The organism is Aeromicrobium duanguangcaii, assembly GCF_024508295.1.
GTDB lineage: Bacteria > Actinomycetota > Actinomycetes > Propionibacteriales > Nocardioidaceae > Aeromicrobium > Aeromicrobium duanguangcaii.
Genome location: NZ_CP101990.1, coordinates 678,555 through 789,587, shown reverse-complemented (window position 1 = coordinate 789,587; position 111,033 = coordinate 678,555). Strand labels below are relative to the sequence as shown.

The following is a 111,033-nucleotide window of genomic DNA, read 5'->3' as shown; positions in this document are numbered from 1 at the left end:
CATCGAGCACAGCGCGAACACCGAGATGTAGACGCGGTTCACGGGCACGCCCGCACGCCGCGACGCCTCCTCGTTGCCACCGACCGCGAACACGTGCCGGCCCCAGGTGGTGCGGCGCAGCAGGAAGTCCATGGTGATGATGACGCCCACCCACAGCAGCGGCATGGCGCCGATCCCGCGGTCGATGTTGAGGTACCAGGCCACGCCCGCCACCGCTGCCGCGATCACGACCGCTCGCACGACGATCCACCGCAGGCTCGGGGCCGAGAGCTGGGCCGCCGCACGACGGCGCAGCGTCCGCAGGCGCGCCAGCAGATAGGCCAGGCCCACCCCGACGGCGAGCACGTAGGACAGCCACGGCGGCAGGAACGTGAAGTTCGCGAAGTCGATCAGCGCGGAGTCACCGGGCAGGTTCACCGTGCCGTTGCGACCCAGCACGTTCAGCTGCGCGCCCAGGAAGGCCAGCAGGCCAGCCAGCGTGATGACGAAGCTCGGCACCCCGAACCGCGTGAACAGGAGCCCGTAGAACGCGCCGATCACCAGTCCGGCGCACAGCGCCGCGAGGATCGACGCCAGCAGCGGCCAGTCGTGGTAGACCAGCAGGACCGCCAGCACCGCCCCGGAGAGCCCGGAGACCGAGCCGACCGACAGGTCGATCTCGCCCAGCAGCAGCACCAGGACGATGCCCACCGAGATCATGCCGATGGTGGCCGAGTCCAGGCTCAGCTCGACGAGGTTGCGCGACGAGAGGAACCGCGGGTTCATCGCGTAGAAGACGATCCAGATGACGACGAGTCCGACGACGACCGGGATCATCCCGAGGTCACCGGACCGCAGCCGGCGCACGACGCTGGTCAGCATGGCGTGCGGGGACGTGTCCTGGACGAGGCGCTCGTCGGCGCGGTCGGCGTAGCTCATGCCTCGTCCTCCGTCGGCAGGTCAGGGAGCGGAATGGGTGGGATGGCGGCGCCCTCGGCCCGCGCCCGGCGGGCGGCGACGACGTTGTCCGAGGCCCCGGTGATGGCCGCGACCAGTTGGTCGGTCGTGACGTCGTCGATGCGGAACTCCGCGGCGTTGCGCCCCAGCCGCAGGACGTAGATCCGGTCGGCGACCGCCTGGACGTCGGCCATGTTGTGGGTGATCAGCACGACGGCCAGGCCGGACTCGCGGAGCCGCTCGACCAGGTTGAGCACCTCGGCCGTCTGGGCGACGCCGAGGGCCGCCGTGGGCTCGTCGAGCATGATGATCTTCGGGTCGCCGACCAGGCTGCGGGCGATCGCGACGGTCTGGCGCTGGCCGCCGGACAGTCCCGCGATCGGGATCCGCACGGAGGGGATCTTGGCCGAGAGCTGGCGGAGCAGCTCCCAGCTGCGCGACTCCATCGACTCCTCGTCCAGGACGCCGGCCGAGGTCGACTCCTGGCCGAGGAAGAGGTTGGCGACGACGTCGAGGTTGTCGGCCAGCGCCAGGTCCTGGAAGACCGTGGCGATGCCGAGCGCCTGCGCGGACTTCGGGCCGTTGATCTGGACCGGCCGGCCCTCGATCTCGATCACGCCGGAGTCGGCGCCGTACACACCGGAGATGATCTTGACGAGGGTGGACTTGCCGGCGCCGTTGTCGCCGACGAGTGCCACGACCTCGCCGGGCCGGACCTCGAAGTCGACGTCGATGAGGGCCTGCACGGCGCCGAAGCGCTTGGCGACACCTCGCAGGGACAGGACGGGTGCGGTCATGGGGCTTCCTGGGGGGTTCGAGCGACGAAGGACGTGCGGAACGGGGGCCGACCGGAGCCGGCCCCCGCACCAGGGGGCTCAGGAGAGGCCGGCGGCCTTGCAGGCGTCGGCGTACTCGGGCGTGCAGATGTCCTCGACGGAGTAGAACTCGTCCTTGACGATCGTGTCCTTGATGTTGTCCTTCTCGACCACGATCGGGTCCAGGATGAACGAGGCGACACCGTCGACATCCTCGAATCCGGCGATGTCGACCCCGTTGGCCAGGTCGGTGGCCAGCTCGGCGGCCTTCTCGGCCTCCCGGCGGATCGGCTTGTACACCGTCATGTACTGGTCGCCGGCGATGATCCGCTGGATCGCGGCCAGCTCGGCGTCCTGACCGGTGATCGGCGGGATCTTCGTGACACCGGCGGACTTGAAGGCGGCGAACACGCCACCGGCCTGGCCGTCGTTGGCGGCGTAGACCCCGGCCAGCTCCTGCGGCTCGATCTTGTTGAACTGCGAGCTGGTGAACTTCTGGGCGTTGTCCGGGCTCCAGTCGGGGTTGTCGTACTCCGCGACGATCTTCAGGTTGCTCTTGTCCAGGACCGAGTGGGCGCCCTTCTTGAACTGCGCCGCGTTGGGGTCGGTCGGCGAGCCGTTGAGCATGAGGATGTCGCCCTCGTCACCGGTGGCCTTCACGAGCGCCTCGGCCTGGAACTGGCCGACCCGCTCGTTGTCGAACGAGACGTAGTAGTCGGCGCCCTCGATGAAGCGGTCGTACGCGATCACCGGCACCTTCGAGCTCTGCGCCGACTTCACGATCGTGGTGGCGGCCTTGCCGTCGACCGGGTCCAGGACCAGGACGTTCGCGCCGTTCGTGATGGCGGACTGGGCCTGCTGCTGCTGCTTGGAGGCGTCCTGGTCGGCGTTGAGGTAGTCGACCTTGCACTTGTCGCACACGTCCTTGACCTTGGCCTCGAAGAGCGGCTTGTCGAAGCTCTCGTACCGGGTCGTCTTGGTCTCGGGGAGCAGCAGGGCGATCGTCTTCTCCTTGTCGCCACCGCCACCATCGTCGCCGCTGTCGTCGTCGTTGGCGCCACATGCGGCCAGTGCGCCCAGGCCGATCGTGAGGGTCGCCGCCACCCGGGCGACGCGAGAGATGGTGTTCACAGATCCTCCAAGAAATGTCGTCCCCACCTCGGCGTGGAGTACCAACAGTGAACTACGTCACACTGTTGAGGTCAACAGGTGAACACAACGCTCGCCCTCGACTGGCCTTCCCCCGGCTTGCGTTCGATACTTGACGACAAGTTCACACTGCGCGACAGTGAGCGCATGCCGACCGGCCCCCGGACCACTGCTGCGCTGCGCGCCTCGAACCAGAGTCGCGTCGTGCGCGTCGTGCGCGAGGCCGGAGGGCTGAGCCAGGCCGAGATCGCCCGCCTCACGCAGCTGGCGCCGGCGACCGTCTCGGGCATCATCCGCGAGCTCGTGGACGCGGGCTTCCTGGACTCCCAGGCCGGATCGGGCCGCCGGGGCGCGATCGTGACCGTCTCCCCCGGCGCGGGCGTCGTGGCCGGCGTCGACTTCGGCCACTCGCACCTGCAGGTCGCCCTGGCCGACCTCGCCGGGCACATCCGGGCCGCGCGCGTCGTGCCGCTGGCGCCGGACGCCTCGAGTGATCACGCGCTGGACCTCGCCCGACAGATGATCGACGACCTGCTCGGCGATGGCGGACTCACCCACGACGACCTGCGGGCGGTGGGGATGGCCATCCCCGCGCCCATCGGCCGCGACGGCATCATCGACTCCGGCTCGATCCTGCCCGGCTGGGTCGGCGTCGACGCCCGGTCAGCTGCCGAGAAGGCCTTCGAGTGCCCCGTCGTCGTGGACAACGACGCGAACCTGAGCGCCTTGGCCGAGTGGACCCGTGGCGCCGGACGGGGCCACGAGGACCTCGTCTACATCAAGATCGCGTCCGGTGTGGGCTGCGGTCTGGTCCTCGGCGGCCGGGTCCACCACGGCGGCCTGGGCACCGCCGGCGAGCTGGGCCACCTCACGATGGACGAGTCCGGTCCCCTGTGCCGGTGCGGCAGCCGCGGCTGCCTCGAGGCCTACGTCGGCGGCGCCGCGCTGATCGCGCAGTTCGCCCCGATGGGCGGCGAGGTCGACGTGCCCGGCTTCGTCGAGAGAGCGCTGCACGGCGACCAGGGCGCGCGTCGGCTGATCGAGGACGCGGGCCGGCACCTGGGCGAGGCGGTCGCCACGGTGGCGAACCTGCTGGGGCCCGAGGTCGTCGTGATCGGCGGCGAGCTGGCCGCGGCCGGCGACGTCCTGCTCGACGAGGTCCGCGCGTCGATGCGCCGCCATGCGCTGACCCCGGTCGCCCGTCAGGTGCGGGTCACGGCGTCGGAGCTGGACGAGCGGCCGTCCTGCGTGGGCAGCGTGCTGCTGGCCCTCGACGCCGTCGAGCTGCCCCGATGATCAGGCCAGGCGCTCGGCCACGGCGGCGATGCGCTCGTCCGTCGCGGTGAACGCGAAGCGCACGTGGCGCGTGCCCGTGGCGCCGTAGAAGTCACCCGGAGCGACCAGGATGCCGCGCTCGGCCAGCCACTGCACCGTCTCGCGGCACGGCTCGTCACGCGTGGCCCAGAGGTACAGCGAGCCCTGCGAGTGGTCGATGCGGAATCCCGCACCCTCGAGGGCCGTGCGCAGGGTCGCGCGGCGTCGGGCGTACCGCTCGCGCTGCTCGTCGACGTGGGCGTCGTCGCCCAAAGCGGCCTGCATGGCGGCGGCGACCGGGGTGGGCAGCATGAAGCCGAGGTGCTTGCGCACGGCGAGCAGCTCCGCGATCACCGTGCGATCGCCCACGACGAAGGCGTCGCGGTACCCGGCCATGTTGGAGCGCTTCGACAGCGAGTGCAGCGCGATGATCCCGTCCAGCGAGCCGCCGTTGACCTCGGGGTCGAGCACGGAGACCGGCTCGCCCTCCCAGACGAACTCCAGGTAGCACTCGTCGCTGACCAGCAGAGCCCCGGACTCGCGGCAGTAGTCGACCCACGCCTTCAGGTGCTCGCGGCCGACCACGCGGCCGTGCGGGTTGGCCGGGAAGTTGATGAACACCAGCTTCGGGCGCTGGGGGCCGAAGGCCACGCGCGAGTCGGTGGCGATCGCGGTGGCTCCTGCGTACGCCGCGCTGACCGCATAGGTCGGGTACGCCGTCTCGGGCAGACCGACGACGTCCCCGGAGCCGAGGCCCAGCTGGACGCACAGGTTCGCGATCAGCTCCTTGCTGCCGATCGTGGCCAGCACCTCGTCGGTGCCGATGCCCGGGATCGAGAAGCGGCGGTCGAGCCAGTCCCCGACCGAGCGCCGCAGCGACTCGGGTCCGAGGACCGTCGGGTACCCCGGGGAGTCGGCCGCGGCGATCAACGCCTGGCGAGCGACCTCGGGGGTCGGATCGACGGGGGTGCCGATCGACAGGTCGACCAGGCCGCCGGGATGCTCAGCGGCGCGGGCCTTGGCCTCGGCGATCGTGTCCCACGGGAAGTCGGGGAACCGTCCCGACACCGAGGCGTGACCCACGGCGGATCACTCCTGGTTCTGCGGCGGCAGGGCTTTGACGTACGGGTGGTCGGCGTCGATCACGCCCATCTTCGCGGCGCCACCGGGCGAGCCCAGGTCGTCGAAGAAGTGCACGTTCGCGTCGTAGTAGTCCTTCCACTCGTCCGGGGTGTCGTCCTCGTAGAAGATGGCCTCGACCGGGCAGACGGGTTCACAAGCGCCGCAGTCCACACACTCATCGGGGTGGATGTAGAGCATGCGGTTGCCCTCGTAAATGCAGTCGACAGGACACTCGTCCACACAGGCACGGTCCTTGATGTCGACACACGGCTGGGCGATCACATACGTCACGGGCTTGCTCCTTCGGGGTCGGTCCCAGTATCACGTGTGGGACCCAACCTCCGCTGGCCGGGTTCGCCCCATGAGATCGTGTCGTCGTGGATCTGGTCGGACGACGCGTCTCCGTGCGCCATCGCGACGGCGACGGCGTGCGTGACGTCGTGGGGCGCGTGGTGACGGCGGGGTCAGACGGACTGCGGATCGAGCGCCGTGACGGCGAGCTCGCCTTCGTGCCCACGGGCACCGTCCTGGCCATGCGCGTCGTGCCCGATCGCCCCAGGCGCACCCGGCGCGCCGCCACGTTCTCGCCCGACGAGCTGACCCGGATCACGTTGCGGGGCTGGCCGGCCGTGGAGTCGGTCCCCCTCGGCGACTGGGAGCTGCGGGCGTCGGCCGGGTTCACCGGACGCGCCAACTCCGTCGCCGTCCACGGCGACCCGCGCACCGACGACCCGTTCGGCGCCGTCGTCGACTTCTACGCCTCCCGCGCGCTGCGGCCGCTGGCCCAGCTCGTCGAGGGCTCGCCGTGGGACCGCCGGTTCGAGGACGCCGGATGGGTCCCCGTCACCGGCCAGCCGCCCGGCGCGATCGTCCAGGTGGCCGACCTCACCGCCGTGCCCGCGGCCGACCCCGACGTGGTCGTCGAGGCGCACGCCGACGACGCGTGGCTCCGGCACTACGGACGCGTCACGGATCCGGCCACCGCGCGCGCCGTGCTGGAAGGGCCCGCCACGGTGGGCTTCCTGTCGCTGGACGACGTCGCGATCGGCCGGGTCGTCGTCACCGGCGAGTGGGCGGGACTGGCGGCCGTCGAGGTCGACCCGGCCCACCGGCGGCGCGGCCTGGCGCGGCGGATCGTCGAGACCTCACTGGCGTGGGCGGCGGCCCACGGCGCCGACAAGGCCTACCTGCAGACCCTGCGCGGCAACGAGCCGGCGCTGGCGCTCTACCGTCCCTACGGCTTCACGACGCACCACGCCTACCGCTACCTCACGACCTCCTGAGGTGACGGGCCTCAGTCGCCCTGGGGCTTCTTTCCGCAGATCACGCGGTCGGCGGCCTGGTAGTACGCGGTGTCCTTCTCGGTCTTGACCCGCTTGCCGCCCTGGTAGAAGTCGCGGTGGATGTCGATGTCGAAGCCCGTCACCGGCGCCTGCGAGACGCACGCGGGGGTGTCGTCGTACTGCGTGCGCGGCTCGCGGAAGTTGTAGCGCTCGCTCTGGCGCGACTTCACCTCGTAGACCTTGGTGCCGTACATCTCGACGTTCATCCGTCCCGACGAGCCCGGGCCGCTCTTGTCGACCCACGCCCGGATCACGACGCCGGTCTTGTAGGGATTGCGGAAGCGCAGGTCGAGGCTGCCGTAGTAGATGGTCGCCTCGCGACCCACGGGGTAGCGGTCGATGTAGAACGCGTGGGGGTGGTGCTCGACGTCGTCGAGACCGGCGAAGAACGCGGCGTTGTACGCGGTCGTGGCGACCTGCGAGACGCCGCCACCGAGCTCCTCGCGGAACACTCCCCCGTTGATGACGAAGCCCGAGACGAAGCCGTTCGCCGCGGTGCGCTCACCGACGATCTCGTTGAAGCTGAACGTCTCGCCGGGCTGGAGGATCGTGCCGTTGATCCGGCGGGCCGCCTCGGCCTGGTTGGTGTTGCGGTAGTCGGCGTGCGGGTACTGGGTGGTGTAGCTACCGATCCGCTCCTTGATGCCGAGCGCCTCGGCGTCCTTCGTCGTGAAGTCGGGCTGGACGGCGGTCGCCTCGACCGTGATCGAGCGCTGGTCGCCGGCCTTGGTCAGCACCGGCACGAGCTGCTCGGCCATCGTCTGGGGATCCAGGCCGATGCCGGCCTTGCTGGGCACGACGACCGGCTTGCCGCCCTCGAAGCGGAACGACGCGTCGACGGCCCGGCGGCCGATGCCGGTCACGGAGCTGGTCAGCGGACCGGCCAGGTCCTTCGCATCGATCGTGGGCACCATCCGTCCGTCGCGGACCACGACGGACAGGGCGGGCGCGTACGCGGTGACCGGCAGGTCGGCCCGGCTCGAGCCGACCTTCAGCGTCACGGGACCGGAGACGGCCGGCTGCGCGATCTCGCGCATGGCCTTCTGGAGACCGGCCCGGTCGACCGCCGGCGCCACGGACGCGACCGGCACGCGCAGCGGCTCGTCGGTCGTCAGCCACGACTCGCGGATCGTCTGGGCGAGCTCTTCCTGGGGAACCTGGTTGCCGGGCTTCGGCTGCCGTGCCTTCGGCTTGGCGTCGGGGAACGTGATCTGCGCCTGCACGACGGGCTGATCGACGGTCTCGGCGATGGAGGCGACGGCGGCCGCGAGCTTGGTCTCGTCGACCGTGAGCCGCGGATCGTGGTCGGACCCGCCCACGAACAGCGCGACCATGTCCCGCGGGTCCCACGAGCGACCCCCGGCCGCCCGGATGCTGGCCGGCACGTCGACCGCCAGTCCCGCCTGCTCGGGGTCGAGCTCGAACTTCTGCTCCTCGAACGTCGCGACGATCGGCTCCTCGACCCGCTCGGCCAGCCCGCGGGTCAGTTCGGCCTCGGCGTCATCGGGGCTCTTGCCGCCGACGTCGACACCGGCGATGGTCGTGTCGGCCGGCAGGCGCTGGCCGGTGAGGACGTATCCGCCCACATACGCGGCAGCCAGGACGGCCACGACTCCCCCGGTCACGGCCAGCGCACGACGCCGGCTCACCGGCCGCTCCGGTACACGGTCTTCTCGGACTCGGGCTGGCGCACGATCGAACCGTAGTGCGAGCGGTAGTACAGCAGGGGGTCGTCGGCGTCGTCTTGGTAGTCGGCCCACAGCACGCGGCCCACCAGGATCAGGTGGTCGCCGCCGTCGTGCTCGGCCTCGGTCTCGCACTCGAGCCACGCCAGGGCGTCGTCGAGCAGCGCCAGGCCGCCGGGACTGCGGTGGTGCGGAATCTGGTCGAACTGGGTGGCCAGCGGCCGCCCGCGGTGGGCGAACCACGCCGACGCCTCACGGCCGTGCTCGGAGAGCATCGAGACGCCCCAGCGCTGGGACTGGCGCACGGCGTCGTGAAAACGGCTGCCCCTGTTGGTGCACACCAGGACGAGTGGCGGAATGAGGGACACGGACGTGAAAGCGCTCGCGGTCATGGCGTGGTCGACACCGTCATGGGCGGTCGACACCACCGTCACCCCGCTGGCGAATCGCGACAACGCACCACGGAAGGCGGCTTGATCGACGGACTTCTCCACCCGTCAAGCCTACGGGTCCTCGCCCACTGCGTGGATCAGCCCAAGCCGGCGAACAGATCCTCCTCGAGCCCGGACGCGCCGACCGGCCCCGGGACGCCCTTGGCCAGGCGGTAGTACTCGGTGCCCCAGGTGATCGCCGCGAGGTCCATCCCCATCGCGAAGAACTGGCCGTCGGGAGTGATCTGCGTGGCGTGCGCGCGCATCGCGGCGAGCTTGGCCTGCACGTGCTCGGGTGACGAGGAGATCGCGGCGCTCAGGTCCTCGTCCTCGGCGAACATCGGGGGCAGGTTCTCCAGATCGAACTGGAACGGCATCTCCTGGCCCGCCTGCTCCAACTGCGCGGCGGCCGTGCGCAGTCGCGACGCCGACTCGGCGGTCCAGTAGATCTTGGGGATGTCCCACGCCTCACCGAGGTCACGCCGGAACGAGGGCACCGCGGCCAGGGCGGCCGCGTAGTGCGCGACGCGGTGCGCCTGGATGTGGTCGGGATGACCGTAGGCGCCGAACTCGTCGTACGTCACCAGGACCTGCGGCCGCACCTCGCGGATCACGGCCACCAGGTGATCGGCCGCCTCCAGCAGGTCGGCACGCCAGAAGGCGCGGGGGTCGATCTCGTCCATCGCGGCGGCGTTGCCGTTCTCGTCCCAGACCATTCCGGAGTCGCGATAGGTCCCGTCCCCGCCGAGCCGGCGGAAGTCCGTGACACCCAGCTGCGCCATCGCGTCGCTCAGCTCGCCGAGGCGATGGGGACCGAGGTTGTCCTCGCGCTCGGCGGCCAGATGCTCCAGCTCCGGGACGAGCACCTCTCCGTGCTCACCCAGCGTGCAGGTGACGAGCGTGACGTGCGCTCCCTCGGCGGCGTACTTCGCCATGGCGAGACCCGATCCGATGGACTCGTCGTCGGGGTGGGCATGGACCAGCAGCAGGCGGCGATCGGGCATGGCTCCAATCTAGAGCGCCCCTGCCAAGATGGGCCCATGACCGACTCCTACCCCCGGCTCGCGGCGCGCACCCTGCGCTTCACCCTCGGCATCCCGCGGAACGTGACCGTCTCGCCCGACGGCGCGACCGTTCGCTTCATCCGCACGCCCGACGGCGTCACCCGCTCGGGCCAGCTGTGGGAGCTGGACGTCGCCTCCGGGACGGAGTCGCTGCTGGTGGACCCGCAGGACGTGCTCGCCGGCGCCGACGAGGACCTCTCCCCCGAGGAGCGGTCACGCCGTGAGCGCGCTCGCGAGTCGGCCGGCGGGCTGGTCTCGTACGACGTCGACGGCACGGGACGGTGGGCGTGCTTCACGCTGTCGGGCCGGCTGTTCGCGGTCCACCTCGGGGCGAACGCCGTGCGCGAGCTGCCCGCGACGGGGGCGGTCATCGATCCTCGTCTCGACCCGACGGGACGTCACGTCGCCTACGCGAACTCCGCCGGCGAGCTGCGCATCGTCGACGTCGCCGGCACCGAGGACCGCGCTCTCGTGTCGCCCGAGACCCCGACCCAGGCCTGGGGCCGCGCCGAGTTCATCGCCGCCGAGGAGATGGACCGCATGCGCGGGTTCTGGTGGGCGCCGGACGGCCGTTCGCTGCTGGTCGAGCGGTACGACGACGCCGAGGTACCCGTCTGGCACATCGCCGATCCGGCCAATCCCGACCGTCCCGCCGTCGAGCAGCGGTATCCCGCCGCGGGCACGCCGAACAGCATCGTGACGCTCTGGCACGTCCCCCTGGACGGCACCGAGCCGACCGAGGTGATGTGGGACCACGAGGCGTTCGAGTACCTCGCCCGGGTGGACTGGTCCGAGGGCTCCGACCCGGTGCTGCAGGTGCTCAGCCGCGACCAGCGGCGCAGCCTCGTCCTCGAGGTCGATCCGGCGACCGGCGCGACCCGCACCCTGCGCGAGCTCGCCGACGACGCGTGGGTCGAGCTGTCCTCCGCTCCCCGGCGTGCTCCGGGTGGTCGCCTCGTCACGGTGGAGGACGTCGACGGCCGGCGCCGCGTGTGCGTCGACGGCGAAGCCCTCAGTGGCGACGCGTGGCAGGTCCGCTCGATCGTCGACGTGTCCGACTCCGGGGTCCTCGCCACTGCCTCGGACGAGCCCACCGAGGTGCACCTCGTGCGGTTCGGTCTCGACGGCTCGGCGGAGGTGCTCACCGAGGGACGCGCCGTCCACGGCGCCGTCGCGGGCGGCGACACACTCGTGGTGGTCCGCAGCGAGCTCACGTCGACGACCACGACGGTCACCGTGCACGCTCCCGGCGGGGAGCCCCGACCGATCCGGGTCCTGTCCGAGCCCGCTCCCCTCACGCCCGACGTCGAGCTGGTGCGGCTCGGCGACCGCGAGCTGCGGGCTGCGGTGCTGTTCCCCCGCGACCACGTGCCGGGCTCGCGGCGGCTGCCGCTGCTGATGGACCCGTACGGCGGCCCGCACGCCCAGCGGGTGCTGGCCTCGGGACGGATGTTCCTCGAGGCGCAGTGGATGGCCGACCAAGGCTTCTGCGTCGTGGTCGCCGACGGCCGCGGCACGCCCGGCCGCGGCTCGGCCTGGGAGCGCGAGATCCACCACCGCTTCGCCGAGGTGACCCTGCAGGACCAGGTGGACGCGGTGGCCGCCGTCGCCGAGCGCTGGCCCGCCGACGTCGACGCCGGCCGGGTGGGTATCACGGGCTGGTCGTACGGCGGCTACCTCTCGGCGCTCGCGGTGCTGGCCCGCCCGGACGTCTTCCACGCAGCGGTCGCCGGAGCGCCCGTCACCGAGTGGCGGCTCTACGACACCTGTTACACCGAGCGCTACCTGGGACACCCGGCCACCGAGTCGCAGGTCTACGACGCCAACTCACTGCTGCCGCTGGCACCGCGTCTCGAGCGGCCGCTCATGCTGATCCACGGCCTGGCGGACGACAACGTCGTGGCGGCGCACACCCTGCGGCTGTCCTCCGCCCTGTTGGCGGCGGGACGCCCGCACACCGTGCTGCCGTTGTCCGGGGTCACCCACATGACACCTCAGGAAGAGGTCGCCGAGAACCTCAAGCTCATACAGATGGAGTTCCTGCGGCAGCAACTTGCCTGACCAGTCGCAGCTCGCGACCACCCTGGCCCGCGACGGGGCGGTTGATCGGCACGACGTCGCCGTGGCGACCCGGGATCTGCACGAGCGACGCCACCGCCGTGCCGAACTCCTCGACCGCCTCGTCGGCGGCCTCGAGGCGACCGGCCTGCAGGTGGAAGGAGTGCCACATGTCGGGGTACTCGCGAGCGATCACGCGCGGGCCGTCGGCCTTCGCCGTGACCTTCTGCAAGAACGCCTCGGCGTCGGTGTGCAGCGGGTCCAGCCCGCTGTAGTGCACGACGATCGGCGGCAGCGAGTCGAAGTCGCCGTGCAGGGGCGAGGCGCCGGGGTCGCGCGGGTCGGCGCCACCGAGGTAGGTGCGGGCCCAGCGCGTGGCCAGGGCCGGGGTGAACCAGGGGTCGGAGGCCGACGGACGCGCGCGCTCGATGTCGGCGCTCATGTCGAGCCAGGGGCTGATCATGCCGATCGCGGCGGGCATCGGCAGGCCGTGGTCGCGGATCTCCAGCGCCATCGCCAGGGCCAGGCCGGCGCCGGCGTCGTCGCCGGCGAGGACCACGGTGGTCGGGTCGACGCCGTAGCTGGGCAGCGCCCGGTAGAGCGCGATGAGCGAGTCGAGCGCCGCCGGGTAGGGGCTCTCGGGGGCCAGGGGGTACTCGGGCAACAGCACGTCCATGCCCGAGTGCATCGCCAGGTGCGCCGCGAAGGCACGGTAGGCGCGCGAGCTGCCGACGACGTGACCGCCACCGTGCAGGTAGATCATGGTGGCTCGGCCGGTGGCCGGTCCGGTGCCCTCGACGGTGACGAACTGCACCGGGAGGCCGGCGATCACGTCGAAGTCGTAGATGGCGCCCTCGGGGGCACGTGAGGCTCCAGCCATCGAGTCGGCCATGGTGCGCTTGGCGCCCAGGCTCACCCGCGCGGAGTGCATCACCGGGCGCGCCATCAGCAGGCGGGTCCTTACGAGCGGCTTCGGAACGCTCATGTTCTTCTCCTTGTGCAAAGGCCCGGGGCAGCATCCGGACCTAAGTAAGTAGGTATTGACTTCTCTGAAGTGACGCCAGATTAGGGGCGTCATGACGCGGCTTGCAAACGAATTCAAAAAAATTTGTGATTCCCGTTACCCTGGCGCGCCCATTCCGTACCTTCAGTCACAGGCGTCACACCCGTTTCAGGCCTTTCCGCCCATGTTCCAAGGATGTGACCTACCGTTTCTCGCGTGAGTGTTGAACGAGGCCCCAAACGGCGCATGTCCGCCGAGCTTCGGCGTGCTCAGATCACCGACTCGGCCCGCCGCGTGTTCGCCGAGAAGGGCTACGCCGCCACCCGCACCCGCGAGATCGCGGCGGAGGCCGGCGTGAACGAGGCGATGCTCTATCGCCACTTCCCCTCCAAGGAGGAGCTCTTCGAGGCGTCCGTCCTGGAGTCGATCGACGCGGCGATGGTGCGGGCCAACGAGAACGCCCGCAGCATCAGCCGCGACCTCGCCGGCTCGACCCGCGAGATCCAGGACGGCATCCGGCGCTTCTTCGCCGAGCTGGCCGACCTGGCCGTCGAGCTCGGACCACTCATCGGCGCCACCGCGTTCGGCCCGGACTCCCCCGTCCGCAGCAAGCTCATCGAGCGCCTCGACGCCCTCTTCGACGTCGCCACGACGATCACCGTCAACGGCATCCCCGATCTCATGAAGGACGAGGTCGATGTCCGGCTCGCCCACGAGCAGATCTTCGGCTCCCTGTGGTTCGCCGCCGAGATGTCCCGGTGGACCGGCCGGCCCTTCGACCGCGAGGCCGTGCTCGACCAGGTGCTGGTGACGATCTACGACGGCGTCATCCGGCTGCCCAAGGACGAGCTCTCCCTCTGAGGTCGAGCCGTCACGGCTTCCCGGCGCCCTTGATCCGGCGGGGCGCCTCGGGCAGCGGCGGCGGTGCCGATCGACTCGCGCCGGGGGCCTCCACCAGCCAGCCGCCGGCCCGCTCGGCCCGCTCGCGCAGGTCCGGCACGGCCGCGTCGACCTCGACGAGCCAGGCCGCGTCCTCGAAGTCGTCCTCGCCCGCGAACTCGTCGCGGTGCAGCCGATGCGCGAGACCGTGTGACTCCAGGTCCGCGACGAACGCCTCGGCGTCCTCGCGGTCGTCGAAATGAACCTCAGGCATGCTGCGACGGTAACGCGCTCGTCTCCGTCCGCCGCGGCAGGATCCAGCGCGTCAGGGCCAGGCCCCACAGGGTGGCCAGCAGGAACATCACGAGCCCGTAGACCGCCGCCGGCACCGACAGCTCGACGTTGTCGAGAACCTCGACGGCCACATAGATCGCCAGCGTCGCGTTGTGCACGCCGATCTCGAACGAGCAGGCCACGGCCTGGCTCTCCTTCACCCCGGCCCACCACGGAACGAGATAGCCGATGACCAGGCTGGCCGCGCAGAAGATCGCGACCGCCAGGCCCACCGAGGCCGCGTAGTCGCCGACGTTCGAGCGCTGGTCGGCCACGATGCCGACGATGATGATCAGCAGCAGCACCGCCGACCCGATCCGCACGGGCTTGTCCATCCGGTGCGCGAAGTCGGGGCCCTTGGCCCGGACGAGCATGCCCAGGGCCACCGGCACCAGGACGACCGCGAACACCTCGACCACCTTGCGGTACTGCAGCGAGACCTCGTCGCCGAGGTCGTAGTAGGCCATCGCGAGGTTCGTCACGATCGGCAGGGACACGATCGCCACGATCGAGTTGATCGCCGTCAGGGTGATGTTCAGCGCGACGTCGCCACGGAACAGGTGGCTGAACAGGTTCGCCGTGCTGCCGCCGGGCGACGCGGCGAGCAGCAGCATGCCCACCGCGAGCAGCGGTGGGAGGTCGAGTGCCAGGACCAGCCCGAAGCAGACGATCGGCAGCAGGACCAGCTGGCACGCCAAGGCGATCACGACCGCCCGCGGCGACTGACGGACGCGCGCGAAGTCGCCGACGGTGAGTGAGAGACCGAGCCCGAACATGATGATGCCGAGCGCGGCGGGCAGTCCGACGGTCGAGAGGGTCGAGTCCATGGCGGACACCCTACGTGACCTACGTCACTGCGAGTTACCCTTCGAGCGCTTCGCGGATCCGGGGCAGGCGCGCCTCGAAGGCGGCGACCCGGTCGCGGGTGCGCTGCGGCTCGCCCTTGCGCTGCAGGTTGAGCATCCCGGGGTCGCCACGCTCGATCCCCGTCGCGATGCGCTCGCTGGCGGTCGTCATGCGGGCCACGACGGCGTCCAAGAGCGTCAGCGGACCCCACTCGGCGTACGTGTCGACGACCAGCTCGAGGCGCCGGACCACGTCCTCGACCGGGATCTCGCGGTAGAGCGGGATGGCCGTCCAGCACAGGAAGGCGAGATCGTCGATCGGTCGGCCGGGACCGGCGAGGTCCCAGTCGATCATCGCGACGAAGTGCCCGCTCTGGATGATCCAGTTGTAGGCGCCCGGGTCGTTGTGGCAGATGATCTGGCCGGGAGCCAGGTCGACCGGGTCGTCGCCGGTCTGGCGCCACACCCGCGGGCCGTCGGGCGCGTAGCCGTCGACGATGTCGTGGAAGTCCCGCAGCCACGCGACGGCCTCGACCAGGACCTGGTCGAGCACGACCTCGTCGTCGACGGGCACCCCGCGCCCCTCGATGTACGAGACGATCTCGCGGCCGTCCTCGTCGAGACCCGAGACGTGCGGAATGCCACCGAGACCCTCGTCGGAGAGCCAGTCGAGCAGCTCATGGACGGCCGGCGTCCAGGGGCCGGTGGGGCGCCGGACGGTGCGGCCGACGCGCCAGACGCCGCCGGACCCGCCGGGGAGGTGTTCAGGGATATCTTCGCCACGTGACACGCTGGCATCGTGACACACCACCATGGCATCGAGCCTCCCGAGGGACCGCCCCGCCCGCGTCTGGCCTGGTCGCTGACCGCCGCCGTCCTGGCCGTCACCCTGGCCGCACTGGCGGCCGTCGCGCTGCTGTGGCCGGACCAGAACGACGTCCCCAAGGGTGCCGACCCCTACGGCGCGGTCGACATCGTCGATGCCACCGTCACGAAGGTCACGCCGTTCGACTGCGGCAGCACCGGCACCGGCCCCGACAACATCCCGATGGTCGAGGGCATGTGCGCCCAGGTCACCGCCGAGACCAGCGACGGGGAGTCGGCGTCCTTCACGCTCGACCCGACCCGATACGTCGGCGGCGGCATGTCCGAGGGCGACGAGATCCGGATCAGCGCCTTCACGGCCGACGGCCAGGAGCCGGCCTACGAGTTCTACGACTACCAGCGCGGCCCCCAGCTGGCGATCATCGCGCTGGCCTTTGCTGTCCTGGTCACCGTGGTGGGCCGTTGGCGGGGCCTGTTCGCGCTGATCGGCATCGGGGTCACCCTGCTGGTGCTGCTGCGATTCGTCCTGCCCGCGCTGCTGGCCGACCAGCCCCCGATCGCGGTCGCGGTGGCCGGATCGACGGTCATCATGCTGGCCGTCCTCTACCTGGCGCACGGCGTCTCGATCCGCACGACCTCGGCACTGTTCGGGACCCTGTTCGGCATCGCGTTCACGGCCCTCGTCGGCGCCGCCTCGACCGATTGGGCGCACCTGACCGGAGTCGGGTCCGAGGACGACCACCTGCTGCTGGCGACGGCGCCGCAGATGAGCCTGTCCGGCGTCGTCGCGGCGTCGATGGTGATCGCCGGGCTCGGCGTGCTCAACGACGTCACGGTCACCCAGGCCAGCGCCGTGTGGGAGATGCGCTCGCTCAAGCCGACCGCCGACCGGCCCGAGCTGTTCGTCTCGGCCATGCGCATCGGCCGGGACCACATCGCCTCGAGCGTCTACACGCTGGTCTTCGCCTACGCCGGCACGGCCATGACGACGCTGCTGCTGATCTCGGCCTACCAGCGCCCGCTGCTGGAGGTCGCCGTCACCGAGGGGATCGCCCAGGAGGTGATCCGCACGCTCGTCGGTGCGATCGGCCTCGTGCTGGCCGTGCCCATCACCACCGCGATCGCGGTGTGGCTGGCGCCGGCCCGTACCGGGACGCGTGCCTCAGCGGTCGAGGCGTGACCTGACCGCTGCGGCGAGGCGCTCGGCCGCACCCGGGACGAGGTCGAGGTAGAGGCACGGCTCGACCGCCTCGATCTCCATGACCACCGGGCCGGACGGACCGGGCACCAGGTCGACCCGCGCGTAGAGCGGCTCGCCGAAGCGGGCCGCCAGCTCGGCGTGGGCCGCACGGGCGAGCTCGACGAACTCCGGCGCGGCCTCCGCTGCCGTCACGAGGTCGTCGTCATGCATGATCGCGGCCTCGGAGACCGGGTCGTCCGGGTCGAGCAGCTCGGCGGTCCCCTGCTCACGCAGCACCGGCTTCTTGTGCAGGGTGTGCGAGAGCTCGCCGCCGAGGAACACGACGGCGGTCTCGCCGGCGGCGTCGACGCCCGCGACATAGGGCTGGACCATCGCTACGCGACCCGAGGCGTTGATCTGCGCGATCAGCTCGCGCGCGCCGTCATGGTGCTCGGGATCGAAGCGCCCCGTGTCGCGGCCGCCGGCCGAGACGGTGGGCTTGACCACGACCTCACCGCGGAGGTCCGGCGCCTGCCCGCCGGGCACGACGTACCGCGTGGGCACCGTCGGGACGCCGAGCGCGCCCAGGTACGCCTTGTCGGAGTTGAAGGCGATCAGGTCGGGCGAGTTCGCCACCCGGTCGCCCAGCGACCGCGCCCAGGCGACGAACGCCTCGCGCTGGATCGTGTAGTCCCACGCCGACCGGATGACGACGAGGTCGTACACCGACCAGTCGACGGCCGGGTCGTTCCAGACCACGAACTCCGCGCCGACCAGCCGCGCGGCCTCGTGGTCGTCCTCGAAGCCGTCGGCCAGGCGGTCGCAGGTGGCGAACGCGATCCGCCGCTCGGTCACTCAGAGCCCCCGCTCCTGGCGGAAGACCGCGACCAGCGCGTTGGCGTGGCCGTGGCCGATGCCGAACTGGTTCTTGAGGAGGGCGACCTGCTCCATGTGCTTCGCCGACACGACCGACTCCAGCTGGCGCATGCAGTGCTCGATCGGCTCTCCGTGCTTCTTCTCGATGGCCGGGAAGTAGGAGGCGGGGCCCTTCACGTCACTCATGTCCAGAGCCTAGGACGAGGAGCCGACGCTCGTCAGCCGGGCCCGCCCCACACCAGACCGCGGGCGACCGCCTCCTCCTCCAGCAGGCGGATGGCCCGAGGGCCGACGCCGTGCAGTCGGGCGATCTCGGAGCGCGGCCGCTGCAGCACCAGGGCCAGCGAGGTCAGGCCGGCCTGCGTCAGCGCGCGGGTCGCGGGACGCCCGATCGCTGCGGGCAGGTCACCCGCGTCGGGTGCCGGGGTCGTCTCCGTCATCGCACGTCTCCGTCCACGTAGAGCCAGCGACCGTCCTCGCGGACGAAGCGCGATCGCTCCTGCAGGATGCCGAGCTCGCCGTCGGCGACGTAGGTGGCCCGGAACTCGACCACGCCGGTGTCATCGGCTGCGCCGCCGGCCTCGGTGTCGAGGATCTGCAGGCCCCGCCAGCGAGGGTTGTCGGACAGATCGAGGTCGTCCGGACGTGTGGTCGGGTGCCACGTCTGCAGCAGCCAGTCGCGGTCGCCTCGCTTGAAGGCCTCGAAGCGGGAGCGCATGAGCGCCTCGGCGGTTTCGGGCTCGTCCGTCACGATCCCAGCCTGCCACGGCACAATCGGGGCATGGACGTCCTGCGATCGATCGCGCTCTTCGCCGTGGCCGCCGTCGCCGAGATCGGGGGCGCCTGGCTCGTGTGGCAGGGCGTCCGCGAACACCGCGGCGTCGTGTGGATGGGACTGGGCGTGATCGCCCTGGGACTCTACGGTTTCGTCGCGACCCTGCAGCCCGATGCGAACTTCGGCCGCATCCTCGCGGCGTACGGCGGCGTGTTCGTCGCCGGATCGCTCGCTTGGGGCATGCTCGTCGACGGGTTCCGGCCCGACCGCTGGGACCTCGGCGGCGCCGCCCTGTGCCTCGTCGGCGTCGCCGTCATCATGTACGCGCCGCGGCCTGCCTGACCCTCAGTCCGAGAGCGCCCGAAGCAGGTTCCCCATGAGCTGCCACAGCACGTGGTGCTCGGGGTCCTTGACGACCTGGTCCATCCCCGCGAGCTCCAGCACCATGTAGCCGTGCAGGGCGCTCCACCACTGCGCGGCCACGGCGCCGGGGTCGTCACGCCGCAGTTGACCGGCATCCATCGCCCGCTCCACCAGGGCGACGAGCTGACGGAAGGCCGCGTAGGCCACCGCGTCGTCGGGGCCCGCGCCGCCGAGCGCCCGCACGCTGATCGACCCGAACATCACGGCGTAGAGATGGGGGTTCTCCAGGGCGTTGGCGCGGTAGGCGCCGGCCGCCGCGAGCAGGTCGGCCGCAGGGTCGTCGGTGGGCTCGACGGCGTCCACCCGCTCGATGAGTCGGCGAAAGCCCTCCGTGGCGACGGCGTCGACGAGGGCGCCCATGCTCCCGAAGTGCGTGTAGACGCCCATGGTCGACGTGCCGGCCCCCGCCGCGAGCCGGCGGGCCGAGAGCGCCGCCGGACCCTGCTCGTCGAGGATCCGCGCCGCCTCCTCGAGAAGCCGACGTCGCGCGTCCGGCTGGTCGGACTGCGCCGCGGAGCTCATGCTGGACAGCATGCCATAACGGCGTTATGGTCGGCGATAACAGTGTTATGCGGCTCGGGCGCCCATCACCAGGAGTTGTCATGACCGAGACCATCCGACCCCCCTCGACCTCCTCGAACCGCTACCTGCGCGACAACTTCGCGCCGGTCCGCGAGGAGCTCACGGCCACGGACCTGCCCGTCATCGGCCGGCTGCCCGACCACCTCGACGGGCGTTACCTGCGCATCGGGCCGAACCCCCTCGACGACCCCGGCGACCAGCACCACTGGTTCCTCGGCGAGGGCATGGTGCACGGCGTGCGCCTGCGTGACGGGCGCGCCGAGTGGTACCGCAACCGCTGGGTGCGGTCCGCCGCCGTGGCCGACGCCCTGGGCGAGCCGCATCGTGGGACGCCCGGGGAGCGGGACTTCGCGGCCAACACCAACGTGCTGGAGCACCACGGCCGGACCCTGGCGCTCATCGAGGCGGGCTCTCCGCCCTACGAGCTGACCCACGAGCTCGACACGGTCGGGCCGTGCGACTTCGACGGCACCCTGCCCAGCTCCTTCGGCCAGCCGGGCTACGCCGCGCACCCCCACCGCGACCCGCACACGGGCGAGCTGCACGCCCTCTCCTACTCGTGGACCCGCGGCAACCGCGTGACCTACTCGGTGCTCGGGAACGACGGCCGGATCAGGCGCAGCGTCGACGTCGAGGTCCACGGGAGCCCGATGATGCACGACTTCGCGCTGACCGAGAACCACGTGGTGATCCTCGACCTGCCCGTCACGTTCGACATCGCGACGGCCACCGCCGACGTGCCCCGAGTCGTGCGCCCGGCCGTGCGGGGCGTGCTCAACCGGGTGATCGGCCGCAATCCGCTGCCCGAGCCGGTGATCGCGCGGATCGCCCGCGGCGGGGGCGCCGCCTCACTTCCCTACCGCTGGAACCCCGACTACCCGGCACGGATCGGCATCATGGCGCGAGACGACGACAGCGCCTCGGTGCGGTGGTTCGAGATCCCGCCCTGCTACGTCTTCCACACGCTCAACGCCTACGACGACGGCGACAGCGTCGTGGTCGACGTCGTCCGCCACTCCCGGATGTTCGCGACGGTGCTGAACGGACCCGACGAGGGGCCGGCGGTGCTGACGCGATTCACCCTGGACCTGCGCACGGGACGGGCGCACGAGACCGGCATCGACCAGCGGTCCCAGGAGTTCCCGCGGCACGACGAGCGGTTCACGGGTCAGCGCCACCGCTACGGCTGGGCGATCGGGTTCGATGACGGCGTCCCGGGCGACACGGTGCTGCGCCACGACCTCGAGACGGGCAGCACGCAGTCGCGCCGCCTCGGCGCCGGCCTCGAGGCCAGCGAGTTCTGCTTCGTGCCGAACCCGGACGGAACGCAGGAGGGCGACGGCGTCGTCATGGGCTACGTCCACGACCGCGCGGAGGGCCGCAGCCAACTGCGGCTCCTCGACGCCGCCACGCTCGAGGACGTCGCCGCGGTGCAGCTTCCCGGGCGGGTGCCGGCGGGCTTCCACGGGAACTGGGCTCCCGAGGGAACCGACCTCGCTGACGTGTGACGTCAGCCACGCCACACCACGGACAGCACGGTGTGCGCGATCAGCTCCTCGTTCATCCGCCCACCGGAGGAGTCGGCGCCGTCACGGAGCCGACGCCGACTCCTCCTGCGCCTGGCCCTGCCGGGTCTTGCGCAGGCTGGCGACCGTCACCGTCACCAACACGACGGCGATGACACCCAGGCTGAGCATCGTCGGGATCTCGGGCACCGCGGTCGAGATGTCCTCGTGCGCCCAGTGCAGGATCAGCTTCAGCCCGATGAACGCCAGCACGATCGCCAGTCCCGCGGACAGGTAGACCAGCCGGTCGAGCAGCCCGCGCACCAGGAAGAACAACGCCCGCAGGCCCAGCAGCGCGAACGCGTTCGCCACGAACACGATGTACGGCTCCTGCGTCACGCCGAACACCGCCGGGATCGAGTCCAGCGCGAACAGCAGGTCCACGCTGCCGATCGCCAGCAGCACGATCAGCATCGGCGTGACCATCAGGCGTCCGTTCGAGCGCGTGAGGATCTTGCCGTCGACGAAGGTGTCGGTGACCGGCAACAGGCGCCGCGCCGCCTTCACCACCGCGTTGTTCTCGACATCGGGGTCCTGGCCACGGTGGCGGTGCATCTGCACCGCCGTGTAGATCAGCAGCAGCCCGAACAGCAGGAACATGAACGAGAACGCCGAGATCAGCGCCGCCCCGAGCGCGATGAAGATCGCGCGCATGACGAGCGCCAGGACGATCCCGAAGGTGAGGACCTTGTGCTGGTGGTGGTCCGGCACCGCGAAGGTCGCCATGATGACGACGAACACGAACAGGTTGTCCACCGAGAGGCTCTTCTCGACCAGGTAGCCGGCGAAGTACTCGGTGCCGCGCTCACCGCCGTACGCCCACGTGAACCACACGCCGAACGCGAGCGCCAGCGCGATGTAGAAGACCGACCAGGCGGCGGCCTCGCGGAAGCCCACGTGGTGCGGCTTCACCCACGCCAGTGTCAGGTCGACCGCCAGGAGCACCATGATCAGGCCGACGGTGACCACCCACGTCGTCAGGCCGATCTCACTCATGGCCACCCCGGCGCATGCGGTGCACGGCCCGCCGGAAGGCATGCGTGTGGTGGTGGGCGCGGTACCGCACCACGTCGCTGGTGGCCATCCAGGCCAGTGCCGCCACCCACACGATGACGCCGAACACCGCGAGGATTTCCAGCAGGAGCAGGCCCTCGTCGGGCGTCACCGCCTGTCGCGAGGGCATTTCAGGGATCGTCGAACTCATGACTCGCCTCCATCGGATCAATCACGATGAAGGTCTTCCCAGCCGTGAACGGCTCCGCGCGCCGGGCGTGAGCCGAGATGGCGACGACGCGGTGATGGGGTACTCCCCTTCCTTGCCCACACCGTACCCCGCGATCCCCGAGGCGCGCACCCCTGCGAGGCCGGCGCGATCGCCATAGGGTGACTGGGTGAATGACGACGCGTTCGAGGCCGTGATGACGTCGATCGACGCTCCCCTGGTCGTGGTGACCACCGCGGCCGAGGGCGAGCGTGCGGGCTGCCTCGTGGGGTTCCACGCCCAGTCCAGCATCGACTCCGCGCACTACTGCGTCTGGCTGTCCAAGGCCAACCACACGTACCGGATGGCACTGCGCGCGACGCACTTCGCCGTCCACTTCCTGACCGAGGACGACCTCGAGCTGGCCGAGATCTTCGGCACGCAGTGCAGCGCCGAGACCGACAAGTTCGCGAACCTGGCCGTCGACACCGACGAGACCGGCGTGCCGCTGCTGGACGCGTGCCCGAACCGGATCGTGCTGGAGCGGATCGCCGCCCTCGACGACGGCGGCGACCACGTCTGCATGACCACGCGCGTCGTCTCGGCCCACTCCGGCGGGCGGTTCACTCCCCTGCGCGTGTCCGACGCCGAGGACCTCGAGCCCGGGCATCCGGCGGAGGCCCGGGCTGTCCGTCCCTGAGCCGGTCAGTCCTCGCTGAGCTCGGCCAGGAAGGCGCGCCCGCGCTCGCTGGTCGGGTGCTCCAGGACCTGCTCGGGAGTACCCGCCTCCGCGATGCCCCGGTCCGCCATCAGCACGACGCGGTCCGCCGCCTTCCGCGCGAAGCGCATCTCGTGCGTGACGACGACCATCGTCATCCCGTCGTCGGCCAGGGTCCGCATCACCTGCAGGACCTCGCCCACGAGCTCGGGGTCGAGCGCGGACGTCGGCTCGTCGAAGAGCATGACCTCGGGGTCCATCGCGAGGGCCCGCGCGATGGCCACGCGCTGCTGCTGGCCGCCGGACAGGTTGTCGGGATAGGCCCGCGCCTTGTCCGCGAGTCCGACGCGCTCGAGCAACTCGAGCGCGCGGTCGCGGGCCTCCTGCTTCGAACGACCGAGCACGTCGGTCTGCGCCATCGTCAGATTGTCGATGACCTTCATGTGCGGGAACAGGTTGAACGACTGGAACACCATGCCGATCCGGCTGCGGACGCGGTTCAGGCTCTTCTCGTCGTAGCTGAGCTGCTGGCCGCCGACCGTGATCGTGCCCGAGTTGATCCGCTCGAGCCCGTTGATGCACCGCAGCAGCGTGCTCTTGCCGGCGCCTGAGGGACCGATCAGCACGACGACCTCCCCGGCGTGCACGGTCAGGTCGACACCGTCGAGCACGGTGGTCTGGCCGAACTTCTTGACGACGTCGCGCATCTCGACGAGGGGGCGGCCGGCTTCGGGGGCGCCCCAGGTGGACGTCTCGTGGATCGTCATGCCATCACCTCCGGTGGGCGTTGAGCCGGTGCTCGAGTCGGTTCACCAGGAAGGTGAGCACGAGCACGATGGCGAGGTAGTAGAGCGAGACGATGAGGTACATCGTCAGCGGCTCATAGGTGGATGCGGCGAGGTTGCGCGCGGACAGGAACAGCTCGGACATGCCGATGAAGGCCACCAGCGAGGAGTCCTTCACCGCGATGATGAACTGGTTGCCCAGCACCGGCAGGGTCGCCCGCAGCGCCAGGGGCGCACGGACCCGGCGCAGCGTCTTCAGCCGTGACATGCCCAGGGATCGGGACGCCTCGTCGAGCCCCTTCGGCACCGACTGGAAGCCCGCGCGGATGATCTCGGCGATGTAGGCCGAGTTGTGGATCGCCAGCGCGATCGTGCCGGCCCAGAACGCCGGGAGCAGCACGATCTCGGTGATGCCGAAGTAGAGCACGAAGATCTGCGCGATCAGGGGCGTGCCGCGGATGATGCCGATGAAGCCGGCCGCGATCCAGCGCAGGACCGCGATCCGGCTCATCATCATGGCGGCGATGATCGCGCCCAGCACCATCGCGAAGGCCAGGGCCGTCGCGGTCAGCCGCAGGGTCACCCAGGTCGCGTCGACGAAGATCGGTGCGGTGTCGACGAGATAGTCGAAGAAGTTCATGGATCAGGAGATGTCCTGGCCGAACCACTTCGTGCTGAGCTCGGCGTAGGTGCCGTTCTCCTTGATCGTCGCGAGTGCCTCGTTCAACTCGTCCACGAGGGCCGTGTTGCCCTTGTCGACGGCGAACGCGGGCTCCTCGGTGTAGAGCGGCTCGCCGCACACGCGCAGCCCTCGATCGGCCTGCTCGATCTGGTAGAGACCGACGAGGCGGTCGGTCACCGCGGCGTCGAGGCGGCCCTTGTCGACGTCCTCGAGCGCCGTGACGTCCGAGGTGAAGGTGCGGACGTCGCCGACCCAGTCCTTGTCCTTGAGGAAGTCGCCGTACGTCGTGCCGTTCGCGACACCCACGGTGACGTTCTTCAGCTGCTCGGCGTCCTTGCAGTCGCTGTCCTTGCGGACGAACAGCGCGGCGCCGGACGAGTAGTACGGATCGGTGAAGTCGACGGCCTTCTTGCGGTCCTCGGTGGGCGTCATCGAGGCGATCAGCACGTCGTAGCGCTTGCTCTTGACGCCCTGGATCAGGGTGTCGAACGCGCCGGTCTCGGTCTTCGGCTCCAGACCCATCTCGTCGGCGATCGCGAGGGCGATGTCGTGGTCGAAGCCGGCGAGCTTGTCGCCCTCGAAGTAGCTGAACGGGCGGAACTCGCCGCTCATCGCGATCACGAGCTGGCCGTCCTTCACGAGGTTGGGGCCGCCGGACCCGGAGTCGTCACCTCCGCACGCGGAGAGGGCCAGCGCTGCGGCGGCGAAAGTGGCGGCGAGGGCCGTCCGGCGACGCCGTGAGAAGGGGTTCTGGGGGAAGTTCATCGTTCGGTCTCCAGCCGTGGACCCGAAAACGGGGGTCGGGAGTCTCGCTCGGTCGATCATCAAGGTTAGGCCCGTTTCGCTACTTCCGCCTCTTGAGCACCAGCGGGAAGCGGTGATCGCGCGGCACCGGTGGGCCGTCCGTCCTGCCCGAATGGTCAGCCCTGCTGAACGGAACCGGTCAGGAATCATCGCTTTACCCGACGACTTCCAGTGCCCAGACTGAAGGGGTCCGTCGCCGCTGCGCGACAGCCACCTCGACGAAGGAACCATCCGTGAGCAGCCCGTCCACTCCCTCGCCCTCGACGCGCGCGCTGCGCGGCATCGCCATCACGGCCGGCGACCAGGTCGGCGTGAGCCGCGACCCCGTCTACGTCTGGGCCCTGGCGCCGGCACCGGGGCGCCGGGTCGCGATCGTGAGCGGTGGCGGCGCCGGGCACGAGCCCCTGCACGGAGGGTTCGTCGGTGCCGGCGGCCTCGATGCCGCGTGCCCCGGTGAGGTCTTCACCTCACCCCACAGCCGTCAGATCTTCGCGGCGAGCGACCGGGTGAAGCGCGACGGTGGCGTCCTGCAGATCGTCAAGAACTACACCGGCGACCGCATCAACTTCGCCATCGCGGCAGAGCGGCTGCGCGCTCGGGGCGTCGACGTCGCCGAGGTGGTGGTCGACGACGACCTCGGCTCCGAGGGACACGACGTCGGCCGGCGCGGCACGGGCGCCACCCTCGTCGTCGAGAAGATCCTCGGGGCAGCCGCCGACCGGGGCCTGCGCCTGGAGGAGCTCGCCGACCTGGGCACGCGGGTGGCCTCGCGCTCGCGCTCGGTCGCGGTGGCACGGCAGGGACACACCGCGCCCGACAGCCGGACGCGCGGCTTCGAGGTCGAGCCCGGATCGCTCGAGTACGGCGTCGGCATCCACGGCGAGGCCGCCCGGCAGACGATCGACGAGCTCGCCCACACCGACCTGGCGCAGCGGATGGTCGACGAGCTGCTGGAGGCCCTGGGGGACCTGCCGCACGGCGTGATCGCGGTCGTGAACGGCCTGGGCGGGGCGCCCAACCTCGAGCTGCTCGGACTGCTCGGCGACGTCGAGCTGGCACTGCAGGCTCGCGGGATCGAGCTGCACAGCGGCGTCGCCGGGACGTACATCTCCGCGCTGGACATGGACGGCTTCTCGATCACGCTGACCGAGGCCCATCCGGACTGGATCGGCGATTGGTACGCGCCGCACGTCACCGCCGGCCTGCCCTCCCCGCGGCCGTGGGACCCGGACGCGGACCGGGGCACCGGCCCGGAGGATGAGTCGGGGCCGGCCGCCGAGCCCTCGCCATGGCTGCGGGCACTGGCCGACCACTTCGACGACCATCGCGCCGATTACGACGACCTCGACCGGCGTGCGGGTGACGGTGACTTCGGCGCCAACATGCAGGTGGCGTTCGCCTCATCGGTGGCGCGCGCCGCCGGCCCGGACGCGAGCCTGGCCGACGACCTGCGCAGCATGGCCGACGCCTTCGGCAACGACGTCGGCGGATCGAGCGGCCCGCTGCTCGGCCTCGTGCTGACCGGCCTGGCCGAGGCCGTCGAGGACGCCGGGGACGACGACCTGCCCGCAGCGGTCGGCGAGGGCCTGCGGGCCGGGATGGCCAGCGTCACGCGCGCCGGCGGCGCGGAGCCCGGCGACCGCACGTTCCTCGACGCCCTGGCGCCCGCCGTGGCCGAGGACGGCACACCGCTCGACGGGGCGGCCGTCCAGCGGGCTGCCGACGGTGCCGCCGCCACGGCGGACCTGGTCGGCAAGCGCGGCCGCAGCAGCTACGTCGGCGACAAGGCCATCGGCGTACCCGATCCGGGTGCCGTGGCGCTCGTGCAGGTGCTGGCCGCGATCGTCGAGCGGATCACCGGCGACGATCTGGGCCAGACGCGCGAGCAGGCCCAGCGACTGCTGCACGACTGAGCGGAGCTACTCCAGCAGGCCGCGCAGCGTCTCGAGGTCCTGCTCGACCAGCCGGCAGTCGCGCTCGAACTCCTCGTCGGTCAGCTCGATCTGACGCACGGTGAAGAGCACCTCGGCGCCCTCGGGGTGGGCCAGCACCCGCAGCGGGTTGGTCACGGTCGTCCCGGACGGCAGGGTGACGTCGTGGTCGAGGACGCCGAGGTCGTTGGGCGGCACGAACCGCACCGTGACCTCCCCCATCGGCGACTGCGCGACCAGCGCGTCGCCGCGGACCTCGACCTGCGCCTGCGCGAGCCCCGCCGCCCAGAGCGGCAGGTGGGCGGGGTCCGCGGCGAACGCGTACACGCTCTGCGGCGACGCGGCGATGACTCGGCTCAGGTGACGCGACCTCATGGCGCGAGCATGCCACGGCGCGCGGGGATCAGGCGTTGCCGCGACCGAGGATCTCCGCGCTGAGCGCCATCCGACGACGCGTCGCGGACGGGACCGAGCGGACGTACCGTGATCGTGGGGCCCACCCGAGGGGGGAACGCAGATGATCGTCCGACGCTGGCGTGGGGCCGTCCGCCCCGACGACGCCGAGGCCTACTTGGAGCACCAGCGCCGCACGGGGGTGCGCGAGTACCGCGCCACGCCCGGCAACCGCGGCGTGTTCGTGCTCCACCGGCCGGTCGGCACCCTGGTCGAGGTCGTGACCATCTCGCTGTGGGACTCGATGGACGCCGTGCGCCGGTTCGCCGGGGAGCGGCCCGAGATCGCCATGTTCTACCCCGGCGATGACGAGCTGCTCGTCGAGAAGGACTCCTTCGCCGAGCACCACGAGGTGGCCGACCTCGATCTCGACCCCGGGCTCCTCGATGGTCACGCGTAGCGTCGCCGAGAAGATGGGCCTGCGGCCGGGCTGGACCGCCCACTTCATCGGCGCACCGCCGGGCGTCCCCGAGACGATGGGGCTGCCGCACCTGGAGTTCGTCGATCACCTCGACGGCCCGGTCGACTATCTGCACCTGTTCGTCACGTCGCAGGAGCAGATGCGCGCCGAGTTCCCCTCACTGGTCCCGCACCTCGCCCCGCAGGGCAAGCTCTGGCTGTCGTGGCCGAAGGGAGGCGGGCTGGGCTCGGACCTGAGCCTGCCGAGAGTCATCGCGATCGGCTACGACGCCGGGCTGGTCGAGAGCACCTGCCTGTCGATCGACTCCACGTGGAGCGCCCTGCGCTTCACCCGCCCGAAGCCGGGCCAGGAGTACCGCAACAGCTACGGCACCGTGCCGGGTCGGGCGTGACCGCTCAGCGGTTCCAGAGCTCGCGCGCCGCGATCACACGCGCACCGGGCCGTGGGCGACCAGGAACCCGCCGAGGAGCCAGTCCGTCGTGCTCACCTCATGTCGTGCTCAGCGACCCATCACGTGGTGGTCGACCCACCGTTCCAGCACGGGGACCAGCAACAACGCGGCGATCCCCGCGAGGATCAGGACGTGAACGACGGCGTTCCACACCCAGGCGCCCGTCGACTCTCCGCCGCGGGCGGCCGCGATGCCATAGGGCACCAGGGCGATCAGGCCCACTGCGGCCGACGCGAGCGTCATCGCCTCCCACCACGGTTGCCGCGCGAACACGGCGACGGTCGCAACGCAGAAGCCGACGATCGTCACGAGGGACAGCAGTCCCGCGAGCCACCAGAGCGCTCCCCCGGTGGCGACCTTCTGGCCGGCGAACGCCGGGGTGGTCCACAGCCACGTGCTGCCCGCGAGCAGCAGCGCGATCGCGCCCATGGTCCGGATGGTCCACATGATCCTCGCCCCCTACCCGTCGATCGTCTCGCTCATGAACGGCGACGAACAGGGCCAGACGGCCCGAAACGGCAGGGAATTCGGGCTCGACCGGGCGGTTCTGGAACGCGCGAGGACCACGCGCTCCAACCAGTCCTTCACGAGCGCGCTGGTGAGAGAGGGTCGATCGAGGTGCACGTTGTGCCCGGCGGCGTCGAGCATCGCGTAGGTGGCCCGGGGGTAGTGCTCCACGCGAGCCCACGCGTCCGCGTATCCGACGACGTGGTCCTGGCGGGCCGTCACGATCAGGGTCGGCGCGGCGAAGGGCTCGGGTGACGCCTCCTCGGGCACGGCGTCCAGCGCGTACCGCTGGGCGATCCGCTCCATCGCGTCCTCGTCGGCGGCAGCCGTTCCCGGCCGGGCGTGCTCGCTGAACGCCCGCGCGTTCTCGGGCGTCTGCACCACGGCCAGCTCTGCGTACTCCTCGCCGTCGTCGCCGAGGCCGGCCACCACGGAGGGGTCCTCCACCAGCACCACCGGGTCGGGCACGGTCCGGCGGTCGTGCTCGGCGACGAACACGCCGGCGATCGCCGCCAGTCCCACCACCCGGTCCCGGTGGTCGTGGGCGATCCGCCGAGCGACCAGGGCGCCGAACGAGTTGCCGAGGATCGCGAAGGGCTCGCCGCCCACCCGGTCGAGGATCTCGGCCTCGACGGCGGCCACGACGTCCTCCGTGCTCGCGACGTCACCCGCGGGACTCTGACCGTGTCCGGGCAGGTCGACGTAGAGCCGCCGCCACGCACCGGCGGCCTCGATCACCGGGTCCAGCGGCAACAGCAGCCGGTGGTCGACCCCGAACCCGTGCAGCAGGACGAGCGGTGTTCCGGTGCCTCGTTCGATCACGTGCATCGGGCCACGATAACGAGTTCATGACCGCCCCTCGACAACCATGGCTAAGTGCCGTAGCGTTCTGGCTAACACCATTAGCCACCTGGAGGACGCCATGTCCGAACACCTGACCGTCGACGGCGGCACCATCGCGTACGAGGTCACCGGATCGGGACCGCTGGTCGTCCTGTCCCACGGCATCGGCGACAGCCGCGAGGCCTTCCGCTTCGTCACCCCGGCGCTCGTGGAGGCCGGCTACCGGGTGGCGGCCGTCGACCTGCGCGGCTCCGGGGAGTCCAGCGCCGACTGGCCCTCGTACAGCCGGACGGACATCGCCGGCGACCTGACCGCGGTCATCGAGCACCTCGGCGGGCCCGCCGTCCTGGTCGGCCACTCGATCTCCGGTGGCGCCGCCACGATCGCCGCGGCGAAGGCCCCGTCGCTGGTCAGCGCCGTGGTGGAGCTGGCGCCGTTCACCCGCAAGCAGCAGATGTCCTTGAAGGACCTGCGCGTGACCCGCTTCCGCCGCGGGATGCTCCACCTGCTCGGCACCGCCGTCCTGGGCAGCAGGAGCCAGTGGCGCAAGTACCTCGAGGTGGCCTACCCCGGCCCACGGCCCACGGACTGGGAGGAGCGGCTCGACCGCATCGATGCGATGCTGCGCGAGCCGGGCCGGATGAAGGCGCTCCAGGCGATGGGAAAGACCACGCCGGCCGACGCCGGGGCCCAGCTGCCCCACGTCCAGTCCCCCGTGCTCATCGTGGAGGGGACGCTCGACCCCGACTGGGCCTCGCCGCAGGCCGAGGGCGAGGCCATCGTGGCCGCGCTGCCGCCCGGCATCGGCCGACTGGAGATGATCGCCGGCGCCGGCCACTACCCGCACGTACAGTTCCCGTCCGAGCTCGTCGACCTGATGCTGCCCTTCCTGAAGTCCGCGCGTGCCTAGGGCAGGGCTGACGTCGGACGCCGTGACCGAGGCCGGAGCCGAGCTCGCCGACGAGGTCGGCCTCGCGGGACTGACCATGGCCCGGCTCGCCGCGCGGCTCGACGTCCGGACGCCGTCCCTCTACAAGCACGTCGCCGGTCTCGACGACCTGAACCGCCGGATCGCGGCGCTCGCCCTCGCCGAGGCGGCCGACGCGATCGGCGTGGCCACACAGGGCTACGCGGGCCGCGATGCGCTCGCCGCCGCGGGGCGGGCGTTCCGTGCCTACGTGCTGGCCCACCCGGGGCGGTATGCCGCCAGCATCGGCATCGAGCCGACCGGCCCCGACGACCCGATCGGCGTCGCCGGGGCCCGCCTGCTCGACTCCTTCACCTGCATCCTGCACGGCTACGAGATCGCACCCGGCGACATGGACCACGCGCTGCGCTCGCTGCGCAGTGCCTTCCACGGTTTCGCCACCTTGCAGTCGGCGCACGGATTCCAGTGGTCGACGGAGATCGACGAGAGCTTCGAGTGGCTCATCGACCTGCTCGACCGGGGCCTGTGCGGGTGGGCTCCCGGTCGCTGAGCGCCGCCGTTCTCGTCAGCGCATCGCCACCAGGATCACGGCGCTGAGGACGCTCGCGCCGATGAAGAACGGGGCGTGGTCCGACCGGACCGACACCGATTGTGACGTCCTGATCGCCGTCGGCCCAGCGCGCCGTCCGGGCGTCAGCGCCCTCGGCCTGAGACGGACCCGTCAGACGATGACGAGCTTGCTCCCGTCGGGCTCGTGGTCGGCCAACGCCACACTCTGGATCGCGGGGTCGTCGTAGGTGTTCCAGTAGTACGTCCCGGTCCGCCCCGAGAAGAGCCCGGTGTAGATCGTCTTCTCGAACTCGCCGGAGCCCCCCATGGCCGCACTGCCGTCCACCATCGCCACCTGCTGGAGCGTGTGGAACGCCCGGCTGACGTTCTCCTCCTCGGTGGTCTTGTCCGGGTAGTGGGAGTTGACGTAGGCCGCGCGCACGAATCGTGACGGCGAGTAGTAGTCACCGGGGACGCCGCGCATGCGCGAGCCGGAGCCGAACGCCGCCAGGTGTGCGCGTCCGACGACGACGTCCTCGAGGAACTCCGGGCCCACGTTCAGGTAGTTGCGCAGGTTCTCGTGGTGCCACCCGAAGCCCGGCTGGTTCGCCAGGACGTCGACGTCGTCCTCGAAGACCTGCATGCCCTCGCTGGTGTACTCGACCACGATGGCGCGCGTCGCGTCGCCGATGATCCAGTGCAGCAGCGAGCTCGGGTACGTGTCGTTGATCGGCTTGTCGACGATCGCCACGTCACCGAGGGCGGTCTCGACCTCGTCGACGCTGGTGAACTGCGAGGCCACCCACAGCGGGAACTCGAAGGCGGCCACATTCGTCTTGCCGTCGACCGGCTCCGGCGCGTAGCTCGCGTAGCCGGGGAAGTTCAGGCCGGCCACCGCCAGGCCAGCATCGTTGCCGCAGTCGAAGTACAGCGGCGTGTCCTCCTCGACGATCCCCATGCCGATGACGGCATGCCGGATGCTCGGGACCGCCCCGAACGGCGACTTTGTCTCATAGCCGGTGGGCGTCACCACCACCCGCTCGCCGTAGCCGACCGTCCAGTCGAGATTGCGGGCCAGATAGAGATGCCCGTTCCCGTCGGAGAATCTGATGCTCGTGCACATGTGTCGCCCCCCTGTCGGCGAAGCCACGACGTTCGTGCATCCGGTTGCCGCGGCCCCGCTCCCGTACGCCTCGGCCCGAACGGGCCCGGCTGCTTGTCCTTTCAGGCTAGCTCCGCTGGAGTGCCCCGCAATACCTGTGGAAGCCGAGAGTGGGCAGCTGCGGGCGTGAACGCGCGTTGCGCAACGCACTGGGGTGTACTGAGGGTGTCCCCTCTCGGAGGAGGAGAGCCTTGTCAGCCATCGCCACCACACCGGCGCCCGCGCCGGTTGCCACACGGGCGCTCACCGGCTGGCGCCGGATCGCCGCCTTCGCGACCATCGGCATGGGCATGCTGCTGGCCGCGCTCGACGCGACGATCGTGTCCACGGCGCTGCCGACCATCGTCGGCGACCTCGGCGGCGGCACGCACGTGTCCTGGGTGGTCACGTCCTACCTGCTCGCCCAGACCACGGTCACCGTGCTGGCCGGGAAGCTCGGCGACCAGTTCGGCCGCAAGCTCGTCTTCCAGCTCAGCGTCATCATCTTCATCGCGGGCTCGGCGTTGTGCGGCCTCGCCGACGGCATGGTCTGGTTGATCGGCTCCCGGGCGCTGCAGGGGATCGGCGCGGGCGGGCTCACCGTCACGGCCACCGCCCTCATCGCCGACATCATCCCGCTGCGCGAGCGCGGGAAATTCCAGGGCGCGCTCGGCGCCGTCTTCGGCCTCGCAACCGTCATCGGACCGCTGGTGGGCGGGCTGCTGACCGACAACGCCAGCTGGCGCTGGTGCTTCTACGTCAACGTCCCACTGGCCGCCATCGTGGTCGTCGCCGCACGCTGGACCATCCCCCGGGTGCCCCGCGGAGCCAAGCCGCGCATCGACTACCTCGGCATGGCCGCGGTCGCCGTGGGTGCCTCGATGCTGATCCTGGCGACCAGCTTCGGTGGCACGACGTACGCGTGGGGCTCGTGGCAGATCATCGGCCTCCTGGTCGGTGGCGTCGCGGTCCTCGGCGTCTTCGTGCTCATCGAGCGGCGGGCGGCGGATCCGATCCTGCCGCCGCGCCTGTTCGGCGCCAAGGTCTTCACCGCCTGCTGCGCGCTGAGCTTCGTCGTCGGTTTCACGATGCTCGGCGCGATGACGTTCCTGCCCACGTTCTTCCAGTACGTCGAGGGCATCTCCGCGACGGAGTCCGGGTTCCGCCTGCTGCCGCTGGTGGTGGGGCTGCTGATCACCTCGGTCACCGCCGGCAACCTCGTCAGCAAGACCGGTCGCTACAAGGTCTTCCCGGTCGTCGGCAGCCTGGTGATGGCTCTGGGTCTCTTCCTGCTCTCGCGGATGGATCCGTCGACCCCGCTCGCCGTCTCCTCGCTGTACCTGTTCGTCCTGGGACTCGGCATCGGCATGAGCATGCAGGTGCTCACGATCGTCGTGCAGGGCTCGGCCCAGTACAGCGACCTCGGAGTCGCCACCTCCGGCGTCACGTTCTTCCGCACCATGGGCAGCGCCTTCGGCGCGGCGATCTTCGGGACCCTCTACGGCAACTTCCTCCAGAGCCGACTGCCCGACGCCATCGCCAAGGCACCCAGCGTCACGCCCGCCGACCGCGCGACGCCGGAAGCGCTGCATGCACTCCCCGAGCGGGTGATCGCGCCGATCGTCGACGCCTACTCCGAGGCGCTGACCCACGTGTTCCTGTGGGCGGTCCCGGTCGCCGTGATCGCCTTCGTCCTGGCGCTCGTGCTGCCGCAGGTCAAGCTCGCCGACACCGTGGCCGGCGCCGCCCCGGATCTCGGCGCCGGATTCGGTGCCCCAGACTCGCCGGCCAACGAGGAGGTGCTGTCCCGGCGGATCACGAACCTGCTCTACGGTCGGCACCGCGACCGGGTGCTGGACCTCCTGCAGTCCGGTGAGGAGGATCTCGATGCGGCCGGGCTCTGGGCGGTCGTCCAGGTCCACGGGCTCACCGCCGCCGGTCATCACGCCGACGTCGGTCAGATTGCGCGGTCCCGCAACCTGCCGACCGCGGTGCTCGAGCCGCCCTTCCGCCGGGTCATCTCCGCCGGGTACGTCGAGGGCGACCTCGACGACCTGACCCTGACCGCCCGGGGCAGGGGCGCGGTAGACCGGCTGCGAGATGACCTCGTGGCGTGGATCACGGACCATCTCGAGGGGACGAGCGACAACTCACCCGAGGTGATCGGCACCGCGATCGCGTCCGTGGTCCGGCGCGTCGTGGTCGAGCGGGCGGAGGCGGACATCTCGCCGGCCGAGGAGCCCCTGGTCGGCGCCGGCCGGTGACCCGGCGCCGGCAGTCTGGGCGCGAAAACGCTCGGGTCGGGATCGTGGCTGACCGCGCGTTGCTCGCTCAGGAGCCGCTCCGCGACGACGGTGGATGTGCCTCCTCGATCCGGCGCAACCGCGGCACCGGCGAGATCGCGACCCACAGCGTCGCGGCCGCCATCCCCGCGGCGCCGATCAGCATGGTGCCCTGGCCCCCGATACGCGCGGCGGCCAGTCCTCCGACGGCTGCGCCTACCGGAATCGCCCCCCAGGAGATCAGTCGGTAGGCAGCATTGACTCGGCCGCGCAACTCCTCGGGAAGGGTGGTCTGGCGAAGGCTGACCGCGTGCACGTTCGCGATGCCTGAGCCGAGACCGACCAGGGTGAACAATGCGCACAGGACGACCACCGGGCCCACTGCGGCCCGGTCCGCCAGGGCCGCCGCCAGGGGTGCGGTGTTCCCGACCGCCATGGTCAGGAGCAGGACTCGGCCGTAACCGAAGCGCTCGGTCGCACGGGCGCCGAACCATGCGCCGAGGAATGATCCCAACCCACCGGCGGTGAAGACCAGACCGGTCGCGAAGGCACCGAGGTCGAGATCGCGAAGTGTCCACAGCAGCAGTCCGATGATGAACAGCTCGTTGAAGAGGTTGAAGGTGGCTGCCTCACCGAGCAGGGCTCTGATGTAGCGGTTGGTGAAGGCGTGCCGCAGGCCCTCGAGGATCTCCTGTCGTGCCGGTCGCCGTGGTTCCTCCAGCGACTCCTCTGGCGGCGAGTCGAGTTGGCCCACCTTGATGCGTCGCAGGCTGAGTGCCGAGAGACCGAAGGTGACGGCGGTGAGTGCGATGGCGGCGGGTGCGGTGACGGCCTGCACGAGCAGCCCGCCCAGGCCTCGGCCGGCGATCTCGCTCGCGGAGGACGTCGCGGCGATCTTGCCGTTCGCATCGACCAACTGATGGGCCCCGACCACGCTGGGCAGGAAAGCGAAGTCGGCGACCTGGTACAGCACCGTGAGGGTCCCGATGGCGAAGACGAGCGGGTAGAACAGGGCGACGTTGGACACTCCGGCCCAGACCAGGAGCGGGAGTGCCGCGAAGAGCACGAAGCGCCCCGCGTCGGCGCCGACAAGCAATGACAAACGCCGGCCCCGCCACCGGTCGACGAGGACGCCGAGGGGAAGTGTCACCAGCAGGAACGGCAAGAACTGCGCCGCGCGCAGCCAGCCGACCTCCGTCGCGCTCGCCGACAACGTGAGGATCACCAGCATGGGCATGGCGATCTCGGCGACCTCAGATCCAAGGGAGGAGGCCGCAGACGCCGTCCACAGCCGCCGGAAGTTCGGAACGGACCACGCCGTGGACGATGACGTAACTGGTGTCATGCATACAGAGGTTATCATAACCGTGATTCGAGCGGCACTGGTTAAACTGACGCTGTGACGGCATCGGCATCGGCTCCAGCAGCACCCGCCCCCCTCGAAGTGGTGCGTCAGTTCGTCAACACCTGCGACCTGGAGGCGGGGACCGAACAACTGTCGACACCGGAAGCCTTGGCTCGTTGGCTACGCGGGGCCTCGCTCAGCCGGACAGCCATCGACGCCGACGAACACGACCTGAGGCATGCCGTCGATCTGCGCGAGGCGCTCAGAGAGGCCCTGACGGCCAACGACTCGGACGCATCGGTTCCGCCTGAGGCAGTCATGACGATCAACGCCGCCGCCGAGCGGGCCGGTCTCGGTCTCGCGCTCACCCCGGACGCGACGTGGACCCCGCGTCCTCGGGCGCACGGGATCGACGAAGCACTCGGCGCCCTTCTCGCGATCGTCGTTCAAGCCGCCGGCGACGGCACCTGGGGGCGCCTCAAGGTCTGCAAGAACGACGCCTGCCGCTGGGCCTTCTACGACCACTCCCGAGCCCGTACCGGCAAGTGGTGCTCCATGCAGTTGTGCGGCAACCGAGCCAAGCAGCAGGCTTGGCGAGAGCGGCACGACAAGGAGCCTCGAAGCACTCGACCAACGAGGTAGCCGTAACCCCGTCTTCGGGTCTGACGTTCCCTGCGCTCACTCATTCGTCCGGTGCACCTCGGCCCGATGGGTCGTCCGGCTGGTCGTCCATTCAGGACGACTCCGAAGGAACTTCCCGCAATACCTGGCGAGAGTCACCGTGGGGATGGTCAAGTCGAATCGAGCAGGATAGACAGGAAGTCCCTGACGAACGAGGGTCATCATGGTTGCCGTCCACACTGCCATCGCCATCGTCCTGGTGATCGCGCTCATCATCAAGGTGCGTGTCGACCCGGTGATCTCGCTGGTCCTGGGCTCGCTCTATCTCGGACTCGCCGCCGGGGTGGGATTCGCCGGAACGGTCGAGGCCATCACCGTCGGCTTCGGCGGCATCATGGCCGAAGTCGGGCTCCTGATCGGCTTCGGCGTGCTGATCGGGGCGCTGCTGCACTCCACCGGCGCCTTCCGCAGACTGGTCGGCCTGCTCGTGCAGAGGGTCGGAGCCGGGCGGGTGCCGTACGCGCTGACCTCGCTCCTGGCCGTGGTGATGCCGTCGATCTACGTCGACGTGCAGGTGGTCCTGGCTGCGCCCGTGGCGCGCAGCGCCGCCCCGTTCATGGGGCGGACGGGCCTGCCTGTCATGGCGTCCGCGCTCGGGGGCGGCATCTTCGCCGGCTACGTCTTCGTGATCCCCGGCCTCGCCGCGATCTCCATCGCGGGACTGCTCGACATCCAGCTCGGCGCCTGGCTCCTCTACGGACTGGCCATCGGTCTCGTCGCCGCGCTCGTCGCAACGATGCTGATGCGGCTTCTGTACAGCGTCGGCTTCTGGGACCCCGAGACCGACGAGGAGGTGGACGAGGCGATGGCCGAGCAGGAGGCCGCCGACGCGGCGCAGCGCGCCCGCGAGGGGGTCTCGGCGCACGAGGCGATGTCACGCGCCGAGGACCAGGCACGCCAGATCGAGCAGGACGAGGGCGTACGCCGACTGCCGCTGACCGTGCTGCTGCTCCCGATCCTCGTGCCGCTGGTCCTGATCGCCTTCGGCGCCTTCGCCGAGCTCGGCGGCTGGTCCACCCCGTTCATCGCCTTCCTTGGCGATGCCAACCTGGCGCTCTTCCTCGGACTCCTCGGGGCGTACCTGCTCAGCCGGGTGTCGGCGGGGGTGGAGCGCACCGGCACGGCGATGACCGCCGGATTCCACACCACCGGAGAGATCCTGCTGATCACCGGCGTCGGCGGTTCGCTCGGCGCCGTGATCGAGGCGACCGGCCTCGATTCCGTGCTGGGCGACCTCTTCCAGGCCGACGAGGGCGCACCGGTGATCCTGAGCATCCTGCTCGCGTGGTTCATCGCGGCCGTGCTGCACCTGGCGATCGGCTCGGTGTCGGTCGCGGCGATCACCGCTGCCGGCATCATCGGGCCGATCCTGGACTCACTGACGGTCTCGCCGATCGTGATCGGTCTGGCGATCGCATCGGGGGCCATGTTCGCGCTCCAGGTCAACAGCAACTTCTTCTGGATGTTCAAGTCCCTGCTCGGCCTCTCGACCAAGGGCACCTTGAAGACCCTGACACTGGTCACGTCGGTCGCGTCGATCGTGTCGCTGCCCCTGGTCATGGCGGCCGCGCTGATCACCTGAGCCACACCGACCGCTCGGGCCGAGTCTTCACTCACGCCAAGGGTTGCCGACGTCAACACGTGCGCCGGAGAACCTGTTGCTCGTGGACATGAGCGCCTCAGGTCAGCGCAGCCAGGTCGCGCCGGACGTACCGCAGGTGCGCCCACTCCTCTTCGAGGATCACGCGGATGCAGTCCCCCACAGTGGGACGCCAGTCGCTCCCCCACGGGTCGTTCCGCTCCTCGTCGAGCTGCTCCTGCGTCACCGTGGCGAGGAAGTCGGTGACCATCTGCTGACGCTCCGCGCGCACGGCGAGGACCTCGTCGAACGGCACGTCGGCACGGAAGATCGAGACGTCGAATCCCATCTGCTCGGCGCCGGTGAAGGCCAGGCCGTTCTCGTGGAACGGCTCGGAGATCCCCAGGATCGCGCCGCGCAGCCACGCATCGGTCGCCAGGACCAGGTGGCGCAACGTCTGAGCCAGCGACCACTCGTCCTCGACGTGGGCCTCGATGAGCTCGGGGGGCGTGTCATCGAGCGTCTGCTGCCAGGCCGCCTGCACCGCGACCCACCCGTCGCGCAAGCCTTCGGGTGTTCGAGCGTTCTGAAGCTCACGCCCGGGGAACCTGCGGTTGAGCTCGGCCTCCACCAGCGGCACGACGTCGACGCCGTTGACGATGAGCCGACCGAAGGCCAGGTCGTGACCGTCGATGTCGAGCCCGTCGAGCTGGGCCCCGCGGATCGTCACCTCGCTGACGTCGCAGAAGCGCAGAGTGGCACCCTTGAAGCTCGCCGCGACGAACGTGGCGCCCTCGAACTCATCCGTGTCGACGAATCGCGTCATCCCTCATCATCGGCACCGGGCGCGGGTCCTGGCAAGGGCCGATTCAGACGTTGAAGCGGAACAAAGATCCGTGTTTTCGGCAGGTGCTTGACGTGATTGACTACTGGCTAATACGGCTGGAATCCCAGTCCAGAACGAGCATCGAACATCGTTGGGAACAAGGTGCGAAAGTCGACCGGAAACGAACTTCTTGCGGACTGTTTGCGGACCGCAGGCCCGCACGGCACCACCACCGACGGTGCGGACGACGGCATCGCTGGCGTCCAGCGCGGCACATTCCGGGGTCAGCTGAAAACCGCGCCACCACTGCCCAGTTTCCGCGATCTTCGATGCTCAGGACGTCAACCCTCGCGTGCCGGCCTGCGGCTCCAGCTCTGCGGCCAGGATGCGCAACAAGGTCGACTTCCCGGCCCCGTTGACACCCACCACGCCGACGACGTCGCCGGGCGCGACCGTCAGGTCGAGGTCGTCGAAGAGCGTCCGGTGCGCGTGGCCACCGGCAAGTCCGGTGGCGACGAGTGTTTCGGTCATACGTGGTCCTCTGGGAGTGAGGGTGCGCGTGGGCAGCGGTTCCGGACAGTCCAGTGTCTCAGCGGTCGCGCTGCACGCGTCCCTCGTCCCACACGGGCTCCGAGCTCTCGCGCACCACTCCATCGGCCCCGAAGATCAGGAATCGGTCGAAGGTCTTGGCGAACCAACGGTCGTGGGTCACGGCCAGGACGGTGCCCTCGTACGACTCGAGCGCGGCCTGCAGCGCCTCGGCCGACTCCAGGTCGAGGTTGTCGGTGGGCTCGTCGAGCAGCAGCGACGTCGCTCCGCCGAGCTCGAGGCGCAGGATCTGCACCCGCGCCTTCTGCCCGCCCGAGAGCCGTTCGTACGTGGTCTCGGCCTGCTGCTCGAGCTCGTAGCGTCGCAGTGACGACATCGCCGGCCCGCGCTGCAGTGCATGTTCGGCCCACAGGATGTCCAGCAGCGTGCGGCCGTCGAGCTCGGGGTAGGCGTGAGTCTGCGCGAAGTGACCCGGCACGACCCGCGCGCCGAGCTTCCAAGCGCCCGAGTGGTCGACCGGCTGACCCGCCAGCAGGCGCAGGAAGTGTGACTTCCCGGAGCCGTTCGAGCCGAGCACGGCCACCCGCTCGCCCTGGAACACCTCGAGGTCGAACGGCGCCATCAGGCCCGTCAACTCCAGCTGTTCGATGGTGATCGCCCGCACGCCGGTGCGACCGCCCTTCAGGCGCATCGTGATGTCCTGCTCGCGCGGTGGCTCAGGGGGCGGCCCGATCTCCTCGAACTTCCTCAGCCGGGTCTGCGCCGCGGAGTACCGCGACGCCATCGCATGGCTGACGGCGGCAGCCTGCTGCAGGGTCACCACCAACTTCTTCAACCGCGCGTGCTGCTCGTCCCAGCGCTTGCGCAGCTCCTCGAACCGCGCGAATCGCTGTGTGCGGGCCTCGTGGAAGGACGCGAACCCGCCTCCGTGCACCCACACGTCCGCTCCGGCCGGCGACGGCTCGACCGAGAGGATCTTGTCAGCGGCCTCCGACAGCAACTCGCGATCGTGCGAGACCAGAAGCACGGTCTTGCGGGTCTCGCGCAACTGCTGCTCCAGCCAGCGCTTGGAGGGGACGTCGAGGTAGTTGTCGGGCTCGTCGAGCAGCAGCACCTCGGCCGGTCCGCGCAGCAACGCCTCCAGCACGACCCGCTTCTGCTCACCGCCCGACAGCGTCACGGCCTCACGGTCCATGACGGAGTAGTACGAGGCACCCAGCGCAGCGATCGTGCACATGTCCCAGGTGTTCTCGTAGTCGTAACCCTCGGCCTCGGCCCAGTCCGAGAGTGCTTGGGCGTAAGCCATCTGAGTCGCCTCGTCATCGTTCGAGGCCAGCGCGGCCTCGGCGGCGTCGACCGCTCGCGCTGCGTTGCGGATCCGGTCGGGCGCCACACTCACGAGCAGGTCACGCACCGACGACCCGTCGCGAACCGTTCCGACGAACTGCGGCATCACGGCCAGACCACCGGAGACGTTCACGGTGCCCGCGTCGGGCGGCAAGGAGCCGTCGATCAGCCTGAGCAGCGTCGACTTGCCGGCGCCGTTCGGGCCGACCAGCGCCACGACGGACCCCTCCCCCACCCGGAACGACACGTCACCGAGCAGCAACCGCCCGTCCGGCAGGACGTATTCCAGGTGTGCGACGTCGACGTGACCCATGACAGAAGCCTGTCAGGACGGGGTCACCGTTCAGCCCAGGGGTCTGCGGGCATCAAGCCTGACGGGCGCCGCGAGCGAAGCGTGGTCCTCAGAGGACCTTCTTCACCACGCTCGACTTCAGCTGCATCGGTCCGAAGCCCGGAACCTTGGCGTCGATGTCGTGATCGCCGACGCCGTCGGTGATCAGCCGGATGCCGCGCACCTTCGTGCCGACCTTGACGACTCCCCCGCCGGCGCCCTTGACCTTGAGGTCCTTCGCGATGGTGACCGTGTCGCCGTCCTCGAGGACGTTGCCGACGGAGTCCTTGAAGACCCGCTCGGTCTCCCGAGGCTCATCCGCGATCGGCGACCACTCATGGGCGCACATCGGGCACGTCAGCAGAGCACCCGACTCATACGTGTAGTCCTCGCCGCACTCGGGGCAAGGAGGCAGAGCGTCAGACATCGAAGCTGAACAAAGATCCGCGTTTTCGACACTTGTTTGACGCGATTGACGAATCGGCTGCAAACACTGGAATACCAGCCCGGAACGGGCATCGAACCCTGTTGGGAAAGGGTGAAAGTCGACCGGAAATGAGCTTCTTGCGGACTATTTTCGGACCCCAGGCGTCCTGAGTCGGCCGCCCGGGCCGAGCCTTCACTCACGCCAAGGGTTGGCGACGTCAACGCCGGTGGCCTCGAAGTCCTTCACGTTCCGGGTGGCGCAAATCGCCCGGTTCACGCGGCAGATCGCGGCAATCTGGGCATCGACCATGCTGATCGGCAGCCCGGCGCGCTCGCGCGAGACGACCACCTCGGCGTACTCAGCGGCAGCATCCTCGTCGAAGGCAAGCAGTGAACGCGTGTCCCGGTACGGCTGGATCGCGGCATGGATCGCTGCCGCGAGATCCGTCGTGCGTCGACCCTCCGGGAGCCTGTGGACTCCGGCGAGTAGCTCCGCAAGCGTGATCGAGGTGATGGCGACGTCGTCGGTGAGCGACTCGAGCCACGCCAGCACGCGCGGCTCAGGCTGTGGACGGAAGATCTCCGAGATGACGTTCGTGTCGAGCACGATCATCCGAAGTCCACCCCGCGAGCCGCATCAGCGCGGTCAGGGATCGCAAGATCCTCAACGCCCCCGACTGCACGAGCGACCTCCAGGAGGGCGAGCCCGACATGGGGACGCGACGCCGCACGCGTGAGGATGTCCCGCACCTCGGCCTCCATCGACCGGCCGTGCTCTTCGGCCTGTGCGGCGAGCCGCTGCTTCACCGAATCATCGAGCCCTCTGACGATGATGGACGCCATGACGAGCACCTCCCTTCGTCGATATCACCGATGATATCACCGCAGAGAGAGACTGGTATCGAAGGAATCCGTCCACGGGTCGCGCGGCTCGGGGTCAGCCCGCACGCAGGTAGCGGCCGAGGGCCTCGTGCTGCCCCGACCCGTCGGTCGACAGGGTGAACGCCTCGCTCTCGCGACGACACGGGCAAGGAACACTCTCGACACTTCGACCGGAAGATCGACGCGCAGCTGTGGCTCGACAGCGTCACAGCTGCCGTAGTCGGCGGAACCTACGCTGACCCCGGGGGGCGCAGGCCGCGTGCGTTCTTCGGAGAGTAGTCAGCTCGGCAGATCTGGGCGCCCGGGACGGTACTCGCGATGTCGTTGGCGGCGCGCTCAGTCCCGTTCGCCGCCAAACCGATGAAGCAGATTCGCCACTCGGAGATCGAGACCTGGATCAAGTCGATGGACGCGGCCGGGCTCGCACCCGGCACGATCAAGACCCGCTACGTCAACGTCCGCTCGGTGTTCCGCGCCGCGGTCAAGGACCGGGTCATCGGCTCAGATCCGACCGACGGTGTCCGACTCCCCCGAGGCCGACGCGCTGACGCGGCCATGTCGATCCCGACCCCGGAGGAGGTCGGTCAACTCGTCGCAGTGTCGGAACAAGCGTTCCAGCCGTTCGTCGCGCTCTGTGCCTTCGCGGGCCTCCGGCTCGGCGAGGCTGCTGGTGTCCAACTCGGCGACATCGACTTCCTCCGCAAGACCCTCAAGGTCACCCGGCAGGTCCAACGGATCAACCGAGGTGCCGTCACCATTCGGCCGCCGAAGTACGGCTCGGAGCGCGTCGTCTACCTCGCCGACAGCCTCATCGACATCCTCGCCGAGCACGTTCGCACGCACGGAACGACGGGCGACGCGCGGTGGCTTTTCGCCGGCGAGGGCGGCGACCCGCCCCACCAGAACACCGTCGGCTACTGGTGGCGCCTCACCCTCCGCGACGCCGAACTCACGGGGATCAAACTCCACGACCTGCGCCACTTCTACGCGTCAGGCCTCATCGCCTCCGGCTGCGACGTCGTGACCGTTCAGCGTTCCTTGGGCCACGCCAAAGCGACGACGACTCTGAACACCTACGCCCACCTCTGGCCAACCGCCGAGGACCGGACCAGGGCCGCTGCGGAGTCGATCATGGAAGCCGCGCTAGGCACCGCCCAAGTCGCCAGCGACACCCTGACGGGAGGAAGCGACGGTGCAGTCTGAGTGCTGGGCTCGCGCTGCATGGCCCAGAATGTCGCTCAGTCCGGATCTACCGCAACCTGCGCAGTTAGGCGAGGGCCCTATTTGTCGCCTTCACGAGCGAGGACCACGCCTTGTGCTCTTCCTCGGTGAGCCCGTCGGCGCCGTTGTCGGCCAGCCAGCGGGTGAACCTGCGCGCTAACTTCCACTTCGACACACCCACATGGTCGGCGACGAGGATCTCCATGACCGGACGGGACGACTGGCCAGCGATGTTGTCCACGCTGTCCCAGCCGAGTGCGTCACGTGCCACCACGCCGAGAGTGGTGCGGAATAGGTCCTCGATCTCCGCGCGCTGCACGCCGGCGACGTGGTCTCCGGTACGGAGGATGCGCTTGTCGGTTAACAGTTGCCACAGCGCCTCCTGCTCAGCAGCCCGGTCGCCCGCGGCGTCGGAGTCCAGCAAGGCCGCGACCTTAAGGTTTTGGCTGGTGAGGATGGTGCTGTAGTAGACGACCTTGCTAGCGCTTCCCGCCGGCACGATAGCGATGCCCTCATCGAGCGCGTCCTTACCCTCGGCGGCGAAGGCGGCGTTGAGCGCCTCGACATAGAGCAGGTCGGTCACGCCCTCGACGACAAGGTTGCGCTGGTGGGTGAACATGCTCTGTGCGAGGTCGTAGCCCAGCGCTGCCTGCAACGGGTAGATCGACTTGGGGTCATCGACCGCGAGGCGGGTGTTGACCTTGGTGCCCTCGCGTCGGTCGGCCATCTCAACAATGCGCACTGAGTCCAGCTCGTCAGCGCCGACCATAAAAGGCGAGTGAGTGGTGTAGATGACCTGGTTGCCCTCGGCTAGCCGGGACACGGTCTTGCGGAACTCCTGTTGCTTGAGCGCATGCAAGCTCAGGCCGGGCTCGTCGAGGAGGAGCACCGCATCCTTGAGGTTGTCAGCGGCCTGAGCGTGGAAGACGACGAAAAAGGACACGAGCCAGCGAAACCCCTCGCTGCGCTGGTCAAGTTCGACGGGATGGCCAAGTTCGTCCTCGACAAGAGTCTGGAGGTATTGGCCGTCGACTTCCAAGCGCAGCGTGAGGGTCTCGTCGTTCCAGACGCGCCGGATCTCCTGCGTCAGACGAGCTCCGGCGGCATACAGGGCCTTCTTGCGTTCGGCGACTCGACGCTCGTGGGCGGCGAGATCGGCCGCGTACTGCTTCTGCATGTTGGCGTCGTTCTCGAAGTTGTGGCCCTTTTCGGGCGCCTTTGAGTCCATTTCGGAAAGTTCCTTGGCCGTGAAGCCGAGGAACTTCAGGAGTTGAAGGTTGCCGAAGTCATAGGCCAGGTCGAGTTCACCCGATGCCTCGCGCTCGGCGAGGCGGTTGAGGTGGATGCGCGGCCGCACGGCGAAGTATGAGGAGAAGTACACAAACGGGGGCATCCGGTCGAGGAGATGCTGGCCGACCTTTTCGAGGGCGGCGCTCCTCTTTTGCAGCGCGTTGAGCGTGTCCCAGTGCCCCTCGGCGGCAGATCCGTCGGCGAACAACGGGAGCGCCGCGTCGAGGAGGTCCTTGAGCTCCGAGGCGGCGTCGCCCTGAAGAGGCTCGACCTCGCTGTGGGCCTCGAACCACTCGCCCCACTTGGCGCCGACCTTCTTGGCGTCGCCGTCGCTCTGCTGCTTCATGGCGGTTGCGAGTCGGAGGATGGCCTTCTCAGTGTCGCCGACGGTCGGGTACGCGGGCAGTCCTAGCACGCGGTATGTGCGCCGGTTGTCGAGCCACGACTTCATCTCCAACCGGATCCGGTCGGAGCCCTCGGGGAGGTTTAGGCCAGCGAGGTCATTCTCTTCGGGGACCATGGTGACGGTTGCGACGGGCAGGTTTCCCTGCTTGAGGTTGCCGCGACGGATGTCGTCGACCAGTGCGGCAGGTGCGTCGTAGAGCCAGTCAATCTTAGTGGCGTCCTCGGCCGGACTGGCCTGCTGGATGCCGCGCAGGATGGCGGTCTTCCCGGCCTCGTTAATGCCAACGAGGATGGTCTTGTCGGGCTCGATCTCGAAGGTGCCGCTGTCGATGATGGAGCGATAGTTGCGCACGTGTGCGGACTCGATCCTCACTGTGTTCCCCTGTGTCTTTCTCGCGAGGTGGCTGCTGACGGCCGTGGATGGAACTGACTTGAACGCCTCGGAGCTACTCGGGCTGCTCGGTGCGCAGGCGTCCGTCGACCATGACGACTCGCATCCCGTCACTGATCGCCTGTGCGACGTTGGTGAGTTCGGGGTCGGTGATGCTGGCACCGTCGTTACCTGCAGCCCACCGCTCGGCCAGGACGGGCTTGATGATCTCCAACGGCTGCCCGGCGTACTCGGCGTGCAGACCATCGAGGATCGGTTGGAAGCGTTCAGTCATGGCCTTAACGGCCATGTCTGCTATCGCCTTCTCGGCGCCGGGGTTCATCTTGAACTTCACAAGTGCTTCCTCTCGACTATCTGCTGCCGGTAAGCAAGTCGACTGTTGGTGCTGACTCTCGGAGGGTAGAACGCAGCACCGACAGAACACTGCGGACCAGCACAGAGGGTCGGCCTTGAAAACGCGCCGTACTTACGGCCCCGGAAAGCTCGGGAATGGCGCCGCGTACGGGGACGACCTACGGCGCCTGCCGGACCCGCGGACAGCAGGTGGCTAGCGGGAGGGTTACCACCGGCAGGGCGGGCTCCGAGCTGTTCGGGCATGCGGGCTCCCCAAGACCAAAGGCGTGGGGAAGGAGCGCCGGCGCTCGCCACGCGGATGCGTAACTGCTTCTAGAGCACCACGCCCGAACGGTGTTTCGCGGGAAGACACGCCGATCGCCGGATCCCTGACTGTTGAGTCTTGCGGCACCGTCGTCCTCTGAGATGGCTTGGGTCCGGTTACGCCAAGCTGACCCGCGCCGGGTCCGCTGGCGAGAGCGCTTTCCTCGGGTGGCAAAGGATGTGCAGGGATCCTGGCATCCTTAGCCCCGTTCGGCGATCGCCCGGACCAGTAGCGATAAGAGCGCGTCATGCAGCCGCGAAGTACATTCCCGTCCGTTCAAACCCTTGACGTCAAGGTAAGGCCAAGTCGGCAGTGTCCCTAGCAGTCAGCAGTTCGGACATCGCGTGGTAACGCTGCCCCTTCGCGAAGGCACTTCCCCGGCCGCGACGACTGTGAGTAATCGCAGCCGGAAGCGATTGGGTTTCCGAATCGCGGGGCCCTGAAAGAACAAAGACTTGGTAGACGCTGTCGCCCCACACCCGTGGTTTCTTCGTTTTGGTCGTCGATATGGCACCCGCAACGATCTTGTCGAACGGGTCGCCAGTCTTGGCCAAGCGCGAAGCGTTCTGTTTACTCCAATCGATCGCGTCGAACCAATGAAGAATCTTCGGAACCACCGGTTTCACCTCTTGGTCCGCGTAGAACGCAAGATGATCTACAACCCGTACAGAGCGGCCCGCCGGAAACACGTAGACGTTCTGCTTGAGGTTCGCGTAAAGTTCCCACGCCTCGGAGGCAGGGACAAGGATCACGTTGCGGGGCGGTTTGATCGGTCGCACCTGGGAGACTGCATTCACTTGCTCGAGCGAACTCATCCACCGACCGGCATCCGGATCGATCCAACCCGCAAGCCGAATGATCTTCTGTACCTCCCCCCGCACGTCCAGTTCGACGAGGCTGCCATGGTGGGCGATGCGATTCCGAAGGCGGTTGAGCGATTCGAGGTAGGCCAGGATCACAGGTCGATCTGCTCGTGAGTGGCGGAAGACGAACTTCAGTGAGTGCCGCCAAAGCTCCTCGTAGTCGTTCTCAAACATCGACTTCCAAAAACCGAATGTGAGACCGGAATAGACGCGCCCTGCCGTTGGTATCTTGCCGAGCTGAGTAAGGCGCCGTTCGACCTCGATAACTTGCTTCGCTCCTTGAACCCATGGCGTGCCCGGTGGCAGCAAGGGAGTTGGACCGTCGAGTTCGAGCTGGCGAACGATCGCGTTTCGCAACAGGACCTCGAAGTGGTGAATCATCTCGAACAGAGCAGAGGAGGCACGCGCGTTCCACTCGTAAAGACGACTCGCGAGCTCCTCATCTCCGCCGGCCGCCTTCTCGTACTCGGCGAAGCGCTGCGGGGACACCCAGTCGGGATGGATGCGAACGGGGGCACTCGAAGTCATGAGAGATGGTAACCTTGCACCACTGCCCCAGGTCGGCCTCTATCGGCATCTTCGGATTGCGCGAAAAGCCCCTGGGGCCTAGTTCTTTCCGGGCGCGCAATGTCCTCGCTTGCGGGAATTCGCACCCATCGCTCGTCGCACGCTGTCGATTCCGCGCTGCGAATCTCGAGAAGCCTGGATGGGCAAAGAGGCGCGTTATTCCGCGTGTGCCGCGCCGCGTTCCGCCGCGTGCCGATCCTCCGGACCGGCGGCATCGGCCGCCCCCTCGAAACCCGCGTTTAAAGCGCGCAGAGGCACGTTGTGACTGAAATTCTTGCGGACTATGTGCGGACTGGAGAGCCCTGACTCCCCTCTGACCTGCGCAAACGCGCCGATTCAGACGTTGAAGCGGAACTCCACCACGTCGCCGTCGGCCATGACGTAGTCCTTGCCCTCCATGCGGACCTTGCCGGCGGCCTTGGCCTCGTTCATCGAGCCGGCGGCGACCAGGTCGTCGAACGACACGATCTCGGCCTTGATGAAGCCCTTCTGGAAGTCGGTGTGGATGACACCGGCGGCCTCGGGGGCGGTGGCGCCCTTCTTGATCGTCCAGGCGCGCGACTCCTTCGGACCCGCCGTCAGGTAGGTCTGCAGGCCGAGGGTCGAGAAGCCGACGCGGGCCAGCTGGTCGAGGCCGGGCTCCTCGATGCCCAGCTCGGCGAGCATCTCGGCGCGCATCTGCTCGGCCTCCTCGTCGTCGCCCAGCTCGACCAGCTCGGCCTCGCTCTTGGCGTCGAGGAAGACGGCCTCGGCGGGGGCGACGATCTCGCGCATCTTGGCCTTGAGGTCCTCGTCGGACAGCTCGTCGATGTCGCAGTTGAAGACATAGAGGAAGCGCTTGGCGGTCAGCAGGTGCAGGTCGCGCAGCAGCTCGAGGTCGAGTCCGGCGTTGCGCACGCCGGTGCCGGCCTCGAGGGCCTCCTTGGCCTTCTTTGCCTCCTCGAACTGGGCCGCGAGGGACTTGTCCTTGCGCGACTCCTTGTCGAGTCGCGGCAGCGCCTTCTCGACGGTCTGCAGGTCGGCCAGGATCAGCTCGATCGAGATGGTCTCGATGTCGCTCGCGGGGTTCACATCGCCGTCGACGTGCGTGACGTCCTCGTCGCGGAACACGCGGGTGACCTGGCAGATCGCGTCGGAGTCACGGATGTGGGACAGGAACTTGTTGCCCATGCCCTCGCCCTCGGACGCACCGCGGACGATGCCGGCGATGTCCACGAACTCGACGGTGGCGGGCAGGATCCGCTCGGAGCCGAAGATCTCGGCCAGCTTCTCCAGCCGCGGATCGGGCACACCGACCACGCCGACGTTCGGCTCGATCGTCGCGAACGGGTAGTTCGCGGCGAGCACGTCGTTCTTGGTCAGGGCGTTGAACAGGGTCGACTTGCCGGCATTGGGAAGTCCGACGATTCCGATGGTGAGGGCCACGAGGAACCAGCCTACTGCCGAGAACCGAAGGGACCGCTGGGGCCATATCTCGCAGGTGTAACTCCGTGATACATTTCGCGTGATCCACCTCACACTCACCCTGGGAGTCGCCATGTTGCGTACCGTCAAGACCTTCGCCGTGGCGGCTGCCGCGGCCCTCGCGCTAGGGCTGGCCAGCGCCCCCTCGGCCACCGCCGCCCCGTCCGAGGGCTTCTACGATCCGCCCGCCGATCTGCCCGCAGGCAACGGCACCCTCGTGCGCAGCGAGCCGATGAAGCTCGCGCTCACCCTCAAGGGCCTCTACATGCCGGGCACCGCGACCCGCCTGCTCTACACCTCCACCGACGAGGCCGGCGCCCCCGCCGCCGTCACCGGCGCCTACATCGAGCCGACGAAGAAGTGGACCGGCAAGGGCCCCCGCCCGCTCGTCGCCGTCGCCGCCGGCACCCAGGGCCAGGGCGACGCGTGCGCCCCGTCGAAGTCCCTCGAGACCTTCATCAACATCCAGGGCAACGAGCTGGGCATCGGCTACGAGATCCCGAGCATCCACGACTTCCTGAACCGCGGCATGGCCGTCGTCCTGACCGACTACATCGGCCTGGGCACCACCGATCGCGTCCACACCTACACGAACCGCCTCGACATGGGCCACGCCCTGCTCGATGCCGCCCGCGCCGCGCTGAAGCTGCCGAACACGTCGGTCACCGCCGCGTCGCCGGTCGGCCTGTACGGCTACTCCCAGGGTGGCGGCGCCGCCGGCTCGGCCGCCGAGCTGGCCCCGACCTACGCCCCCGAGCTGAACCTCAAGGGCGCCTTCGCGGGCGCTCCCCCGGCCAACCTCGTCGAGGTGCTCAAGTCGGCCGACGGCACCGACCTGACGGGTGTCATCGCCTACGCGATCAACGGCATCACGCCGTACCACCCCGAGCTGCAGGGCGCCCTCGACGAGCTGGCCACCCCCGCCGGCAAGGAGGCGCTCGAGAAGGTCAAGACGCAGTGCATCGGCAGCACGCTGCTGTCCTACGGCTTCCAGAAGACCTCGAAGTGGACCACCACCGGCAAGTCGCTCTACGACACGGTCAAGAACGACCCGGCCCTGCGCGCCCCCGTCGACGCCCAGCGCATCGGCACGCTCAAGCCGTCGATCCCCGTCCAGGTCCTCACCGGCACCAAGGACGACATCGTCGACCACGCCCAGGCCAAGCAGCTGGCCAAGGACTGGTGCGCCCAGGGCGTCAACGTCACCTACGTCCCGGTCGTCCAGCCGATCGGCACCGCCGGCACGGCACTCAACCACCTCACCCCGATGCTCACCCGACTCGTCCCGAGCCACGACTGGCTCGCCGATCGACTGGCGGGCAAGTCCGTCCGCTCGAACTGCAGCTCGCTGTGGCTCCTGCCCTGACGGACGCACGATGATCGAGCCGGGCGATGATCTGGTCGTGGAACACGACCCGATCGTCGCCCGGCTTCGTGCTGCCGGCTGCGTGTTCGCCGAGGCCGAGGCGGCGTTCATCCGGCGCCACCTCCAGGACACCGGCGACATCGAGCGTGCCGTCGAGTCCCGGACCGAGGGCATGCCCCTGGAGCACGCCGTCGGAGTCGCCGAGTTCGCCGGCCTGACCGTCGCCGTCGCCGACGGCGTCTTCGTGCCCCGCCTTCGCGCGGAGGCCATCGCCTCCGCCGCCGCCGCTCACCGCCCGGACGCCCGCGTGGTCGTCGACCTCGGGTGCGGTTGCGGCGCCCTCGCGGCGGCCCTCGCCTCCCGGTTGCCCGGCACCGAGGTCCACGCTGTCGACATCGACCCCGCCTCGGTCGTGGTGGCGCGAGCCAACGGCCGCCGCTTCGGGTTCACGGCTCACCACGGGTCCTGGTGGGACGCGCTGCCCACGGCGCTGCGGGGCCGGGTCGACCTCGCCGTCGGCTACCTGCCCCACGTCCCCACCGACCGCGTCGAGCGGATCCATCCGGACTTCCGCTCCCACGAGCCGCGGCACACCGTCGACGGCGGACCCACCGGCCTCGACCAGGTCCGGGCCGTCGCCGCGCCGATGGGCGACTGGCTCAGCCCCGAGGGAGTCTTCGTCACCCTGCTGTCGACCGAACAGGCGGCGGCGGTTCCCGGACGTGTCCTGAGCGCCGACGACGAGGACGCGGTGATGGTCCTCGACGGGGCCGCGGTGGGACACTGGGGACTGTGACTGTCATCAAGATCAACGCCATCACCGTGCCCAAGGAGGCCGGCGACGAGCTGGCCCACCGCTTCGCCAAGCGCGCCGGAGCCGTCGACGGACAGGAGGGCTTCGAGGGCTTCGAGCTGCTCAAGCCCACCGACGAGCGCGAGCAGTGGCTCGTCGTCACCCGCTGGCGCGACGAGGAGTCGTTCCAGGCGTGGCTCAACTCCCCCGCCTTCGGCCACGGCCACCGCTCCGAGTCCGAGCGCTCCGGCGGCGAGGCCCCGAAGCCGGTCTCCAGCCACAGCGAGCTGTGGAACTACGAGGTCGCGGACCTCGCGCAGGACTGATCCGGACTCACGACCCGCGCAAGGCGTCGAGGACCTTCTGGACCCGACGCTCGCGCGTGTCGTCCTGCTTCGCCTCGGCCACCGAGCGCGCGTGCTCCTTGCGCCGCGAGGGCGCCAGCGCGTCGAATGCCTGCCGCAGGCCCGCTGCGGCGAGAGCCTCGCTCAGCGCCTCGGGGACCTCGACCTCGCGCGGCGCCTCGTCGAGCTCGATCCGCACGTCCACCTCGTCGCCGATCTGCACGCCCAGCGCCTCACGCTGGGCCTTGCTGAGGCCGATGAGGTTCTCGTCCCCCATCCGGGCCAGCCGCGCCGGCTGCGAGAGCTCGCCGATCGTGACCCGCACGGGGAACGTCCGGCCCGCCCCGAAGGCCTCGACCTGATCGTCGGTGAGGATCACGGCCGCCGCGGGGCCGCGCGGCTCCAACGTCGTCGTGATCGCGAGCGTCATCTTCGCCATGGTGCCTCCCGGGTGCGTCGGTTCCTCGATGGTTCCGCGCCATGCGACGCCCTGTCCACCGTCCGGGCGCCCTGATGCTCCGGAACTGTCGGTGCATCCCGCCACCATGGCCGCATGGCCACCTTCCCCAGCCTGACCGTGCTCTTCGCCCTGCTGCTCGTCGCAGCCCTGGCCGGCGTCCTCGGCTACGTCCTGGGCGCCCGTGAGCGTCCCGCGTCGGCCCACGACGTCGACGTCGCCAGTGCCGCCACCTCGCGGGCGGTCCAGCCCGTGCGCGAGAGCCTCGACCGCTTCGACTCCCGGCTGCGCGACCTCGAGGCCAGCCGGATCGAGTGGCACGCCCAGCTGCGCGAGCAGGTCGAGTCCGTCCGGGTCACCGGTGAGGCCCTGCGCCGCGAGACCGCGTCCCTGTCCACCGCGTTGCGCCGGCCCGAGGTCCGCGGCCGCTGGGGCGAGCTGCACCTGCGTCGCACCGCCGAGCTCGCCGGCATGGTCGAGCACTGCGACTTCGACCTCCAGGTCGCCACCGACGGCGGTCGCCTGCGCCCCGACATGGTCGTGCGCCTCGTGGGCGACCGGCACATCGTCGTCGACTCGAAGGTCCCGCTGGACGCCTTCCTCGACGCCACCGCCACGGACGAGCCCGAGGCACGCGAGGCCCACCTCGACCGTCACGCACGCCAGCTGCGCAACCACGTCGACCAGCTGGCGGCGAAGTCCTACTGGCGCCAGTTCGAGTCCGCGCCGCAGTTCGTCGTCCTGTTCGTGCCGGGCGAGTCGTTCCTGTCGGCCGCGCTCGAGGCCGACCAGGACCTGCTGGAGCACGCCGCCGAGCGACAGGTCGTCCTCGCGTCGCCCACGACCCTCGTCGCCCTGCTGCGCACGGTCGCCCTGGCCTGGACCCAGGAGTCCGTCGCCGAGAACGCCCGCGAGATCCACCGCGCGGCCCGCGAGCTGTACGAGCGACTCGGCACCGTGGCCGGGCACGTCGACAAGCTCGGGTCCTCGCTCGAGCGAGCCGTCCGCTCCTACAACGACACCGTCGCCTCGGTCGAGTCGCGGCTGCTGGTCAGCGCGCGACGGCTGCACGATCTGAAGGTCGACGACGAGCCGCCGTTCCATCCGCGTGTGATCGAGGCGACACCCCGCGTCATGACAGCGCCCGAGCTGCTCGATGAACTAAGTTCGTGACCATGAGTTCGCCGGCAGCCGGCGCTGTCATCGCCTTGGCCAGGACCCCGGCCGCGGCCGCCAGGTACGACCTGACGCCGCGAGCCGCAGTGGTGTGCTCCGTCCTGGGACTCGCTGCGGTCACCGGACTCGACCTGCTGGACGGCCGACTCGGCCCGGCCTTCTCGGTCGCCTTCGTGCTCGTGGTCGTCAGTGCGGCCACCGCCGTGCAGGAGCGCGGGTTCTTCACCGTGGGCATCCTGCCGCCGGTCCTGCTGGTCGGTGCTCTGCTCGTCGTGGCCCTGCTGGCGCCTGACGCCATCGTCATCACCGGACTGCCCGAGGGGACGGGCGTCTTCGGCCGCACGCTCTCGGCCACGATCGCCCACGGCGTCCCCCTGCTGATCGGTCACGCCGTGGCGATCGCCGTGATCGTCGGCCGGATCCTCACCCTCCGGCGCTGACCTACTCCGCCGCCGGAACGAACCGGCGACCAGCCCAGCCAGCGAGCAGGGACGTCGCAACGAACATCGCGATCACGACCGCGCCCGTGGGTAGGAGGCTCCCCGGCCTGCCGTCCTTGCCCAGCAGCACGAGCACGGCGACGACGACCGCAGCCGATGCGGCGCCCGGGACCCAGCGGTCCGTCCGCCCATGGCGGGCGTGCACCAGGGCGCTGAAGATGATCGGCAGCCCGGCGGCGAGCCCCGGGAAGAGCAACACGAGGAACATCAGGCCCGCGTCGACGTCGTCCCCGGGCTCGATGAGCACCGGGTAGTAGAGCACGAGCGCCACGGCGAGCACCGCCGACATCACGGTGGTGAAGAGCAGGTTCCGGTGACCGCCCATGGCGTGCCTCCATCGTCGATCCGGGGTTCCGGGGAGAGGCACACGCTAACGGAGTCCGGCACGGCCGGCCGCCCATCGCCTGGTTGCCGACCCGCCCGGCGCGCCCTACCGTGGCAGAACGTCGATCTCCGGGGGGAAATCCATGCTGATCCGCCGTTCCGTCGCCGCCCTGTCGGCCCTGACCCTGGCCGCCGGTGCGGTGGCCCTGCAGTCGCCCGCCGAGGCCCGCGGCGCGAAACCGAAGCCCGTCGCCCAGGCCACGCCGACCTCGTACGGCTACGGAGGCGCGGTCAGCTCCGTCGACGCGGACGCCAGTCGTGCCGGGCTCGCGGTCCTCAAGGCCGGCGGCAACGCGGCCGACGCTGCCGTGGCCACCGCCGCGGCCCTCGGTGTCACCGAGCCCTACAGCGCCGGAGTCGGCGGCGGCGGATACTTCGTCTTCCGCGACGGCCGCACCGGCAAGGTCACCACGATCGACGGCCGCGAGACCGCGCCTGCGGGCATCAAGCCCGACTCCTTCATCAACCCGGCCACCGGTCAGCCGTACCGGTTCACGCCCGAGCTGGTCACCTCCGGCGTCTCGGTCGGCGTCCCCGGCACCGTCGCCACCTGGAGCGAGGCGACGCGTCGCTTCGGCAAGCGCTCCCTGGCCCGCAACATGGTGCCCGCGATCGCGCTGGCCGCCCAGGGCTTCACGGTGGACCAGACCTTCCGCAACCAGACCCTCGACAACGCCCAGCGCTTCGCGGCGTTCCCCGAGACCTCGCGACTCTTCCTGCCGAACGGCGACGCCCCGCAGGTCGGCTCGCGCTTCCGCAACCCCGACCTCGCCCGTACCTACGCCCTGATCGCGGCCAAGGGGCCGAAGGCCTTCTACACCGGCCGCCTGGCCGACGAGATCGCGCAGACGGTCCAGAACCCGCCGAAGGATCCGGCAACGACGCTGCCCGTGCCGCCCGGCTCGATGACGACCCGGGACCTGCGGAACTACTCGGTGCGACTGCAGAAGCCCACCCACGTCCGCTATCGCGGACTCGACGTCTACGGCATGGCACCCGGCTCGTCCGGCGGCACCACCGTGGGCGAGGCACTCAACATCCTCGAGAACCACCGCCTCGGCGGCGGAGCCCGCCTCGGCCAGAGCCTGCACCTGTTCCTCGAGGCGTCCGCTCGCGCGTTCGCCGACCGCAACGCCTACGTCGGCGACCCGGCATTCGTCGACGTCCCGACCCAGACCCTGCTGAGCCAGCGGTTCGCGAACTCGCGCGACTGCACGATCGATCCGGCGCAGGCGTCCATCCGCCCCGTCGCGCCCGGCGCCCTCGACGGCGCCGGCTGTGCGACCGCGGCGAAGGCGGAGAAGCCGGACACCGAGAACGTGTCCACCACGCACCTGTCGGTCGTCGACCGCTGGGGCAACGCCGTGGCCTACACGCTCACGATCGAGCAGACCGGCGGCTCGGGCATCACGGTGCCGGGGCGCGGCTTCCTGCTCAACAACGAGCTGACCGACTTCACCGCCGTGTACGACCCGGCCGACCCGAACCGCATCGAGCCGGGCAAGCGCCCGCGCTCGTCGATGTCGCCGACGATCGTCACCGAGAAGGGCAAGGTCCGCCTCGTCCTGGGCTCGCCCGGCGGCGCCACCATCATCACGACGGTGCTGCAGATCCTCATCAACCGGATCGATCTGGGGATGACGCTGCCCCAGGCCGTGGCCGCACCGCGCGCCTCACAGCGCAACGCCGCGAACACGCCCGCGGAGCCGGCCTTCATCGAGCGCTACCAGTCCATCCTGGCGCCGTTCGGCCAGACGCTCGTGCCCTCGGGCGACACGTTCACGTCGGCGGCCGAGATCGGCGCCGCGGCCACCATCGAGGTGGACCGGCGCGGACTCATGACGGCCGCGGCCGAGCCGCAGCGTCGTGGCGGCGGCACCGGCCTGGTGGTCAGGCCTGTGAAGCGGCCTTGATGTCGCGGCGCAGCTCGGGCGGCAGGGCGAAGATGAGCGTCTCGTCCGCCGTCCGGATCGCCTTGGCGTCGCCGATGCCGCGCTCGGCGAGGTAGCCGAGCACGTCCTGGACGAGGTCGTCGGGCACGGAGGCGCCCGACGTCACGCCGACGGTCTTGACGCCGTCGAGCCACGCCTCGTCGATCTCGCTGATGTCGTCGATGCGGTACGACGCCTTGGCTCCCGCCTCGAGGGCGACCTCGACGAGGCGGACCGAGTTCGACGAGTTCGCCGAGCCCACGACGATCACCAGGTCGGCGTCCTTCGCGATCTCCTTGACCGCCACCTGGCGGTTCTGGGTGGCGTAGCAGATGTCGTCGCTGGGCGGATCCTCCAGCTGCGGGAACTTCTCGCGCAGGCGGCGGACCGTCTCCATCGTCTCGTCGACGCTCAGCGTGGTCTGGCTCAGCCAGCTCAACCGGGTGCCCTCGGGGAACTCCAGCGCGGCCACGTCGTCGGGACGCTCGACCAGGGTGATGTGCTCGGGCGCCTCACCGGCGGTGCCCTCGACCTCCTCGTGACCGGCGTGGCCGATCAGCAGGATCCGGTAGTCCTCCTGGGCGAAGCGGCGCGCCTCGTGGTGCACCTTCGTCACCAGGGGGCAGGTCGCGTCGATCGTCTTGAGGCTGCGCTCGGCGGCCTCGGCGTGCACGGCCGGGGAGACGCCGTGGGCGCTGAAGACGACGGTCGAGCCCACCGGCACCTCGTCGAGCTCCTCGACGAAGATCGCGCCGCGGGCGGCCAGATCGTTGACGACGTGCTTGTTGTGGACGATCTGCTTGCGCACGTAGACGGGAGCCCCATACAGGTCGAGCGCCTTCTCGACGGTGATGACCGCGCGGTCGACTCCGGCGCAGTACCCTCGGGGGTCGGCCAGGAGGACCTGGCCCGAGATTGCGGGCATGCCAAGTTCGACCTGTGTGGACATGGCCCCAGCGTACCGATCGGGCCGAGGCCCGGGCACACCCTCGCAACAGACTCATAGGGTGGATCCCATGGCCCTCGAGACGAGCGCGGAATCCCCCGCCCCGCTGCGCAGCATCTCGCTGGCGTTGCAGGGGTGGATCGGCAAGCTCGGCGCGGTGTGGGTCGAGGCCGAGGTGGTCCAGCCCAAGCTGAGCGGCAACACCTACTACCTGACGCTGCGCGACCTGGCCGCCACCATGAGCATCAGCGCGATCGCCTTCCGCGCCGTGGTGGAGTCCAGCGCCAGCCCCATCACCGACGGCACACGCGTCATCGTCCACGCCAAGCCCGAGTTCTACTCCCCCAACGGCCGGCTCTCGCTGAAGCTGCTCGAGATCCGGCCCACCGGTGAGGGCGAGCTGCTGGCCCAGCTCGAGCGCCGGCGCCAGCTGCTGGCCGCCGAGGGCCTGTTCGAGGCGCGCTGGAAGCGTCCGCTGCCGATCCTGCCGACCGCGATCGGCCTGGTCACCGGCAAGGGCTCGGCGGCCGAGCGCGACGTGCTCGAGAACATCCGCGACCGCTGGCCCGGGGCCACCATCGAGGTGCGCCACGCGCTGATGCAGGGATCGCAGTCCGCCACCGCGGTGATCGCCGCCCTGCGCGAGCTGGACGCCGCCGCCCATGTCGAGGTGATCGTGATCGCGCGCGGCGGTGGCGCCCTCGAGGACCTGCTGCCGTTCTCGGACGAGGCCCTCGTGCGCGCCGTGTACGCCGCCACCACGCCGGTGGTCAGCGCGATCGGCCACGAGCCGGACGTGCCGCTGCTCGATCTCGTCGCCGACCTGCGCGCCTCCACCCCCACGGACGCCGCCAAGCGCGTCGTGCCGCACGTCGGCGACGAGCTGGCCGGACTCACCGCCGCCCGCGAGCGGGCCCGGCAGGCCGTCGCGGCCCAGGTCCACCGCGAGCTGGCCGGCCTCGCCGCGCTGCGCAGCCGCCCGGTCCTGCGCTCGCCGTCGGCGTTCGTCGACGGGCAGCAGGACCTCGTCCTGGCCCAGCGCGAGCGCGCCCGCCGCGCCCTGGGCTCCCGGCTCGACCGCGCCCACGACGAGGTCGGCCACCACCTGGCCCGCGTCCGCGCGCTCTCGCCCCTGGCCACGATGCACCGCGGGTACGCGGTGGCGCTCGACCCGGCCGGGCACGCCGTGACGTCCATCGAGCCGCTCGCCACCGGCGACGAGCTCGTCCTCCACCTGACCGACGGACGGGCCACCGTCCGCGTCACCGAACTGCAGGAGCACCCGCATGAGTGAGCCGACCGCGCCGGACCCGTCCGAGCTGACCTACGAGCAGGCCCGCGACGAGCTGGTCACGATCGTGCAGCGCCTCGAGACCGGCGGCACCACTCTCGAGGAGTCGCTGGCGCTGTGGGAGCGCGGCGAGGCGCTCGCCGAGGCCTGCCAGCGTTGGCTCGACGGCGCGCGCGCCCGGCTGGACGGCGCTCAGGACGAGAAGGGCTCCAGGGACGCCACGTAGTCCTCGATCACGGACTGGCCGGCGTTCCCGGTGACCACGACGGCGTCGCCGCGCACGATCCGCGAGAGGGTCACGGCGCCCTTGGGTCCGGTGCTGACCTGCCAGGGCTGGCCGTCGATCCGCACGTCGCCCTTCGGCTTCGCCCCGGGGGCACGGTCCTCGACCAGGGCGCGCAGCGCCTTGGAGTCCCCGCGGCGCTGGCTCAGGCCGATGTAGTCGTCCTCGTCGGTGATGACGTTCAGCTGCCACCGGTCGTCGATCAGCTCGGCGCGTGTGACGCGCCACCGGTCGGGCACCTCGGAGGGCACCAGCGGCACGAATCCCGCCCGGGTCTCGACTCCGGAGGCGGCGGTGCGCCAGTCGACCTCGGAGGTGGGGTTGTCGGGCGTCACCGTCAGCAACCGGCCGAAGAAAAACAGGCCGATGACGACCGCACCGAGCACGAGCACCGAGCGCAGCACATCGCCCATCGCGGGAACGCCCCGGGAGTAGCCGCTCATCGTGCTCCTGTCGTGAGGATTGAGACCGTCTGGTCGCATCAGCCAGCCTAACCGTCGCTGCCAGTAGGATGACCGCGTGGACCACCTGAAGCCCGCCGAGGCCGCCCCTGACCGCAACCTCGCCCTGGACCTCGTCCGCGTGACCGAAGCCGGGGCCATGGCCGCCGGCCGCTGGGTCGGACGAGGCGACAAGAACGGTGCCGATGGCGTCGCGGTGAACGCGATGCGCTCGATGATCAACACCGTCGCGATGAACGGCGTGGTCGTGATCGGCGAGGGCGAGAAGGACGACGCCCCGATGCTCTACAACGGCGAGAACGTCGGCGACGGCACCGGACCGGAGTGCGACGTCGCCGTCGACCCGATCGACGGCACGACGCTGACCGCCAAGAGCCTGCCCAACGCGATCTCCGTCATGGCGGTCGCGCCGCGCGGCTCGATGTACGACCCCTCCGCGGTCTACTACATGGAGAAGCTCATCACCGGCCCCGAGGCCGCCGACAAGGTCGACATCCGGCTGCCCGCAGCCGAGAACATCTCGATCGTCGCGAAGGCCAAGGGCCTCGACATCGAGGACGTCACGGTGTGCGTGCTCGACCGCCCGCGTCACGACGCCCTGGTCAACGAGATCCGGCAGACCGGCGCCCGCATCAAGTTCATCCAGGACGGCGACGTGGCCGGCGGCATCACGGCCGCCCGCCCCGGCTCCGGCGTCGACCTGTTGCTGGGCATCGGCGGCACCCCCGAGGGCATCATCACCGCCGTCGCCATGAAGTGCCTCGGCGGCGTCATCCAGGCCCGCCTCACGCCCGTCGACGACGACGAGCGTCAGCGCGCCATCGACGCCGGCCACGACCTCGACCGGATCCTGCACACCGAGGACCTCGTCACCGGGGACGACTGCTTCTTCGTCGCCACCGGCATCACGACGGGCAACCTCATGCGCGGCGTCCGCTACGGCGCCGGCAGCGCCACGACGGAGTCGATCGTCATGCGCTCGCGCTCGGGCACGATCCGCACGATCCGCAGCGAGCACCAGCTGCACAAGCTCGCGGCGTTCTCCACCATCGACTACGAGCACTGATCCGATGGACGCCGGGCAGGCACGCGAGGAGGACATCGTCGTCTCCGGCGAGCTCTTCGCGCACCTGCCCAGCGGCCTGGACCTGTGCCACCAGACGTTCGGTGACCCGCGCGACGAGTCCGTCCTGCTGATCATGGGCCTGGGCGGCCCGATGACGTGGTGGTCCGAGGAGTTCTGTCGCCTGCTGGCCGGGCGCGGGTTCCACGTCATCCGCTACGACAACCGCGACACGGGCCGGTCGACGAAGCTGCGGCACCACCGGGTGTCGCGCACCGACGTCGTCAAGGCGTTCCTGGGCCGCGGCACGGCGCCCTACGGGATCGACGACCTGGCCGACGACGCCGTGGGTCTGCTGGACCAGCTGGGCATCGACGCCGCCCACGTCGTCGGCGTGTCGATGGGCGGGATGATCGCCCAGACGATGGCCGTGGAGCATCCGTCCCGGGTGCGCTCCCTGACCTCGATCATGTCCACGACCGGCCGGCGCACGGTCGGCTGGATCCATCCCCTCGTGATGCGCACGATGCTGGCCCCGGCCGGTCGCACCCGCCCGGAGTTCGCCGAGAACTCGGTCCGCAACGGCAAGGTCATGGCCTCGCCGGCCTTCCCGACCGACGACGACGTCGCGTACGCCCGTGCCCTCGAGACCTACGACCGGGGCTGGATCGCCAGCGGCGTCTCACGTCACATGCTGGCGGTCCTGACCCAGAGCGACCGCACCGAGCGGCTCCGCGCGGTCGCCGTCCCCACGCAGGTGATCCACGGGTCGAGGGATCTGCTGGTGCACCGGTCCGGCGGCCGTGCCACCGCCGCCGCCATCTCGGGAGCCGCCCTGCTCGAGATCGCCGGGATGGGCCACGACCTCCCGCGGCAGCTGTACGGCACGTTCGTCGACGCGATCGTTGCGAACGCCCAGCGCGCTCGCTGACCTCCGCGCCCTCAGCGCCGCGACCCGAAAAGGGCGATCCGGGCCGCGCCCACTAGGGTGCGAAGCATGACCGAGAACAACAAGGAATGGCGCATCGAGCGCGACACGATGGGCGAGGTCAAGGTCCCCGCCGACGCCCACTACCGGGCCCAGACCCAGCGCGCCGTCGAGAACTTCCCGATCTCCGGCACGCCGATCGAGTCGGCGCAGATCCGCGCGCTGGCGCAGATCAAGGCGGCCTGTGCCACGGCGAACGCCGAGCTGGGCATCCTCGACCAGGCCATGGCCGACGCGATCGTCGCCGCCGCCGACGAGGTCGCCTCCGGTCGTCACGACGACCACTTCCCCATCGACGTGTTCCAGACGGGCTCCGGCACGTCGAGCAACATGAACACCAACGAGGTCATCGCGACCCTCGCCACCAAGAACTCGGGCATCGAGGTCCACCCGAACGACCACGTCAACGCCTCGCAGTCCAGCAACGACGTGTTCCCGACCTCGATCCACGTCGCCGCCACCGACTCGGCCCTCAACACGCTGATCCCGGCCCTGGACCACCTCGCGAAGAGCCTCGAGGCCAAGGGCGCCGAGTTCGCCGACGTCGTGAAGTCCGGCCGCACCCACCTGATGGACGCCACGCCCGTCACCCTGGGCCAGGAGTTCAACGGCTACGCGGCGCAGATCCGCCGCGGCATCGAGCGCGTCGAGGCGTCGCTCCCCCGCACGGCCGAGGTCCCCCTCGGCGGCACCGCCGTCGGCACGGGCATCAACACGCCGAAGGGCTTCCCGCAGCGCGTCATCGAGATCCTCGCCGAGCGCACGGGCCTGCCGCTGACCGAGGCGCGCGACCACTTCGAGGCGCAGGGCGCCCGCGACGGCCTGGTCGAGATGTCGGGCCAGCTGCGCACCATCGCCGTCAGCCTGGTCAAGATCAACAACGACCTGCGCTGGATGGGCTCGGGCCCCCGCACCGGCCTGGGCGAGATCCACCTGCCCGACCTGCAGCCCGGCTCGAGCATCATGCCCGGCAAGGTCAACCCGGTCCTGCCCGAGGCGACGCTCATGGTGTGCGCCCAGGTCATCGGCAACGACGCCGCGATCGCCTTCGCCGGCGCCTCCGGCTCGTTCGAGCTCAACGTCATGCTGCCGGTCATCGGCCGCAACATCCTCGAGTCGATGCGCCTGCTGGCGAGCGCCTCGACGACGCTGGCCGACCGCTGCGTCGACGGCATCACCGCCGACGTCGACCGCTGCCGCGAGCTGGCCGAGTCGAGCCCGTCCGTCGTGACGCCGCTCAACCGCTACATCGGGTACGAGAACGCCGCCGCGATCGCGAAGAAGTCCGTCAAGGAGCGCAAGACGATCCGCCAGGTCGTCATCGAGGAGGGCTACGTCGAGCGTGGCGACATCAGCGAGGCCGACCTCGACCGGGCACTCGACGTCATGAGCATGACGCACCCCTGACGAGAACCCACCCGACGCCGCTCGCTCCCTGCCGGGAGCGGGCGGCGTCGTGCTGTGTCAGTCGTCGGTGCGCTCGGCGACCACGTAGTCGTCGCGGTCGAAGATGACCTCGTACGTCGCACCGTGCTCGGCGCCGTGCTGGATCGGGTCCGTCTGGGTCAGCCGGCGGTCGAAGATGATGTAGTCCGGCACCACGTCGCCGATCGTGCCGATCCAGTAGACGTCGTCGTGACTGCCGGTGAGGTACTTCAGCACCGAGATGTCGGTCTCGACCGTGACGTCCTCGGGGATCGTGTCGATCGCCTCCTGCAGCGCCTCGCGCCGCGGCGATGCGTCCCACGTCTCGGGCTCGAGCAGCTTCACGACCGGACCGCCGGCCAGCAGGTAGCCGCCGACCGCAGCACCGAGCACGACGCCGGGCCACTCGAGCCAGCGCCGCTTCCCGATCGCGTCGATCATCGCCACGAACACGATCGGCATGATGACGATCGAGTAGTGCCACTCGGTGCCCCAGTAGTACTCGACGTCGCCGAGGAAGCGCCACAGGAACGTGGGCGCCGCGACGACGGCCCACGGCGACCACAGGGCCGCGAAGCCCGTGACGCCGAAGGTCAGCAGCAGCGTGAGCAGCTTGCGGTCGGCCTGGGTGGTCAGGGTCTCCCACATCCCCACGTCGCCGCCGAGGTTGCTGGTGTAGTCGTACCCGCCACCGGTGTTGAAGGCCGGGATGATCACCCAGACCACGAGCACGAGGGCGATCGCCCCGCCCACCGCCAGCAGCAGGCCCCGGCGCCGCTCGCCGGCCAGCCACAGCGCGACGCCGACCGCGGCGACGGTGACGCCCATGTCCTCCTTGACCAGCAGCAGCGGCAGCGACCACCACACGACCGCGGACCAGCGCTGCTCGACGAACGCGACGCCGGCCATCGCCAGGATGGGCACCGCGAACGCGACCTCGTGGAAGTCGGCGACCACGGCGTTGCCGAAGCCGAAGGCCAGCCCGTACATCAGCGCGATCGTCCAGCCGACCCGGACGCCGAGACGGTCCACGGCCAGTCGGGTGATCGGCACGACGGACAGCGCGATCAGCGCCGCCTGGGCGACCAGCAGGGTCTGCCCGTACGGGAACACCCAGTAGGCCGGGGCCAGCAGGGCGTCGATCGGCGAGAAGTGGTCGCCCAGGATGTTGTACCCGGGCCCCTTCACCGGCACGATCGGCGCCTCGAACCGCGAGTAGGCCTTCACGGCCTGCTCGAAGATCGCGTTGTCCCACGAGTTCACGGTCAGCCGTCGCCACGACAACAGGGAGACCAGGCTGTAGAGCACCCCGACGATCAGGGCCCAAGCCCATGGCATCCATCGCTTCACGCTGGACACCGTACCGGTCGGTAAACCGCAGTTGCGGCTCGTCGGCGGTCCATCTCGCCGAGAGTGCGGTTCCCGCAGTGGACGGGCATCGCCCCACGTAAGGTTCGACCATGAGCCGGACACGCATGATCGGGGTGGCCGTGGCCGCTCTGCTGGCCCTGGCCCTGCTCGCACTGCTGGTCGCGGTGAACGTCGAGGAGGCGCCGAAGAGCGACGCCCGCCCCAGCGCCGCCTCGGGCTCCGAGCCCCAGCCGGCCGTGAAGGTCGACGGCGTCGCGACCGTCCGCCTGAAGGTGCCCGTCGACGACCTCGCGGAGGAGCCCGCCGCTCCCTGCCGCGAGCTCATCACGAGCACCGCGGACCCGACCTCGGTCGAGATGACCGTCCGCGGCCCCTCCGATCCGAAGCAGGAGGTGGACGCGGAGGTCGCCGTCGCGCCGACGGCCAACCCGTGGCTCGGACTGAAGCGTCCGTACACCGTCGAGCTGGCCGAGCCGGCCTCGATCCTGGGCCTTCCCGCCTCCCGCGACTGGGTGCTGCTGGACCACTTCTCCGACCGGTCGCTGCTGCGCACCGCCAGCGCGATGGAGATCGCCCGGCGTCTCGGCTTCGACTGGGTGCCGCGCCTCGTCCCGGCCTGGCTGGAGGTCAACGGCACGCCGTGCGGCCTGTACTCGTTCGGCGAGGCCCCGACGGTGCAGGACGGCCGCGCCGAGCTGGAGGACGACGACATCGCGCTGCTGGCGGACAGCCGCGACCTCGACCATCCGCGCTTCCGGACCGATCGCGGCCTGCAGCTGTACCTGCCGCAGAACGAGTCGAGCGACGCCTCCGACGCCGCCGTGCGGTTCCAGCAGGTCGAGGACCTGCTCTACGCCCGCGACTTCCCGAAGAACGGCTACCGCGACCGCATCGACGTCGACTCCTTCGTTGACTGGTACCTGCTGAACGAGCTCACCAAGAACATCGGCAGCCCCTTCAAGGACGACGTCCACCTGGTCCTGCGCGGCGACGACACGCTCGCGATGGGGCCGCCGTGGGCCTTCGACGCGTCCCAGGGCAACCGGTCGAACGGCTCGTGGCGCCTCGAGCATCCGAAGGGCTGGTGGCTGCAGCGGTCCTGGTACGGCATCAGCGACGACCCGACGTGGCGCGAGGCCTTCTCCCCCACCCAGCTGTGGAACCAGCGCCAGGGGCACTACCTCAACGTCCTGATGTCCGATCCGTGGTTCGCCGCTCGCGTCGCCGACCGCTGGGCCGAGGTCTCGGAGAGCCTGGCCACGATGGGCGACTTCGTCGACGACCGCGCCGCCGTCATCGCCGACGACGCCGCCGACAACTTCAGCTCGCCGGACGTCGACGGGCCGGGCCTGCAGGTGACGGCCAGCGAGTTCGACAACGACCCGGCGAGCCACGTCTACGCGAACGACGATCCGGCGGTCCAGCCGCGCGAGGGCTGGCAGAACGAGGTCGATCTGCTCCGCCGGTGGCTCGAGCGCCGCGTCGGATGGCTCGACGGCGAGTTCCTGGACTGACGACCGCTCAGGTCAGTCGGTCGACCAGCTCGCGCGCCGCAGCCACCAGCGCCGCGTTGTCCGCCGCCGGCGAGCCGTCCGGCAGCAGCAGGGTGTCCTCGAAGCCGATGCGGGTCTCGAGGCCCAGGACCAGGGCATGACGCAGCGCGGGCCAGGCCGAGGAGCCCTCGCCGTGCAGCAGGATCGGCACGTCCACCGAGACCTTGCGCACCAGCGCGATCATCTCGTCCGCCAGCGCGACGACCTGCGCGTCGTCGAGCCGGTCCGGCAGCTCGAGCAGGACCCGGCTGACCGAGTCGCGCACCGGCGAGCTCGCCCAGGCGCGCACGTCGTCCAGCGTCCACAGTCCGGCCTCGACGCCGACGCCGCGCTCGAACAGCGCCTCGACGATCGCGACCGACCCCGGCTCGTGCCAGTTGACCGACGCGACGTCCGGGAGCATGCTCCAGGCCGAGACCGCCTCGAGGCGGGCCGCCGGGTCCGGCAGGGCCCACGCGCCGGTGGTGACCCCGATCGGGAGCGCGGGAACCGCGACGCGCACCGCCGTGATGGCCGCGTCGACGGTGTCGGGATCGAGGGTGTCGAGTCCGTCGTCGCCCTTGACGTGCAGGTGCACGGCGTCGGCGCCGGCCGCCACGACCGCGGCGACGTCCTGGGCGATCCGCGCCGACGTCACCGGCAGGGCCGGGTGCGCCGCGGGCGGGAGCGCGCCGTTGATGCAGGCCTGGATCAGGATCGGCCCGCCCACGACGTCAGGCCTCCGGGAACCAGAGCGCGATCTCGCGCGCGGCGGACTCCTCGGAGTCGGAGGCATGGACGAGGTTCTCGCGGTTCGACAGCGAGAAGTCACCGCGGATCGTTCCGGGCGCGGCCTTGCGGCCGTCGGTGGCGCCGTTGATCCCGCGCACGACCTCGATCGCCTGGTCGCCCTCGAGCACCATCGCCACGAGCGGGCCGGAGGTCGCGAACTCGCGCAGCGGCGGGTACCAGGGCTGCTCGACGTGGTCCGCGTAGTGGGCGTCGGCCATGTCGCCGTCGATTGTGCGCAACTGCATCGAGACGATGCGCAGACCCTTGCTCTCGTACCTCGCGGTCACTGCCCCCACCAAGCCGCGAGCCACAGCATCGGGTTTGATGAGAACTAGCGTGCGCTGTGTCATGAGGCCAATCTATCCCGCGCGCTGATCAAGGAGTTCCCATGGTCGATCGCAAGGACAGCAACCACGACGCCTGGTGGCGCGACGCCGTCATCTATCAGGTCTATCCCCGGTCGTGGGCCGACTCCGACGGCGACGGCATCGGCGACCTGCCGGGCATCACGTCCCACCTGGACTACCTCGCCACGCTGGGCGTGGACGCGGTGTGGCTCTCGCCGTTCTACACCAGCCCCCAGAACGACGCCGGCTACGACGTCGCCGACTACCGCGACGTCGACCCGCTGTTCGGCACGCTGGCCGACTTCGACGCGCTCGTCGCGCGCGCCCACGAGCTGAACCTGCGCGTCATCGTCGACCTCGTCCCGAACCACTCCTCGAGCGAGCACCCGTGGTTCCAGGCGGCTCTCGCCGCCGAGCCCGGCAGCCCTGAGCGCGCGCGGTACATCTTCCGCGACGGCCGCGGCGAGCACGGCGAGATCCCGCCGAACAACTGGCAGAGCACGTTCGGCGGTCCCGCGTGGACGCGCACGACCAACCCCGACGGCACCCCCGGCCAGTGGTACCTCCACCTCTTCGACCCGACGCAGCCGGACTTCGACTGGACCAACCCCGAGGTCCAGGAGGAGTTCCGCTCCGTCCTGCGGTTCTGGCTCGACCGCGGCGTCGACGGCTTCCGCATCGACGTGGCCCACGGCCTGCACAAGGCGGCCGGCCTGCCCGACGCCCCCGAGGACTACGACATCGCCAACGACCCCACCTCGGTGCAGCCCATGTGGGACAAGCCCGAGGTGCACGAGGTCTACCGCGACTGGCGCCGGCTCGTCGACGAGTACCGCGTCGAGGGCCAGGACGCCGACCGCATCCTCGTGGCCGAGGCGTGGGTCATCCCGGACGAGTCGCTGGCCAAGTACGTGCGTCCCGACGAGCTGCACCAGTCGTTCAACTTCGGCTACCTCATGACGCCGTGGCGCGCCGAGACCCAGCGCGCGTCCATCACCGCCGCCCTCGCCGCCGCGGGCGCCGTCGGCGCGCCCCAGACGTGGGTGCTGTCGAACCACGACGTGCCGCGCCACGCCTCGCGCCTGGCCTACGACATCGACCGTGCCACCCGCGTGCTCGGCATCGGTCCGGACGCCCCGCAGCCCGACGCCGAGCTGGGCCTGCGCCGCGCTCGCGCCGCCACCGCCGTCATGCTGGCGCTGCCCGGTTCTGCCTACATCTACCAGGGCGAGGAGCTGGGCCTGCCCGAGGCGACGACCCTGCCGCCCGAGGTGCGCCAGGACCCGACATTCGTCCGCACGAACGGCGAGGACGTGGGTCGCGACGGCTGCCGCGTGCCGGTGCCCTGGCACGCCGACCAGCCGGCCTTCGGCTTCAGCCCCACCGGCGAGAGCTGGCTGCCCCAGCCCGAGGTCTACGGCGACCTGGCCCCCAACCGCCAGGAGGGCGTCGCCGGCAGCACGCTCGAGCTCTACCGGCGCCTGCTGGCCGTGCGTCGCAAGTACGGCCTGGGCCGCGGCGAGCTGCACTGGCAGGACCTCGGTGACGACGTCCTGGCCTTCACGGTCGTGGCCGACGGAGGCCGCCGCGTGCAGGTGGTCACGAACTTCGGTCCGACGCCGATCGACCTGCCGCACGGCGAGCTGCTGGTGGCCAGCGGATCCCTCGACGGACACCGCCTCCCCACCGACACCACGGCCTGGGTCGCTCCCGGCTGACCCCCGGCCGTTCGCCCGACTTGCGGCGCACGCACTACACCCCTAGTTTCATGTGAGCGGTGTCACAGTTCCACAGGTCGTGCGCCGCAGACTCTCGGGGGAAGGTCGAGTGGTGCACGTGATTAGGCGAACGAAGATCATCCGCCGCAGTGTCGGCCTGGCCGCCGCTGCCACGCTCGTGGGGGCCCTGGCGTCCTGCGGAAGCGGTGACGACGGCGGAACGCCCGTCATCAACCTCTTCGGCGGCGCCTCCGCCACCGGCTTCGACAAGATCATCGACGAGTGCAACAAGGAGGCCGACGGCGCCTACCGCATCGTCGGCAACCTGGTCCCGAGCGACGCCGACGGCCAGCGCGAGCAACTGGTCCGGCGCCTCGCCGCCAAGGACAAGGGCATGGACCTGCTCGGCATGGACGTCGTGTGGACCGCCGAGTTCGCCGAGGCCGGCTGGATCGTGCCGCTGACCGAGGAGCAGACCGCCCAGGTCACCGAGGGCACCCTCGAGGTGCCGCTCGAGACGGCCACCTGGAAGGACAAGGTCTACGGCATCCCGAAGCACACCAACGCCCAGTTGATGTGGTACCGCAAGTCCTTGGTCGACAAGGTCGGCGACGGCCCGCCGGACACGTGGGACGAGATGTTCGACATGGCCGAGAAGCTCAAGGCCGAGGGCGACCCGTACGAGATCGGCTTCACGGGCGCCCGCTACGAGGGCCTGGTCGTCGGCTTCAACACGATCCTGTCCTCCTACGGCGGCACGATCGTCAACGAGGACAGCACCAAGGTCACGATCGACGACAAGACCACGAAGGCGCTGGCGCTGATCAAGCGGCTGGCCACCTCGGGTCTGGCCAGCCGGTCGCTGTCGAACTCCCAGGAGCCGGAGGTGTTCGCCCAGCTGCAGAACGAGAACTCGGCGTTCAGCCTCAACTGGCCGTACGTCTTGGCCGCCATGCGCGAGGCCAACAAGGACGTCGCCCAGGACCTGGGCTTCGCCACCTTCCCCTCGACGGTCGCGGGCGAGCCCTCCCGGGTCACCGTCGGCGGCATGAACTTCGGGATCAGCGAGTACAGCGAGCACAAGAAGGAGAGCTACGACGCGGCGATGTGCCTGCGCTCGCCGAAGCACCAGCTCCAGCACGCGCTGGCCGCCGGTGAGCCGCCCACGCTCGAGGCGGTCTTCAACGAGGCGGAGTTCAAGGAGGCGTATCCGCAGGCGCAGGTGCTCCTCGACGCTCTCGAGACGGCCAGTTCGCGACCGATCTCGCCGGTCTACCAGAACATCTCGACGATCATCTCGTCCACGTTGTCGCCGCCGTCGGCGATCGACCCGAAGAAGACGACCGAGGAGCTGAAGACCTCGATCCAGGACGCGATCGACGGGAAGGGGATCCTGCCATGAGCATCATCGACGCCGTCACCGAGACCGAGGATGAGGACGAGGGCGCGCGGATCGCGCGCCAGCGTCACAGCGAGGGCAAGAAGGCCGAGCGCCGGCTGGGCCTGATGCTCGTGGCTCCGGCCGTGGTCATCATGCTCGCGGTGACCGCCTACCCCATCGCGTACGCGTTCTACCTGTCCCTGTTCCGCGCCGACCTGCGCACGCCGGAGGACAACAAGTTCATCGGGCTCGACAACTACATGACGGTCCTGTCCAGCGACATCTGGTGGAAGGCCTTCGGGTTCACCCTGCTGCTGACGGTCGTCAGCGTCATCTTCGAGCTGATCCTGGGCATGGCCCTGGCGATCGTCATGCACCGCACGATCGTCGGGCGCGGCCTGGTGCGTACCTCCGCCCTGGTCCCCTACGCCATCGTCACCGTGGTCGCCGCCTTCAGCTGGCGCTTCGCCTGGAGTCAGGGCATGGGCTGGCTGGCCGGTGACAGCGCACCGCTGACCGGCCAGTGGAGCTCGTTCTGGATCATCGTGCTGGCCGAGGTCTGGAAGACGATCCCGTTCATGGCACTGCTGCTCATGGCGGGCCTGGCGCTGGTGCCCGAGGACCTGATGAAGGCCGCGTCGATGGACGGCGCGAACCCCTGGCAGCGGTTCTGGAAGATCACGGTGCCGCTGATCAAGCCGTCGATCCTGGTGGCCGTGCTGTTCCGCACGCTGGACGCGTTCCGCATCTTCGACAACATCTACATCCTCACCAGCGGCGCGAACGAGACCTCCAGCGTCTCGATCGTCGCCTACAACAACCTGATCCGAGGGCTCAACCTGGGCATCGGCTCCACCATGTCGGTGCTGATCTTCATCACGATCGCGATCATCGCCTTCGCGTTCGTCAAGCTCTTCGGAGCTGCGGCACCTGGTTCTTCCAATGAGGGGAGGCGCTGATGAGCACCGTGATCGAGACGCCGAAGACCAAGGCGATCTGGTGGGGCGTGAACGCGCTGGTCCTGATCTACGCCTTCGTTCCCGTCATCTGGATCCTGTCGCTGTCGTTCAAGCCGGACGCCACCTTGAACGACGGGCGGTTCTTCCCGAGCCAGTTCACCGGTGAGCACTACGAGGCGATCTTCAACAACAACGACTTCACGCGCTCGCTGATCAACTCGATCGGCATCTGCCTGATCTCGACGTTCATCGCCATCGTGGTCGGCACGATGGCCGCCTACGCGGTCGCGCGGCTGGACTTCCCCGGCAAGCGGATCGTCGTCGGCGCCTCGCTGCTGATCGCGATGTTCCCCCAGATCGCCCTGGTCACGCCGCTGTTCAAGATCGAGACCAGCCTCGGGCTGTTCGACACCTGGGCCGGCCTGATCATCCCCTACATCACCTTCGCGCTGCCGCTGGCGATCTACACGCTCAGCGCCTTCTTCCGCGAGATCCCGTGGGAGCTGGAGAAGGCCGCCAAGATGGACGGCGCCACCCCGTTCCAGGCGTTCCGCAAGGTGATCGCGCCACTGGCCATGCCGGGCGTGTTCACCACCGCGATCCTGGTCTTCATCTCGTGCTGGAACGACTTCCTGTTCGCCATCTCGCTGACCTCCAGCGAGCGCTCACGCACCGTGCCGGCGGCGTTGAGCTACTTCACCGGCGCCACGACGTTCGAGAAGCCCACGCAGTCGATCGCCGCAGCCGCGGTGGTCATCACCATCCCGATCGTCCTCTTCGTCCTGTTCTTCCAGCGCCGGATCGTTGCCGGCCTCACCAGCGGCGCCGTCAAGGGCTGAAAGGAAACATCATGGCTGAAATCGTGCTGGACCATGTGAACAAGCGGTATCCCGACGGAGCCCTGGCCGTGGAGGACTTCAACCTCACGATCGCCGACGGCGAGTTCATCATCCTGGTCGGCCCGTCCGGCTGCGGGAAGTCGACCACGCTGAACATGATCGCCGGGCTCGAGGACATCACCACCGGTGAGCTCAAGATCGACGGCACGGTCGTCAACGACAAGGCGCCGAAGGACCGCGACATCGCCATGGTGTTCCAGTCCTACGCGCTCTACCCGCACATGACGGTCTACGAGAACATGGCGTTCCCGCTGACGCTGGCCGGCATGGACAAGGCCGAGATCAAGGAGAAGGTGATGGAGGCGGCTCGGATGCTCGAGCTGGAGCCCCACCTCGACCGCAAGCCCTCGAACCTCTCCGGCGGCCAGCGCCAGCGCGTCGCCATGGGCCGCGCCATCGTGCGCAACCCCAAGGCCTTCCTCATGGACGAGCCGCTGTCGAACCTCGACGCCAAGCTGCGCGTGCAGATGCGCACCCAGGTCGCGCGCATCCAGAAGAACCTCGGCACGACCACGGTGTACGTGACCCACGACCAGACCGAGGCCATGACGCTGGGCGACCGGGTGGTCGTCATGCGCGCCGGCAAGATCCAGCAGGTGGGCTCCCCCGCCGAGCTCTACGACAACCCGACCAACCTGTTCGTGGCCGGCTTCATCGGCAGCCCGTCGATGAACTTCCTGCCCGCCACGATCGAGGGCGACACGCTGAAGACCGCGATCGGCGACCTCCCGGTCCCGGACTCGGCCCGCGAGTCGTTGCGCTCGGGCAGCGCCAGCCGCGACGTGATCGTCGGCATCCGTCCCGAGCACTTCGAGGACGCCTCGCTGGTGGCCGCGGACGCGCCCGGTGCACGAGTCGACGTCACGGTCGACCTCGTCGAGCAGATGGGCTCCGACGTCTACGCCTACTTCTCGGTCAAGGGCAACAGCGCCGACAACGCCGACCTGGAGGACCTCGCCAAGGACTCCGGCCAAGACATGACCGGAGGCGGCACGCAGGTCAACGCGCGCCTCAGCGCCGAGTCCAAGGTCGCGAGCGGTCAGCGCGCCGAGCTGTACGTGGACACGAGCAAGATCCAGATCTTCGACGCGTCCAGCGGCGAGAACATCACGCACTGAGCCGACGGCTCAGGAGCGGCGCCGGCCACGTCGCGGGCGCCGCTTGGCGACCTGGGCCATGATGTCGCGGTCCCAGAGGTGCTCCCCGATGAGGCGGTACCGCTCCCCCGCGATGCGGATGTAGGCGTCGGCATCGGTCTCGTCCTCGCCCTTGAGACCGGCGTCGGCCACGAGCTGCAGGACCGGCAGGAACTCCTCGTCCAGCCAGCGGCGCGCCATCGTCTGCTTGTCCATGAACTGGCCCTCGGCCTGCATGCGACGCGTGGCCCAGGCCTCGACCATCTCGGCGAGCGCGCCGTAGTCGAAGGGGTCGGTGACGCTGACGGCGCCGCGGATGGTCGGCTCGATCGGCACCCGTTGCAGGAAGAGCTTGCGCCAGTGCTTCATCTCCAGATCGGTGCGCCGGCCGATGTCCCGCGGCTCGAGCAGCGTCTGGACCTCGGTGACCTCGGCCTCGATGAGCCGCAGGCGCAGCGCCCGTGCCACCGACACGCGATGGTGGCCGTCGCGCACGAAGTAGTAGTCGCCCAGCTTGTAGACGTCGATCGGCGGGATCTCCTCGCCGATCCGGCTGGCCCGGGCGATGCGCTCCCAGCGGGCGCGGCTGCGGTCCGAGGTGGGCCGGAATCGCCGGTCGAAGTCGCGGACCTTGTCGACCGATCCGATGATCGCGTCGAGCGGAATCAGGTGCAGGCCCAGGCGGCGCTCCCCGCGCCGGCCGAGCGCGTCGACCACCTCGTCGAACGACAACGCCCTGGACGTGTCGCGGTCCCCGCGCAGCATCGCAGCCAGCGAGGTGAGGGTCTGCAGGCGGCGGGAGCGCAGGAAGTCGCTCTCCGCATCGATCCGCGGCGACCCTGAGTCAGCCATGCCCGCCCACCGGGTGGAGGTTCGGCTCGATCTCCATGAGCCGGTACGGCACGACGTTGCGAATGATGGTGGAGCCCAGCTTCCGGTCGGGCTGGGGCTGCCCGTACGGGTGGATGTGCCCGTGGAGGTTCCAGGTCGGCTGCAGGGTCTCGATGACCTCGTGCAGCGCCTCGAAGCCGTGGTGAGGCGGGTCATCGCCGTCGCCGAGTCCCCGCGGCGGCGAGTGGGTCAGCAGCACGTCGACGTTGCCGCCGCGCTTGGCGGCCACCTTGAGCAGCCGCTTGGCGCGCTTGGTGAACTCCTCCTGGGTGTACTGGTTCGGGCCGTCGTTGTAGCGGATGCTGCCGCCGAGCCCGGCGATGCGCAGTCCGGCCACGTCGATGATCGACTCGTCGGCATTGATCCCACCGAGCGGTCGCGGGTCCTCGTGCGGCATCCCGTTGCTGGTCAGCCAGCCGCGGAAGCCTGACAGCGGAGCCTCGACCTGCGGGTCGTGGTTCCCCGGCACGAACACGACGGGCACGTCCAGCATCGAGGACAGGAACTCGAGGTAGTCCCACGGCAGGTCGCCCGCACCGAGGACGACATCCGGGCGCATCCGACGCACACCGGCGTCATGGATCACCGGCGAGATCTCGTCTGCGACCACGAGGACACGCGCCATGCCTCCACCGTACCGGGCGCGAGGGTGACCCATGTCACATCGTGAGATTCCCGCCCACGGAGGTGCTACTCGCCGGCCGCGGCCCAGCGTGCCTTGTCCGCCTCGATCTTGCGACCGAGGAAGAACGCCCCGAGCCACAGCGCCGCGAACATCAGCCCGATGAAGAACATGATCGGGACGAGGAAGCCCAGCGCGATCGTGGCGACCTGGATGGCGTGGCCGACCCAGTAGGCCCACGGCTGGCGCAGCAGCCCGGCCGTGACGATGCACAGCACGGCCAGTCCCCCGCCCAGCAGCGAGGCCGTGAGCGGTTCGACGTCCTGCACCGCGATCATCACGGGGATGGACAGGCCCAGGATGATGGCCTGCAGCGTCAGCATGGTCGCGCACATGTGCCTCATGCGGCACCGTCCTCGCCACCGCGCAGCAGCGTGCGCGCCTCGCCGACGGTCACGACCGAGCCGGTGACGAGGACGCCCGCTGAGCCGATCGCGTCGCCGAACTCCTCGCCCGGCGCGTCGGCGAACGAGATCGCCCGCTCGAGCGCGTCGTCCAGACGCGGGACGACCTCGATGCGGTCGGGCCCGAACACGCTGGCGGCGATCTCGGCGAGGTCGCCGGCCGCGAGCGAGCGCTCGGTGCTGTTCTGCGTGCAGATCAGGTGCGCGACGACGGGCTCGAGCTCGCGCAGGATCTCCTCGGCGTCCTTGTCGGCCATGATGCCGACGACGCCGATCAGCGGGCTGAAGGCGAACTCCTCGCTGAGGGACTCGACCATCGCCCGCACGCCGTGCGGGTTGTGGGCCGCGTCGAGGACGACGGTGGGGCTGCGTCGCACGACCTCGAGCCGACCGGGCGACGTGACGGTGGCGAAGCCGGCCCGGATCAGCTCGACGTCGAGTTCGGCCTCGCCGGTGAACACCTCCACCGCCGCCAGCGCGAGCGCCGCGTTGCGGGCCTGGAACGCTCCGTGCAGCGGCAGCAGGATGTCCTCGTAGCGTCCCTTGACGCCCTGGATCGTGAACATCTGGCCGCCGACCGCAGGGGTGCGCGACTCGACGTGGAAGTCGGCACCCTCCAGCACGAGCAGGGAGCCCACCTCGTTGGCGCGGCCGAGCATGACCTCGAGGACCTCCTCGGGCTGCGAGGCCAGGACGGTGCGGGTGCCGGGCTTGATGATCCCGGACTTCTCGACGGCGATGTCGGCCGGCGTGTCACCCAGGTAGGAGGCGTGGTCCACGTCGATGGGCGTGATGACCGCGACCGCGGCGTCGGCGACGCTCGTGGCGTCCCAGGCTCCGCCCATGCCCACCTCGACGACCGCGACGTCGACCGGCGCGTCGGCGAACGCCGCGTAGCCCATCGCCACCAGCATCTCGAAGAAGCTCAGCGGGTGCGGCTGGCTCTGGTCGACCAGGTCCGCGTAGATCGCGACATCGGCGTAGGCGTCGACGAAGAGGTCGTCGCTCAGCGGCTCACCGTCGATGCAGATGCGCTCGTTGATGCGCTGCAGGTGCGGGCTGGTGAAGCGGCCGGTGCGCAGGTCCAGGGCGCGCAGCAGCGCGTCGATCATGCGGCTGGTCGAGGTCTTGCCGTTGGTGCCCGTGAGCTGGATGACCGGCTGCGCGTTCTGCGGATCGCCCATCAGCTCACACATGGCGCGGATCCGGTCGAGCGACGGCTCGAGCCGGGTCTCGGGCCAACGGGACAACAGGGCGAGCTCGACATCGGGGTAGGTGGGCCTCATCCCTGCCAGTATCCCAGTGCGGGCATCACGTGTTGTCACGCCGCCGCGTATGAGGCTGGTGAGGCGGACGGGACCAGGCTGACGACCCCGACCGGAAATGGGTGATTCCACCCATGGTCAGGGTTTCGGAGCCGGGAACACACTGAGGGAATGAACCGTCAGGCGGCAGGGTGGATCACGCATCGGTGGGCCAAATGGGTGGTCCTGGTCGTCATGCTGCTGTTCATCGGCGCCCTCGGCTCGTTCGCCGGCAAGCTCACCAGCGTGCAGGACAACGACGTCGCAGCCTGGCTCCCGGACGACGCCGAGTCGACCCGGGTGATCAAGAAGGCCGGGGCCTTCTACGACGAGGAGAGCGTCCCGGCGATCGTCATGCTGTCGTCCTCGGAGCGGCTCGGCCCGCAGGACCTCGCCGCGGCCCAGACCGTCTCCCGTGAGATCGCGGCCCTGGAGGACGTGCCCATCGGGCAGATCACTCCCCCGATCCCCAGCCGCGACGGCCAGGCCATCGAGCTGGTCGTGCCGATGACGCTCGACGACGACTCCTGGGAGAAGCTGCCGGACTGGATCGACGAGATCCGCGACGCGTCGGAGTCCGGGATCGCCGACACCGACCTGCGGGTCGACATCGGCGGACCCGCCGCCCTGAGCGCGGACCAGGCGGAGTCGTTCGCGGGGATCGACGGCATCCTGCTGCTGTCGGCGGTGGGCGTCGTGGTCGTGATGCTGCTGCTGACCTACCGCAGCCCGATCCTGTGGCTGATCCCGCTGTTCTGCGGCCTGATGAGCGTGTTCGCCTCCCAGGGACTGGTCTACGTGCTGGCGAAGTACGGCGGCCTGACCGTCAACGGGCAGAGCGCCGGCATCCTCAGCGTCCTGGTCCTGGGCGCGGGCATCGACTACGCCCTGCTCGTCGTCGCGAGGTACCGCGAGGAGCTGCGCCGGTACGAAGACCGCCACGAGGCGATGGCCCATGCCCTGCACCGGGCCGCACCGGCCATCATCGCCAGCGGCGGCACGGTCGTCATCGGACTGCTGTGCCTGCTGTTCGCCCAGATGAACTCGACCGCCGGACTCGGACCGGTGGGCGCCGCGGGCATCGCCGTGTCACTGCTGATCATGCTGGTGCTCCTGCCCGCGCTCCTGGTCATCTTCGGCCGCTGGGTCTTCTGGCCGTTCATCCCCCACTTCGGCGATCCCGAGCGCACGGACCGGGGCTTCTGGTCCGGCGTGGGCCGCCGCATCGCCAAGGCCCCCCGCGTCGTGTGGGTCGTCACGACCCTCGTCCTGGTGGCGCTCTCGTTCGGTGTCGTGAAGCTCGACGCGACGGGCCTGAGCAACGAGGAGGCGTTCACCAGCACGCCGGACTCGGTCATCGCCGAGGAGCGGATCGCCGAGCACTTCCCGGCCGGCGCAGGCGACCCCGTCCAGGTGATCTCCACCGCCGACGGCGCGCCGCAGGTGCGCTCGGCCCTGGCCAGCGTCGAAGGCGTCGACCCGGCCACGGTGACCCCGCCGCGGACCAAGGGCGACGTGTCCTACATCGAGGCGACCCTGTCGGTGCCCAGCGACTCCTCCGCGGCTCAGGACGCCATCGAGGACATCCGCGACGCGGTCGGCGCGGTGGACGGCGCCGACGCGCTGGTCGGTGGCACGACGGCGTTGAACCTCGACGTCCAGCAGGCCTCCGCAGCCGACAACCGCCTCATCATCCCGATCATCCTCGCGGTGGTCCTGCTCGTGCTGATGATCCTGCTGCGCTCGGTGGCGGCACCGCTGATCCTGCTGGTCACCGTCGTGCTGTCGTTCGCCGCCGCGCTGGGCATCAGCGCGCTCGTGTTCCGGTACGTGTTCGACTTCGCCGGAGCGGACTCGTCATTCCCGCTGTTCGCGTTCGTGTTCCTCGTCGCGCTGGGCATCGACTACAACATCTTCCTGATGACCCGGGTGCGAGAGGAGGCACTGGTGCACGGCACCCGCCGCGGCGCGCTCATCGGCCTGGCGGCGACCGGCGGCGTCATCACCTCGGCGGGGCTCGTGCTGGCGGGCACGTTCTCGGCCCTGGCGACGCTGCCGGTCGTGTTCCTGGCCGAGCTGGGCTTCGCGGTGGCCATCGGCGTCCTGCTGGACACGATCATCGTGCGCTCGGTCCTCGTGACGGCGCTGAACCTCGACATCGGCAAGCGGATCTGGTGGCCGAGCGCCTTGGGTCGCACGGACGGCGCTCAGCGCGCGGAGAGCTCCTCGGCCAGCACCGCGTAGATCCCGGTGTCCGCCCAGGCGCCCTTGAACCACATGTCCTGGCGGAAGTGGGCCTCCTCGCGCATGCCGAGGCGCCGGCACAGTGCGACCGAGGCGTCGTTGCGCGGATCCAGCTCGGCGAAGACGCGGTGCAGCCGCATCCGCTCGAAAGCGAGCTGGAGCAGCGCTCGGGCACCCTCCTCGGCGAACCCCTGCCCCTGGAAGTCCGGATGGAGGCCCCAGCCGATCTCGGCGGTGAGGTGGTCAACGCTGCGCAGGCTCAGATAGAGGTGTCCGATCACGCGTCCGCCGGTGCGGAGCTCGACGGGAATCTCCAGGTAGTCGCCGTCGCGCTCGAGCGCGGTGTGCGACGACCACTCCGCCACCTTGGCGGCCATCTCCTCGTGGCTTCGCGGCTCGAACAGCATGAAGCGGGCGACGTCCTCGCGGGACTGGAACGCGTGGAAGGCGTCCACGTCGTTCACCGTGATCGGTCGCAACCGCAGCCGCGCCGTCTCGATCGGCTCGGTGAAGCGGAAGGGCCGGAACTGCGAGCGGGTCGGCGGCCGCTCCAGCATCCGGCGCGCCAACGGCGCCAGGCGATCGCCCAGGGCGGCCGCCTCCTCCCGCGTGAACCAGCGGGCCTCGGCGATCTCGGCCGCGGCGGTGACCTCGCGGTCGAGCCGCAGGGCGAACACGTCCGCAACCAGGTGATGGCCCGGCTCGTTCGCGGCGTCCGCTTCGTGCCGTCCCCACGTCACCAGCTCGTCGGGATCGACGTCGATCAGCAGCTCTTCGGCGAGCTCGCGCACGAGCGCGGCGGCCGGCTCCTCGCCGGCCTCGGGCTTGCCGCCGGGCTGCATGAAGATCTCGGATCCGCTCTTGCGGACCATGAGGATCCGGCCCTGGTGGTCGGTCGTGAATGCCGCCACGACGTGGATGGTCGGTCGCTCGCTGTCGGTCATCTGGCCTCCTGGGACCATCGTGCCCGCCGCGTGGCACGACTCACCTGTCGACCCACGTAGAATCGGCGCTTGTGACCACACAGAACCGCGTTCCCGAGAAGCCCGTCCTCGAAGGTCTCGAGGAGAAGTGGGTGGGCGTATGGGCCGAGCAGGGCACCTACGCCTTCGACCGGACCAAGACGCGCGAGCAGGTGTACTCGATCGACACCCCGCCACCGACCGTCTCCGGATCGCTGCACGTGGGTCACGTCTTCAGCTACACGCACACCGACCTCATGGCGCGGTACAAGCGCATGCGCGGGTACGAGGTCTTCTACCCGATGGGCTGGGACGACAACGGCCTGCCCACCGAGCGCCGCGTGCAGAACTACTACGGCGTCCGCTGCGACCCCTCGCTGCCGTACGACCCCGACTTCACCCCTCCGGCCAAGCCGGACCCCAAGAAGCAGATCCCGATCAGCCGCCGCAACTTCATCGAGCTGTGCAGCGAGCTGGTCGAGCGTGACGAGCAGGTCTTCGAGAAGCTCTGGCGCACCCTGGGCCTCTCGGTCGACTGGTCGCAGACCTACACGACCATCGGCCACGACGCCCAGACCACGAGCCAGCGCGCGTTCCTGCGCAACCTGACGCGCGGCGAGGCGTACAGCCAGGACGCCCCCACCATGTGGGACGTGACCTACCAGACCGCCGTGGCGCAGGCCGAGCTCGAGGCTCGCGACTACCCGGGTCACTACTACCGCGTCTCGTACCACCTGGCCGACGGCCAGAAGGTCTACATCGAGACCACGCGTCCCGAGCTGACCCCCGCCGCCGTCGCGCTGATCGCGCACCCGGACGACGAGCGGTACCAGCACCTGTTCGGCACGACCGCCCACTCGCCGATCTTCGGCGTCGAGGTGCCCGTCCTGGCGCACACCCTGGCCGATCCCGAGAAGGGCTCGGGCATCGTCCACTGCTGCACCTTCGGCGACCTGACCGACGTCCAGTGGTGGCGCGAGTTCGACCTGCCCAACCGCACCGTGATCGGCCGCGACGGCCGCATCCTGCGCGAGGTGCCCGAGTGGATCGTCGGCGGCCCCGGCGAGTCCGTGTACGCCGAGCTGGCCGGCAAGACCGCGTTCAGCGCCCGCGAGGCGATCGCCGCGGCGCTGAAGGAGTCCGGCGACCTCGACGGGGAGCCCACCCCGACGCAGCGCATGGCCAACTTCTACGAGCGTGGCGACAAGCCGCTCGAGATCGTGTCCACGCGCCAGTGGTACATCAAGAACGGCGGCCGCGACGCCGAGCTGCGTCAGCAGCTGGTCGAGCTCGGCAACGACATCGACTGGCACCCCGGCTACATGCAGTCGCGGTACACCAACTGGATCGAGGGACTCAACGGCGACTGGCTGGTCAGCCGTCAGCGGTTCTTCGGCATCCCGTTCCCCGTCTGGTACCTGCTGGACGAGGACGGCGAGCCCGACTACGAGAACCCGCTCCTCGCGCCCGAGTACGACCTGCCGGTCGACCCCGCGTCGCAGCCCCCGGCCGGCTTCGACGAGTCGCAGCGCGGACAGCCCGGCGGCTTCATCGCCGACCCCGACGTGCTCGACACGTGGGCCACGTCCTCGCTGACGCCTCAGCTGGTCTGTGGCTGGGAGCGTGACCTGGACCTGTTCGAGCGCACCTTCCCGATGGACCTGCGTCCCCAGGGCCACGACATCATCCGCACCTGGCTGTTCTCGACGGTCGTGCGGTCGAACCAGGAGTTCGGCCATGTCCCGTGGAAGCACACGGCGCTGTCGGGCTTCGTGGTCGACCCCGATCGCAAGAAGATGAGCAAGTCCAAGGGCAACGTCGTGGTCCCCGACGAGATCCTCCAGAAGTTCGGCGCCGACGCGGTCCGCTGGCGTGCCGCGGGCGCCCGTGCCGGCGCCGACTCGCCGTTCGACGAGACCCAGATGAAGGTCGGCCGCCGCCTGGCGATGAAGGTGCTCAACGCGAGCAAGTTCGTGGTGGCACCGGAGGACCAGTACGGCCTGGGCGCCGACGCGTCCCTGCTCGACTTCTCGCTGGTCACCGAGCCGCTCGACCGGGCCCTGCTGACCCGGCTGCGCGACGTCGTCGAGGCGGCGACGGGTCACTTCGAGGGCTACGACTACACGTCGGCCCTCGAGGTCACCGAGAAGTTCTTCTGGGACTTCTGCGACGACTACCTGGAGCTGGTCAAGGAGCGCGCGCGTCGCGAGGACGAGTCGGGCACGTCGGCGAAGGCCACGTTCGTGCTGGCGCTGTCGGTCCAGCTGCGGCTGCTCGCGCCGTTCCTTCCCTACGTGACCGAGGAGGTCTGGTCGTGGTGGCAGGAGGGCTCGATCCACCGTGCCCCGTGGCCGACGACCGAGGACCTCGGGACCGAGCCGTTCGACGGCCGCCTGCTGGCCATCGCCGGCGAGGCGCTGGCGGGCATCCGCGGCGCCAAGTCCACCGCGAAGGTCAGCCAGCGCACCGAGGTCACCCAGGTCACCGTGTCGGGCCCGCGTGCCTCCCTCGAGCTGCTCGAGGCCGCCGTGCCGGACCTGCGGGCCGCGGGTCGGGTGGTGGGCGACTTCGCCACCGCGGAGGCCGAGGGTGACGCGCTGCGCGTCGAAACCACACTCGCGGACGCCTGAGGGGGCGTAGTCTCCGAGGGAACCCACACGAACCCACACGATCATCGGGGAGGTCAGGGGTGTACGCCGCCGAACGTCAGCTGTTTCTCACGGAAATGCTGGAGCGCCATGGGCGGGTCGCGGTCAATGAGGTCGCTCACCATCTCAAGGTCTCGACCGAGACCATCCGACGCGACCTCACGGTGCTGGAGCGAGCGGGAACGGCCCGACGGGTCCACGGCGGCGCCGTGCTGTCCTCGGCCTACTCGCGGATCGAGCCGAGCCTGTCGCAGCGCACCTCCGAGCGGCCCGACCTCAAGGCCAGGATCGCCGCCGCCGCGCTGGCGTTCCTGCCGCCGGCCGGTGGCAGCGTCCTGCTCGACGGCGGCAGCACCGTGGCCCACCTGGTCGCGGCCCTGCCGGCCGATCTGCGCCTGACCGTCCTGACGCACAGCGTCGCGATCGCCCACCAGCTGCTCGGCCACGAGGGCATCGCCCTGCACACCATCGGCGGCCGCGTCCGCGACGTCACCGGCGTCGCGGTCGGTCAGCGCACGGTCGAGACCTTGGCGTCCACGCGCGCCGACGTGGCCTTCCTGGGCACCAACGGGATCACCGCCGACCACGGCTTCAGCACCCCCGACTCCGACGAGGCCGCCGTCAAGCGCGCCCTCGTCGGCTCCGCCCGGACCCGGGTCGTGCTGGCCGACTCCACCAAGTTCGGGCCGCACCAGGTCTTCTCGTTCGCCGACCTCGACCAGGTCACCGTCGTCGTCACCGACGACGGCATCCGGGCGCAGGACCGCGCCATGCTGCACGAGGCCGGGGTCGACGTCGTCGTCGCCTGACCCCTCCCGAGATTTGCTCCCAAACTCACCTTCGAACCCGATTCAAAGGGTGGAATGAGAGCAAATCTGGGCTGGGTCAGTCGACGGTCGAGGTGGAGAAGTCGATCCCGGAGTTCTGCAACCGGGTGATCAGCGCCGAGCCCATCGCGACCGCCGTGGTGGTCTGACCCGAGACGTCGGGCAGGTCGTCATAGGCCAGGCACATCGCCGACTCCGCCAGCATCTTGGCGGTCTCGGTGTAGCCCGGGTCGCCGCCGCGCACCGTGGTGACGACCTTGGTGTCGCTGCCGTGGCCCACCAGCGTCAGGGTGAACCAAGATCCGGCACGCTGCTCCTCGGACGGCCCGTCCCCCGACGCCTTGATCTTCAGCAGCGCGGCGCGCACGGGCGGGATCTGGGCACCCACCGCGATCGCCGCCAGCACCGGCGCGGCCAGGGCCATCATCCGGCGGGTCCGGAAGTGGGCATAGTGCTCGTACGTGAACTCCGGGCCGTAGCGCTCGAGGGCTCGCGCCGAGCGCAACACGATCTGCGGGTCGATCGTGGGCAGCGGGACCCCGAAGCCCTTGACCGGCGGCTCGGCCCGCCCGATGTGTCCCCCACCGCGGATCCGGCGCCCGGTGGGACGCGCCTCGCGGGCGCTGCGCTGCTTGGCGGCGGCCTGCGACTGACGGAACTGCGCGATCTGGCCCACGGCGGAGTGGTACGTCCCGGCCGAGAAGGTGGCCTTGGCGCGGATGTAGCCGCGGATCATCAGCGGGACGCCCGCCGGCAGCTGGTCGACCGTGTAGAGCACGCCGAGGTCGTACGGGATCGAGTCGAAGCCGCAGGCGTGCACGAGCCGGGCGCCCGTGCGAACGGCGGTCTCGTGGTACTTCAGCCACATCTCGTCGACGAACTGCGGCTCGCCGGTCAGGTCGACGTAGTCGATGCCCGCCTCGGCGGCCGCCTTGACGGCCGGCTCGCCGTGCTGGAGGTACGGGCCGACCGTGCTGATCAGGACGCGGGTGTCGGTGGCCATCTTCGCCATCGACTCCGGATCGGCCAGGTCCGCGATGACGATCTCGGGCACCACACGACCGGTGGCGGCGATCCGCGCGGCCACCTGCTCGAGCTTGGCGCGGTTGCGCCCGGCGATCGCCCAGGAGGCGTCCTCGGGCAGATGGACGGCAAGATAATCGGCGGTGAGTCCGCCGGTGAATCCGGTGGCTCCGAGCAGCGTGATGTCGACCATGGGTCGACGCTACAAGGAAGTCAGCTGGCCTTCTTGTCGGCCTCGTCGCGCTTCACCACGGTGGGGGCCGCGTGATCGCGCACGGTCTCGGCCGTGACGATGACCTTCGCGACGTCATCGCGGCTGGGGATCTCGTACATGATGTCCTGCAGCGCGTCCTCGACGATCGAGCGCAGACCACGTGCACCGGTGTCGCGCTCGAGGGCCAGCTCGGCCATCGCCTCGCACGCGTCTTCGGTGAACTCCAACTCGACGTCGTCGATGGCGAACAGCCGGACGTACTGCTTGGTGAGCGCGTTGCGCGGCTCGGTGAGGATCGAGATCAGGGCCGGCTTGTCGAGCTTGTTGACCGCCGCGATCACGGGCAGACGGCCGATGAACTCGGGGATCAGGCCGAACTTCAGCAGGTCGGTCGGGACCACCTTGGAGAGGCGCTCGGACTCCTTCTCCTCCACGACCGGGGTCAGGTCGGAGTTGAAGCCCAGGGTCTTCTTGCCGCTGCGCTGCTCGATGATCTGGTCGAGGCCGGCGAACGCGCCGCCGACGATGAACAGCACGTTGGTGGTGTCGATCTGGATGAACTCCTGGTGCGGGTGCTTGCGCCCGCCCTGCGGAGGCACCGAGGCCGTCGTGCCCTCGAGGATCTTCAGCAGCGCCTGCTGCACGCCCTCGCCGGACACGTCGCGCGTGATGGACGGGTTCTCGCTCTTGCGACTGATCTTGTCGATCTCGTCGATGTAGATGATGCCCGTCTCGGCCTTCTTGACGTCGTAGTCGGCTGCCTGGATCAGCTTGAGCAGGATGTTCTCGACGTCCTCGCCGACGTAGCCGGCCTCGGTCAGCGCCGTGGCGTCGGCGATCGCGAACGGGACGTTCAGCATGCGGGCCAGCGTCTGGGCCAGGTAGGTCTTGCCACAGCCGGTGGGCCCGACCATGAGGATGTTGGACTTGGCCAGCTCGACCGTCTCGTCCTTGTTGATCCGGCCCGAGGCCTGGGCCTGGACACGCTTGTAGTGGTTGTAGACCGCGACCGCGAGGGACTTCTTCGCGCCCTCCTGGCCGACCACGTAGGTGTTGAGGAACTCGTAGATCTCAGCCGGCTTCGGCAGCTCACCGAGGCTGACCTCGGCGCCCTCGGCCAACTCCTCCTCGATGATCTCGTTGCACAGGTCGATGCACTCGTCGCAGATGTAGACGCCGGGGCCGGCGATCAACTTCTTGACCTGCTTCTGACTCTTGCCACAGAACGAGCACTTCAGCAGGTCGGCCGTCTCACCAATGCGTGCCATGCGTGTGTTTTCCTGTCGTTTCCGAACGGTCCCCCCACGATGCCACAGCTGTGCACCGTGGGGGAGCCGTCACCGGCGTTTGCGTCGAGGCGTGTCGCTCAGAGCGGGGTCTTGAGCGTGTCCAGGACCTGGTCGATGATCCCGTACTCGACAGCGCCGGCGGCCGTCAGGATCTTGTCGCGCTCGACGTCCCGGCTGACCTCCTCGGCCGTCTTGTTCGAGGCCTCGGCGAGCATCTTCTCGAGCAGCTCACGCATGCGGAGGATCTCGTTGGCCTGGATCTCCAGGTCCGAGATCTGACCGCCGGTGCCCTCGGTGTAGGGCTGGTGGATCAGGATGCGGCTGTTCGGCAGCGCGAAGCGCTTGCCCGGCGTGCCGGCGGCGAGGAGCACTGCGGCGGCCGAGGCGGCCTGTCCCAGGCAGAACGTCTGCACGTCCGGCTTGATGTAACGCATCGTGTCGTAGATCGCCGTGAGAGCGGTGAACGAGCCGCCCGGGCTGTTGATGTAGATGCTGATGTCGCGGTCGGGGTCCATCGACTGCAGGCACAGCAGCTGGGCCGTGACCGCGTTGGCGACGTCGTCGCTGATCGGCGTGCCGAGGAAGATGATGCGGTCCTCGAACAGCTTCGTGTAGGGGTCGATCCGACGGAAGCCGTAGGACGTGCGCTCTTCCCACTGCGGCATGTAGTAGCTCATCGGACGTCTCCTGCCGTGTTGACGATCTCGTCGATCAGTCCGTACTCCTTGGCCTGCGCGGGCGTGAACCAGCGGTCACGGTCGGCGTCGGCCTCGATCTGCTCGACGCTCTGGCCGGTGTGCTTGGCCTGGAGCTCGTTGAGCTGCTTCTTCAGCAGAATGGACTGCTCGGCCTGGATCTTGACGTCCGACGCCGAGCCACCGATGCCGCCCGAGGGCTGGTGCATCATGATGCGCGTGTGCGGCAGCGCGAAGCGCTTGCCGGCCGTGCCCGCCGCGAGCAGGAACTGGCCCATGGAGGCGGCCAGGCCCATGCCGACGGTGACGACGTCGTTCGAGATGAACTGCATCGTGTCGTACATCGCCATGCCCGCGTCGACGGAGCCGCCGGGGCTGTTGATGTAGAAGTACACGTCGGCCTCGGGGTCCTCGGCGTTCAGCAACAGCAGCTGCGCGCAGATCGCGTTCGCGTTCTGGTCGCGGACCTCCGAGCCGAGGAACACGATGCGTTCCTTCAGCAGACGGTTGTAGATGTGCCCGTCGAGGTCGGAGGGACCCGCCTCGACGGCCATCTGGGGGTTCATGGGTGCGTTCACGTCACCGACCCTAGACCGCGCGGAGGACACAGACACGCGCCCGACACCCGTGTTCGCCATCGGCGTACAGCACGTCAGGCGCCGCGCGCCGCGACGTCGGACGCGATCGCCGCGAGGGTCCGGTCCATTCCGGCCACCAGCTCGTCGTCGTGCTCGTCGATCCCGCCGAGCGCCAGCGTCGCGACGACACGGCTGAGCAGCGTGCGCCGGCCACCGATCAGATCACGGCGCACGACCAGCCGCGTGCCGCCGTCCTGCGGCTCGAGCCGGTAGGACCAGAGCGCGCCCGGCCCGTACACGCGGAACGCCAGCCGCTCGGGCGCGGCGACCTCCACGTACCGGCTCAGCGTCGGCCAGACGAAGGCCTTGCGCTGGTTGAGGTTCAACGAGAGCTGGTTCGGCGCCAGCCGGCGCGGCAGGAAGAGCTGCGCCCACGTCTCGGGGCTCCAGCGCCGCATGCGGCGCTGGTCCTGCAGGACGTCCCAGACCCGGTCGACCGGAGCCGCGATGAAGGTCGAGGCCTGCAGCGGCGGAACGGCGCCGCTCAGGCTTTTCCCGGCCCACCGCCCTCGGCGGCGGCCTTGATCCGCTCGAGGGTCTGGCGGATGCCGGCCTCGAGCTCGTTCTCGAAGTTGTCGGTGCCGCCCAGGACCTTGCTGGTCAGGAGGTTCGAGACGGCCGAGACACCATCTGGGGCGTGACGGCTCTCGGTCAGGCGCGTGCCCGTCGCGGTGGGCTCGAGGTCGTAGGACCACACGGTCCCGTTCTCGGCGATCTTGAAGGCGAAGCGCTTGCCGGGGACGAACTCCTTGATCTTGGAGCGCGTCGGCCAGAACAGCGGACCGCGGCGGTTGATGTTGATCGTGGTCGTGCCGACGCCGATCGGGCCCTTGCCGCGCACGATCATCTTGCGGCACTGCGGGCTCCAACGCGGCATCTGGGCCGGGTCGCTGACCAGGTCCCACACCCGCTCCGGGGGCGCCTCGATGTCGATCGTCGCCGAGATCTCGTCACGGTTCGCCACAGTCGTCTCCCTGGTTCGTCGGTCGGTGCTCCGCGAGCCTAACCGACCGTGACACCCCGGGTGTCAGATGGGGGTGACCTGTCTCACACGACGAGGCTCAGGAGCCCAGGCGGCGGGTCTGGCGCGGCTTGGCGTTGATCCAGGCCACCAGCCAGTCGCCGACACGGGGATGGTTCAGCAGGGCGAAGTGGTGCGCCGACGGGAGGTACTCCAGCCGCGCGGCCTGCGCGACGGGACCGTCCCGGCCGATCCCGGCGGCCGAGGAGAAGTGCACGATCAGGTCGCCCAGGGCCGCGCCGAGCGGGTGCCATCGACCGGCTCCGACCGTGGCCGCCACGAAGTGGTACTCCGCATGGGCCAGCGGCGCCGCGGCGATGCGGTCGAGCCCCCACCGCGCCGTGAGGTCCTGACCCTCCCAGTCGTCGGCCGAGATGTACCCGTGGCGCAGGTCGACGATGCCCGCCGAGCGGGAGTCCCGGATCGCGCCGAACGGTGTGGACTGGGGCCAGAAACGCAGTATGCGCGAGCCCAGATGCGCGGCCTTCTCGAGGTTCGCGCCGGCGTGGGGTGTGCCGAGACAGACGACGTCGCCGACCCGGTGCGGCCACAGGTGCCCCGCGACCGTGGCGCGGTTGGTGGCCGCGCGGACGACCAGTCCGCCCATCGAGTGCCCGACGAGCGTGATGCGGTGCACCGCGACCGGCCAGTTGGCGACGACCTGCTCCAGCAGCTCGTCGAGGTGCTGACCGTTCTCCGACACGTGCAAGCCGGTGTTGTAGCGCAGCAGGACGGTCGTGGCCTCGGTGTCCGCCGCGATGCGCTCGGCGTAGGTGACGCTCGGTCCGCGGCGCAGCCAGGACTCGTCGTTCTCGCACAGGCCGTGAACGAGGACGACCAGATGGCCGGTCGCGTCGGGATAGGCCTGGCGGAGCTTCCACGGCGTCGCCGCGATGTCCGTGCCGTCGCGGCGCAGGGACATGGTGATCGCCTGGGGGTCGCCCATCAGGCGCAGCTCCTCACCGACCAGCCCGTTGACCGCCGAGCGGACCTGGCGACCGACACGGGACCCGTCCACGGGCGCCCCCACCCCGCGCGCCGCCATGGAGCGCGCCGCGGTGCCCGAGGCCCGCAGCACGCGCGAGAGCGAGCCGTAGACCGAGCCGGCCACCGCGTCGTGGACCGCCTCGGGGACGCGACTGCCGACGATCCGCGTCGCGCCGAAGACGCGGTGCGCGACGGCCGTGTGGACGTCGCGGACCGTGCCGAGGACGAGCCGGTCGCCGTACTCGAGCGCGAGCGCCGCGACGTCGGTCGTGCGGGCGGTCGGGGTCATGCGTCCATGGTGCCCCAGGTGTCCAGCGATCCCTCCCCCGATCTCGGGGCGCGGACCCTCAGAACAGCCAGGCGCAGGTGGAGTCGACGACCCTGCCGCGCAGGACGTCGTCGAAGAACTGCACAGCCTGCCCGCCGCCCTCGTAACCCGACGCGACGTGCGAGGGCGCCCACGACGTCGAGTAGACGATCCGCGAGCCCCGGGAGCACCACTGCTCCACGGCCTCCCTGACGGTGTCGTGCGGGACGATCTCGTCGGCCCACGCCGACGTCACCGCGAACGGCACGTCGATCCGCGAGCGGCTCACCCGGACCGGCTCCCGCTCCGGCTCGGTGGGCCCGAGCTCCTCCAGGTCGGTCAACCCTCGCGGAAGCCCCTCCGGCGCGCAGCCGGACGCCTCGGCGCCGTCGTCGAGCAGCCCGACCGCCAAGAGCAACAACGGCCGGTACAGGTCGAGCTCGGAGCGCTCGCCGATCGCGGTCAGGTTGCCGGTGGGGGCGGTCGCGTGGCCACCGGCGATCCGCAGCTCGGGTGCGTAGCCCGGGGCGAGCTCCAGGGCGCCGGCCGTCGCGCCGCCGCCCTCGGAGAACCCCTGCAGGAACACCGGCGCCGTCGCCGAGAGGCCGAGGCCTCGTGCCGCCCGCACGACGTCGAGGACGTTGTGACCCAGGACGACGTTGTCGGCGAACGGGTGGTCGCCGGGCGTGCCGAGGCCCTCGTAGTCGGTCATGGCGATCGCGTAGCCCGACGCGTGGAACTGGCGGATCCACGTCGCGTCGTTGAGGTGGCCGGACTCGATCAGCCGGCTGGCGGCACACCGGTCGGCCAGTCCCTGGGTGCCGGGACTCACCCCGACGACCGGCCGCTCCCCCGGCCCGCGCCACGGCGCGTTCGGGACGATCACCAGGCCCGAGACGGAGGTGGTCTCGCCCCGCGCTCCGGTCGACGCGTAGAGCACCCGCGTGGCCGTCGCGTCGGCCGGCGCGATCCCGAGGCCGGTCAGGGCACCGGGAGCCGGCGCCTGCTCGAGGACCGAGCCCGGCGGGGCCGTGCCGACGACCGCCGAGGACAGGCCGCCGTCCTCGATGGCGTGACCGGGGACGGCGCCGAGCGACACGGCGAGCGCGCCGGCCAGAAGAGCGGCGCTGGCGGAGAGGGGACGCACCTTCACGGTTCTGCTCCTGCGGGGTCTCGAGCGTTCCCGAGAGCCACGGCGTCACGTTCCGGTGACGTGTAACACTCGGTTACTCTGCCGCTCGCGCAGAGCACACGTCAAGGTCCGCGCGGCGTGTCGTGGCCCGAACCCCCGCAACGACGAAGAGCCGGCGCCCCGAAGGGCACCGGCTCTCTCATCGCGGGACGGGCAGGGCCCGCCGCGGAGTCACTCCGAGGCGGACTCGTCGGCCGGCTCGTCGCCGCCGATCGTGCCGTCGGCACGCAGGTTCGCCAGGTCGACGACGTTGCCGGACTTGTCCGTGACCTTCGCCGACTCCACGAGGGACGCCAGCGCCTTGCCGCGCAGCACCTCGCTGATCATCTCGGGCACGTGGTTGTGCTCCATGATGTGCTGGATGTAGGAGTTCGGGTCCTCGCCGGACTGCTGGGCGCGGCGCATGATGTGCTGGCTCAGCTCGTCGTTGTCGATGTCGTACTCGTTCTCCTCGACCAGCTGGTCCAGGACGAACTGCGCCACGATCGACTCGCGGACGTCACGCTCGAGCTCGGACTCGAACTCGTCGAGCGTCTTGCCGTCCTCCTGGTCCTCGAGGTAGTTCTCGAGGGTCAGGCCGGCCATCGCGAGCTGCTGGTCCATCTGCTGACGACGGTTCGCCAGCTCGGCCTCGGCCAGGCCGTCGGGCATCGGGGCGTCGACCCGGGAGACGAGCTCCTCCAGGACGAGGTCGCGGGCCTCGGCGGCCTGCTCGATGCGCTTGCCGCGCGTCAGGCGCTCGACCAGGTCGGCACGGAACTCGTCCATCGTGTCGAAGTCGGAGGCCATCTGGGCGAACTCGTCGTCGAGCTCGGGCAGCTCGGTCTGACGCACGTCCTGCAGCGTGACGGTGACGTCGACCTCCTCGCCGGCCAGGTCGCCACCGACGAGGGTGGTCGAGAAGGTGGCGGACTCGCCCTTCGACAGTCCCGTGACGGCCTCGTCGAGACCGTCGAGCATCGTGGCCTTGCCGATGACGTAGGGCAGGCCCTCGGCCTGGGCCTCGTCGATCAGCGTGCCGTCCTTGTGGGCGGCCGACAGGTCGATCGTGATCGAGTCGCCCTCGGCGGCCGGACGGTCGACGTCGGTGAAGGTGGCGAAGCGCTCGCGCAGCTGCTCGAGCTGCTCGTTGACGTCGTCCTCGTCGACCTCGATGTCCTTGACCGTCACGGCGATCTCGGACGCGTCCGGGATCTCGAGCTGCGGGCGGACGTCGAGCTCTGCGGTGACCTCGATGGGCTCACCGTCGACGAACTTCGCCAGGTCGATCTCGGGCTGGCCGAGCGGCGTGGTCTTGGTGTCCTGCAGCGCCTGGGTGTACCAGCCCTGCAGGGCCGAGTTCAGCGCCTCGTCGAGGACCGCGCCGCGGCCGACGCGCTGGTCGATGATCGCCGCCGGAACCTTGCCCTTGCGGAAGCCGGGGATCTGGATCTGGGCACCGATGGTCTTGTAGGCCTTGTCGAGGTTCGGCTTGAACTCCTCGAACGGCACCTCGATGGTCAGCTTGACCCGCGTGGGGCTCAGCGATTCGGTGCTGCTCTTCACGTGATGACTCCTGAGTCGTTGGGCGTGTCCAGCCCACGGAGTCCTCACGCAGGCCAGCGTTCAGTCTACGGGTCTTCACTGGTGGCGGGTCAAACGGGCCGACGCCCGGCCGCCGTACACTGTTCCGAGCCTCACGGGATGTGGCGCAGCTTGGTAGCGCACCTGCTTTGGGAGCAGGGGGCCGCAGGTTCGAATCCTGTCATCCCGACACCGGACGCCTAGGCTGGGCCCATGATCACCGAGGCGGCCGCCGGACGCGTGGCCCTGGCCCGCGTGGTGGACGCGCCGCTGGACGTCGCCGCCCACGTCGCCGCCGTCGCGGGCCCGACCATCGGGGCCACGGACGTGTTCATCGGCACGATCCGCGATCACGACCCCGAGGCCGACGGCACCGTCGTCGCGCTCGAGTACGAGGCGCACCCCGACGCCGAGGGGATGCTGACGGCGCTCGCGGGGACGGTCGCCCTCAACACGGGCGCGACGATCGCGGTGTCGCACCGCTTCGGCGCCCTCGAGGTGGGCGACGTCGCCGTCGTCGTCGCCAGCAGTGCCGCCCATCGGCGCGAGGCGCTGGAGTCGACCCGGGCCCTGATCGAGCTGATCAAGACCGAGGTCCCCATCTGGAAGCGCCAGACCGATGCCGGTGGCCGGAGCGGCTGGGTCGGACTGTGAGCCTCGTCGACGGCTTCGGCCGGGTCCACCGCGACCTGCGGATCTCCCTCACGGACAAGTGCTCGCTGCGCTGCACCTACTGCATGCCCGCCGAGGGCGTCCCGTGGATCGAGCGCGACAGCATCCTCACGACCGACGAGATCGAGCGCGTCGCTCGCGTCTGCGTGTCGCTGGGCGTCACCACGATCCGACTGACCGGCGGCGAGCCGCTCGTGCGCAAGGACGCGGTCGAGGTCGTCCGCCGGCTGGCCGCACTGGGCCCCGAGGTCTCGATGACGACCAACGGCCTGCGCCTGGCCGAGCTGGCCGTGCCGCTGCGCGAGGCCGGCCTGACGCGACTCAACATCTCCATCGACACGCTCGACGCCGAGCGGTTCGCGACGCTGACCCGGCGCGATCGCCTGGGCGACGTCCTCGCCGGGATCGAGGCCGCCCGCGAGGCCGGGTTCACGCCGCTCAAGCTCAACGCGGTCGCCATGCGCGGCGTCAACGACGACGAGCTGGTCGACCTGGTCGAGTTCGCGAGGGGCGCGGGCGCCCAGATGCGGTTCATCGAGCAGATGCCGCTCGACGCCGGTCACACGTGGGACCGGGCCGCCATGGTGCCGGGCGCCGAGATCCTCCAGACCCTGCGCACGCGGTTCGACCTCGAGCCGGTGGCCGGCCGGGGCTCCTCCCCCGCCGACCTCTGGACGATCGACGGCGGACCTGCCACGGTCGGCGTGATCGCCTCGGTGACCGCTCCGTTCTGCGCGGCCTGCGACCGCATCCGGATCACCGCCGACGGGCACGTGCGCAACTGCCTCTTCGCGCGCGACGAGTCCGATCTCGTCCCGGTGCTGCGCGGCGGCGGGACCGACGCCGACCTCGCCCGGATCTTCGAGTCCTCGATCGCCGCGAAGCGTGCCGGGCACGGCATCGACTCGCCGACCTTCGTCCAGCCGAAGCGCCCGATGAGCGCGATCGGCGGCTGACTCAGCCGCCGGCGAACGGGGGCAGCACGTCGACCGTGAGGCCCGGCGGCAGCACGGTCGCCCGATCGGTCGTGCGGATCCCCTCGACCAGCACCGAGCACCGGGTCAGCACCGGACCGAGGTCCTCGAACCGGTCGGCCAGACCGTCGAGCAGCTCGCCGAGTGTGGCCACCTCGAGCGACGTCTCGGACGTTCCCGCGGCCTCGCGGGCGGCGGCGAAGAGTCGGACGTGGACGGGCTCCATGGGCCCAACGTAACCCGCCTGCGCTCTGGCAACGTCGGGGCGAGCAGGTTAGCGTCGATCCAGTGGAACCCTCCAGCCCCGCGACCCACTTGGCCGAGCAGGTCCTCCTGCGCGCGCCCGCCTGCGGGACGACCCGCGTGGTCGCGATCGACGGGCGCAGCGGAGCCGGCAAGACGGCCCTCGCCCTCGACCTGTCGGACCTGACCGGGGCCCCGATCCTGCACCTCGAGCGGCTCTACCCCGGCTGGCACGGCCTCGCGCAGACCCCGGCGATCGTGCGTGCCCTGCTGGCCGATCTGGCGATCGGCGAGGCGGGCCGCGCTCGCCTGTGGGACTGGGCGGCCGACCGGCCCGGGCGCTGGCTGACCGTCCGGCCCACCCCCGACCTGATCATCGAGGGTGTCGGCGCGGGCGCGTTGCCGCTGCGACCGTTCCTGAGCCACCTGGTGTGGTTGGAGGCGGACGAGACGGAGCGACGCCGCCGCGCGCTGGCCCGCGACGGTGAGACGTACGAGCCGTGGTGGGACGTGTGGGCCGCCCAGGAGGAGGAGTACGTCACGACCGACCGCACCCCCGCCGCCGCGGACCTGGTCATCTCGACCACGCCCGACGCGCGAACCGCCCGCTGACTCGAAGCGCGCCGGGTGTTTGTGGCATCATGGTGCTGGCGCTTCGGCGCCACGCGGACGTAACTCAATGGCTAGAGTCCCTGCCTTCCAAGCAGGATGTTGCGAGTTCGAATCTCGTCGTCCGCTCCACTCAGTGGTCCCGGCCGCGGAAGCGGTCGACCGCCGTCCGCACGAGCGAGCCGACGATGCTCACCACGCCGAAGACCACGAGAACCCGGCCCGCGGGCTGGCTGTCCGTGCTGGTGATCATGAAGACCCCCGCCAGCACGATGAGGGCGCAGGTCGCGTAGAACGGCCAGATCGGGGTCTCGGTCATCGCGGGAGCCGGTGCAGGATCAGCACCGCGCGATCGTCCTCGCCCGGTTCGGTCTGGTCCAGGATGCGGCGCGGCGCGCCGGCCATCTCCTGGGAGATCGCGATCGCCGCGGCGCCACGCAGCCACTCGACCCCGACGGAGAGGTCCAGGGTGCGGGTCTCGACGACGCCGTCGGTGTAGAACATCAGCGCCTCGCCCGGCTCGATCACGCCGGAGGTGCCGTGGAACTCGGGCCGGTCGATGATGCCGAGCGCCAGGCCGCGGGCGCCCGAGACGACCCACTCCTTCTGGTCGCGCTTCCAGTGCATGGCCGGCGGATGACCGGCGTTGAGCACCTCGTAGCCGCCCGTCTCGAGGTTGACCAGGACGTGCACGGCGGTGGCGAACCCCTCGTCCCACGACTGGCGCAGGAGGTAGTCGTTGCCTGCCGCGAACAGCCCCAGCGGCGGCAGCGAGCCGATCAGACCGCCCAGCGCACCGGCCAGCTGCAGCGACTGCGTGCCCGCGGCGACGCCCTTGCCGCAGACGTCGACGAGCACCATCTCGAGGTACTTCTCGTCCTTGGACAGGTTCGCCACGAGGAAGTCGCCGGCGAACTTGGCCGAGCCGGCCGACTCCATGGCCGACTCACTGGCCCAGCCCGGTGGCAGCGGAGGGACCGCGCCCTGGGCCTGCAGCCGATCCCGCAGCTCCATCAGCATCGCCTCACCGAGCGCTGCCGGGAGTCCTGAGCGATTCCGCGAGGAGCTGTACAGCAGGATCGCCGCTGCGATGTACACCGAGGCGGCGGACGCGGGGCGCGCGGAGATGGCTCCGGTGTCCACGGAGTAGACCAACGCCGAGACCGTGGCGGCGAACAGGACAATGACCGTCAGGGCCGCCTGCGGCCACCACTGCAGCAGCATCCCGCCGAGGATGAGCGGCACGACGAACATCGCCACCGGCACCATCCAGTACCACTGCAGACTGAGGATGAACATCACACCGGTCAGCAGCAGCAGCGCGGCCAGCGCGGCCATCTGGCCGTCGCGGGATCCGGTCCGCCATTCGCGCGCATTCGTCGACAGGTACCTGCCGACAGGATCGCGCCGCGGACCCTTCGTCGTGCTCACGGACTGACCCTACCGGCGCCGCTGACAACGTGGGCACCAGAAGAGGTTTCTGCCGGCGACGACCTCGGTGCGCACGCGCGTCCCGCAGACCAGGCACGGCTGGCCCGCCCGGCGGTAGACGTAGACCTCGCCGCCGTGGTCGTCGACCCGCGGCTCGCGGCCCATCGCCTCGGGCTCGTGCTCGGGGCGCACCGTGTCGATCCGGCCCGTGCGGACACCCTCGCCCATGAGGTCGACGAGGTCGGCCCAGAGCGTCAGGAACGTCCCCGGTCGCAGGTCACGGCCGGCCAGCTTCGGGTCGATGCGGTGCCGGAAGAGCACCTCGGCGCGATACACGTTGCCGACCCCCGCGATGACGCGCTGGTCCATCAGCAGGGTCGCGATGGGCGCCCGTGACGCGGCCACGACGTCCGCTGCCCGCTCGACGTCCGCCGCCGGGTCGAGGGGGTCTGCGCCGAGCCGGGCGTGGATGGCCTCGATCTCGTCCGGCGTCAGCAGCTCACAGGCGGTCGGGCCGCGCAGGTCGGCCGTCGCACGGCCCGAGGAGAGCCGCCAGCGGACCTGGCCCACGACCGGCGGCTCGGGGTCCTCGACGAACGTGAACGCGCCGTAGAGGCCGAGGTGGACGTGGACCTGCTCCTCGAGGTCGGAGAACGCCACGAACAGGTGCTTGCCGTGTGCCGTTGCCTCGAGCAGGGTCCGACCGTCGAGCCGGGCGGCGGCCTCGAACCGGCCCTGGGGGCTTCCGGAGCGCACGACCTTGTCGCCGAACGTCCCGGTCAGGTCCAGCGCGAGGCGGTGGAGGGTGTGCCCCTCAGGCAAAGGTGCCGGTCTCCTCGTACGTCGCCAGCAGGTCGATCCGACGCTGGTGGCGGTCGGCCTCGCTCCACGGGGTCGTGAGGAAGGCCTCGACGATCTGCTCGGCCTCCTCGAGCGAGTGCATCCGGGCGCCGATGCCCATGACCTGCGCGTTGTTGTGCTGACGCGCGAGCTGGGCGGTCTCGACGCTCCAGGTCAGGGCGCAGCGGATGCCGGGGACCTTGTTGGCGGCGATCTGCTCGCCGTTGCCGGAGCCGCCGATCACGATGCCGAGCGAGCCCTTGTCGTCGAGGACCGCCTGGGCGGCGTCGACGCAGAACGGCGGGTAGTCGTCGTCGGCGTCGAAGGTGTGGGCGCCGTGGTCGACGGGTTCGTGGCCGTGCTCGGTGAGCCACGTGACGAGATGGTTCTTGAGTTCGTAGCCGGCGTGATCGGCACCGAGGTGGACGCGCATGGGTCCATCCTGACAGGTGCGGTCAGGACCGGACCAACGGCGTGTGCGCCATCTCATGGACCCAGGCGGCGAACGCGCGAGCCGACTCGTCGCCCTCGTATTCGCCCAGGACGCGGACCTTCAGCCGGCGCCGGCGGTCGGCGAGCGGGTCACGATGGAGCATGTCGTCGAGGACGTCGGGCAGGCCCGCCAGGCGGCGGTCGACCGTGTAGCCACCGGCGGCGACCGGGACGGCCTCGGCGAACTCGTCGAGACCGTGGGCCATGCTCACCATGAGGTACGGCTTGCCCGAGGCGAGCCAGTCCGAGACCACGCTGGAGACGTCCGAGACGAGCGCGTCGGCGCGGTTCATGCAGTCCGCGACCGACAGACCGCGCACGGCCTCCTCGCCCCACAGGTGCTGCCGGTCGTTGGTCGGGTCGTCGTGGTCGGCCTGCAGGATCGCGTCGAGCGCGGCCAGCCGGTCGGTCCACGAGGGCGCCCGCAGGAAGACCGGGTGGGGCCGGAAGATGATGTTCACGTCGGCGTCGATCAGGGCCCGCAGGATCCGATCGGCGACCTTGATCGACGAGAAGTTCGTCATCTTGCCGTTGCCGGTCCAGGTCGGCGCGTAGAGGACGGTCGGTCGCTCGACCTCGGTGACGGGGACGGCGGCGGGCAGCACCTCACCGGACTGCGGGCGGCCCAGCAGCACGAAGCGCTCCCGCGGGATCTCGACCCCGTGCCGCGCGTACCGGTCGATCGCCGCCTCACCCGAGGCGACCAGCACGTCGTACCGCCGGTGACGGCTGTGGTGGCTGCCCGACTTGTCGGAGTCACCGTGGCCCAGCCACACGTGCCGGACCGAGCGGATGCCCATGAGCTTGAGGTGGCCCGGAGCGTTGTGGACGTAGAAGAACGTCGTCATGGACGGGACCGTGAGGACTCGCATGTCCCCCAGCACGTCCGAGCCGGCCGCGATCCACGCCATGGTGGGGCGGATCCCGGCGCGCAGCTCGGCGCAGTAGTGCGACCGCAGTCCGACGATGACACCGCGGTCGCCCGAGGCGAGCAGGTGCGGCTCCCACATCCCCACGTGGATCGGGCCGCCGCCGTAGCCGCCGTAGCCGAGTACGAATCGCGGCTCGTAGGCCAGCAGGGCCCGGCGCAGCGTCCGGCGAGCGCTCCACAGTCGCACCTTGTCGGCGACGACCGGCGCGGCCGCGATGGCCAGCACCACGAGGACGACGAGCACCACCGGCAGGGAGGCCAGGGCCACGGCGAACGCGAGCACCGCCCCGAGCCACCGCACTGCCAGGACGAACGGTCCGCGATCGGGCGGATCCGGCGTGGGGCAGACCTCGGGCTCGGGCACGCCGGGCAGGCCGTGCACGTGCGGCGGGGTCGCCGGGCGCAGCATGGCCGCGCGTACGAGCACAACACCGAGCACGGCCGCCAGGACCGCGCCCGGGCCCAGTCCGTGCACGACGGCCCGGACCGTCAGGACCAGCGCGGCGACGAGGACCAGTCCCGCGCAGGACCAAGCGAAGACGCGGTTGCGCGTCCCTAGGTCCGTGCGGAAGCGGTGCCGGAGGTCGTCGACCTCCCGGTCCCGGCGAGCGCGGAGACGTGCAGCGAGGCTTGGCAGCTGGTCGGTCATCGCGCCCAGTATCGCGGGCCGGCTCGCTCAGTCGAAGATCGGCTCGCGGGTCCGGGTGCGCTTGAGCTCGAAGAAGCCGTCGTAGGACGCCAGCGCGCGAGCACCGTCGAAGACCGTTCCCGCCTGCTCGCCCTTCGGGGCGGGCGAGAGCACCGGACCGAAGAAGGCGGTGTCGCCGATGGAGATGACGGGGGTGCCGACCTCCTCGCCGACACGGCTGATGCCGTCGACGTGCGAGGCGCGGACGGCGTCGTCGAGCGACGTGTCGTCAGCGGCGTCGGCCAGCTCGGCGGGAAGACCCGCGGCGACGAGCGCCTCCTCGTACAGCGCGCGGTCGAACTCGCGGCCCTCGTTGTGGCGGCGCGTGCCCAGTTCGGTGTAGAGGTCGCGCAACACCTCGGTGCCGAACTTCTGCTCGGCGGCGATGGCCAGGCGCACGGGACCCCAGCCCTTCTCGATCGCCTCGCGGTACTCGTCGGGCACGTCCTTGTCCTCGTTGAGCACGGACAGGCTCATGACGTGGAACACGGTGTGGACGGGCCGGACCTGCTCGACCTCGAGCATCCAGCGGGAGGTCATCCAGGCCCAAGGGCACAGCGGGTCGAACCAGAGGTCGACGGTCTCAGTGGTGGTCATGTCTGGTCCAACAGCGGACGGCCCGCCCGCATTTCCTCGACCAGTGCCGCGACCACGGCGTCGAGCTCGCCGCTCTGCCCTGCGGCCACCGCGCGCTGGCGCTGGTAGGAGGCGCCCCCGGCGGCCATGATGTCGCGGACGCCGTTCAGCTCCTCGGCGCAATCGAGGTCCGCGGCGACCGGCTCGAGCTGCACCAGCAGGCGCTCCAGGTCGTCGGTCACGAGCTCCTCGCGGGCGTCGCGGTCGAGGATCAGGATCGCGTCCATGCCGTACCGGGCGGCGCGCCACTTGTTCTCCTGCACGAACCACGAGGGGATCGAGGGCAGCTCGCGACCGGCGTCCAGCTCGCGCGAGTGGTGCTCGACGAGGCAGTGGGTCAGCGCGGCGATGCTGCCGAGCTCGGAGAGCGTGGGGACGCCGTCGCAGATGCGCATCTCGAGCGTGCCGAACTTCGGCGAGGGCCGGATGTCCCAGCGGATCTCGTCGAACGAGTCGATCACGCCGGTGTGCATCATGTCCCCGACGTAGTGCTCCAGCTCGTGCCAGTGATCGAACTGGAAGGGCAGGCCCGCCGTGGGCAGCTGCTGGAACATCAGGGCGCGGTTCGAGGCGTAGCCGGTGTCCTGGCCGCCCCAGAACGGGCTGGACGCGCTGAGCGCCAGGAAGTGCCCATAGTGCGTCAGCATCGCCCGGCTGATCGGCAGCACCTTGGCGCGGTCCTCGATGCCGACGTGGACGTGGACGCCGTAGATCAGCATCTGTCGTCCCCACCACTGGGTGCGGTCGATCAGGGTGGCGTAGCGCTCCTTGTCGGTGACCTTCTGCTGGGTCCACCGCGCGAAGGGGTGCGTGCCGGCGCACATCAGCTCGACTCGCAGCGGATCGGTCACCAGCCGGAGCGCCTCGATGCTGCGGCTGAGGTCGTGCGTGACCTCCTTGACGCTGCGGCACACACCCGTCACGACCTCGACGGTGTTGAGCAGCAGCTCCTGCTTGATGTGCGGGTGCTCGCCGCCACCGATGGGCGCCACCGCCTCGAGCACCGTCTGGGCGACCTGGCGCAGGTCCCCGGAGTCCTGGTCGACCAGCGCGAGCTCCCACTCCACGCCGATCGTCGACCGCTCCGAGGCGGCGAACGGGATGTCCATGCGAACATCCTGCCTGACCATCGGGCGCGCAGCCCCGCCGCAGCGACCGGTGTGACCGATCTCCAACGAGCCGTCGGGTGGTGGGCCTTCGCGAACGGGTGAAAGAGTAAGAGCATGCCCGGCACCAATCTCACCCGTGAAGAAGCCCGCCAGCGCGCCGCCGTCGTCTCCGACGCCGCCTACGACATCGCCCTGGATCTCACCCTCGAAGGCGAGCGATTCGGCTCGATCACGACGCTGACCTTCGCGGCGCAGCCCGGCTCGTCGACGTTCGTCGACCTGGTCGACGCCGAGCTGGAGTCGATCACGCTCAACGGCCGCGAGCTGGACCTGTCGGCCTACTCCGACCAGCGCATCGCCATCGACGGGCTCGAAGCGCACAACGAGCTCGTCGTCACCGGAACCTGCCTGTACTCGCACTCCGGCGAGGGTCTGCACCGCTTCGTCGACCCCGCGGACGACCGGGTGTACCTCTACACGCAGTTCGAGGTCCCCGACGCGCGTCGCGTCTTCGCGACCTTCGAGCAGCCCGACCTCAAAGCGCAGTTCACCTTCCACGTCACGGCGCCGTCGCACTGGAAGGTCGTCTCCAACTCCCCCACCCCCGAGCCGATCGTGCTCGACGGCGGTGCGGCGGTGTGGCACTTCGAGCCGACCAAGACGATGAGCACCTACATCACCGCGCTCGTCGCCGGCGACTACCACGAGGTCCGCGACACGTACGCCGGCGAGTACGGCCAGATCCCGCTCGGCGTCTTCTGCCGCCAGTCCCTCGTGCCGTACCTGGACGCCGACGACATCCTGCTCATCACCAAGCAGGGCTTCGAGTTCTTCGAGGGCGCGTTCCAGATGGGCTACCCGTTCGGCAAGTACGACCAGCTCTTCGTGCCGGAGTACAACATGGGCGCGATGGAGAACGCGGGCTGCGTGACCTTCCGCGACGAGATGATCTTCCGCAGCCGTCAGACCGTCTCGGCCTACGAGCAGCGCGCGAACACGATCCTGCACGAGATGGCCCACATGTGGTTCGGCGATCTCGTGACCATGAAGTGGTGGGACGACCTGTGGCTGAACGAGTCGTTCGCCGAGTTCGCCGCGCACCACTCGTCGGTCAAGGCGACCCGGTTCACCGACGCGTGGACCGGTTTCACCAACAACCGCAAGAACTGGGCCTACCGCCAGGACCAGCTGCCCACGACGCACCCGATCGCGGCGGACAACTACGACCTGCACGCGGTCGAGGCCAACTTCGACGGCATCACCTACGCCAAGGGCGCCTCGGCGCTGAAGCAGCTCGTCGCCTGGGTGGGCGAGGAGGACTTCTTCGCGGGTCTGCGCAGCTACTTCTCGAAGTACGCCTATGGCAACACCGAGCTGAAGGACCTGCTGGCCGAGCTGTCCGAGGCCTCGGGCCGCGAGCTCGACAGCTGGGCCGCCGAGTGGCTGCAGACCTCCGGCGTCAACACGCTGCGCGCCGACTTCGACGTCGACGACGCGGGCGCCTTCACGCGGTTCGAGGTCGAGCAGACCGCGACCGACGAGTACCCGACGCTGCGCCGCCACCGCATCGCGATCGGCCTGTACAACCGTGAGGGCGGCCGGCTCGTGCGCACCGACCGGATCGAGACCGACGTCCGCGGCGAGCGCACCGAGATCACCGAGCTGGTCGGCAAGGCCCGCCCGGACCTGATCCTGCTCAACGACGACGACCTCACGTACGCCAAGATCCGCCTCGACGAGGGCTCGTTCCAGACCCTGCTGAGCGGCATCGGCTCGTTCGCCGACTCGCTCCCCCGCGCCCTGTGCTGGGGCTCGGCGTGGGACATGACGCGCGACGCCGAGCTGCCCTCGGCCTCGTTCGTCGACCTCGTGCTGGCCGGCGTCGGCACCGAGACGGACCTCACGGCCGTCTCGTCGCTGCTGCGTCAGGGCAAGAGCGCGGTCAGCCTGTTCACCTCGGACGAGAAGCGGCCCGAACTGGCCGCGCGCTGGGAGGCCGGCGTGGCCGACCTGCTGGTCAACGCCGAGCCCGGCAGCGACCACCAGCTGGCGTTCGCCCGCGCGCTGGCGTCGGCGGCCACGTCGCCGAAGCTCCTGCGCGATCTGCTCGGCGGGTGGATCTCGGGTCTGGAGATCGACGCCGACCTGCGTTGGACGCTGATCAGCGGCCTGGCCAAGCTGGGCGACGCCGACGAGGCCGAGATCGACGCCGAGCTGGAGCGCGACAACACCAGCCAGGGCCGGGAGCACGCCGCCGGAGCGAAGGCCCTGCGCCCGACCCCCGAGGCCAAGGCAGAGGCCTGGCGCCGCGTCGTCGAGGACGCCTCCACGCCCAACGAGACGCGTCGTCAGATCGCCTCGGGGTTCCAGGTGTCCGGTCAGGCCGAGGTGCTCGCGCCGTACGTCGACAAGTACCTCGAGATGGCCGAGACCGTCATCGACGAGATGGGCGTGTGGATCGGGCAGGTCGCGCTGATCAACCTGTTCCCGCTGCCCAACCCGACGTCCGAGACGCTCGCGAAGGTCGACGCGTGGCTCGCCGGCACGCAGGCGCCCGCGGCGGCGAAGCGCTACGTGATGGAGGGCCGTGACGACCTCCGCCGCGCGCTCGCCGCTCGCGAGATCAACTGACGCCCTAGAGGGTCACGTCCTCCAGCATCTCGGTCACGAGCGCCGCCACGGGCGAGCGCTCGGACCGGGTGAGGGTGACGTGCGAGAACAGCGGGTGGCCCTTGAGCTTCTCGACGACGGCGACGATGCCGTCGTAGCGGCCCACCCGCAGGTTGTCGCGCTGCGCGACGTCGTGCGTCAGGACGACCTTGGAGTTGGCGCCGATGCGCGAGAGCACCGTCAGCAGGACGTTGCGCTCGAGCGACTGCGCCTCGTCGACGATGACGAACGCGTCGTGCAGGGAGCGGCCGCGGATGTGCGTCAGCGGCAGGACCTCGAGCATCTGGCGGTCGACGATCTCCTCGACGACGTGCGGTGAGGCCACGGCGCCCAGCGTGTCGAACACCGCCTGGCCCCAGGGGCCCATCTTCTCGGACTCGCTGCCGGGCAGATAGCCCAGCTCCTGGCCGCCGACGGCGTACATCGGGCGGAAGACGATGACCTTCTGGTGCTGGCGGCGCTCCATGACGGCCTCGAGGCCGGCGCAGATCGCCAGGGCGGACTTGCCGGTGCCGGCGCGGCCGCCGAGGGAGACGATGCCGATCTCGGGATCGAGCAGCAGGTCCAGGGCGATCCGCTGCTCGGCGGAGCGCCCGCGGATGCCGAAGGCCTCGCGGTCACCGCGGACCAGCCGGACCTGCTTGTCGGGCGTGACCCGGCCCAGGGCGCTGCCCTTGTCCGAGAGCAGCACCAGCCCGGTGTGGCAGGGCAGCTCGCGGGCGGGCTCCAGCTCGACGGTGCCCTGCTCGTACAGGTCGTCCAGATCGGCGCTGTCGACGTCGAGCTCGGTCATGCCCGTCCAGCCGGTCTCGAGCGCCCACTCGGCCCGGTACTCCTCCGCGGTCAGCCCCACCGCGGACGCCTTGATGCGCATCGGCAGGTCCTTGGAGACCAGCACGACGTCGTGGCCCTCGTTGGCGAGGTTGCGGGCCACCGAGAGGATCCGGGTGTCGTTGTCGCCCTGGCGGAAGCCCGAGGGCAGCGAGGACGCGTCCGTGTGGTTCAGCTCGACGCGCAGGCTGCCGCCCTCGAGGCCGATGGGCATCGGGACGTCGATGGTGCCGTGCTGGACCCGCAGGTCGTCGAGGAAGCGCAGCGCGTTGCGGGCGAAGTACCCGAGCTCGGGATGGTGGCGCTTGGCCTCCAGCTCGGTGATGACGACCACCGGCAGGACGACCTCGTGCTCGCCGAAGCGCTGCATCGCGGCCGGATCGGCCAGCAGGACGCTCGTGTCGAGGACGTAGGTGCGGCGGGGCGGGGTGTTGCTCTTCGTAGCAGCCACGGCTGTCTCCTCGAGAGCCACGCGCGCGCCCGGCGCCCAGCTCTCACTAGTGGAAGTGGGGCTGAGCCTCTCGGTCACCGGAGAGCTCGTGATGGAGCAAGGGCACACCCCGAAAGTACGACCGGAGCAGGCGGGGAATCGGACGCCGCGCCGCGTGTCGCCACGATTGTGCGAACGGCCGGAGGGGTCGATCAGGCGCCGAAGCGGCGCTCGCGCTCGGCGTAGGAGCGCATGGCGCGCAGGAAGTCGACGCGCCGGAACGCGGGCCACAGCGCATCGCAGAAGTAGAACTCCGAGTGCACGCTCTGCCAGAGCAGGAACCCGCTGAGCCGCTGCTCGCCCGACGTGCGGATCACGAGGTCCGGGTCGGGCTGTCCCTTCGTGTAGAGGTGCTCGGCGATGTCGTCGACCTCGAGCGTCGACGCGACGTCCTCCAGGCTGCGGCCGGAGCCGGCCTGCTCCATGAGCAGGGAGCGCATCGCGTCCGTCAGCTCCTGGCGACCTCCGTAGCCGACGCAGATGTTGACCGACAGGCTCGACTCGGCGCCGACGGTGAGGTCGGCGGCGCGCTTCATCCGCGCCGCGCTCTCGGCCGGGAGCATGTCGAGGTTGCCGATCAGGCGGATGCGGTAGCCGCCGGTGGCCAGGTCCTCGACGAGGCGCTCGATCACGACGAGCAGCGCGGCCAGCTCGTCGGCGGGGCGGCGCAGGTTGTCGGTCGACAGCAGCCACAGGGTGACGATCTCGACACCGAGCTCGTCGCACCAGGCGAGGAACTCGGCGATCTTGTCCGCGCCGGCCTGGTACCCGTGGTCGACGCCGGCGCCCGCACCGCGGGCCCAGCGACGGTTTCCGTCGACGATGGCCCCGACGTGACGCGGGAGGTGCTCGGGGTCGAGTCCCTTGGCGAGGCGACGCTCGTACACGCCGTAGAGGAGATCGCTGACCGGCATGGCGTCCAGAGTACGCGGCGGCCCCGCACGATGGGACGACTGTCACGCACTCGTCGAGTGGCTCCCGACGACCTGAGGACTAGCATGGGCACATGCCGTCCCCGAAGCCCGACACCACCGTCGACGAGGTGGGGGATCGCATTCGCGACACCGTCGAGGAGATGAAGCCTCGCCTTCGCGGATGGCTGCACGCGGCGACTGCGCCGCTGGCGCTGATCTCCTTCCTGATCATGCTCGTCTTCGCCGACAGCCTGGCCGCTCGCGCGGGCGCGGCGGTCTTCATGCTGAGCGCACTGCTGCTGTTCGGCGTGAGCGCCGTCTATCACACCGTGCCGTGGCGCGAGCGCGCCAAACAGATCCTGCGGCGACTGGACCACTCGAACATCTTCATCATGATCGCCGGGTCCTACACGCCCTTCTCGCTGCTGCTGCTCAACGAGCGCCAGACCATCACGTTGCTCTCGCTGGTGTGGGGCGGCGCGATCCTCGGCGTGCTGTTCAAGGTCTTCTGGCTGTCGGCACCGCGCTGGGTCTACGTGCCCCTCTACCTGGCCCTGGGCTGGGCGGCGCTGATCTACCTGCCCGACTTCATGGCGGCCGCGTCCACGACCGTGTTCACGATGCTCGTGCTGGGCGGGATCTTCTACACCGTGGGCGCCCTGGTCTACGCATTCCAGTGGCCGGACCCGAACCCGAGGTGGTTCGGGTACCACGAGGTGTTCCACGCCCTGACGATCGCGGCGTTCATCGTCCACTACATCGGCGTCAGTCTCCTCGTGTACCAGTCCTGACCTGGTTGCCTGCGGCGAGGTCCGCGGGATCGGTGACGGGCAGCGCGCACACGAAGTCGCGGCACACGTAGGCGGTGGCGTGCCCGCCGATCGCCTGCCGTCCTTCGAACAGCGGCACGGGCGAGCCCTCGCGCGTCGCGACCACGACGGCGCCCGGCGCCGTCAGGCCGAGCGCGGCCCGGTGCATCGGACCGGCGACCTCGCCGACGACGGCGATCTCGGCGGGCCCGTCGTGCAGCGCCTCAGCGGCGGCGAGGGTCCATCCCGCGAACCGCGGAGCTCCGGTGGCCAGCGCCGCGGCGGACTCGACACAGTCGACCGCGGCCGCCCGCACGTCGTGGTCGCCGGTGACCGCGGCCAAGGCGAGCAACCCGTGCGCGAGGGCCGACGAGCCTGACGGGTTGGCGTTGTCGGACACGTCGCGCGGTCGCACGACCAGCGCCTCGGTGTCGTCGGCAGTGTCGTACCAACCGCCGTCCTCGGCGCGGAAGTGCGCCAGCGCGCGGTCGGCCACGTGCCGCGCACGGTCCAGCCAGCGGGGGTCGTCAGTGGCGCCGAGTACGGCGATGAACGCCTCGATGACCGCGCCATGGTCCTCCAGCACCGCCGCGTGCTCGGAGCGGACGCCGCCCAGGGACGTGCGGACGAACCCGGGCTCGACGTGCAGGTCCCACAGCAGCGTCGCGGCCTCGGCGGCCGCGTCGACGAGATCGGGCCGGTCCAGCAGGATGCCGCACTCGGCCAACGCGGTGACGGCGTAGCCGTTCCACGCGGCCACGACCTTGTCGTCGCGGGCCGGGCGGGTGCGCTCGGCCCGGACCTCGAGCAGTCGGGCGCGCACGCGCTCCCAGCGCTGCGGGTCGTCGGGGTCCTGCAGCAGCTGCAACGTCGAGAAGCCCCGCTCGAAGGTGCCGCCGCCGGTGACCGAGAGCAACTGGACCGCCCACGCGGCGTCGCTGGTGCCGAGCGCCTTCATCAACTGGTGCGGGTTCCACACGTAGTACGTGCCCTCGTGGCCATCACTGTCGGCGTCGAGGGCCGAGGCGAAGCCGCCCTGCTCGGTGCGCAGCTCGGACAGCATGAAGTCGGCCGTCTCATGGCAGATCCGCTCGGCCAGGGCGAGGTGCTCACCACCGTCGCCGCGCGCCCGCAGTGCCCGGGCCCAGTGCAGGTACGCGCGCAGCAGCAGGGCGTTGTCGTAGAGCATCTTCTCGACGTGGGGCACGCGCCAGAAGCGGTCGACGCTGTAGCGCGCGAAGCCGCCGCCGAGCTGGTCGTACATGCCGCCACGCGCCATCGCCTCGAAGGTGCGGCAGACGATCGACCAGACCTCGTCGTCCCCGGTGCGCGCGTGTTGGCGCAGCAGGAACTCGAGCACCATCGAGGGCGGGAACTTCGGGGCGTCGCCGAAACCACCGGCCTCCGGGTCGCCCTGCTTCACGAGCGTCGCGGCCGCGCGGTCGAGGTCATCGGCGGTGAGCGGCTCGCCGCCGAAGTCGTCGGCCTCAGAGAGGAAGTCGAGCACCTGCCCGGCGGACGAGAGAACCTCCTCGCGCCGGTTCTCCCACGCATCGGCCAGCGCCTGCAGGACCTGGCTGAACGCCGGGTGCCCGCCACGGGGCTCGGGCGGGAAGTACGTGCCGGCGAAGAACGGCTCCCCCGTCGGCGTCAGGATGCACGTCATCGGCCAGCCGCCCTGGCCCGTCATCGCCTGGGTCGCGCGCATGTAGACCGCGTCGATGTCGGGCCGCTCCTCGCGATCGACCTTGATGTTGACGAAGTGCTCGTTCATGTAGGCCGCCGTCGCGGGATCCTCGAACGACTCGTGCGCCATGACGTGGCACCAGTGACAGGCGGCGTACCCGACGCTCAACAGGATCGGCAGGTCGCGGCGTTGCGCCTCGGCCAGCGCCTCCGGACTCCACTCCCACCAGTCCACCGGGTTCTCGGCGTGCTGACGCAGGTACGGGGACTGGGACTGAGCGAGACGATTGGCCACTTCGTCACGCTACCGGCGGCCGCGAAGCCTCGCCTTCTGCGAGCCACCACCCCTCAGTCTGCCGCGAGAACGTCTTCCTCGAGATTGACCAACAACAGGTCCGCCGCGGCTTCGGGTCCGTCCACCGCGAGTTGCTCCGCCTCGTAGTCGAAGTCCGATGTCCGCGTGGGGTGTCCGGGGGCGCGGTCGTCGGCATAGAGGATGCGTCCCTCAATGACGTCGGCCGACTCGGACACGAGGAGTATGTCCTCGATCGTGAGGATCGGGCCGTGGTCATCGCCACGTCGGACCCCCACCAGCAGGTCGCGCAGCGTGCTGAACTCAGATGCGAGGTCTCTCTTCACCATCAGGCCCTCCTCCCTGGACGCTCCCACGGCGCACGCCGGCAATCACACCACGCGGACGGTCGATGAGAACAGCGACTTCACCCGGCGGTCGTCAACCCGGCCCCGCTTACGATGCCTGCATGACCATGAACCGCTGGCGCGATCTCAGTCCCACGAGCCGGAAGGTGATCATCGCTGCAGGCACGGTCGACACTGCGCTGAAGGTGGCGGCTCTGGTCGACCTGGCCCGCAGGCCAGCCGCGCAGGTCCACGGTTCCAAGCGCGTCTGGGCCGCCGCGCTCGTGCTCGTCAACTCCGTCGGTCTGCTGCCGCTCGGCTACTTCAAGCTCGGGCGCGGCACGTCCGCTCACTGACTGAACGGTCCGACGGACGTCGCAAGGATCAGATCGGCACGCCGCGTCGGCGCTCCCACCAGCCGACGACGAACATCACGAGCCCCGCGAGGGCCCACCCGGCGATGATGTCGATGACGTAGTGCTCGGCGTAGTAGACCAGCGCGAACGCCATGACGAGCGGGTAGAGCAGCGCCGTCCAGCGCCACGGGCTGGTCAGCCGGCGGATGGTCCACAGCGCCACGAGCATCGCGATGCCGCCGTGCAGCGAGGGCATCGCGGCCACGGGATTGCCCACCTTGGCCAGGATGACGTGGAAGCCGCCCAGCCCGAGGTCGGACCAGCCACGGCCGGTCAACCGGGGCAGGCTCTCGGCGATGTAGCCCTCCTTCGACGCCAGCCACGGCGGCGCCATCGGGTAGAGCACGTAGACGATCAGGCCCGCCACGTTCATCACGAGGTAGCGGCTCAGCCACGCCGCCCAGTCGACCCTGTTCCGCACCCACAGCACGAGGGCCAGCGTGAGCGCGACGACGAAGTGGGTGTAGTAGACCGTGGTGAGGAGAACGTCGTACCAACGCGGCGGGGTCGCGCGGACGCACGGGTCGCCGCACAGGGCGTCCTGCAGGTAGGCCGTGGGCAGGTCGTTGCCGCCCGTCAGCCAGCGGTCCACGTGAATCGGCATCGTCCAGTGCACGGTGCCGATCAGCTCGTCGCTCAGCCCGCGACTGTAGAGATAGACCACGAGCACGGCGAAGGCCGGCCACCAGTCCTTGACGAAGTCGAGGTGGGCCCGGGCGGGCACGCCCCACCGCCACGCGATGACGGCCAGCCACATCCACGCGAACATCTGGAACGGGTCGGTCGGCACGCCGACGACCACGATCCACGCCACGAGGGCCACCGCATAGACCGCAATGGCGAGCGGGCGCCAGCGCACCGCCCTCGAGCGGGGCTCGGTCGCATCGGTGGACTCCTCGGTCGTCACCGGCAACCTCCTCCGTGGGGGACCGGACGGTCGACGCGGCGGTCCAACCAGACATCGCGGCCGCACACCTGGCCGATCACACGGTATCGCTGCGCCACGACGTCGATGAGCCGGTCCGCATCGACGCCCCAGTCGTCGAAACCGCTCCAGTCGACGATCCAGGTGGGGGCGTCCTCGCCCTCCAGCGTGTCGCTCAAACGGTCGAGATCGGGATCGAGGGCGCGCACGGGCAGGCTCCAGAGGTACGGGTACGGGCTCTCGAGGCCCGCGTTGAACAGGACGTTCGGCTGGCCGTAGGTGACGACGGCGGTGTCACCGGGCTCGGCGGCCTTCTCGATGGCGCGCCCGACCGCCTGCTGCTCGCGGCCGTCCTGGCCGGAGTCGGTCACCGTGTGGACCACCGTCACGATCGTCGCGGCGACGAGGAAGACGGCACCGTTGCGAGCCCATCGTCGGGGCACCTGAGCGGCGACCAGGCCGGCACCTAGCGCGGCGGTGGGGATCAGCGCGATCAGGTAGTGCGCCCAGTAGCTGCCGCCCATCAGGGCGAACGCCGTGGCGGCGAGGAGCGCGGCGCTCGTCGCCCAGACGACGGGGTCGCGGCGGCGGGCCGCCAGGACCAGGACGGCGGCCGTCAACATGGCCAGACCGCTGACGAGCCACGTCGAGACCATCGCGAGCAGGCGCTCCGTCGTGGCACCCGAGGCGGACGCGCGGATCGTCTCACCGGCCTCGAGCCGGAAGGTCACGACGGCGTCGAACAGCTCGACCGGACCGGCGCCACGGGCGGCCGCGAGCGCCACGGCGGCCGTCAGCGTGACCGCCACTCCCCCGACGACCCCGGCGGCGAGCGCCAGCAGCTGACGGCGGGACCGGCGCCCGCGCCAC

General features: G+C 70.0%; 115 protein-coding genes, 2 tRNA genes and 1 pseudogene (2 of these 118 running past the window's edge). 46 read left to right on the top strand and 72 right to left on the bottom strand.

Annotation, left to right across the window (positions count from 1 at the left end; translation table 11 throughout):
- From NP095_RS04000 to NP095_RS03990, 3 genes are all read right to left on the bottom strand, one after another.
- Window positions 1–918, bottom strand: the 5' portion of a protein-coding gene (locus tag NP095_RS04000; protein WP_232417262.1) for a sugar ABC transporter permease. Its footprint begins 309 nt before the window's first position; only the first 918 of its 1,227 coding nucleotides appear in the window; it begins with the start codon at window positions 916–918; the stop codon falls past the left edge of the window.
- Window positions 915–1,733, bottom strand: a complete 819-nt coding sequence (locus tag NP095_RS03995; protein WP_232417263.1) for an ATP-binding cassette domain-containing protein — start codon at window positions 1,731–1,733, stop codon at window positions 915–917. The genes NP095_RS04000 and NP095_RS03995 overlap by 4 nt, the downstream gene beginning before the upstream one ends.
- A gap of 78 nt (window positions 1,734–1,811) precedes the next feature.
- Complete coding sequence (locus NP095_RS03990) at window positions 1,812–2,882, bottom strand: substrate-binding domain-containing protein (RefSeq protein ID WP_232417264.1); 1,071 nt, start codon at window positions 2,880–2,882, stop codon at window positions 1,812–1,814.
- Between the two features lie 165 nt (window positions 2,883–3,047).
- Between NP095_RS03990 and NP095_RS03985 the strand changes: the two genes are divergently transcribed.
- Window positions 3,048–4,196: an ROK family transcriptional regulator gene (locus NP095_RS03985; protein ID WP_232417265.1), complete on the top strand. Its 1,149-nt coding sequence runs from the start codon at window positions 3,048–3,050 to the stop codon at window positions 4,194–4,196.
- Here NP095_RS03985 and dapC read toward each other — a convergent pair whose 3' ends face one another.
- Window positions 4,197–5,297, bottom strand: a complete 1,101-nt coding sequence (gene dapC, locus NP095_RS03980; RefSeq protein WP_232417266.1) for a succinyldiaminopimelate transaminase — start codon at window positions 5,295–5,297, stop codon at window positions 4,197–4,199.
- A gap of 6 nt (window positions 5,298–5,303) precedes the next feature.
- Window positions 5,304–5,627, bottom strand: a complete 324-nt coding sequence (fdxA, locus tag NP095_RS03975; RefSeq protein WP_187411781.1) for a ferredoxin — start codon at window positions 5,625–5,627, stop codon at window positions 5,304–5,306.
- 86 nt (window positions 5,628–5,713) lie between these two features.
- On the opposite strand from fdxA, the gene NP095_RS03970 reads away from it, so the two are divergent.
- Complete coding sequence (locus tag NP095_RS03970; protein WP_232417267.1) at window positions 5,714–6,619, top strand: GNAT family N-acetyltransferase; 906 nt, start codon at window positions 5,714–5,716, stop codon at window positions 6,617–6,619.
- A gap of 11 nt (window positions 6,620–6,630) precedes the next feature.
- Here the strand turns inward: NP095_RS03970 and NP095_RS03965 are convergent, their stop codons facing one another.
- The 3 genes from NP095_RS03965 to mshB are packed head-to-tail and all read right to left on the bottom strand — an operon-like array spanning window position 6,631 to window position 9,799.
- Window positions 6,631–8,328, bottom strand: a complete 1,698-nt coding sequence (locus tag NP095_RS03965; RefSeq protein ID WP_232417268.1) for a VanW family protein — start codon at window positions 8,326–8,328, stop codon at window positions 6,631–6,633.
- On the bottom strand, window positions 8,325–8,858 hold the full coding sequence (locus NP095_RS03960) for a flavin reductase family protein (protein ID WP_232417269.1): 534 nt from the start codon (window positions 8,856–8,858) through the stop codon (window positions 8,325–8,327). The genes NP095_RS03965 and NP095_RS03960 overlap by 4 nt, the downstream gene beginning before the upstream one ends.
- Window positions 8,859–8,893: 35 nt before the next feature.
- Window positions 8,894–9,799, bottom strand: coding sequence for an N-acetyl-1-D-myo-inositol-2-amino-2-deoxy-alpha-D-glucopyranoside deacetylase (gene mshB, locus NP095_RS03955; protein ID WP_232417270.1), 906 nt, complete (start codon window positions 9,797–9,799; stop codon window positions 8,894–8,896).
- 36 nt (window positions 9,800–9,835) lie between these two features.
- Between mshB and NP095_RS03950 the strand changes: the two genes are divergently transcribed.
- A complete protein-coding gene (locus tag NP095_RS03950) occupies window positions 9,836–11,920 on the top strand; it encodes a S9 family peptidase (RefSeq protein ID WP_232417271.1) in 2,085 nt (694 codons plus the stop codon).
- On the opposite strand, the gene NP095_RS03945 is transcribed toward NP095_RS03950, so the two are convergent.
- On the bottom strand, window positions 11,883–12,902 hold the full coding sequence (locus tag NP095_RS03945) for an alpha/beta hydrolase fold domain-containing protein (RefSeq protein WP_232417272.1): 1,020 nt from the start codon (window positions 12,900–12,902) through the stop codon (window positions 11,883–11,885). The genes NP095_RS03950 and NP095_RS03945 overlap by 38 nt on opposite strands.
- Window positions 12,903–13,136: 234 nt before the next feature.
- Here NP095_RS03945 and NP095_RS03940 point away from each other — a divergent pair, with 234 nt between their 5' ends.
- The gene (locus NP095_RS03940; RefSeq protein WP_232417273.1) at window positions 13,137–13,781 is read left to right on the top strand and encodes a TetR/AcrR family transcriptional regulator; all 645 of its coding nucleotides are present in this window, start codon (window positions 13,137–13,139) and stop codon (window positions 13,779–13,781) included.
- 10 nt (window positions 13,782–13,791) lie between these two features.
- Here the strand turns inward: NP095_RS03940 and NP095_RS03935 are convergent, their stop codons facing one another.
- From NP095_RS03935 to NP095_RS03925, 3 genes are read right to left on the bottom strand one after another with little or no spacing between them, the layout of a single operon-like run.
- Window positions 13,792–14,073 (bottom strand): hypothetical protein, encoded by a 282-nt coding sequence (locus NP095_RS03935; RefSeq protein WP_232417274.1) that lies wholly within the window; start codon window positions 14,071–14,073, stop codon window positions 13,792–13,794.
- Window positions 14,066–14,959 carry a bile acid:sodium symporter family protein gene (locus NP095_RS03930; RefSeq protein ID WP_232417275.1) on the bottom strand — a complete coding sequence of 298 codons (894 nt, stop codon included), beginning with the start codon at window positions 14,957–14,959 and terminating at the stop codon, window positions 14,066–14,068. Before NP095_RS03930 ends, NP095_RS03935 begins: the two co-directional genes overlap by 8 nt.
- A 34-nt stretch (window positions 14,960–14,993) precedes the next feature.
- A complete protein-coding gene (locus tag NP095_RS03925) occupies window positions 14,994–15,767 on the bottom strand; it encodes a phosphotransferase (RefSeq protein ID WP_232417276.1) in 774 nt (257 codons plus the stop codon).
- A 9-nt stretch (window positions 15,768–15,776) separates the two neighbouring features.
- Here NP095_RS03925 and NP095_RS03920 point away from each other — a divergent pair, with 9 nt between their 5' ends.
- Window positions 15,777–16,982 (top strand): YibE/F family protein, encoded by a 1,206-nt coding sequence (locus NP095_RS03920; RefSeq protein WP_232417277.1) that lies wholly within the window; start codon window positions 15,777–15,779, stop codon window positions 16,980–16,982.
- Here NP095_RS03920 and NP095_RS03915 read toward each other — a convergent pair.
- Genes NP095_RS03915 through NP095_RS03900 form a run of 4 tightly spaced genes read right to left on the bottom strand, consistent with a single transcriptional unit; the run spans window position 16,965 to window position 18,609 of the window.
- Window positions 16,965–17,837, bottom strand: a complete 873-nt coding sequence (locus tag NP095_RS03915; RefSeq protein WP_232417278.1) for an ATP-grasp domain-containing protein — start codon at window positions 17,835–17,837, stop codon at window positions 16,965–16,967. The two genes, NP095_RS03920 and NP095_RS03915, sit on opposite strands and share 18 nt — an antisense overlap.
- Entirely contained in the window at window positions 17,838–18,044 is a 207-nt protein-coding gene (locus NP095_RS03910) for a DUF4287 domain-containing protein (protein ID WP_256766119.1), read from the bottom strand.
- Window positions 18,045–18,076: 32 nt separating this feature from the next.
- Window positions 18,077–18,298 carry a helix-hairpin-helix domain-containing protein gene (locus tag NP095_RS03905; protein WP_232417280.1) on the bottom strand — a complete coding sequence of 74 codons (222 nt, stop codon included), beginning with the start codon at window positions 18,296–18,298 and terminating at the stop codon, window positions 18,077–18,079.
- Complete coding sequence (locus tag NP095_RS03900; RefSeq protein ID WP_232417281.1) at window positions 18,295–18,609, bottom strand: YchJ family protein; 315 nt, start codon at window positions 18,607–18,609, stop codon at window positions 18,295–18,297. Before NP095_RS03900 ends, NP095_RS03905 begins: the two co-directional genes overlap by 4 nt.
- 30 nt (window positions 18,610–18,639) lie before the next feature.
- Here NP095_RS03900 and NP095_RS03895 point away from each other — a divergent pair, with 30 nt between their 5' ends.
- On the top strand, window positions 18,640–18,975 hold the full coding sequence (locus NP095_RS03895; RefSeq protein WP_232417282.1) for a YnfA family protein: 336 nt from the start codon (window positions 18,640–18,642) through the stop codon (window positions 18,973–18,975).
- A gap of 3 nt (window positions 18,976–18,978) precedes the next feature.
- Here the strand turns inward: NP095_RS03895 and NP095_RS03890 are convergent, their stop codons facing one another.
- Window positions 18,979–19,578, bottom strand: coding sequence for a TetR/AcrR family transcriptional regulator (locus NP095_RS03890; protein ID WP_232417283.1), 600 nt, complete (start codon window positions 19,576–19,578; stop codon window positions 18,979–18,981).
- An 80-nt stretch (window positions 19,579–19,658) separates the two neighbouring features.
- Here NP095_RS03890 and NP095_RS03885 point away from each other — a divergent pair, with 80 nt between their 5' ends.
- Complete coding sequence (locus NP095_RS03885) at window positions 19,659–21,146, top strand: carotenoid oxygenase family protein (RefSeq protein ID WP_232417284.1); 1,488 nt, start codon at window positions 19,659–19,661, stop codon at window positions 21,144–21,146.
- An 81-nt stretch (window positions 21,147–21,227) separates the two neighbouring features.
- Here NP095_RS03885 and NP095_RS03880 read toward each other — a convergent pair whose 3' ends face one another.
- On the bottom strand, window positions 21,228–22,199 hold the full coding sequence (locus NP095_RS03880) for a TerC/Alx family metal homeostasis membrane protein (protein ID WP_232417285.1): 972 nt from the start codon (window positions 22,197–22,199) through the stop codon (window positions 21,228–21,230).
- Window positions 22,192–22,386 (bottom strand): hypothetical protein, encoded by a 195-nt coding sequence (locus tag NP095_RS03875; RefSeq protein ID WP_232417286.1) that lies wholly within the window; start codon window positions 22,384–22,386, stop codon window positions 22,192–22,194. Before NP095_RS03875 ends, NP095_RS03880 begins: the two co-directional genes overlap by 8 nt.
- Before the next feature lie 208 nt (window positions 22,387–22,594).
- Between NP095_RS03875 and NP095_RS03870 the strand changes: the two genes are divergently transcribed.
- The gene (locus NP095_RS03870) at window positions 22,595–23,104 is read left to right on the top strand and encodes a flavin reductase family protein (protein ID WP_232417287.1); all 510 of its coding nucleotides are present in this window, start codon (window positions 22,595–22,597) and stop codon (window positions 23,102–23,104) included.
- 5 nt (window positions 23,105–23,109) lie between these two features.
- Here NP095_RS03870 and NP095_RS03865 read toward each other — a convergent pair whose 3' ends face one another.
- From NP095_RS03865 to NP095_RS03855, 3 genes are read right to left on the bottom strand one after another with little or no spacing between them, the layout of a single operon-like run.
- The gene (locus NP095_RS03865; protein WP_283251486.1) at window positions 23,110–23,889 is read right to left on the bottom strand and encodes an amino acid ABC transporter ATP-binding protein; all 780 of its coding nucleotides are present in this window, start codon (window positions 23,887–23,889) and stop codon (window positions 23,110–23,112) included.
- Window positions 23,890–23,893: 4 nt separating this feature from the next.
- The gene (locus NP095_RS03860) at window positions 23,894–24,547 is read right to left on the bottom strand and encodes an amino acid ABC transporter permease (RefSeq protein ID WP_232417288.1); all 654 of its coding nucleotides are present in this window, start codon (window positions 24,545–24,547) and stop codon (window positions 23,894–23,896) included.
- Window positions 24,548–24,550: 3 nt separating this feature from the next.
- Window positions 24,551–25,354 carry a transporter substrate-binding domain-containing protein gene (locus NP095_RS03855; protein WP_232417289.1) on the bottom strand — a complete coding sequence of 268 codons (804 nt, stop codon included), beginning with the start codon at window positions 25,352–25,354 and terminating at the stop codon, window positions 24,551–24,553.
- Between the two features lie 272 nt (window positions 25,355–25,626).
- Between NP095_RS03855 and NP095_RS03850 the strand changes: the two genes are divergently transcribed.
- Window positions 25,627–27,306, top strand: coding sequence for a dihydroxyacetone kinase subunit DhaK (locus tag NP095_RS03850; RefSeq protein WP_232417290.1), 1,680 nt, complete (start codon window positions 25,627–25,629; stop codon window positions 27,304–27,306).
- A gap of 6 nt (window positions 27,307–27,312) precedes the next feature.
- On the opposite strand, the gene NP095_RS03845 is transcribed toward NP095_RS03850, so the two are convergent.
- Complete coding sequence (locus tag NP095_RS03845; protein ID WP_232417291.1) at window positions 27,313–27,699, bottom strand: SRPBCC family protein; 387 nt, start codon at window positions 27,697–27,699, stop codon at window positions 27,313–27,315.
- Window positions 27,700–27,841: 142 nt separating this feature from the next.
- Here NP095_RS03845 and NP095_RS03840 point away from each other — a divergent pair, with 142 nt between their 5' ends.
- Window positions 27,842–28,177, top strand: a complete 336-nt coding sequence (locus tag NP095_RS03840) for a hypothetical protein (protein WP_232417292.1) — start codon at window positions 27,842–27,844, stop codon at window positions 28,175–28,177.
- A complete protein-coding gene (locus tag NP095_RS03835; protein WP_232417293.1) occupies window positions 28,164–28,589 on the top strand; it encodes a hypothetical protein in 426 nt (141 codons plus the stop codon). The genes NP095_RS03840 and NP095_RS03835 overlap by 14 nt, the downstream gene beginning before the upstream one ends.
- A gap of 108 nt (window positions 28,590–28,697) precedes the next feature.
- On the opposite strand, the gene NP095_RS03830 is transcribed toward NP095_RS03835, so the two are convergent.
- Together NP095_RS03830 and NP095_RS03825 are read right to left on the bottom strand one after the other, a co-directional pair.
- Entirely contained in the window at window positions 28,698–29,096 is a 399-nt protein-coding gene (locus tag NP095_RS03830) for a hypothetical protein (protein WP_232417294.1), read from the bottom strand.
- A 12-nt stretch (window positions 29,097–29,108) separates the two neighbouring features.
- On the bottom strand, window positions 29,109–29,984 hold the full coding sequence (locus NP095_RS03825; RefSeq protein WP_232417295.1) for an alpha/beta fold hydrolase: 876 nt from the start codon (window positions 29,982–29,984) through the stop codon (window positions 29,109–29,111).
- Between the two features lie 94 nt (window positions 29,985–30,078).
- Here NP095_RS03825 and NP095_RS03820 point away from each other — a divergent pair, with 94 nt between their 5' ends.
- Both NP095_RS03820 and NP095_RS03815 read left to right on the top strand, forming a co-directional pair.
- Window positions 30,079–30,909, top strand: a complete 831-nt coding sequence (locus tag NP095_RS03820) for an alpha/beta fold hydrolase (RefSeq protein WP_232417296.1) — start codon at window positions 30,079–30,081, stop codon at window positions 30,907–30,909.
- Window positions 30,902–31,477 carry a TetR/AcrR family transcriptional regulator gene (locus tag NP095_RS03815; protein ID WP_232417297.1) on the top strand — a complete coding sequence of 192 codons (576 nt, stop codon included), beginning with the start codon at window positions 30,902–30,904 and terminating at the stop codon, window positions 31,475–31,477. Before NP095_RS03820 ends, NP095_RS03815 begins: the two co-directional genes overlap by 8 nt.
- A 171-nt stretch (window positions 31,478–31,648) precedes the next feature.
- Here the strand turns inward: NP095_RS03815 and bsh are convergent, their stop codons facing one another.
- Window positions 31,649–32,599, bottom strand: coding sequence for a choloylglycine hydrolase (gene bsh, locus NP095_RS03810; protein WP_232417298.1), 951 nt, complete (start codon window positions 32,597–32,599; stop codon window positions 31,649–31,651).
- 149 nt (window positions 32,600–32,748) lie between these two features.
- Here bsh and NP095_RS03805 point away from each other — a divergent pair, with 149 nt between their 5' ends.
- Window positions 32,749–34,881 carry an MDR family MFS transporter gene (locus tag NP095_RS03805; protein ID WP_256766118.1) on the top strand — a complete coding sequence of 711 codons (2,133 nt, stop codon included), beginning with the start codon at window positions 32,749–32,751 and terminating at the stop codon, window positions 34,879–34,881.
- A 67-nt stretch (window positions 34,882–34,948) separates the two neighbouring features.
- On the opposite strand, the gene NP095_RS03800 is transcribed toward NP095_RS03805, so the two are convergent.
- On the bottom strand, window positions 34,949–36,190 hold the full coding sequence (locus NP095_RS03800; RefSeq protein WP_232417439.1) for an MFS transporter: 1,242 nt from the start codon (window positions 36,188–36,190) through the stop codon (window positions 34,949–34,951).
- Here NP095_RS03800 and NP095_RS03795 point away from each other — a divergent pair.
- From NP095_RS03795 to NP095_RS03785, 3 genes are all read left to right on the top strand, one after another.
- Window positions 36,129–36,302 carry a hypothetical protein gene (locus tag NP095_RS03795; RefSeq protein ID WP_232417443.1) on the top strand — a complete coding sequence of 58 codons (174 nt, stop codon included), beginning with the start codon at window positions 36,129–36,131 and terminating at the stop codon, window positions 36,300–36,302. The two genes, NP095_RS03800 and NP095_RS03795, sit on opposite strands and share 62 nt — an antisense overlap.
- The gene (locus NP095_RS03790; protein ID WP_232417300.1) at window positions 36,299–36,886 is read left to right on the top strand and encodes a CGNR zinc finger domain-containing protein; all 588 of its coding nucleotides are present in this window, start codon (window positions 36,299–36,301) and stop codon (window positions 36,884–36,886) included. Before NP095_RS03795 ends, NP095_RS03790 begins: the two co-directional genes overlap by 4 nt.
- Before the next feature lie 202 nt (window positions 36,887–37,088).
- Entirely contained in the window at window positions 37,089–38,507 is a 1,419-nt protein-coding gene (locus NP095_RS03785; RefSeq protein ID WP_232417301.1) for a GntP family permease, read from the top strand.
- A 97-nt stretch (window positions 38,508–38,604) separates the two neighbouring features.
- Here the strand turns inward: NP095_RS03785 and NP095_RS03780 are convergent, their stop codons facing one another.
- The 6 genes and pseudogenes from NP095_RS03780 to NP095_RS03755 form a co-directional block, all read right to left on the bottom strand.
- Window positions 38,605–39,330, bottom strand: coding sequence for a DinB family protein (locus NP095_RS03780; protein ID WP_232417302.1), 726 nt, complete (start codon window positions 39,328–39,330; stop codon window positions 38,605–38,607).
- 351 nt (window positions 39,331–39,681) lie between these two features.
- Window positions 39,682–39,789, bottom strand: a pseudogene (locus NP095_RS15345) (ATP-binding cassette domain-containing protein); the annotation flags it as partial.
- A 130-nt stretch (window positions 39,790–39,919) separates the two neighbouring features.
- Complete coding sequence (locus NP095_RS03770; protein ID WP_187768899.1) at window positions 39,920–41,539, bottom strand: ABC-F family ATP-binding cassette domain-containing protein; 1,620 nt, start codon at window positions 41,537–41,539, stop codon at window positions 39,920–39,922.
- Between the two features lie 88 nt (window positions 41,540–41,627).
- Complete coding sequence (locus NP095_RS03765; RefSeq protein WP_232417303.1) at window positions 41,628–41,984, bottom strand: zinc ribbon domain-containing protein YjdM; 357 nt, start codon at window positions 41,982–41,984, stop codon at window positions 41,628–41,630.
- A gap of 192 nt (window positions 41,985–42,176) precedes the next feature.
- On the bottom strand, window positions 42,177–42,596 hold the full coding sequence (locus NP095_RS03760; RefSeq protein WP_232417304.1) for a type II toxin-antitoxin system VapC family toxin: 420 nt from the start codon (window positions 42,594–42,596) through the stop codon (window positions 42,177–42,179).
- Window positions 42,593–42,826, bottom strand: coding sequence for a FitA-like ribbon-helix-helix domain-containing protein (locus NP095_RS03755; RefSeq protein ID WP_232417305.1), 234 nt, complete (start codon window positions 42,824–42,826; stop codon window positions 42,593–42,595). The genes NP095_RS03760 and NP095_RS03755 overlap by 4 nt, the downstream gene beginning before the upstream one ends.
- A gap of 357 nt (window positions 42,827–43,183) precedes the next feature.
- Here NP095_RS03755 and NP095_RS03750 point away from each other — a divergent pair, with 357 nt between their 5' ends.
- Window positions 43,184–44,068 (top strand): tyrosine-type recombinase/integrase, encoded by an 885-nt coding sequence (locus NP095_RS03750; protein WP_232417306.1) that lies wholly within the window; start codon window positions 43,184–43,186, stop codon window positions 44,066–44,068.
- Window positions 44,069–44,132: 64 nt separating this feature from the next.
- On the opposite strand, the gene NP095_RS03745 is transcribed toward NP095_RS03750, so the two are convergent.
- The 4 genes from NP095_RS03745 to ychF form a co-directional block, all read right to left on the bottom strand.
- The gene (locus tag NP095_RS03745) at window positions 44,133–46,133 is read right to left on the bottom strand and encodes an AAA family ATPase (RefSeq protein WP_232417307.1); all 2,001 of its coding nucleotides are present in this window, start codon (window positions 46,131–46,133) and stop codon (window positions 44,133–44,135) included.
- A 94-nt stretch (window positions 46,134–46,227) separates the two neighbouring features.
- Window positions 46,228–46,446, bottom strand: coding sequence for a hypothetical protein (locus NP095_RS03740; protein ID WP_232417308.1), 219 nt, complete (start codon window positions 46,444–46,446; stop codon window positions 46,228–46,230).
- Window positions 46,447–47,120: 674 nt separating this feature from the next.
- Window positions 47,121–48,221: an Abi family protein gene (locus NP095_RS03735; protein WP_232417309.1), complete on the bottom strand. Its 1,101-nt coding sequence runs from the start codon at window positions 48,219–48,221 to the stop codon at window positions 47,121–47,123.
- A gap of 375 nt (window positions 48,222–48,596) precedes the next feature.
- Window positions 48,597–49,685, bottom strand: coding sequence for a redox-regulated ATPase YchF (gene ychF, locus NP095_RS03730; RefSeq protein WP_232417310.1), 1,089 nt, complete (start codon window positions 49,683–49,685; stop codon window positions 48,597–48,599).
- A 112-nt stretch (window positions 49,686–49,797) separates the two neighbouring features.
- On the opposite strand from ychF, the gene NP095_RS03725 reads away from it, so the two are divergent.
- The 3 genes from NP095_RS03725 to NP095_RS03715 are packed head-to-tail and all read left to right on the top strand — an operon-like array spanning window position 49,798 to window position 52,209.
- Window positions 49,798–51,090 (top strand): lipase family protein, encoded by a 1,293-nt coding sequence (locus NP095_RS03725; protein ID WP_232417311.1) that lies wholly within the window; start codon window positions 49,798–49,800, stop codon window positions 51,088–51,090.
- Window positions 51,091–51,127: 37 nt separating this feature from the next.
- The gene (locus NP095_RS03720; protein ID WP_232417312.1) at window positions 51,128–51,886 is read left to right on the top strand and encodes a methyltransferase; all 759 of its coding nucleotides are present in this window, start codon (window positions 51,128–51,130) and stop codon (window positions 51,884–51,886) included.
- Window positions 51,883–52,209, top strand: a complete 327-nt coding sequence (locus tag NP095_RS03715; protein WP_232417313.1) for an antibiotic biosynthesis monooxygenase family protein — start codon at window positions 51,883–51,885, stop codon at window positions 52,207–52,209. Before NP095_RS03720 ends, NP095_RS03715 begins: the two co-directional genes overlap by 4 nt.
- Window positions 52,210–52,216: 7 nt before the next feature.
- Here the strand turns inward: NP095_RS03715 and NP095_RS03710 are convergent, their stop codons facing one another.
- Window positions 52,217–52,657 (bottom strand): YdeI/OmpD-associated family protein, encoded by a 441-nt coding sequence (locus NP095_RS03710; RefSeq protein ID WP_232417314.1) that lies wholly within the window; start codon window positions 52,655–52,657, stop codon window positions 52,217–52,219.
- Between the two features lie 123 nt (window positions 52,658–52,780).
- Between NP095_RS03710 and NP095_RS03705 the strand changes: the two genes are divergently transcribed.
- On the top strand, window positions 52,781–53,857 hold the full coding sequence (locus NP095_RS03705; protein WP_232417315.1) for a DNA recombination protein RmuC: 1,077 nt from the start codon (window positions 52,781–52,783) through the stop codon (window positions 53,855–53,857).
- Between the two features lie 2 nt (window positions 53,858–53,859).
- Window positions 53,860–54,300, top strand: coding sequence for a DUF6542 domain-containing protein (locus NP095_RS03700; RefSeq protein ID WP_232417316.1), 441 nt, complete (start codon window positions 53,860–53,862; stop codon window positions 54,298–54,300).
- A 1-nt stretch (window position 54,301) separates the two neighbouring features.
- Here NP095_RS03700 and NP095_RS03695 read toward each other — a convergent pair whose 3' ends face one another.
- Window positions 54,302–54,685, bottom strand: coding sequence for a hypothetical protein (locus NP095_RS03695; protein ID WP_232417317.1), 384 nt, complete (start codon window positions 54,683–54,685; stop codon window positions 54,302–54,304).
- 142 nt (window positions 54,686–54,827) lie between these two features.
- On the opposite strand from NP095_RS03695, the gene ggt reads away from it, so the two are divergent.
- Window positions 54,828–56,657 carry a gamma-glutamyltransferase gene (gene ggt / locus NP095_RS03690; RefSeq protein ID WP_232417318.1) on the top strand — a complete coding sequence of 610 codons (1,830 nt, stop codon included), beginning with the start codon at window positions 54,828–54,830 and terminating at the stop codon, window positions 56,655–56,657.
- Here the strand turns inward: ggt and NP095_RS03685 are convergent.
- A complete protein-coding gene (locus NP095_RS03685) occupies window positions 56,635–57,624 on the bottom strand; it encodes a 4-hydroxy-3-methylbut-2-enyl diphosphate reductase (protein WP_232417319.1) in 990 nt (329 codons plus the stop codon). The genes ggt and NP095_RS03685 overlap by 23 nt on opposite strands.
- 67 nt (window positions 57,625–57,691) lie before the next feature.
- On the opposite strand from NP095_RS03685, the gene xseA reads away from it, so the two are divergent.
- Both xseA and NP095_RS03675 read left to right on the top strand, forming a co-directional pair.
- Window positions 57,692–58,915, top strand: a complete 1,224-nt coding sequence (xseA, locus tag NP095_RS03680) for an exodeoxyribonuclease VII large subunit (protein ID WP_232417320.1) — start codon at window positions 57,692–57,694, stop codon at window positions 58,913–58,915.
- On the top strand, window positions 58,908–59,138 hold the full coding sequence (locus tag NP095_RS03675) for an exodeoxyribonuclease VII small subunit (RefSeq protein WP_232417321.1): 231 nt from the start codon (window positions 58,908–58,910) through the stop codon (window positions 59,136–59,138). Before xseA ends, NP095_RS03675 begins: the two co-directional genes overlap by 8 nt.
- Here the strand turns inward: NP095_RS03675 and NP095_RS03670 are convergent.
- Entirely contained in the window at window positions 59,105–59,638 is a 534-nt protein-coding gene (locus NP095_RS03670) for a DUF4245 domain-containing protein (protein ID WP_232417322.1), read from the bottom strand. The two genes, NP095_RS03675 and NP095_RS03670, sit on opposite strands and share 34 nt — an antisense overlap.
- Before the next feature lie 76 nt (window positions 59,639–59,714).
- On the opposite strand from NP095_RS03670, the gene glpX reads away from it, so the two are divergent.
- The 3 genes from glpX to NP095_RS03655 all read left to right on the top strand — a co-directional run bounded on the left by glpX (window position 59,715) and on the right by NP095_RS03655 (window position 63,114).
- Window positions 59,715–60,722, top strand: a complete 1,008-nt coding sequence (glpX, locus tag NP095_RS03665; protein WP_232417323.1) for a class II fructose-bisphosphatase — start codon at window positions 59,715–59,717, stop codon at window positions 60,720–60,722.
- Between the two features lie 4 nt (window positions 60,723–60,726).
- Window positions 60,727–61,650, top strand: a complete 924-nt coding sequence (locus tag NP095_RS03660) for an alpha/beta fold hydrolase (RefSeq protein ID WP_232417324.1) — start codon at window positions 60,727–60,729, stop codon at window positions 61,648–61,650.
- A 66-nt stretch (window positions 61,651–61,716) separates the two neighbouring features.
- Window positions 61,717–63,114, top strand: a complete 1,398-nt coding sequence (locus tag NP095_RS03655; protein WP_232417325.1) for a class II fumarate hydratase — start codon at window positions 61,717–61,719, stop codon at window positions 63,112–63,114.
- 57 nt (window positions 63,115–63,171) lie between these two features.
- Here the strand turns inward: NP095_RS03655 and NP095_RS03650 are convergent, their stop codons facing one another.
- Window positions 63,172–64,482 (bottom strand): DUF2079 domain-containing protein, encoded by a 1,311-nt coding sequence (locus NP095_RS03650; protein ID WP_232417326.1) that lies wholly within the window; start codon window positions 64,480–64,482, stop codon window positions 63,172–63,174.
- Window positions 64,483–64,592: 110 nt separating this feature from the next.
- Here NP095_RS03650 and NP095_RS03645 point away from each other — a divergent pair, with 110 nt between their 5' ends.
- A complete protein-coding gene (locus NP095_RS03645) occupies window positions 64,593–66,017 on the top strand; it encodes a CotH kinase family protein (protein WP_232417327.1) in 1,425 nt (474 codons plus the stop codon).
- 7 nt (window positions 66,018–66,024) lie between these two features.
- Here the strand turns inward: NP095_RS03645 and NP095_RS03640 are convergent, their stop codons facing one another.
- Together NP095_RS03640 and ndk are read right to left on the bottom strand one after the other, a co-directional pair.
- The gene (locus tag NP095_RS03640; RefSeq protein ID WP_232417328.1) at window positions 66,025–66,765 is read right to left on the bottom strand and encodes a 3-keto-5-aminohexanoate cleavage protein; all 741 of its coding nucleotides are present in this window, start codon (window positions 66,763–66,765) and stop codon (window positions 66,025–66,027) included.
- Between the two features lie 4 nt (window positions 66,766–66,769).
- On the bottom strand, window positions 66,770–67,177 hold the full coding sequence (gene ndk / locus NP095_RS03635; RefSeq protein WP_232417329.1) for a nucleoside-diphosphate kinase: 408 nt from the start codon (window positions 67,175–67,177) through the stop codon (window positions 66,770–66,772).
- A gap of 38 nt (window positions 67,178–67,215) precedes the next feature.
- On the opposite strand from ndk, the gene NP095_RS03630 reads away from it, so the two are divergent.
- The 5 genes from NP095_RS03630 (at window position 67,216) to NP095_RS03610 (ending at window position 73,249) form a co-directional block, all read left to right on the top strand.
- The gene (locus tag NP095_RS03630) at window positions 67,216–68,892 is read left to right on the top strand and encodes a glycoside hydrolase family 13 protein (protein WP_232417330.1); all 1,677 of its coding nucleotides are present in this window, start codon (window positions 67,216–67,218) and stop codon (window positions 68,890–68,892) included.
- A gap of 118 nt (window positions 68,893–69,010) precedes the next feature.
- Complete coding sequence (locus NP095_RS03625) at window positions 69,011–70,294, top strand: ABC transporter substrate-binding protein (RefSeq protein ID WP_232417331.1); 1,284 nt, start codon at window positions 69,011–69,013, stop codon at window positions 70,292–70,294.
- On the top strand, window positions 70,291–71,232 hold the full coding sequence (locus tag NP095_RS03620) for a carbohydrate ABC transporter permease (RefSeq protein WP_232417332.1): 942 nt from the start codon (window positions 70,291–70,293) through the stop codon (window positions 71,230–71,232). The genes NP095_RS03625 and NP095_RS03620 overlap by 4 nt, the downstream gene beginning before the upstream one ends.
- Window positions 71,232–72,071, top strand: coding sequence for a carbohydrate ABC transporter permease (locus tag NP095_RS03615; protein ID WP_232417333.1), 840 nt, complete (start codon window positions 71,232–71,234; stop codon window positions 72,069–72,071). The genes NP095_RS03620 and NP095_RS03615 overlap by 1 nt, the downstream gene beginning before the upstream one ends.
- An 11-nt stretch (window positions 72,072–72,082) precedes the next feature.
- The gene (locus NP095_RS03610; RefSeq protein WP_232417334.1) at window positions 72,083–73,249 is read left to right on the top strand and encodes an ABC transporter ATP-binding protein; all 1,167 of its coding nucleotides are present in this window, start codon (window positions 72,083–72,085) and stop codon (window positions 73,247–73,249) included.
- Window positions 73,250–73,258: 9 nt separating this feature from the next.
- On the opposite strand, the gene NP095_RS03605 is transcribed toward NP095_RS03610, so the two are convergent.
- From NP095_RS03605 to NP095_RS03590, 4 genes are all read right to left on the bottom strand, one after another.
- Entirely contained in the window at window positions 73,259–74,119 is an 861-nt protein-coding gene (locus NP095_RS03605; protein ID WP_232417335.1) for a hypothetical protein, read from the bottom strand.
- Complete coding sequence (locus tag NP095_RS03600) at window positions 74,112–74,783, bottom strand: metallophosphoesterase family protein (RefSeq protein ID WP_232417336.1); 672 nt, start codon at window positions 74,781–74,783, stop codon at window positions 74,112–74,114. The genes NP095_RS03605 and NP095_RS03600 overlap by 8 nt, the downstream gene beginning before the upstream one ends.
- Window positions 74,784–74,848: 65 nt before the next feature.
- A complete protein-coding gene (locus tag NP095_RS03595) occupies window positions 74,849–75,184 on the bottom strand; it encodes a DUF4233 domain-containing protein (protein ID WP_232417337.1) in 336 nt (111 codons plus the stop codon).
- Window positions 75,181–76,530 carry a bifunctional folylpolyglutamate synthase/dihydrofolate synthase gene (locus NP095_RS03590; RefSeq protein WP_232417338.1) on the bottom strand — a complete coding sequence of 450 codons (1,350 nt, stop codon included), beginning with the start codon at window positions 76,528–76,530 and terminating at the stop codon, window positions 75,181–75,183. The genes NP095_RS03595 and NP095_RS03590 overlap by 4 nt, the downstream gene beginning before the upstream one ends.
- Window positions 76,531–76,680: 150 nt before the next feature.
- Here NP095_RS03590 and NP095_RS03585 point away from each other — a divergent pair, with 150 nt between their 5' ends.
- Entirely contained in the window at window positions 76,681–78,792 is a 2,112-nt protein-coding gene (locus tag NP095_RS03585) for an MMPL family transporter (RefSeq protein WP_232417339.1), read from the top strand.
- Here NP095_RS03585 and NP095_RS03580 read toward each other — a convergent pair.
- Window positions 78,756–79,736, bottom strand: coding sequence for a GNAT family N-acetyltransferase (locus NP095_RS03580; protein WP_232417340.1), 981 nt, complete (start codon window positions 79,734–79,736; stop codon window positions 78,756–78,758). The two genes, NP095_RS03585 and NP095_RS03580, sit on opposite strands and share 37 nt — an antisense overlap.
- Before the next feature lie 71 nt (window positions 79,737–79,807).
- On the opposite strand from NP095_RS03580, the gene valS reads away from it, so the two are divergent.
- Both valS and NP095_RS03570 read left to right on the top strand, forming a co-directional pair.
- The gene (gene valS, locus NP095_RS03575) at window positions 79,808–82,384 is read left to right on the top strand and encodes a valine--tRNA ligase (protein WP_232417341.1); all 2,577 of its coding nucleotides are present in this window, start codon (window positions 79,808–79,810) and stop codon (window positions 82,382–82,384) included.
- 59 nt (window positions 82,385–82,443) lie between these two features.
- Window positions 82,444–83,211 carry a DeoR/GlpR family DNA-binding transcription regulator gene (locus NP095_RS03570; RefSeq protein ID WP_256766117.1) on the top strand — a complete coding sequence of 256 codons (768 nt, stop codon included), beginning with the start codon at window positions 82,444–82,446 and terminating at the stop codon, window positions 83,209–83,211.
- Between the two features lie 76 nt (window positions 83,212–83,287).
- On the opposite strand, the gene NP095_RS03565 is transcribed toward NP095_RS03570, so the two are convergent.
- The 9 genes from NP095_RS03565 to tig all read right to left on the bottom strand — a co-directional run bounded on the left by NP095_RS03565 (window position 83,288) and on the right by tig (window position 92,140).
- Window positions 83,288–84,445 carry a saccharopine dehydrogenase family protein gene (locus tag NP095_RS03565; RefSeq protein WP_232417343.1) on the bottom strand — a complete coding sequence of 386 codons (1,158 nt, stop codon included), beginning with the start codon at window positions 84,443–84,445 and terminating at the stop codon, window positions 83,288–83,290.
- Between the two features lie 20 nt (window positions 84,446–84,465).
- On the bottom strand, window positions 84,466–85,734 hold the full coding sequence (gene clpX, locus NP095_RS03560) for an ATP-dependent Clp protease ATP-binding subunit ClpX (RefSeq protein ID WP_232417344.1): 1,269 nt from the start codon (window positions 85,732–85,734) through the stop codon (window positions 84,466–84,468).
- 98 nt (window positions 85,735–85,832) lie between these two features.
- Window positions 85,833–86,432, bottom strand: coding sequence for an ATP-dependent Clp protease proteolytic subunit (locus NP095_RS03555; protein ID WP_232417345.1), 600 nt, complete (start codon window positions 86,430–86,432; stop codon window positions 85,833–85,835).
- Window positions 86,429–87,004, bottom strand: coding sequence for an ATP-dependent Clp protease proteolytic subunit (locus NP095_RS03550; protein ID WP_404801103.1), 576 nt, complete (start codon window positions 87,002–87,004; stop codon window positions 86,429–86,431). Before NP095_RS03550 ends, NP095_RS03555 begins: the two co-directional genes overlap by 4 nt.
- Before the next feature lie 98 nt (window positions 87,005–87,102).
- Window positions 87,103–87,555, bottom strand: a complete 453-nt coding sequence (locus NP095_RS03545) for an SRPBCC family protein (RefSeq protein WP_283251517.1) — start codon at window positions 87,553–87,555, stop codon at window positions 87,103–87,105.
- 17 nt (window positions 87,556–87,572) lie between these two features.
- Window positions 87,573–88,052 carry an SRPBCC family protein gene (locus NP095_RS03540; protein WP_232417346.1) on the bottom strand — a complete coding sequence of 160 codons (480 nt, stop codon included), beginning with the start codon at window positions 88,050–88,052 and terminating at the stop codon, window positions 87,573–87,575.
- A 97-nt stretch (window positions 88,053–88,149) separates the two neighbouring features.
- Window positions 88,150–89,385 carry a lipase family alpha/beta hydrolase gene (locus NP095_RS03535; RefSeq protein ID WP_232417347.1) on the bottom strand — a complete coding sequence of 412 codons (1,236 nt, stop codon included), beginning with the start codon at window positions 89,383–89,385 and terminating at the stop codon, window positions 88,150–88,152.
- A gap of 58 nt (window positions 89,386–89,443) precedes the next feature.
- Entirely contained in the window at window positions 89,444–90,556 is a 1,113-nt protein-coding gene (locus tag NP095_RS03530; protein ID WP_232417348.1) for a lipase family protein, read from the bottom strand.
- Between the two features lie 210 nt (window positions 90,557–90,766).
- A complete protein-coding gene (gene tig / locus NP095_RS03525; RefSeq protein ID WP_232417349.1) occupies window positions 90,767–92,140 on the bottom strand; it encodes a trigger factor in 1,374 nt (457 codons plus the stop codon).
- A 134-nt stretch (window positions 92,141–92,274) separates the two neighbouring features.
- Here tig and NP095_RS03520 point away from each other — a divergent pair.
- The 3 genes from NP095_RS03520 (at window position 92,275) to moaA (ending at window position 93,786) form a co-directional block, all read left to right on the top strand.
- Window positions 92,275–92,348, top strand: a tRNA-Pro gene (locus NP095_RS03520).
- A 23-nt stretch (window positions 92,349–92,371) separates the two neighbouring features.
- On the top strand, window positions 92,372–92,812 hold the full coding sequence (locus NP095_RS03515; RefSeq protein ID WP_232417350.1) for a molybdenum cofactor biosynthesis protein MoaE: 441 nt from the start codon (window positions 92,372–92,374) through the stop codon (window positions 92,810–92,812).
- Window positions 92,809–93,786: a GTP 3',8-cyclase MoaA gene (moaA, locus tag NP095_RS03510; protein ID WP_232417351.1), complete on the top strand. Its 978-nt coding sequence runs from the start codon at window positions 92,809–92,811 to the stop codon at window positions 93,784–93,786. Before NP095_RS03515 ends, moaA begins: the two co-directional genes overlap by 4 nt.
- 1 nt (window position 93,787) lies before the next feature.
- Here the strand turns inward: moaA and NP095_RS03505 are convergent, their stop codons facing one another.
- A complete protein-coding gene (locus tag NP095_RS03505) occupies window positions 93,788–94,030 on the bottom strand; it encodes a MoaD/ThiS family protein (RefSeq protein ID WP_232417352.1) in 243 nt (80 codons plus the stop codon).
- A 62-nt stretch (window positions 94,031–94,092) separates the two neighbouring features.
- Here NP095_RS03505 and NP095_RS03500 point away from each other — a divergent pair, with 62 nt between their 5' ends.
- On the top strand, window positions 94,093–94,659 hold the full coding sequence (locus tag NP095_RS03500) for a nucleoside/nucleotide kinase family protein (RefSeq protein WP_232417353.1): 567 nt from the start codon (window positions 94,093–94,095) through the stop codon (window positions 94,657–94,659).
- Window positions 94,660–94,712: 53 nt separating this feature from the next.
- Window positions 94,713–94,788, top strand: a tRNA-Gly gene (locus tag NP095_RS03495).
- Between the two features lies 1 nt (window position 94,789).
- Here the strand turns inward: NP095_RS03495 and NP095_RS03490 are convergent.
- From NP095_RS03490 to NP095_RS03460, 7 genes are read right to left on the bottom strand one after another with little or no spacing between them, the layout of a single operon-like run.
- Entirely contained in the window at window positions 94,790–94,975 is a 186-nt protein-coding gene (locus NP095_RS03490) for a hypothetical protein (protein ID WP_232417354.1), read from the bottom strand.
- Window positions 94,972–96,087, bottom strand: coding sequence for a PP2C family protein-serine/threonine phosphatase (locus NP095_RS03485; protein ID WP_232417355.1), 1,116 nt, complete (start codon window positions 96,085–96,087; stop codon window positions 94,972–94,974). The genes NP095_RS03490 and NP095_RS03485 overlap by 4 nt, the downstream gene beginning before the upstream one ends.
- 9 nt (window positions 96,088–96,096) lie before the next feature.
- Window positions 96,097–96,909 carry an Fpg/Nei family DNA glycosylase gene (locus NP095_RS03480; RefSeq protein WP_232417356.1) on the bottom strand — a complete coding sequence of 271 codons (813 nt, stop codon included), beginning with the start codon at window positions 96,907–96,909 and terminating at the stop codon, window positions 96,097–96,099.
- Entirely contained in the window at window positions 96,902–97,360 is a 459-nt protein-coding gene (locus tag NP095_RS03475; RefSeq protein ID WP_232417357.1) for a ribose-5-phosphate isomerase, read from the bottom strand. Before NP095_RS03475 ends, NP095_RS03480 begins: the two co-directional genes overlap by 8 nt.
- Before the next feature lie 22 nt (window positions 97,361–97,382).
- Window positions 97,383–98,999, bottom strand: coding sequence for a CDP-glycerol glycerophosphotransferase family protein (locus tag NP095_RS03470; RefSeq protein WP_232417358.1), 1,617 nt, complete (start codon window positions 98,997–98,999; stop codon window positions 97,383–97,385).
- 27 nt (window positions 99,000–99,026) lie between these two features.
- Window positions 99,027–99,635, bottom strand: coding sequence for a mycothiol-dependent nitroreductase Rv2466c family protein (locus tag NP095_RS03465; protein ID WP_232417359.1), 609 nt, complete (start codon window positions 99,633–99,635; stop codon window positions 99,027–99,029).
- Entirely contained in the window at window positions 99,632–100,783 is a 1,152-nt protein-coding gene (locus tag NP095_RS03460) for a glutamate--cysteine ligase (RefSeq protein WP_232417360.1), read from the bottom strand. Before NP095_RS03460 ends, NP095_RS03465 begins: the two co-directional genes overlap by 4 nt.
- Before the next feature lie 114 nt (window positions 100,784–100,897).
- On the opposite strand from NP095_RS03460, the gene pepN reads away from it, so the two are divergent.
- The gene (gene pepN / locus NP095_RS03455; protein WP_232417361.1) at window positions 100,898–103,414 is read left to right on the top strand and encodes an aminopeptidase N; all 2,517 of its coding nucleotides are present in this window, start codon (window positions 100,898–100,900) and stop codon (window positions 103,412–103,414) included.
- A gap of 4 nt (window positions 103,415–103,418) precedes the next feature.
- Here the strand turns inward: pepN and NP095_RS03450 are convergent, their stop codons facing one another.
- Window positions 103,419–104,735 (bottom strand): PhoH family protein, encoded by a 1,317-nt coding sequence (locus NP095_RS03450; protein WP_256766116.1) that lies wholly within the window; start codon window positions 104,733–104,735, stop codon window positions 103,419–103,421.
- 191 nt (window positions 104,736–104,926) lie between these two features.
- Window positions 104,927–105,688, bottom strand: a complete 762-nt coding sequence (locus NP095_RS03445) for an isoprenyl transferase (protein WP_154595662.1) — start codon at window positions 105,686–105,688, stop codon at window positions 104,927–104,929.
- A 92-nt stretch (window positions 105,689–105,780) separates the two neighbouring features.
- Between NP095_RS03445 and trhA the strand changes: the two genes are divergently transcribed.
- Window positions 105,781–106,479, top strand: coding sequence for a PAQR family membrane homeostasis protein TrhA (gene trhA, locus NP095_RS03440; protein ID WP_232417362.1), 699 nt, complete (start codon window positions 105,781–105,783; stop codon window positions 106,477–106,479).
- On the opposite strand, the gene NP095_RS03435 is transcribed toward trhA, so the two are convergent.
- Both NP095_RS03435 and NP095_RS03430 read right to left on the bottom strand, forming a co-directional pair.
- Window positions 106,454–108,478, bottom strand: a complete 2,025-nt coding sequence (locus tag NP095_RS03435; RefSeq protein WP_232417363.1) for a thioredoxin domain-containing protein — start codon at window positions 108,476–108,478, stop codon at window positions 106,454–106,456. The genes trhA and NP095_RS03435 overlap by 26 nt on opposite strands.
- A gap of 53 nt (window positions 108,479–108,531) precedes the next feature.
- Window positions 108,532–108,825, bottom strand: coding sequence for a hypothetical protein (locus NP095_RS03430; protein WP_232417364.1), 294 nt, complete (start codon window positions 108,823–108,825; stop codon window positions 108,532–108,534).
- 119 nt (window positions 108,826–108,944) lie between these two features.
- On the opposite strand from NP095_RS03430, the gene NP095_RS03425 reads away from it, so the two are divergent.
- The gene (locus NP095_RS03425; protein ID WP_232417365.1) at window positions 108,945–109,178 is read left to right on the top strand and encodes a hypothetical protein; all 234 of its coding nucleotides are present in this window, start codon (window positions 108,945–108,947) and stop codon (window positions 109,176–109,178) included.
- A gap of 28 nt (window positions 109,179–109,206) precedes the next feature.
- On the opposite strand, the gene NP095_RS03420 is transcribed toward NP095_RS03425, so the two are convergent.
- Both NP095_RS03420 and NP095_RS03415 read right to left on the bottom strand, forming a co-directional pair.
- Complete coding sequence (locus tag NP095_RS03420; protein WP_232417366.1) at window positions 109,207–110,145, bottom strand: phosphatase PAP2 family protein; 939 nt, start codon at window positions 110,143–110,145, stop codon at window positions 109,207–109,209.
- A protein-coding gene (locus tag NP095_RS03415) for a hypothetical protein (protein ID WP_232417367.1) crosses the window boundary here: on the bottom strand, window positions 110,142–111,033 show its 3' portion. 593 nt of this gene lie beyond the right edge of the window; only the last 892 of its 1,485 coding nucleotides appear in the window; the start codon falls outside the window, past its right edge; it ends in the stop codon at window positions 110,142–110,144. The genes NP095_RS03420 and NP095_RS03415 overlap by 4 nt, the downstream gene beginning before the upstream one ends.

Excerpts from the sequence above, each read along its gene's own strand:
- NP095_RS03750 (WP_232417306.1), top strand. The coding sequence starts at position 43,184 with ATGTCGTTGGCGGCGCGCTCAGTCCCGTTCGCCGCCAAACCGATGAAG.
- NP095_RS03605 (WP_232417335.1), bottom strand. The coding sequence starts at position 74,119 with ATGGCTGACTCAGGGTCGCCGCGGATCGATGCGGAGAGCGACTTCCTG.
- NP095_RS03725 (WP_232417311.1), top strand. The coding sequence starts at position 49,798 with ATGTTGCGTACCGTCAAGACCTTCGCCGTGGCGGCTGCCGCGGCCCTC.
- NP095_RS03470 (WP_232417358.1), bottom strand. The coding sequence starts at position 98,999 with ATGACCGACCAGCTGCCAAGCCTCGCTGCACGTCTCCGCGCTCGCCGG.
- NP095_RS03590 (WP_232417338.1), bottom strand. The coding sequence starts at position 76,530 with ATGAGGCCCACCTACCCCGATGTCGAGCTCGCCCTGTTGTCCCGTTGG.
- NP095_RS03995 (WP_232417263.1), bottom strand. The coding sequence starts at position 1,733 with ATGACCGCACCCGTCCTGTCCCTGCGAGGTGTCGCCAAGCGCTTCGGC.
- NP095_RS03460 (WP_232417360.1), bottom strand. The coding sequence starts at position 100,783 with ATGGACATCCCGTTCGCCGCCTCGGAGCGGTCGACGATCGGCGTGGAG.
- NP095_RS03700 (WP_232417316.1), top strand. The coding sequence starts at position 53,860 with ATGAGTTCGCCGGCAGCCGGCGCTGTCATCGCCTTGGCCAGGACCCCG.
- NP095_RS03740 (WP_232417308.1), bottom strand. The coding sequence starts at position 46,446 with ATGACTGAACGCTTCCAACCGATCCTCGATGGTCTGCACGCCGAGTAC.
- NP095_RS03855 (WP_232417289.1), bottom strand. The coding sequence starts at position 25,354 with ATGAACTTCCCCCAGAACCCCTTCTCACGGCGTCGCCGGACGGCCCTC.
- NP095_RS03825 (WP_232417295.1), bottom strand. The coding sequence starts at position 29,984 with ATGCACGTGATCGAACGAGGCACCGGAACACCGCTCGTCCTGCTGCAC.
- NP095_RS03820 (WP_232417296.1), top strand. The coding sequence starts at position 30,079 with ATGTCCGAACACCTGACCGTCGACGGCGGCACCATCGCGTACGAGGTC.
- NP095_RS03505 (WP_232417352.1), bottom strand. The coding sequence starts at position 94,030 with ATGGAGCCCGTCCACGTCCGACTCTTCGCCGCCGCCCGCGAGGCCGCG.
- NP095_RS03475 (WP_232417357.1), bottom strand. The coding sequence starts at position 97,360 with ATGCGCGTCCACCTCGGTGCCGATCACGCCGGCTACGAACTCAAGAAC.
- NP095_RS03840 (WP_232417292.1), top strand. The coding sequence starts at position 27,842 with ATGATCGTCCGACGCTGGCGTGGGGCCGTCCGCCCCGACGACGCCGAG.
- NP095_RS03490 (WP_232417354.1), bottom strand. The coding sequence starts at position 94,975 with ATGACCGAGACCCCGATCTGGCCGTTCTACGCGACCTGCGCCCTCATC.
- NP095_RS03600 (WP_232417336.1), bottom strand. The coding sequence starts at position 74,783 with ATGGCGCGTGTCCTCGTGGTCGCAGACGAGATCTCGCCGGTGATCCAT.
- NP095_RS03430 (WP_232417364.1), bottom strand. The coding sequence starts at position 108,825 with ATGGTGAAGAGAGACCTCGCATCTGAGTTCAGCACGCTGCGCGACCTG.
- NP095_RS03835 (WP_232417293.1), top strand. The coding sequence starts at position 28,164 with ATGGTCACGCGTAGCGTCGCCGAGAAGATGGGCCTGCGGCCGGGCTGG.
- mshB (WP_232417270.1), bottom strand. The coding sequence starts at position 9,799 with ATGCCCGATCGCCGCCTGCTGCTGGTCCATGCCCACCCCGACGACGAG.
- NP095_RS03660 (WP_232417324.1), top strand. The coding sequence starts at position 60,727 with ATGGACGCCGGGCAGGCACGCGAGGAGGACATCGTCGTCTCCGGCGAG.
- NP095_RS03655 (WP_232417325.1), top strand. The coding sequence starts at position 61,717 with ATGACCGAGAACAACAAGGAATGGCGCATCGAGCGCGACACGATGGGC.
- NP095_RS03905 (WP_232417280.1), bottom strand. The coding sequence starts at position 18,298 with ATGACGGAGACGACCCCGGCACCCGACGCGGGTGACCTGCCCGCAGCG.
- NP095_RS03695 (WP_232417317.1), bottom strand. The coding sequence starts at position 54,685 with ATGGGCGGTCACCGGAACCTGCTCTTCACCACCGTGATGTCGGCGGTG.
- NP095_RS03585 (WP_232417339.1), top strand. The coding sequence starts at position 76,681 with ATGAACCGTCAGGCGGCAGGGTGGATCACGCATCGGTGGGCCAAATGG.
- NP095_RS03845 (WP_232417291.1), bottom strand. The coding sequence starts at position 27,699 with ATGAGGTCGCGTCACCTGAGCCGAGTCATCGCCGCGTCGCCGCAGAGC.
- NP095_RS03880 (WP_232417285.1), bottom strand. The coding sequence starts at position 22,199 with ATGAGTGAGATCGGCCTGACGACGTGGGTGGTCACCGTCGGCCTGATC.
- ndk (WP_232417329.1), bottom strand. The coding sequence starts at position 67,177 with ATGACACAGCGCACGCTAGTTCTCATCAAACCCGATGCTGTGGCTCGC.
- NP095_RS03865 (WP_283251486.1), bottom strand. The coding sequence starts at position 23,889 with ATGACGATCCACGAGACGTCCACCTGGGGCGCCCCCGAAGCCGGCCGC.
- NP095_RS03555 (WP_232417345.1), bottom strand. The coding sequence starts at position 86,432 with ATGAGCTACTACATGCCGCAGTGGGAAGAGCGCACGTCCTACGGCTTC.
- NP095_RS03710 (WP_232417314.1), bottom strand. The coding sequence starts at position 52,657 with ATGACGCTCGCGATCACGACGACGTTGGAGCCGCGCGGCCCCGCGGCG.
- NP095_RS03735 (WP_232417309.1), bottom strand. The coding sequence starts at position 48,221 with ATGACTTCGAGTGCCCCCGTTCGCATCCATCCCGACTGGGTGTCCCCG.
- NP095_RS03950 (WP_232417271.1), top strand. The coding sequence starts at position 9,836 with ATGACCGACTCCTACCCCCGGCTCGCGGCGCGCACCCTGCGCTTCACC.
- NP095_RS03535 (WP_232417347.1), bottom strand. The coding sequence starts at position 89,385 with ATGACCCCGACCGCCCGCACGACCGACGTCGCGGCGCTCGCGCTCGAG.
- NP095_RS03765 (WP_232417303.1), bottom strand. The coding sequence starts at position 41,984 with ATGTCTGACGCTCTGCCTCCTTGCCCCGAGTGCGGCGAGGACTACACG.
- NP095_RS03565 (WP_232417343.1), bottom strand. The coding sequence starts at position 84,445 with ATGGTCGACATCACGCTGCTCGGAGCCACCGGATTCACCGGCGGACTC.
- ggt (WP_232417318.1), top strand. The coding sequence starts at position 54,828 with ATGCTGATCCGCCGTTCCGTCGCCGCCCTGTCGGCCCTGACCCTGGCC.
- NP095_RS03760 (WP_232417304.1), bottom strand. The coding sequence starts at position 42,596 with ATGATCGTGCTCGACACGAACGTCATCTCGGAGATCTTCCGTCCACAG.
- NP095_RS03685 (WP_232417319.1), bottom strand. The coding sequence starts at position 57,624 with ATGTCCACACAGGTCGAACTTGGCATGCCCGCAATCTCGGGCCAGGTC.
- NP095_RS03610 (WP_232417334.1), top strand. The coding sequence starts at position 72,083 with ATGGCTGAAATCGTGCTGGACCATGTGAACAAGCGGTATCCCGACGGA.
- NP095_RS03445 (WP_154595662.1), bottom strand. The coding sequence starts at position 105,688 with ATGCCGGTCAGCGATCTCCTCTACGGCGTGTACGAGCGTCGCCTCGCC.
- NP095_RS03830 (WP_232417294.1), bottom strand. The coding sequence starts at position 29,096 with ATGTGGACCATCCGGACCATGGGCGCGATCGCGCTGCTGCTCGCGGGC.
- bsh (WP_232417298.1), bottom strand. The coding sequence starts at position 32,599 with ATGTGCACGAGCATCAGATTCTCCGACGGGAACGGGCATCTCTATCTG.
- NP095_RS03895 (WP_232417282.1), top strand. The coding sequence starts at position 18,640 with ATGGACGTCCTGCGATCGATCGCGCTCTTCGCCGTGGCCGCCGTCGCC.
- trhA (WP_232417362.1), top strand. The coding sequence starts at position 105,781 with ATGCCGTCCCCGAAGCCCGACACCACCGTCGACGAGGTGGGGGATCGC.
- pepN (WP_232417361.1), top strand. The coding sequence starts at position 100,898 with ATGCCCGGCACCAATCTCACCCGTGAAGAAGCCCGCCAGCGCGCCGCC.
- NP095_RS03890 (WP_232417283.1), bottom strand. The coding sequence starts at position 19,578 with ATGAGCTCCGCGGCGCAGTCCGACCAGCCGGACGCGCGACGTCGGCTT.
- NP095_RS03550 (WP_404801103.1), bottom strand. The coding sequence starts at position 87,004 with ATGGCCGTCGAGGCGGGTCCCTCCGACCTCGACGGGCACATCTACAAC.
- NP095_RS03645 (WP_232417327.1), top strand. The coding sequence starts at position 64,593 with ATGAGCCGGACACGCATGATCGGGGTGGCCGTGGCCGCTCTGCTGGCC.
- NP095_RS03580 (WP_232417340.1), bottom strand. The coding sequence starts at position 79,736 with ATGACCGACAGCGAGCGACCGACCATCCACGTCGTGGCGGCATTCACG.
- NP095_RS03595 (WP_232417337.1), bottom strand. The coding sequence starts at position 75,184 with ATGAGGCACATGTGCGCGACCATGCTGACGCTGCAGGCCATCATCCTG.
- NP095_RS03615 (WP_232417333.1), top strand. The coding sequence starts at position 71,232 with ATGAGCACCGTGATCGAGACGCCGAAGACCAAGGCGATCTGGTGGGGC.
- NP095_RS03465 (WP_232417359.1), bottom strand. The coding sequence starts at position 99,635 with ATGACCACCACTGAGACCGTCGACCTCTGGTTCGACCCGCTGTGCCCT.
- NP095_RS03935 (WP_232417274.1), bottom strand. The coding sequence starts at position 14,073 with ATGCCTGAGGTTCATTTCGACGACCGCGAGGACGCCGAGGCGTTCGTC.
- NP095_RS03755 (WP_232417305.1), bottom strand. The coding sequence starts at position 42,826 with ATGGCGTCCATCATCGTCAGAGGGCTCGATGATTCGGTGAAGCAGCGG.
- NP095_RS03425 (WP_232417365.1), top strand. The coding sequence starts at position 108,945 with ATGACCATGAACCGCTGGCGCGATCTCAGTCCCACGAGCCGGAAGGTG.
- xseA (WP_232417320.1), top strand. The coding sequence starts at position 57,692 with ATGGCCCTCGAGACGAGCGCGGAATCCCCCGCCCCGCTGCGCAGCATC.
- NP095_RS03910 (WP_256766119.1), bottom strand. The coding sequence starts at position 18,044 with ATGAGTGACGTGAAGGGCCCCGCCTCCTACTTCCCGGCCATCGAGAAG.
- NP095_RS03620 (WP_232417332.1), top strand. The coding sequence starts at position 70,291 with ATGAGCATCATCGACGCCGTCACCGAGACCGAGGATGAGGACGAGGGC.
- NP095_RS03780 (WP_232417302.1), bottom strand. The coding sequence starts at position 39,330 with ATGACGCGATTCGTCGACACGGATGAGTTCGAGGGCGCCACGTTCGTC.
- NP095_RS03795 (WP_232417443.1), top strand. The coding sequence starts at position 36,129 with ATGGGCATGGCGATCTCGGCGACCTCAGATCCAAGGGAGGAGGCCGCA.
- NP095_RS03630 (WP_232417330.1), top strand. The coding sequence starts at position 67,216 with ATGGTCGATCGCAAGGACAGCAACCACGACGCCTGGTGGCGCGACGCC.
- NP095_RS03875 (WP_232417286.1), bottom strand. The coding sequence starts at position 22,386 with ATGCCCTCGCGACAGGCGGTGACGCCCGACGAGGGCCTGCTCCTGCTG.
- NP095_RS03930 (WP_232417275.1), bottom strand. The coding sequence starts at position 14,959 with ATGGACTCGACCCTCTCGACCGTCGGACTGCCCGCCGCGCTCGGCATC.
- NP095_RS03985 (WP_232417265.1), top strand. The coding sequence starts at position 3,048 with ATGCCGACCGGCCCCCGGACCACTGCTGCGCTGCGCGCCTCGAACCAG.
- NP095_RS03670 (WP_232417322.1), bottom strand. The coding sequence starts at position 59,638 with ATGAGCGGCTACTCCCGGGGCGTTCCCGCGATGGGCGATGTGCTGCGC.
- NP095_RS03860 (WP_232417288.1), bottom strand. The coding sequence starts at position 24,547 with ATGAACTTCTTCGACTATCTCGTCGACACCGCACCGATCTTCGTCGAC.
- NP095_RS03675 (WP_232417321.1), top strand. The coding sequence starts at position 58,908 with ATGAGTGAGCCGACCGCGCCGGACCCGTCCGAGCTGACCTACGAGCAG.
- NP095_RS03785 (WP_232417301.1), top strand. The coding sequence starts at position 37,089 with ATGGTTGCCGTCCACACTGCCATCGCCATCGTCCTGGTGATCGCGCTC.
- clpX (WP_232417344.1), bottom strand. The coding sequence starts at position 85,734 with ATGGCACGCATTGGTGAGACGGCCGACCTGCTGAAGTGCTCGTTCTGT.
- NP095_RS03945 (WP_232417272.1), bottom strand. The coding sequence starts at position 12,902 with ATGAGCGTTCCGAAGCCGCTCGTAAGGACCCGCCTGCTGATGGCGCGC.
- NP095_RS03515 (WP_232417350.1), top strand. The coding sequence starts at position 92,372 with ATGATCACCGAGGCGGCCGCCGGACGCGTGGCCCTGGCCCGCGTGGTG.
- NP095_RS03705 (WP_232417315.1), top strand. The coding sequence starts at position 52,781 with ATGGCCACCTTCCCCAGCCTGACCGTGCTCTTCGCCCTGCTGCTCGTC.
- NP095_RS03885 (WP_232417284.1), top strand. The coding sequence starts at position 19,659 with ATGACCGAGACCATCCGACCCCCCTCGACCTCCTCGAACCGCTACCTG.
- NP095_RS03770 (WP_187768899.1), bottom strand. The coding sequence starts at position 41,539 with ATGGGTCACGTCGACGTCGCACACCTGGAATACGTCCTGCCGGACGGG.